Annotated in this window: 102 protein-coding genes, 2 tRNA genes and 1 pseudogene (1 of these 105 cut by a window edge); 41 read left to right on the top strand and 64 right to left on the bottom strand. The window is 41.3% G+C overall.

The annotated features are described in order from the left end of the window. The 3 genes in view from PQ461_RS05335 to PQ461_RS05325 are tightly spaced (at most 46 nt apart) and all read right to left on the bottom strand, a layout consistent with a single transcriptional unit that may run on beyond the window. Positions 1-930, bottom strand: partial view of an agmatine deiminase family protein gene (locus tag PQ461_RS05335; RefSeq protein WP_274302331.1) — the 5' portion only. The gene continues 129 nt to the left of window position 1, outside the view; the window shows 930 of its 1059 coding nt (coding positions 1-930); its start codon is at positions 928-930; its stop codon lies beyond the left edge, outside the window. A 4-nt stretch (positions 931-934) separates the two neighbouring features. Further along, positions 935-1288 (bottom strand): four helix bundle protein, encoded by a 354-nt coding sequence (locus PQ461_RS05330; protein ID WP_274302330.1) that lies wholly within the window; start codon positions 1286-1288, stop codon positions 935-937. A gap of 46 nt (positions 1289-1334) precedes the next feature. Then, on the bottom strand, positions 1335-2204 hold the full coding sequence (locus tag PQ461_RS05325) for a carbon-nitrogen hydrolase (RefSeq protein WP_274302329.1): 870 nt from the start codon (positions 2202-2204) through the stop codon (positions 1335-1337). A 157-nt stretch (positions 2205-2361) separates the two neighbouring features. On the opposite strand from PQ461_RS05325, the gene PQ461_RS05320 reads away from it, so the two are divergent. From PQ461_RS05320 to PQ461_RS05310, 3 genes are all read left to right on the top strand, one after another. Continuing rightward, positions 2362-3306, top strand: coding sequence for a lysylphosphatidylglycerol synthase transmembrane domain-containing protein (locus PQ461_RS05320; protein WP_274302328.1), 945 nt, complete (start codon positions 2362-2364; stop codon positions 3304-3306). A gap of 69 nt (positions 3307-3375) precedes the next feature. Continuing rightward, positions 3376-5151 carry an aromatic amino acid hydroxylase gene (locus PQ461_RS05315; RefSeq protein WP_274302327.1) on the top strand — a complete coding sequence of 592 codons (1776 nt, stop codon included), beginning with the start codon at positions 3376-3378 and terminating at the stop codon, positions 5149-5151. Positions 5152-5308: 157 nt separating this feature from the next. Then, positions 5309-6013 carry an SDR family NAD(P)-dependent oxidoreductase gene (locus PQ461_RS05310; RefSeq protein ID WP_274302326.1) on the top strand — a complete coding sequence of 235 codons (705 nt, stop codon included), beginning with the start codon at positions 5309-5311 and terminating at the stop codon, positions 6011-6013. Here the strand turns inward: PQ461_RS05310 and PQ461_RS05305 are convergent. Further along, positions 6010-7824 (bottom strand): DNA polymerase III subunit gamma/tau, encoded by a 1815-nt coding sequence (locus PQ461_RS05305; protein ID WP_274302325.1) that lies wholly within the window; start codon positions 7822-7824, stop codon positions 6010-6012. The two genes, PQ461_RS05310 and PQ461_RS05305, sit on opposite strands and share 4 nt — an antisense overlap. A gap of 77 nt (positions 7825-7901) precedes the next feature. On the opposite strand from PQ461_RS05305, the gene PQ461_RS05300 reads away from it, so the two are divergent. Further along, entirely contained in the window at positions 7902-8303 is a 402-nt protein-coding gene (locus tag PQ461_RS05300) for a hypothetical protein (RefSeq protein WP_274302324.1), read from the top strand. 44 nt (positions 8304-8347) lie between these two features. Here PQ461_RS05300 and uxaC read toward each other — a convergent pair whose 3' ends face one another. Next, a complete protein-coding gene (uxaC, locus tag PQ461_RS05295; protein WP_274302323.1) occupies positions 8348-9748 on the bottom strand; it encodes a glucuronate isomerase in 1401 nt (466 codons plus the stop codon). 151 nt (positions 9749-9899) lie between these two features. Beyond that, positions 9900-10451 (bottom strand): hypothetical protein, encoded by a 552-nt coding sequence (locus PQ461_RS05290; protein ID WP_274302322.1) that lies wholly within the window; start codon positions 10449-10451, stop codon positions 9900-9902. Positions 10452-10774: 323 nt separating this feature from the next. Between PQ461_RS05290 and PQ461_RS05285 the strand changes: the two genes are divergently transcribed. Both PQ461_RS05285 and PQ461_RS05280 read left to right on the top strand, forming a co-directional pair. Then, positions 10775-12661: a glycoside hydrolase family 30 beta sandwich domain-containing protein gene (locus PQ461_RS05285; RefSeq protein WP_274302321.1), complete on the top strand. Its 1887-nt coding sequence runs from the start codon at positions 10775-10777 to the stop codon at positions 12659-12661. Between the two features lie 30 nt (positions 12662-12691). Continuing rightward, positions 12692-13924, top strand: coding sequence for a family 16 glycosylhydrolase (locus tag PQ461_RS05280; RefSeq protein ID WP_274302320.1), 1233 nt, complete (start codon positions 12692-12694; stop codon positions 13922-13924). Positions 13925-13989: 65 nt separating this feature from the next. Here PQ461_RS05280 and PQ461_RS05275 read toward each other — a convergent pair whose 3' ends face one another. The 10 genes from PQ461_RS05275 to PQ461_RS05230 form a co-directional block, all read right to left on the bottom strand. Continuing rightward, positions 13990-15405 carry a TolC family protein gene (locus tag PQ461_RS05275; RefSeq protein ID WP_274302319.1) on the bottom strand — a complete coding sequence of 472 codons (1416 nt, stop codon included), beginning with the start codon at positions 15403-15405 and terminating at the stop codon, positions 13990-13992. Between the two features lie 19 nt (positions 15406-15424). Beyond that, on the bottom strand, positions 15425-18637 hold the full coding sequence (locus PQ461_RS05270; RefSeq protein ID WP_274302318.1) for an efflux RND transporter permease subunit: 3213 nt from the start codon (positions 18635-18637) through the stop codon (positions 15425-15427). 23 nt (positions 18638-18660) lie between these two features. Then, positions 18661-19803: an efflux RND transporter periplasmic adaptor subunit gene (locus PQ461_RS05265; RefSeq protein ID WP_274302317.1), complete on the bottom strand. Its 1143-nt coding sequence runs from the start codon at positions 19801-19803 to the stop codon at positions 18661-18663. Between the two features lie 217 nt (positions 19804-20020). Further along, a complete protein-coding gene (locus PQ461_RS05260) occupies positions 20021-20617 on the bottom strand; it encodes a TetR/AcrR family transcriptional regulator (protein ID WP_274302316.1) in 597 nt (198 codons plus the stop codon). Between the two features lie 125 nt (positions 20618-20742). After that, a complete protein-coding gene (locus PQ461_RS05255) occupies positions 20743-22812 on the bottom strand; it encodes a glycoside hydrolase domain-containing protein (protein WP_274302315.1) in 2070 nt (689 codons plus the stop codon). A gap of 54 nt (positions 22813-22866) precedes the next feature. Further along, entirely contained in the window at positions 22867-24402 is a 1536-nt protein-coding gene (locus tag PQ461_RS05250; protein WP_274302314.1) for a RagB/SusD family nutrient uptake outer membrane protein, read from the bottom strand. A gap of 13 nt (positions 24403-24415) precedes the next feature. Continuing rightward, entirely contained in the window at positions 24416-27697 is a 3282-nt protein-coding gene (locus tag PQ461_RS05245) for a SusC/RagA family TonB-linked outer membrane protein (RefSeq protein ID WP_274302313.1), read from the bottom strand. Positions 27698-28075: 378 nt separating this feature from the next. Next, positions 28076-28945, bottom strand: coding sequence for a hypothetical protein (locus tag PQ461_RS05240; RefSeq protein WP_274302312.1), 870 nt, complete (start codon positions 28943-28945; stop codon positions 28076-28078). 10 nt (positions 28946-28955) lie between these two features. After that, positions 28956-30203, bottom strand: a complete 1248-nt coding sequence (locus PQ461_RS05235; protein ID WP_274302311.1) for a YdcF family protein — start codon at positions 30201-30203, stop codon at positions 28956-28958. Between the two features lie 26 nt (positions 30204-30229). Beyond that, positions 30230-31090, bottom strand: a complete 861-nt coding sequence (locus PQ461_RS05230) for a glycerophosphodiester phosphodiesterase family protein (protein ID WP_274302310.1) — start codon at positions 31088-31090, stop codon at positions 30230-30232. Positions 31091-31339: 249 nt separating this feature from the next. Here PQ461_RS05230 and PQ461_RS05225 point away from each other — a divergent pair, with 249 nt between their 5' ends. After that, the gene (locus PQ461_RS05225) at positions 31340-32122 is read left to right on the top strand and encodes a hypothetical protein (protein ID WP_274302309.1); all 783 of its coding nucleotides are present in this window, start codon (positions 31340-31342) and stop codon (positions 32120-32122) included. Between the two features lie 18 nt (positions 32123-32140). Here the strand turns inward: PQ461_RS05225 and PQ461_RS05220 are convergent, their stop codons facing one another. The 4 genes from PQ461_RS05220 to PQ461_RS05205 form a co-directional block, all read right to left on the bottom strand. Next, positions 32141-32485 (bottom strand): hypothetical protein, encoded by a 345-nt coding sequence (locus tag PQ461_RS05220; RefSeq protein ID WP_274302308.1) that lies wholly within the window; start codon positions 32483-32485, stop codon positions 32141-32143. A gap of 78 nt (positions 32486-32563) precedes the next feature. Continuing rightward, a complete protein-coding gene (locus PQ461_RS05215; protein ID WP_274302307.1) occupies positions 32564-32899 on the bottom strand; it encodes a zinc ribbon domain-containing protein YjdM in 336 nt (111 codons plus the stop codon). 82 nt (positions 32900-32981) lie between these two features. Then, positions 32982-33410, bottom strand: coding sequence for a hypothetical protein (locus tag PQ461_RS05210; RefSeq protein ID WP_274302306.1), 429 nt, complete (start codon positions 33408-33410; stop codon positions 32982-32984). Positions 33411-33467: 57 nt separating this feature from the next. Continuing rightward, a complete protein-coding gene (locus PQ461_RS05205) occupies positions 33468-34097 on the bottom strand; it encodes a hypothetical protein (RefSeq protein WP_274302305.1) in 630 nt (209 codons plus the stop codon). A gap of 264 nt (positions 34098-34361) precedes the next feature. Here PQ461_RS05205 and PQ461_RS05200 point away from each other — a divergent pair, with 264 nt between their 5' ends. Beyond that, the gene (locus tag PQ461_RS05200) at positions 34362-34790 is read left to right on the top strand and encodes a c-type cytochrome (RefSeq protein ID WP_274302304.1); all 429 of its coding nucleotides are present in this window, start codon (positions 34362-34364) and stop codon (positions 34788-34790) included. A gap of 65 nt (positions 34791-34855) precedes the next feature. Here PQ461_RS05200 and PQ461_RS21210 read toward each other — a convergent pair whose 3' ends face one another. The 5 genes from PQ461_RS21210 to PQ461_RS05180 form a co-directional block, all read right to left on the bottom strand. Further along, complete coding sequence (locus PQ461_RS21210) at positions 34856-35140, bottom strand: CPBP family intramembrane glutamic endopeptidase (protein ID WP_443192790.1); 285 nt, start codon at positions 35138-35140, stop codon at positions 34856-34858. Between the two features lie 295 nt (positions 35141-35435). Then, positions 35436-36347 carry a hypothetical protein gene (locus PQ461_RS05195; RefSeq protein ID WP_274302303.1) on the bottom strand — a complete coding sequence of 304 codons (912 nt, stop codon included), beginning with the start codon at positions 36345-36347 and terminating at the stop codon, positions 35436-35438. Positions 36348-36412: 65 nt separating this feature from the next. Beyond that, positions 36413-39163: a porin family protein gene (locus PQ461_RS05190; protein WP_274302302.1), complete on the bottom strand. Its 2751-nt coding sequence runs from the start codon at positions 39161-39163 to the stop codon at positions 36413-36415. Positions 39164-39226: 63 nt separating this feature from the next. After that, positions 39227-39520 (bottom strand): hypothetical protein, encoded by a 294-nt coding sequence (locus tag PQ461_RS05185; RefSeq protein ID WP_274302301.1) that lies wholly within the window; start codon positions 39518-39520, stop codon positions 39227-39229. A gap of 334 nt (positions 39521-39854) precedes the next feature. Beyond that, positions 39855-39927, bottom strand: a tRNA-Phe gene (locus PQ461_RS05180). Between the two features lie 157 nt (positions 39928-40084). Between PQ461_RS05180 and PQ461_RS05175 the strand changes: the two genes are divergently transcribed. Both PQ461_RS05175 and PQ461_RS05170 read left to right on the top strand, forming a co-directional pair. After that, entirely contained in the window at positions 40085-41380 is a 1296-nt protein-coding gene (locus tag PQ461_RS05175) for a 4Fe-4S dicluster domain-containing protein (protein ID WP_274302300.1), read from the top strand. A gap of 11 nt (positions 41381-41391) precedes the next feature. Beyond that, complete coding sequence (locus PQ461_RS05170) at positions 41392-42225, top strand: (Fe-S)-binding protein (RefSeq protein ID WP_274302299.1); 834 nt, start codon at positions 41392-41394, stop codon at positions 42223-42225. Here the strand turns inward: PQ461_RS05170 and PQ461_RS05165 are convergent, their stop codons facing one another. Then, positions 42226-42711, bottom strand: coding sequence for a hypothetical protein (locus PQ461_RS05165; protein WP_274302298.1), 486 nt, complete (start codon positions 42709-42711; stop codon positions 42226-42228). 46 nt (positions 42712-42757) lie between these two features. Here PQ461_RS05165 and PQ461_RS05160 point away from each other — a divergent pair, with 46 nt between their 5' ends. Continuing rightward, positions 42758-43243: an ABC transporter ATPase gene (locus tag PQ461_RS05160; RefSeq protein ID WP_274302297.1), complete on the top strand. Its 486-nt coding sequence runs from the start codon at positions 42758-42760 to the stop codon at positions 43241-43243. 19 nt (positions 43244-43262) lie between these two features. Here the strand turns inward: PQ461_RS05160 and PQ461_RS05155 are convergent, their stop codons facing one another. From PQ461_RS05155 to PQ461_RS05145, 3 genes are all read right to left on the bottom strand, one after another. After that, a complete protein-coding gene (locus PQ461_RS05155) occupies positions 43263-43445 on the bottom strand; it encodes a type II toxin-antitoxin system antitoxin (RefSeq protein ID WP_274302296.1) in 183 nt (60 codons plus the stop codon). 6 nt (positions 43446-43451) lie between these two features. Beyond that, positions 43452-44306, bottom strand: a complete 855-nt coding sequence (locus PQ461_RS05150; RefSeq protein ID WP_274302295.1) for an SPFH domain-containing protein — start codon at positions 44304-44306, stop codon at positions 43452-43454. Positions 44307-44444: 138 nt separating this feature from the next. After that, positions 44445-44837, bottom strand: a complete 393-nt coding sequence (locus PQ461_RS05145; RefSeq protein WP_274302294.1) for a group III truncated hemoglobin — start codon at positions 44835-44837, stop codon at positions 44445-44447. Between the two features lie 124 nt (positions 44838-44961). Between PQ461_RS05145 and PQ461_RS05140 the strand changes: the two genes are divergently transcribed. Next, a complete protein-coding gene (locus tag PQ461_RS05140) occupies positions 44962-46800 on the top strand; it encodes a glycoside hydrolase family 97 protein (protein WP_274302293.1) in 1839 nt (612 codons plus the stop codon). A 172-nt stretch (positions 46801-46972) separates the two neighbouring features. On the opposite strand, the gene mtgA is transcribed toward PQ461_RS05140, so the two are convergent. The 4 genes from mtgA to rpsF form a co-directional block, all read right to left on the bottom strand. Continuing rightward, the gene (gene mtgA / locus PQ461_RS05135; protein WP_274302292.1) at positions 46973-47662 is read right to left on the bottom strand and encodes a monofunctional biosynthetic peptidoglycan transglycosylase; all 690 of its coding nucleotides are present in this window, start codon (positions 47660-47662) and stop codon (positions 46973-46975) included. A 98-nt stretch (positions 47663-47760) separates the two neighbouring features. Continuing rightward, positions 47761-48204, bottom strand: a complete 444-nt coding sequence (gene rplI, locus PQ461_RS05130) for a 50S ribosomal protein L9 (protein ID WP_274302291.1) — start codon at positions 48202-48204, stop codon at positions 47761-47763. An 18-nt stretch (positions 48205-48222) separates the two neighbouring features. Continuing rightward, a complete protein-coding gene (gene rpsR / locus PQ461_RS05125; RefSeq protein ID WP_095705209.1) occupies positions 48223-48486 on the bottom strand; it encodes a 30S ribosomal protein S18 in 264 nt (87 codons plus the stop codon). After that, the gene (rpsF, locus tag PQ461_RS05120; protein WP_274302290.1) at positions 48486-48851 is read right to left on the bottom strand and encodes a 30S ribosomal protein S6; all 366 of its coding nucleotides are present in this window, start codon (positions 48849-48851) and stop codon (positions 48486-48488) included. Before rpsF ends, rpsR begins: the two co-directional genes overlap by 1 nt. 324 nt (positions 48852-49175) lie before the next feature. On the opposite strand from rpsF, the gene PQ461_RS05115 reads away from it, so the two are divergent. The 4 genes from PQ461_RS05115 (at position 49176) to PQ461_RS05100 (ending at position 52639) form a co-directional block, all read left to right on the top strand. Beyond that, a complete protein-coding gene (locus tag PQ461_RS05115; RefSeq protein WP_274302289.1) occupies positions 49176-49382 on the top strand; it encodes a YtxH domain-containing protein in 207 nt (68 codons plus the stop codon). 140 nt (positions 49383-49522) lie between these two features. After that, on the top strand, positions 49523-50494 hold the full coding sequence (locus PQ461_RS05110; protein WP_274302288.1) for a hypothetical protein: 972 nt from the start codon (positions 49523-49525) through the stop codon (positions 50492-50494). Beyond that, complete coding sequence (locus PQ461_RS05105; RefSeq protein ID WP_274302287.1) at positions 50487-51827, top strand: flippase; 1341 nt, start codon at positions 50487-50489, stop codon at positions 51825-51827. Before PQ461_RS05110 ends, PQ461_RS05105 begins: the two co-directional genes overlap by 8 nt. Beyond that, the gene (locus PQ461_RS05100; protein WP_274302286.1) at positions 51824-52639 is read left to right on the top strand and encodes an alpha-1,2-fucosyltransferase; all 816 of its coding nucleotides are present in this window, start codon (positions 51824-51826) and stop codon (positions 52637-52639) included. The genes PQ461_RS05105 and PQ461_RS05100 overlap by 4 nt, the downstream gene beginning before the upstream one ends. On the opposite strand, the gene PQ461_RS05095 is transcribed toward PQ461_RS05100, so the two are convergent. The 3 genes from PQ461_RS05095 to PQ461_RS05085 form a co-directional block, all read right to left on the bottom strand. Further along, the gene (locus PQ461_RS05095; protein ID WP_274302285.1) at positions 52584-53819 is read right to left on the bottom strand and encodes a glycosyltransferase; all 1236 of its coding nucleotides are present in this window, start codon (positions 53817-53819) and stop codon (positions 52584-52586) included. The genes PQ461_RS05100 and PQ461_RS05095 overlap by 56 nt on opposite strands. 157 nt (positions 53820-53976) lie before the next feature. Beyond that, positions 53977-56280: a TonB-dependent receptor gene (locus tag PQ461_RS05090; protein ID WP_274302284.1), complete on the bottom strand. Its 2304-nt coding sequence runs from the start codon at positions 56278-56280 to the stop codon at positions 53977-53979. A gap of 56 nt (positions 56281-56336) precedes the next feature. Continuing rightward, entirely contained in the window at positions 56337-56648 is a 312-nt protein-coding gene (locus PQ461_RS05085) for a hypothetical protein (protein WP_274302283.1), read from the bottom strand. A 135-nt stretch (positions 56649-56783) separates the two neighbouring features. Between PQ461_RS05085 and PQ461_RS05080 the strand changes: the two genes are divergently transcribed. Continuing rightward, positions 56784-57320, top strand: coding sequence for a GNAT family N-acetyltransferase (locus PQ461_RS05080; RefSeq protein ID WP_274302282.1), 537 nt, complete (start codon positions 56784-56786; stop codon positions 57318-57320). A 43-nt stretch (positions 57321-57363) separates the two neighbouring features. Then, complete coding sequence (locus PQ461_RS05075; protein ID WP_274302281.1) at positions 57364-57765, top strand: BLUF domain-containing protein; 402 nt, start codon at positions 57364-57366, stop codon at positions 57763-57765. Here the strand turns inward: PQ461_RS05075 and PQ461_RS05070 are convergent, their stop codons facing one another. The 3 genes from PQ461_RS05070 to PQ461_RS05060 all read right to left on the bottom strand — a co-directional run bounded on the left by PQ461_RS05070 (position 57766) and on the right by PQ461_RS05060 (position 60286). Continuing rightward, positions 57766-58623 carry an NAD(P)-dependent oxidoreductase gene (locus PQ461_RS05070; RefSeq protein WP_274302280.1) on the bottom strand — a complete coding sequence of 286 codons (858 nt, stop codon included), beginning with the start codon at positions 58621-58623 and terminating at the stop codon, positions 57766-57768. Between the two features lie 12 nt (positions 58624-58635). Then, positions 58636-59298 (bottom strand): MBL fold metallo-hydrolase, encoded by a 663-nt coding sequence (locus tag PQ461_RS05065; RefSeq protein ID WP_274302279.1) that lies wholly within the window; start codon positions 59296-59298, stop codon positions 58636-58638. 61 nt (positions 59299-59359) lie between these two features. Next, entirely contained in the window at positions 59360-60286 is a 927-nt protein-coding gene (locus tag PQ461_RS05060) for a cobalamin-binding protein (protein WP_274302278.1), read from the bottom strand. A 93-nt stretch (positions 60287-60379) separates the two neighbouring features. Between PQ461_RS05060 and PQ461_RS05055 the strand changes: the two genes are divergently transcribed. The 3 genes from PQ461_RS05055 to PQ461_RS05045 are packed head-to-tail and all read left to right on the top strand — an operon-like array spanning position 60380 to position 63629. Beyond that, positions 60380-61003 (top strand): LysE family transporter, encoded by a 624-nt coding sequence (locus PQ461_RS05055; protein WP_274302277.1) that lies wholly within the window; start codon positions 60380-60382, stop codon positions 61001-61003. A 14-nt stretch (positions 61004-61017) separates the two neighbouring features. After that, positions 61018-61416 carry a hypothetical protein gene (locus PQ461_RS05050; protein ID WP_274302276.1) on the top strand — a complete coding sequence of 133 codons (399 nt, stop codon included), beginning with the start codon at positions 61018-61020 and terminating at the stop codon, positions 61414-61416. Positions 61417-61472: 56 nt separating this feature from the next. Continuing rightward, positions 61473-63629, top strand: coding sequence for a TonB-dependent receptor (locus tag PQ461_RS05045; RefSeq protein WP_274302275.1), 2157 nt, complete (start codon positions 61473-61475; stop codon positions 63627-63629). 20 nt (positions 63630-63649) lie between these two features. Here PQ461_RS05045 and PQ461_RS05040 read toward each other — a convergent pair whose 3' ends face one another. The 4 genes and pseudogenes from PQ461_RS05040 to PQ461_RS05025 form a co-directional block, all read right to left on the bottom strand. Continuing rightward, positions 63650-64708, bottom strand: coding sequence for a DUF2157 domain-containing protein (locus PQ461_RS05040; protein WP_274302274.1), 1059 nt, complete (start codon positions 64706-64708; stop codon positions 63650-63652). A gap of 74 nt (positions 64709-64782) precedes the next feature. Continuing rightward, entirely contained in the window at positions 64783-65712 is a 930-nt protein-coding gene (locus tag PQ461_RS05035) for a bifunctional riboflavin kinase/FAD synthetase (RefSeq protein WP_274302273.1), read from the bottom strand. 146 nt (positions 65713-65858) lie between these two features. Beyond that, positions 65859-66557, bottom strand: a pseudogene (gene truB, locus PQ461_RS05030) (tRNA pseudouridine(55) synthase TruB); the annotation flags it as partial. A gap of 585 nt (positions 66558-67142) precedes the next feature. Next, positions 67143-69407, bottom strand: a complete 2265-nt coding sequence (locus PQ461_RS05025) for an aconitate hydratase (protein WP_274302272.1) — start codon at positions 69405-69407, stop codon at positions 67143-67145. Between the two features lie 292 nt (positions 69408-69699). Here PQ461_RS05025 and PQ461_RS05020 point away from each other — a divergent pair, with 292 nt between their 5' ends. Beyond that, the gene (locus PQ461_RS05020) at positions 69700-71511 is read left to right on the top strand and encodes a DEAD/DEAH box helicase (protein WP_274302271.1); all 1812 of its coding nucleotides are present in this window, start codon (positions 69700-69702) and stop codon (positions 71509-71511) included. Positions 71512-71588: 77 nt separating this feature from the next. On the opposite strand, the gene PQ461_RS05015 is transcribed toward PQ461_RS05020, so the two are convergent. The 5 genes from PQ461_RS05015 to PQ461_RS04995 all read right to left on the bottom strand — a co-directional run bounded on the left by PQ461_RS05015 (position 71589) and on the right by PQ461_RS04995 (position 76251). Then, positions 71589-71909 (bottom strand): hypothetical protein, encoded by a 321-nt coding sequence (locus tag PQ461_RS05015; RefSeq protein WP_274302270.1) that lies wholly within the window; start codon positions 71907-71909, stop codon positions 71589-71591. Between the two features lie 47 nt (positions 71910-71956). Then, positions 71957-72271 carry a hypothetical protein gene (locus PQ461_RS05010; RefSeq protein WP_274302269.1) on the bottom strand — a complete coding sequence of 105 codons (315 nt, stop codon included), beginning with the start codon at positions 72269-72271 and terminating at the stop codon, positions 71957-71959. Between the two features lie 24 nt (positions 72272-72295). Then, complete coding sequence (locus PQ461_RS05005) at positions 72296-73300, bottom strand: NAD(P)H-dependent glycerol-3-phosphate dehydrogenase (protein WP_274302268.1); 1005 nt, start codon at positions 73298-73300, stop codon at positions 72296-72298. Positions 73301-73427: 127 nt separating this feature from the next. Next, entirely contained in the window at positions 73428-74786 is a 1359-nt protein-coding gene (locus PQ461_RS05000) for an efflux RND transporter periplasmic adaptor subunit (protein ID WP_274302267.1), read from the bottom strand. Between the two features lie 22 nt (positions 74787-74808). Continuing rightward, positions 74809-76251 (bottom strand): TolC family protein, encoded by a 1443-nt coding sequence (locus PQ461_RS04995; protein ID WP_274302266.1) that lies wholly within the window; start codon positions 76249-76251, stop codon positions 74809-74811. Between the two features lie 79 nt (positions 76252-76330). On the opposite strand from PQ461_RS04995, the gene PQ461_RS04990 reads away from it, so the two are divergent. Then, a complete protein-coding gene (locus tag PQ461_RS04990; protein WP_274302265.1) occupies positions 76331-76951 on the top strand; it encodes a polysaccharide deacetylase family protein in 621 nt (206 codons plus the stop codon). Here the strand turns inward: PQ461_RS04990 and PQ461_RS04985 are convergent, their stop codons facing one another. Further along, positions 76952-77419, bottom strand: a complete 468-nt coding sequence (locus PQ461_RS04985) for a DUF4293 domain-containing protein (RefSeq protein ID WP_274302264.1) — start codon at positions 77417-77419, stop codon at positions 76952-76954. Between the two features lie 82 nt (positions 77420-77501). On the opposite strand from PQ461_RS04985, the gene truA reads away from it, so the two are divergent. Together truA and PQ461_RS04975 are read left to right on the top strand one after the other, a co-directional pair. After that, on the top strand, positions 77502-78272 hold the full coding sequence (truA, locus tag PQ461_RS04980; RefSeq protein ID WP_274302263.1) for a tRNA pseudouridine(38-40) synthase TruA: 771 nt from the start codon (positions 77502-77504) through the stop codon (positions 78270-78272). Positions 78273-78330: 58 nt separating this feature from the next. Continuing rightward, entirely contained in the window at positions 78331-80127 is a 1797-nt protein-coding gene (locus tag PQ461_RS04975) for an ABC transporter ATP-binding protein (protein ID WP_274302262.1), read from the top strand. 101 nt (positions 80128-80228) lie between these two features. On the opposite strand, the gene PQ461_RS04970 is transcribed toward PQ461_RS04975, so the two are convergent. Beyond that, the gene (locus tag PQ461_RS04970) at positions 80229-80465 is read right to left on the bottom strand and encodes a hypothetical protein (RefSeq protein ID WP_274302261.1); all 237 of its coding nucleotides are present in this window, start codon (positions 80463-80465) and stop codon (positions 80229-80231) included. A 90-nt stretch (positions 80466-80555) separates the two neighbouring features. Between PQ461_RS04970 and PQ461_RS04965 the strand changes: the two genes are divergently transcribed. The 4 genes from PQ461_RS04965 (at position 80556) to PQ461_RS04950 (ending at position 82965) form a co-directional block, all read left to right on the top strand. After that, positions 80556-80894 carry a hypothetical protein gene (locus tag PQ461_RS04965; protein ID WP_274302260.1) on the top strand — a complete coding sequence of 113 codons (339 nt, stop codon included), beginning with the start codon at positions 80556-80558 and terminating at the stop codon, positions 80892-80894. Positions 80895-81011: 117 nt separating this feature from the next. Then, positions 81012-81890: a cell division protein FtsX gene (locus PQ461_RS04960; protein WP_274302259.1), complete on the top strand. Its 879-nt coding sequence runs from the start codon at positions 81012-81014 to the stop codon at positions 81888-81890. A gap of 2 nt (positions 81891-81892) precedes the next feature. Then, positions 81893-82156, top strand: a complete 264-nt coding sequence (locus tag PQ461_RS04955; protein WP_274302258.1) for a DUF3098 domain-containing protein — start codon at positions 81893-81895, stop codon at positions 82154-82156. After that, entirely contained in the window at positions 82153-82965 is an 813-nt protein-coding gene (locus PQ461_RS04950) for an undecaprenyl-diphosphate phosphatase (protein ID WP_274302257.1), read from the top strand. The genes PQ461_RS04955 and PQ461_RS04950 overlap by 4 nt, the downstream gene beginning before the upstream one ends. A gap of 775 nt (positions 82966-83740) precedes the next feature. On the opposite strand, the gene uvrA is transcribed toward PQ461_RS04950, so the two are convergent. Then, positions 83741-86557, bottom strand: coding sequence for an excinuclease ABC subunit UvrA (uvrA, locus tag PQ461_RS04945; RefSeq protein WP_274302256.1), 2817 nt, complete (start codon positions 86555-86557; stop codon positions 83741-83743). A gap of 233 nt (positions 86558-86790) precedes the next feature. Between uvrA and PQ461_RS04940 the strand changes: the two genes are divergently transcribed. From PQ461_RS04940 to nth, 3 genes are all read left to right on the top strand, one after another. Beyond that, a complete protein-coding gene (locus PQ461_RS04940) occupies positions 86791-87375 on the top strand; it encodes an RNA polymerase sigma factor (RefSeq protein ID WP_274302255.1) in 585 nt (194 codons plus the stop codon). 79 nt (positions 87376-87454) lie between these two features. Further along, positions 87455-87652: a hypothetical protein gene (locus PQ461_RS04935; RefSeq protein ID WP_274302254.1), complete on the top strand. Its 198-nt coding sequence runs from the start codon at positions 87455-87457 to the stop codon at positions 87650-87652. 51 nt (positions 87653-87703) lie between these two features. Continuing rightward, positions 87704-88471 carry an endonuclease III gene (gene nth / locus PQ461_RS04930; protein WP_274302253.1) on the top strand — a complete coding sequence of 256 codons (768 nt, stop codon included), beginning with the start codon at positions 87704-87706 and terminating at the stop codon, positions 88469-88471. Here nth and PQ461_RS04925 read toward each other — a convergent pair. Then, on the bottom strand, positions 88461-89519 hold the full coding sequence (locus PQ461_RS04925; protein ID WP_274302252.1) for a hypothetical protein: 1059 nt from the start codon (positions 89517-89519) through the stop codon (positions 88461-88463). The two genes, nth and PQ461_RS04925, sit on opposite strands and share 11 nt — an antisense overlap. Before the next feature lie 241 nt (positions 89520-89760). On the opposite strand from PQ461_RS04925, the gene recA reads away from it, so the two are divergent. Beyond that, a complete protein-coding gene (gene recA / locus PQ461_RS04920) occupies positions 89761-90768 on the top strand; it encodes a recombinase RecA (RefSeq protein WP_274302251.1) in 1008 nt (335 codons plus the stop codon). A gap of 210 nt (positions 90769-90978) precedes the next feature. On the opposite strand, the gene PQ461_RS04915 is transcribed toward recA, so the two are convergent. Together PQ461_RS04915 and tsaD are read right to left on the bottom strand one after the other, a co-directional pair. After that, on the bottom strand, positions 90979-91149 hold the full coding sequence (locus tag PQ461_RS04915) for a hypothetical protein (protein WP_274302250.1): 171 nt from the start codon (positions 91147-91149) through the stop codon (positions 90979-90981). Positions 91150-91209: 60 nt separating this feature from the next. Further along, positions 91210-92211 carry a tRNA (adenosine(37)-N6)-threonylcarbamoyltransferase complex transferase subunit TsaD gene (gene tsaD, locus PQ461_RS04910; protein ID WP_274302249.1) on the bottom strand — a complete coding sequence of 334 codons (1002 nt, stop codon included), beginning with the start codon at positions 92209-92211 and terminating at the stop codon, positions 91210-91212. A gap of 75 nt (positions 92212-92286) precedes the next feature. Here tsaD and PQ461_RS04905 point away from each other — a divergent pair, with 75 nt between their 5' ends. Then, positions 92287-96723 (top strand): translocation/assembly module TamB domain-containing protein, encoded by a 4437-nt coding sequence (locus PQ461_RS04905; RefSeq protein WP_274302248.1) that lies wholly within the window; start codon positions 92287-92289, stop codon positions 96721-96723. Here PQ461_RS04905 and PQ461_RS04900 read toward each other — a convergent pair. The 3 genes from PQ461_RS04900 to PQ461_RS04890 all read right to left on the bottom strand — a co-directional run bounded on the left by PQ461_RS04900 (position 96720) and on the right by PQ461_RS04890 (position 99846). After that, the gene (locus PQ461_RS04900; protein WP_443192780.1) at positions 96720-97925 is read right to left on the bottom strand and encodes a bifunctional 3,4-dihydroxy-2-butanone-4-phosphate synthase/GTP cyclohydrolase II; all 1206 of its coding nucleotides are present in this window, start codon (positions 97923-97925) and stop codon (positions 96720-96722) included. The genes PQ461_RS04905 and PQ461_RS04900 overlap by 4 nt on opposite strands. A gap of 93 nt (positions 97926-98018) precedes the next feature. Continuing rightward, on the bottom strand, positions 98019-99437 hold the full coding sequence (locus tag PQ461_RS04895) for an LptF/LptG family permease (RefSeq protein ID WP_274302246.1): 1419 nt from the start codon (positions 99435-99437) through the stop codon (positions 98019-98021). A gap of 28 nt (positions 99438-99465) precedes the next feature. Continuing rightward, a complete protein-coding gene (locus tag PQ461_RS04890) occupies positions 99466-99846 on the bottom strand; it encodes an START-like domain-containing protein (RefSeq protein ID WP_274302245.1) in 381 nt (126 codons plus the stop codon). Between the two features lie 137 nt (positions 99847-99983). Here PQ461_RS04890 and PQ461_RS04885 point away from each other — a divergent pair. The 4 genes from PQ461_RS04885 to PQ461_RS04870 all read left to right on the top strand — a co-directional run bounded on the left by PQ461_RS04885 (position 99984) and on the right by PQ461_RS04870 (position 103521). Beyond that, positions 99984-100057 (top strand) — tRNA-Met (locus tag PQ461_RS04885). A gap of 47 nt (positions 100058-100104) precedes the next feature. Further along, on the top strand, positions 100105-100368 hold the full coding sequence (locus tag PQ461_RS04880) for a GIY-YIG nuclease family protein (RefSeq protein WP_274302244.1): 264 nt from the start codon (positions 100105-100107) through the stop codon (positions 100366-100368). 204 nt (positions 100369-100572) lie between these two features. Next, on the top strand, positions 100573-101304 hold the full coding sequence (locus tag PQ461_RS04875) for a YoaK family protein (protein ID WP_274302243.1): 732 nt from the start codon (positions 100573-100575) through the stop codon (positions 101302-101304). Between the two features lie 183 nt (positions 101305-101487). Beyond that, positions 101488-103521, top strand: a complete 2034-nt coding sequence (locus PQ461_RS04870; RefSeq protein ID WP_274302242.1) for an NPCBM/NEW2 domain-containing protein — start codon at positions 101488-101490, stop codon at positions 103519-103521. A 7-nt stretch (positions 103522-103528) separates the two neighbouring features. On the opposite strand, the gene PQ461_RS04865 is transcribed toward PQ461_RS04870, so the two are convergent. Beyond that, positions 103529-103711 carry a hypothetical protein gene (locus PQ461_RS04865; RefSeq protein WP_274302241.1) on the bottom strand — a complete coding sequence of 61 codons (183 nt, stop codon included), beginning with the start codon at positions 103709-103711 and terminating at the stop codon, positions 103529-103531. A gap of 72 nt (positions 103712-103783) precedes the next feature. Beyond that, a complete protein-coding gene (locus tag PQ461_RS04860; protein ID WP_274302240.1) occupies positions 103784-106174 on the bottom strand; it encodes an ABC transporter permease in 2391 nt (796 codons plus the stop codon). Positions 106175-106448: 274 nt separating this feature from the next. Between PQ461_RS04860 and PQ461_RS04855 the strand changes: the two genes are divergently transcribed. Next, the gene (locus PQ461_RS04855; protein ID WP_274302239.1) at positions 106449-107234 is read left to right on the top strand and encodes a mechanosensitive ion channel family protein; all 786 of its coding nucleotides are present in this window, start codon (positions 106449-106451) and stop codon (positions 107232-107234) included. A 73-nt stretch (positions 107235-107307) separates the two neighbouring features. On the opposite strand, the gene PQ461_RS04850 is transcribed toward PQ461_RS04855, so the two are convergent. From PQ461_RS04850 to PQ461_RS04835, 4 genes are all read right to left on the bottom strand, one after another. Then, positions 107308-107565, bottom strand: a complete 258-nt coding sequence (locus PQ461_RS04850) for a hypothetical protein (protein ID WP_274302238.1) — start codon at positions 107563-107565, stop codon at positions 107308-107310. 256 nt (positions 107566-107821) lie between these two features. Further along, positions 107822-108751, bottom strand: coding sequence for a TIGR01777 family oxidoreductase (locus PQ461_RS04845; RefSeq protein WP_274302237.1), 930 nt, complete (start codon positions 108749-108751; stop codon positions 107822-107824). Between the two features lie 8 nt (positions 108752-108759). Then, positions 108760-109581, bottom strand: a complete 822-nt coding sequence (locus tag PQ461_RS04840) for a thiol-disulfide oxidoreductase DCC family protein (protein WP_274302236.1) — start codon at positions 109579-109581, stop codon at positions 108760-108762. 63 nt (positions 109582-109644) lie between these two features. Beyond that, positions 109645-110151, bottom strand: a complete 507-nt coding sequence (locus tag PQ461_RS04835; RefSeq protein WP_274302235.1) for a GbsR/MarR family transcriptional regulator — start codon at positions 110149-110151, stop codon at positions 109645-109647. A 283-nt stretch (positions 110152-110434) separates the two neighbouring features. Here PQ461_RS04835 and PQ461_RS04830 point away from each other — a divergent pair, with 283 nt between their 5' ends. Both PQ461_RS04830 and PQ461_RS04825 read left to right on the top strand, forming a co-directional pair. Beyond that, positions 110435-113773 (top strand): TonB-dependent receptor, encoded by a 3339-nt coding sequence (locus PQ461_RS04830; protein WP_274302234.1) that lies wholly within the window; start codon positions 110435-110437, stop codon positions 113771-113773. A gap of 90 nt (positions 113774-113863) precedes the next feature. Next, on the top strand, positions 113864-114256 hold the full coding sequence (locus PQ461_RS04825; protein WP_274302233.1) for an acyl-CoA thioesterase: 393 nt from the start codon (positions 113864-113866) through the stop codon (positions 114254-114256). Here the strand turns inward: PQ461_RS04825 and PQ461_RS04820 are convergent. Next, on the bottom strand, positions 114251-115225 hold the full coding sequence (locus PQ461_RS04820; RefSeq protein ID WP_274302232.1) for a glycoside hydrolase family 43 protein: 975 nt from the start codon (positions 115223-115225) through the stop codon (positions 114251-114253). The genes PQ461_RS04825 and PQ461_RS04820 overlap by 6 nt on opposite strands. Between the last annotated feature and the right edge of the window lie 118 nt (positions 115226-115343).

Raw genomic sequence — 115343 nt, 5'->3', positions numbered from 1 at the left:
ATTATCACAACGATAAGTTGGTACAACTACCGCACTGTTTGCAATATAGAAATTAGCATAAGACGCCGGTAAACGCTGACCATCATAAATAACAGGATCAGGCATTGGCAATTCTACAATGTTTAATTGCTTACCGTTAAGCAAACGCATGCCTTTAAGTGTTTGTAGGTTCTCTTGCAGGATGTGATAATTTTCGTCGTTTTTATTTTCTTCAACAACGGTAACTACGGTATCCTCGTTTACAAAACGGGTAATATCGTCAATGTGGCCGTCAGTATCATCGCCGATTATACCATCGCCAAGCCATAGCACCTGTTCTACGCCGTAATAATTGCGCAAGTATTCTTCTATCTGTTGCTGATTTAAATGCGGATTGCGGTTCTCATTCAACAAACATGCTGTGGTGGTAAGTATCGTGCCTGCACCATTAAAATCAACCGAACCGCCTTCCATTACGATACCGGGATGATAAACCGGCAAGCCGAATTGTTGAGCAATGCGTGTAGGGATAACATCATCCATATCAAACGGCGGATACTTACCTCCCCAGGCATTGTAGCCCCAGTCAACTACTACCTTTTGTTTAGTTTCGCGATTAATTAAAAACGCCGGACCATGATCGCGACACCAGGCATCATTAGTCGGAAACTCGTAAAACTCAATTTTACTCAAGTCTGCTCCAACTAATTCTAATTGCTGCTTAGCAAAGGCCTGCATCAATTCGTCTTTTACGTTAATGCGGACCAGTTCGCCTTCGGCAACAACTTTAATAAACTGGCAATAGTTATGATAAACCATACCGATTTTTCCCGGCCAAGATTCTTCTTTATGCGGCCAGCTAAGCCATGTAGCAGTATGCGGCGCCCATTCGGCAGGAAATGAGAAGCCGGCTTGGTAGGGAGAGTCAATAGTCGATGGTCGATAGTCCATAGTGTTATAGCGTATTTCTTAATGACGTAATCATCTTGGTCAAAGATTCATAGTCATCATATAATTTTTGAAAATCAGATTGTATTATAAAGCCACGTCGTTTCGCAATAAAGAGGCATGAAACCACTTCAATAGCTGATCTTAACGAATAACCTAAAAATGTTTTGAATACTGGATTAGTTTGTCCTGTACAGCCTTCGGCAATATTTAATACCACTGAATCAGCAGCACGCTTAATTTGTGATGTCAATATAAATAGCTCATCTTTTGGAAAACTCTTTTTTGTTAACCGATCTATTTCATCAGTTAAGTCTAAAGCCATTTGCCAAACTTGAAGTTTTTCAAATTTAAAAGCCATTCTACAATTTTAAACTATTGTCAATGGTCTATTGGCTATCGACTCTTTAGTCCTCGTCAATAAGCCTTTTTGTTATCGGCTGGTAAGTTTCTACACGCCTGTCGCGAAGGAAAGGCCAGTGTGTACGGTAGTAATTTGTCTTTTTCAGATCAAGTTCAACTACAGTGATTTCCTCGTCATGGTGTGAACCCTGGAACATAACCGTACCAAATGGGTTTGATACAAATGAGCCACCCCAGAATTTCAAACCTGCTTCTTCGCCTACCCTGTTCACGCTTACCACGTGTACGCCATTAGCTACCGCGTGCGAACGCTGAATAGTTTGCCATGCATTGTATTGCTCGGTATTGGTAGTTACATCCTGTGTTGAAGCCCAGCCGATAGCTGTAGGATAGAATAATATTTCGGCACCCATTAATGCAGTGATACGTGCTGCTTCCGGATACCACTGGTCCCAGCAGATCAGTACGCCAATAGTTGCAAATTTAGTCTTGAAGGTTTTGTAGCCTAAATCCCCGGGAGTAAAGTAAAATTTTTCATAGAAACCCGGATCATCAGGAATATGCATTTTGCGGTATTTACCTAAATAACTGCCATCGGCATCTAAAACCGCAGTAGTATTATGGTAAAGCCCTTGTGTGCGTTTTTCAAACAGCGATGCAATGATCACTACATTAAGCTCGGCTGCCACCTTTGAAAGCTCATCTGTTGATGGGCCGGGAATAGCTTCTGCCAATGCAAAATTGTCGTAATCCTCAACATCACAAAAATAAAGTGAGGTAAAAAGCTCTTGCAAGCACACGATCTGGGCACCCTTTTGAGCTGCCTCGCGTACCTTCTCAATAGCTTTCTGCAAATTCTGTTGCTTATCTGCCGTACATGACATCTGCACCAGTCCAACGTTTACTTTACTCATCTACTTAAATTTTGCGCAAATGTAGGGATTTAGTTGATTGGTTTACTGGTTCATTTGTTCATTAGCAGTCATCTTTTTATCAGGTTTAAAGTCTTAACAAACTGATAATAGTACTAAGAAAATGAACTAAAAGCAAAATACTTATCTTTGCCGCAAAATGACAGATACAGAAAAGGCAGATAAGCCAAAAACTACAAAGGATAAGCTTTGGGCTGTAGCCAAAACGCTTTTAAAAATTGCGGTAACTGCGGTTTTACTTTACTATATCTTTCAAAAGATAGATCTTACAAAAGTGAAGGCCCTGCTGCATGAGGCTAATACCTTCTGGATTATTGCAGCAATGATTTGCTTCTTTATATCCACGCTGGTGTCGTCATGGCGGTTACTTACCTTCTTCCGCTCTATCAACCTGGATCTCGACTGGCGTTTTAACCTGCGTTTATACTTACTGGGTATGTTTTACAACCTGTTTTTACCAGGTGGCATAGGCGGCGATGGTTATAAAATATGGCTGCTGAACAAACGCTATAAAATGCCTGCTAAAAAAGTTTTCTGGGTACTGCTTTTCGACAGGCTGAGCGGCTTTTGGGCAATCGGTTTTATCACAGTTGTACTTGTTATCTTTTTGCCGCAAATGGGCGTACACGTTGCTATACCAGCTGCTATTTTTGTTGTAGGCACCGCCATATATTACTTTGTTGCTCACAAGTTTTTTAAAGAATACACCCGTAATTTTTTCCTGGGTCATGCGAAGGCAATAGGTGTGCAATCTTTACAGGTATGTACTATTTTACTGGTAATGCTAAGCCTGCACCATAACGAGAAATTTGCGCCTTACCTGTTTGCATTTTTAACCTCTTCGCTTGCCGCCGTGGTGCCTTTTACATTCGGTGGTTTAGGCATGCGCGAATACATTTTCAAGTTCACTGTTTCTGAGTTTCACATGGATCAGGAACTGGCTGTATTTTTAAGCTTGTCCTTTTATGTAATATCTGCAACCATATCATTGCTGGGCATGTATTATGTATTCAACACTTCAAAATTAGAAGAGGGTTTACCTGCGATAGAAGAAGATCATCATCAAACTCCTGCACAGCAGTAGGGATTATCTTCAGCAAACAATCCGAAATCAAATTTTTTTGCGTTTAATTGCATAACCAATTATTCCGCAATGAGCCGTTTTAATGATTTTAATAACCCGCAGGTAGCTGCGCTGCCCCGTCATTTAAAGCAATTTATTGTAGATCAGCATTATGAGCATTACACCCCTGTTGACCATGCCGTTTGGCGGTATGTAATGCGGCAAAACTATGCTTATCTCAAAGATGTAGCCTATTATCCTTATATACCAGGCTTGCAAAAGGCTGGACTAACTATAGAGAAGATACCCAACTTGCAGGAAATGAACGATGCCCTGGCAAAAATTGGCTGGGGTGCCGTTACGGTAGATGGTTTTATACCACCTGCTGCATTTATGGAATACCAGGCTTACCGTGTGCTGGTGATAGCTGCCGACATCCGCCAGCTTAAGCATATAGAATATACGCCTGCCCCGGATATCATCCACGAATCGGCCGGCCACGCTCCTATTATTGCCGATAAGGATTACCACGACTACCTGAGCTATTTTGGCTCGATTGGTGCAAAAGCCATGTTCTCAGCCCAAGATTTTGAACTTTACGAAGCCATACGTGCGCTATCTATCTTAAAGGAAATGCCTGATGCCGACGCAGCTGAAATTGCAGAAGCTGAAAAGCTGGTAGAAGATCGACAGCAAAACATGGGTGAGCCTTCGGAGATGGCTTTATTAAGCCGACTGCATTGGTGGACGGTTGAATATGGATTAATTGGACCACTTGAAGATCCTAAAATTTATGGTGCGGGGCTACTTTCATCTATCGGCGAAAGTGCAAGCTGCATGAAATCTGATGTGGCCAAGATCACTTATACGATAGATGCGGTTAATTATCCTTACGATATTACAAAGCCGCAGCCGCAGTTATTTGTAACGCCAACTTTTCAAAACCTCATTGATGTATTGGAGCAATTTGCCGATACCATGTCATTCAGGCGTGGTGGTAGCTATGGCTTGCAAAAAGCAGTGGATAGCAAAAATACCTGCACTGCTGTATACAGTTCAGGCTTGCAGGTGAGCGGCACTTTTACAAGTTTCACGGAGTTTCAGGGGCAACTTGCTTTTGTGAAAACCAGCGGGCCATCCATGTTAGCCATTGCAGATAAACAGCTAAGCGGCCACGGAAAGGATTATCATAAAGATGGTTTCAGTTCGCCGGTTGGCAGATTAAAAGGCTTTGAGAAGGCGTTGGAAATGGCAACCACCGAAGAGTTAAGCAAATTAGGCATTGAAAATGGTAAAAACGTAAGTTTAACTTTTGAGAGTGGTGTCAATGTCACAGGCTTAATTACCCACTTAACTTACAACCAGGAAAAGTTAGCTTTAATTACTTTTGCAGACTGCACAGTAAAGGATGAGAATGGGAATATATTATTCGACCCATCATGGGGTGTGTATGACATGGCTATAGGCGAAAGGATTGTTTCTGTTTTTTGCGGCGCAGCCGATAAGGAAGCTTTTGAAGAAATTGCCTACAAATCGACCACTAATACATTCCATGCAAGTTATGATGCCAGCACGCTTGAGCTGCATCAGCTTTACCAGCAAGTACGTAATTGCAGGCAAACTCACAGCAGCTTAGATTATTTGGGCAATGTGTGGCAAACGCTTCAGCAAAAGCATCACACCGACTGGTTATGCGCATTGGAAATTCTGGAAGTATTAGACCATGAAAACGCAAAACCGGAATTAGCATCCGAAATCAGAGACTTTTTAGAGCAAAAAGCCGCTAATGAACCTGAGCTTAAGAAGCTGATTGCCGACGGCCTTTACCTGATTAAACACCCGGTTGAACAAAAACTGGTAGTGTAGAAATTTGTTATTAATTTCAACCCTTAGCAAAAATGATTGTGATCCTGTCCGAAGGACTCCTTTAGAGACCGTGTTTCAGGATCTCATTTGCAATTATTTCTTAGCAGGTGGGATGCCGAAACAAGTTCGGCATAACTGATAAATTATATCTAATAACATGAATATCATTATCACCGGTGCCAGCAGTGGCGTAGGCTTCGAGGCAGCGTTAGAGCTTATCAATAAAGACGAAAACCATGTAATTGCTTTGGCGCGCCAGCAAAACAAATTGAGCCGCCTTCAGGAAATTGCGACCAGCTTAAACCCTGGCTGTACTATTTACCCTGTTGTGTTTGACCTGGTGAATGATGATTATGATGGCTTAAAACAATTTATTGAACAGAAATTTGGCGGGCATGTGGATATATTGATCAATAATGCGGGCGCACTGATCAACAAGCCTTTTGAACAAACCGATGAAGGCGACTTTGTGGAGATGTTGCAAAGTAATTTCCTGGCGCATATACGCATGACGCAGGCGATGCTGCCTTACATTAAAGCTGGCGGCCACATTGTTAACATCGGTAGCATGGGCGGCGTACAGGGAAGCGCTAAGTTTGCAGGTTTATCTGCTTATTCGGCAAGCAAAGCAGCATTACATAACTTTACGGAAACGCTGGCTAACGAACTCACCGACCGTAAGATCAGCGTTAATTGCCTTGCCCTTGGATCGGCACAAACAGAAATGTTAGAGCAGGCTTTCCCAGGCTACGAGTCGCCTGTGATGGCATTTGAAATGGGTAAGTACATTGCTGATTTTTCGCTTACCGGTCACAAGTTCTTCAACGGAAAAATACTGCCTGTTGCTGTAACAACTCCTTAATTAAAATCGAGGTTAAAGCGTTTGTGCAACTCTCTCAAATGCGGGTTTTTAGCTGCCATGTGCTGAAACTTTTCCAAATCGGTATAAGGCCTTTTAGTTGCAGTAGCCTCTACCATACGGGTAGTTACTTCTAAGCTAAAGTTCCTTAGTTCAGAGCGTAAAAAGTTCATCAATGAGGGCTTTTCGTCCCTGAAACTATTTTCCTGAGCTTTAGTGGTTAGCAAAACTTCAAAATGAAGCGGAGACAATTGCCTTGGCGCTTCAGCAGTAAAAATGGTAAATAATCCCATCTTACTTTCAGCCTTTAGTTTGGCAGCGTATTCATTCCATTTTTTCAGGAAAGTATCCATTGTAAAGGGCTCTTTGTCCGACCCTTTTAAATAAGGATCATCCTCATCTGCCTCAACGGTAGCTGTATTGCCCAAATCATTTAAAGACGGTATAGTCACCGACTTCATGGTTGATTGCAGGTTAGGGATAAAAACTTTTGGCTTTTCTGCAACAGGTGCCGTAACTGGCGGAGTTGCATGTACAGGCGGCGGTGTTGCGGCTTCAGGCTTCTGCTGATATTGCGCCTGCGTATCATTTACTACAGGAGCTGCTTTTGCTGCGGGCGCTTCATAAGGCTTTGCTGCCTCTGCTACTGCTGGGGTATCAGGTTTTTTTTTTTGCTCACCATTTACTGATGTGCTTTGCGTAACCGATGCCATGCTGAGTGCAGAGGTGAGGTGGCACATCTTGAGCAAAGCTAATTCAACCTGCAAACGCTGATTTTTACTCATGCGGTAATTCACCTCGCATTGATTGGCAATATTTAATGCCGAAAGCAAAAACGATCCGCTGGCTGTTTGCGATTGTTGAAGGTAACGCTGGCGTACGCCCTCGCTTACCTCCAGCAGTTTTAGCGTAGCAGCATCTTTACCTACCAAAAGATTTCGCAGGTGCGATGCAAGGCCTGATATAAAATGGCTGCCATCAAATCCCTTTGAAAGTATTTCATCAAAAATCAACAGGGTTTTTGACGTTTCCTCTTTCATCAGGCTGTCGGTCAGGCTGAAATAATAGTCGTAATCAAGAATGTTCAGGTTATCTATTACCGTTTTATAGGTAACATTAGCCCCAGAAAAACTTACAATCTGATCAAACATAGACAAGGCATCGCGCAAACCGCCATCTGCTTTCTGAGCAATGATATGCAGGCCGTCGTCCTCGTATTTAATATTTTCTTTTACAGCGATAGATGCTAGGTGAGCCGACATATCCTCAACACGGATACGGTTGAAATCAAAGATCTGGCATCGCGAAAGTATAGTAGGAAGAATTTTATGCTTCTCTGTAGTAGCCAGGATGAAAATGGCATAGTTTGGCGGTTCTTCCAAAGTTTTCAAAAAAGCATTGAAAGCTGCCTGAGATAGCATGTGCACCTCATCGATGATATATACCTTATACCTGCCTGCCTGAGGTGGTATACGCACCTGGTCAATCAGGTTACGGATATCATCAACCGAGTTATTTGATGCCGCATCTAACTCATGAACGTTAAAAGAATTGCCATTTTGAAATGCGCGGCACGAATCGCATTCGCCGCAGGCTTCGCCATTTGGCTGCAGGTTGGTGCAATTAATGGTTTTTGCCAGGATACGCGCACATGTTGTTTTCCCTACTCCACGCGGCCCGCAGAATAAAAATGCCTGTGCCAGCTGATTACTTTTGATTGCGTTTTTTAAAGTGTTGGTCACATGTTGCTGACCTACAACGGTTTCAAAAGTAGCCGGACGGTATTTACGAGCCGAAACTATAAAATTATCCACAGCTACTAAGATAGCTAATTGCCTGTAAAGCTGAAAGGCTACTTTGATGATTATAAATGTAAACTTATCTTAGTGATATGGCACAAGAATTAATTTTACAAGGACGGGTATTATGGAGTTATGATTTTGAGTATGCTGAAATAAATAATCAAACGCGTGTGGCTGCCTCTTTACTATCAGGTATTGGGCCACTACATCACCATAAGGGAAATATCGGATTAACAGCAGAAGAGCTGCTAATTAAGGGACATGAAAATGAGTATGATCTAACTATAGCATTGAACACTATAGACGAAGTATACCTTGATGATATCTTCACAAATACTTCGGTAAAAAATTTTGGTGCATTATGGCAGCCGTTACGCATCAGGTTTTATGAACGAAGAAATATGGAAAAGATATACCTTATTATTGACCATAATGGCTTGTTCACCCATAATAAGCAATGGTATGAAACCCTTAAATCAATATTAGTTTAATCCGCGATCTATTTACTCATACAAGAGTTTAAATAAAAACAGCACTAAAACCCAAAATACGCCTTCGCATTATTGTAGCAGATATCCTGTACAATTTTACCTATCCATTCAAAGTCAGCGGGCAGCTCACCATTTTCAATATCATTACCAAATAAATTGCACAGCAAACGGCGGAAATATTCATGGCGTGGGAATGAAAGGAAACTGCGCGAATCGGTAAGCATACCTACCATACGGCTAAGTAAACCCATGTTCGACAACGCATTGATCTGTTTGGTCATGCCGTCTTTTTGATCCAAAAACCACCAGGCCGAACCATATTGTACTTTGCCTGCTACCGATCCATCATTAAAGTTGCCAATCATGGCGGCCATCATTTCGTTATCAGCCGGGTTAAGATTATAGATAATAGTTTTTGCTAATTTATTTTCGGTATCCAGTTTATCAAGGAATCGCGACAAGGCACGCCCCTGGCTAAAATCACCGATAGAATCCCAACCGGTATCGGGACCAAGATTTGTTAACGCCCTGCTGTTATTATTGCGCAATGCACCCAAATGATATTGCTGTACCCAACCTTTTTCATGATGCCACAGCGCAAACTGTGTCAGCATAGCCGATTTAAATTTCAATATCTCTAAAGGCAACAAGGCACCATTACTTTTGATCTTGGTAAATATTGTCCTGATCTCGTCCTCGGTGTAATCTTCCGCGTAGATCTGCTCAAGCCCATGATCTGCCACTTTACAGCCATTATCAGCAAAGTAATCATGCCTTTGCTTTAAAGCTGCAATGTAGGTATCGTAATCGCCTATCTCGGCATCAATAACCTTTTCCAGTTTATCAATGTAGGCATTTAAAGCGGCTACATCATCTGCGTTCATCGCTTTATCAGGACGGTAAGAAGGCAGCACTTTAACATCATAACCGCTTGATTTAATCTGTTGGTGGTATTCGAGATTATCCAGCGGGTCATCCGTGGTGCAAACCACTTCCACATTCATTTTTTTGATAAGGCTTTTTACAGAATATGCCCCTGTTTGCAGCTTGGCAGTACAATTATCATATACCTGTTTTGCCGTTTGAGGGCTTAACAGATCGTGCACATCAAAATATCGTTGAAGCTCGAGGTGTGTCCAATGATATAGCGGGTTACGCATGGTATAAGGTACCGTTGCTGCCCATTGCTCAAACTTTTCGTAATCACTTTTATTGCCTGTTATAAAAGCCTCATTAACACCATTGGCACGCATTGCCCGCCATTTATAATGGTCGCCGTAAAGCCATATCTGGGTAAGGTTTTCAAACTGGTGATCTTGCGCAATCTGATCTGGCGGCAAGTGACAATGGTAATCTATAATAGGCATCTGCTTCGCATACTCATGATAAAGCCGCTCTGCAGATTTGTTTTGCAACAGGAAATTCTCGTCCAAAAAGTTTTTCATATCAATGGCTCCGTCAGCTTAGGTTTAACGGTGGCAGTAAATATAAAAATTAAACAGTTTTAAGCTAAACGCGCCATCATTTAATACGTAATGAATTAAACAAATAAGCCCCTGCATTATGCAAGGGCTTGTGATTGGTTCTCTATATTGATTATATTTTGTTTAGTACCCTGTAAAAACAATGATAGATCTTTCGTAATTCGTCCGGATCGGTTATAGCTTCGTCAATATTTAATTCCAGGCATGGCACCTTTTCTCCGTTTCCGTTAAGGCAATGCTCATGTATACCGAAATCAAATTCGCTTAAATCGGTGAATAACTCCCGTACATAGGTATCCTCAAAAATCTTTTTTATCTTTTCCTGATTGTTTGTTTTGATGATAATATGATTATCAAGTTCCGGATAACCTACAGTAACATCCTGCATACCCAAAAACTTGCCAATCTCATCTACAAAATGTTCTTCGTGTATGGCAAATCTAAAATCGGCAGCTCCGGATACGGGGGCAACCAGTTGCGTAAATTCTGAGCCTCCTTCGAAACCGCCGCCAAGGTCAATATCAATAAATAGCTGGATTATTTTATTTCCCTGATGTATTTCGGCATCATAGGTCAGCAGATCTTCTTCGCTACTTAAGTCTTCCGCAATCACAGACCATACATCTTCTTCTGTATTGCCTGTTATTATTTTAGTATCCTCCATAACGGTTATTTCTTATAATCAACACGATATAAACGTAATGTGTTTATATTTTTTTATATCAACTGCCTGAAAAAAGATAACAATTACGACCGCAATCCAGATTTATTCTAACAAAATGTGACTTAACATTAAAGAAAAGCAGGTTTTCAATAATTTTTAATAAGTGTCTTAAATACACTTTCTTGCTTTTGCTATTAAAACGATTTACGTTTGTTTTATACATCTATAACTCTCCAAAAATGCCGTATTGCTCTCTCCTTAATACCTAACCAGTATTAATGGCTTTACGCATTGCTTAATAAACCAATTAATAAACAATAGTTATGAAAAGCATGTACAAGCTTAAAGTACTGGCTGCATTTTTGCTGCCTGCAATTCTCACGTTTTCCTGTAAAAAGGACATCAATTCAACTGCCTCGCCCAACCTGGCCGATCACAACACAACCGCCCGCGCTGCAAATGAAGCGGTTAACATCTGGCTTACCACCGGCGACCAAAGTAAATTACTGACCGCCCAAAACAACATTAATTTTGCTGCCGATGCAGGCACAAATGTCAACACCATTACTGTAGACGAAAACACCACCTATCAGGGTATTGATGGCTTTGGATTTTGCCTTACGGGTGGCAGCGCCCAATTATTAAATGGCATGGGGGCCACGCAGCAGTCGGCATTACTGAACGAACTTTTTGCCACCGGTACCAACCAGATCGGCATCAGTTACCTGCGTTTAAGTATCGGCGCATCTGATTTAAGTTCTTCAGATTTTACTTATGATGACCGCCCTGCCGGGCAAACAGATGTCAACCTGAACAACTTCAGCATAGCTGCTGAAAACACTGATCTGATACCGATCCTGAAAAAGATCCTGTCTATTAATCCAAATATAAAAATACTGGCAACACCCTGGACAGCCCCTGTATGGATGAAGGTGAACACAACCGGCAATAATGGCTTCACGGGTGGTAGCCTTAACACGGCATACTACGGCTCTTATGCCAACTATTTTGTAAAATACATACAGGCGATGAAGGCGCAGGGGATCACCATCGACGCCATTACCCCTCAAAACGAGCCGGAAAATCCATACAACAACCCAAGTATGACCATGACGGCTACTGAAGAAACCAACTTCATTAAAAATAACTTAGGGCCTGCACTAAGGTCGGCAGGGCTGGGTACCAAGATCATTGTGTTTGACCATAACTGCGACCATCCAAACTACCCGCAGGCAATACTTGCCGATGCTACTGCAAACGGCTATGTGGATGGCTCGGCATTTCACCTGTACGCAGGCGATATCAGCGCATTATCTACTGTACACAATGCTTACCCTGCTAAAAACATCTATTTCACCGAGCAATATATTGGTGCGCCGGGTAATTTCGGTGGCGACCTGTCATGGCATGTCAACAACCTGATCATCGGGGCAACACGTAACTGGAGCCGAAATGTACTGGAGTGGAACCTGGCAGCAGATCCAAACAGCAACCCTCACACAGCCGGTGGTTGCAGCAATTGCCAGGGAGGCATTACCATCAGCGGCTCTTCCTTTACGCGCAACAGCGGTTACTATATTGTAGGCCATGCATCTAAATTTGTTCGTCCGGGTGCGGTTCGTATATCCTCTAACATCGCCGGAAGCATTCAAAACGTTGCCTTCAAAAATTCAGATGGTTCTAAAGTGCTGATTGCATTAAACAACGGCAGCAGCAGCCAAAACTTCAAGGTTAAATGGGGAGCCGAATCATTTACCTATACCCTGCCTGCCGGCGCAGTGGCCACTTTTAAATGGACAGGTACACAATCATCGGGCAGCGGCAGTGTTGCGCCAATAGGCCAAACGGTTACCCTAAAAGGTTTTAACAACTTATATGTGAGCGGCGAGAATGGCACTCAAGCCATGAACTGCAACCGCACCAGCGCATCTGCGTGGGAGCAGTTTACCATAGTTGATGCCGGAAGTGGTAAAGTTGCCCTGCAAAGTATGGGCAAATATGTATCGTCTGAAAATGGAACGCAAGCCATTACCTGTAACCGCACGACCATAGGCGATTGGGAAAAGTTTGACTGGCTGCCAACTGCCGATGGTAAGGTTACCTTCCGCAGCAGTACCGGCAAGTTTATATCATCTGAAAATGGCACACAACCCATGACCTGTACACGCGACAGTGCATCAGGCTGGGAAGCTTTCGCAATTAATCAATAAACCAATAATAATTAACTAACCTACTTTTTTATGAGAAATCTTACACTCAAATCAATTGGGAAGGCCGCTGCTATTGCCGCCTTCGGTCTGCTGGTGGCATCATGCAAAAAAGATGCAAATAATGTAACTACAAATGCAGCCACCGGCAATGCCAATGCCACTACCAATCCGCGGGCGGTAACTTACACTCTTGTATGGCAAGATGAATTTAATGGCCCAAACATTGATGGCAGCAAATGGAACATTGACAATGGCAACCCTAACGTAAACAATGAAAAGGAATATTACCAGGCCGCTAATGCAACGATTTCAAACGGCAATCTGGTGATTACTGCCCGTAAACAAAGCATGGGCGGGCAACCTTATACGTCAGCCAAGCTGAACACCTCAGGCAAATTTTCGGTTAAATACGGTCGTATAGAAGCCCGCATGAAACTACCTATGGTGCAGGGCACCTGGCCTGCTTTCTGGATGCTGGGCACTAATATTGGCACAGTGGGCTGGCCACAGTGCGGCGAGATTGATATTATGGAGCATGTGAACACCAGTAACACTATTCTGGGTACCATGCACTGGAATAACAACGGGCATGTGCAGTACGGCAGCAGTACCAACACTACACCGGGCGACTACCATGTTTATGCCGTTGAATGGGATGCAAATGGCATCAGGTGGTATGTGGACAATACCCTTTATGTTACCGGCAACACCGCTAATAACATTAATAATACCGGTGCATTTCAGTTGCCTTTTTACATCATCCTTAACCTTGCTGTAGGCGGTGATTTACCAGGGCAAACCATTAATGACAGTGCCTTGCCAACCACCATGTCTGTGGATTATGTACGTGTTTACAGCATCAGCAATTCCGGCTCATCCACAGCTCCCATTGGCCAGACCGTTACATTAAAAGGTTTTAACAACCAATATGTAAGCGGAGAAAACGGCACACAAGCAATGAATTGTAACCGACCTACAGCATCGGCATGGGAACAGTTTACCATAGTTGATGCCGGAGGTGGCAAAGTTGCCCTACAAAGCATGGGCAAATATGTATCGTCTGAAAATGGCACACAAGCTATTACCTGTAACCGCACTGCCATAAGCGACTGGGAAAAATTTGACTGGGTGCCTACTGCCGATGGAAAAGTAACTTTTCGTGGTAATAACGGCGCTTACATCAGCAGTGAGAATGGCACGCAACCAATGACCTGTAACCGTACTACAGTATCGGGCTGGGAAGCCTTTGCTGTTAACCAATAATCTTTAAATAAAAACGGCCCTTGCTAATTGAGCAAGGGCTGTTTCGTTTGATACTATTCTAAATATTAATTCCAGCCGCCGCCTAAAGAACGGTAAAGATCTACCGATGCATCAAGCTGTGCTTTTTTAATAGAAGCAAGTTCCAGTTCGCTTTGCAATACATTGCTTTGCGCGGTAATTACTTCCAGGTAATTAGCCATGCCGCTTTTAAATAGCTGGCTGGCATTGGCAGTAGCCTGTTGTAATGTTTTTGCGCGGTTAGCTGCTATTACTTGTTGCTGGCTAAGTTTATCTATAGCCACCAAAGCATCAGACACCTCACCTACCGCAACCAGCACCTGCTGACGGAATTGAATAACGCTTTTTTCACGGTTGATCTTAGCAATCTCATAGTTTGTTTTCAACTCACGGTGCTGCAGTAATGGCTGGGTTATACCACCTGTTACAATACCAAACAATGATGCCGGGATATTAAACCAGTTGCTTGCTTTAAATGCGTTTACACCTCCTTGCGCTGTAATAGCCAAAGTTGGGTACATACTGGCTTTAGTATAACCTACCTGTGCATTGGCGCGGTCAACATCAAGCTCAGAACTGCGTACATCCGGACGGTAACTTAGTAAAGTTGATGGCACACCGGCTGATATCGCCTGCGGTAACACAACATTTTCAAGTCGGCCGGTACGGGTAATGCTATCCGGCAGTTTACCGGCTAAAATGCTCAATGCATTTTCCTGTGCGATGATCTGCTGTTCAAACTGCGGCACCAACTGCGCAGCGGTTAATCGCTGTGCTTCGGCCTGCTGCACTGCCAGTGATGTAGCCTGGCCTGCATTGAATTGCAACTTAATAATACGAATGGTACTGTCATTTAGCAACACATTCTTTTTAGCAATTTCCAGTTGTTCATCCAGCATCAGCAGGTTAAAATATCCTTCAGATACATTGGCAACCAGCTGTGTTTGTACGGCTTTGCGTGCTTCTTCTGTTTGCAGGTAAGCAGCTAAAGCAGCTGCCTTACGGCTGCTAATCTTGCCCCAGATATCGGCTTCCCAGGATATAGTGACCGAAGCGTTATAATCTTCAATGTGCTTGCTACCTAAAAACTGGCTTAGGCTGATACCGTTCAAGCTATTGTCTGACGGGCGGTTAATACTTGCCGTTGCACCTAATGATGCTGTAGGCACATTGCCCCATTTGGCTTGTTTAAGCGTTTGACGCGCCGCATCGATATTTTTAATAGCAATTTGCAGATCGTTGTTGCGTGTTATGGCACTATCGATCAGGTTTTGCAATGTAGCTTCTGTAAAGAAGCTTTTCCATGGCAGGCGGCCTACAGAAGCAGTATCTGTTGTAGCGGCAGCCGACCTATAGCTACCCGGCAAATTCATGTCGGGCAGCTTTACATCTTTAGATACCTTGCAGGCACTAAATATACCAAGTGCGGCAATCAGCAAGTATCCTTTTATATTCGTTTTCATTTTATATTACCAATTAAAATTAAGCGGTATATCCTTCTTCCAATACAGGCTCATGCTGGCGTTCTGCACCTGATTCGTCAAGCAATACAGCCACCGGCACACCGGTTATTTTTTCCTGTAAATTCTGGAAGATCACAAACAGTACCGGGATGATGAACAAGCCAAGTATAACCCCTGACACCATACCCCCGGCAGCGCCAATACTGATAGAGTGGTTACCCTGAGCAGACGGACCGGTTGCAATACTCATCGGGAATAAACCGAATACGAATGCAAGTGAGGTCATCACAATTGGGCGGATACGTAACCTTGCCGCTTCAATAGCCGCGCCTACAAGGCTCATACCCGCTTTACGTTTCTGCACAGCAAACTCGACGATAAGGATGGCGTTTTTAGCTAACAGACCGATAAGCATGATGAGGGCTACTTGTACGTAGATGTTGTTTTCGATACCGGTTAAACCTAATACCACAAACACACCGAATATACCGGTAGGAATAGAAAGTATTACTGCCAATGGCAGGATATAGCTTTCGTACTGTGCCGATAGCAGGAAGTATACGAACACCAGACAAAGCATAAAGATGACAGCTGATTGTCCGCCTGATGAAATCTCTTCACGTGTCTGGCCGGAGAACTCATAAGCAAAACCGGCAGGCAGTTGTTCTTTAGCCGTTTCTTCGATAGCCTTAATCGCATCACCAGAGCTGTAACCCGGTTTCGGGATAGCGTTTACCTCGATAGAGTTAAACAGGTTATAACGCGATGCAGTTTCTGAACCGTAAACACGGGTTAATTTAACCAGCGTATTAATAGGCACATTATCGCCTGCTTTGTTTTTCACAAATACACGGTCAATAGCAGATGGGTCGGTCCTGTCGTTGATATCGGCCTGTACCACCACGCGGTAATATTTACCAAAGCGGTTAAAGTCTGATGCCTGCGCCGTACCAAAGTAAGCCTGCATGGTTGCCAGGATGTCCTTCACATTCACTCCTAACTGATTCGCTTTTTCATCATCAACTTCTAATTGTAGTTGAGGGTAATCCGCTTTGTATGATGTAAATGCATAAGCAATAGCTGGCTTTGCCATCAGCTTGGCTATAAAGTTATTGGCCACGCCGCTAAATTTATCGAGCCTACCGTTGGTCTTATCCTGTAGCATCACATCCAGCGCCTCTACGTTACTAAAGCCCGGTACAGTTGGGAAACTGAACACGAAGAAAGTACCGCCAGGTATACCACCTAATTTCCCTCTCACAATGTTTTGTATCTCGTCAATGTTTTTAACATCGCCACGCTCCTCAGTTGGTTTTAACAACAGGAAGATAACACCGGCAGACGGGCTGCTTGATTGTGTAAGGAAGTTAAAACCCGACAAGGCAGTAACGAACCTGGCTGATGGTAAAGTTTTCAGTTGTGCTTCTGCCTGTGCAAATATTTTGTTGGTTCCACTTAATGATGTACCAGACGGAGTTGATACCGCAATGGCCACGAAACCCTGGTCTTCCGTAGGGATAAAGCCTGACTTAGTGGTTTTAACCATGTAAATGGTACCAATCACAATCAGTACAAGTCCGCCTATGGCAACCAGTTTGTTTTTAATCAGGAACTTTAAGCCGCCAACGTAGCGGTTGGTCATGTAGTTAAAGCTGCCGTTGAAACCAGCGTAGAACCTTTCGGCAAAACCTTTCTTTGGTGCTTCATGCCCGTGTTCGTCAACCGTATGTTTATTCTTCAGGAATAATGCGGCCAAAGCAGGACTTAACGTTAATGCGTTAACAGCTGATATAATAATGGCGATAGCCATGGTAAGCGCAAATTGCCTGTAGAATATACCGGTAGAACCCGTCATGAAACTAACCGGTAAAAACACCGCAGCCATTACCAGCGTAATAGAAATGATGGCCCCCGTAATCTCGTGCATGGCTTCGGTAGTCGCCTTTTTAGGGGTGAGGCTTGGGTTATGCTCCATTTTAGCATGCACCGCCTCTACCACCACAATGGCATCATCCACCACAATACCGATGGCGAGTACCAATGCAAACAAGGTTAACAGGTTTACAGAGAAACCAAATAAACTCATGAAGAAGAAGGTACCTATAATAGCCACCGGAACAGCAATTGCCGGGATCAACGTAGAACGGAAATCTTGCAGGAAGATGAACACCACGATAAATACCAGCACGAAAGCTTCGATCAAGGTATGCTCAACCTGGTTGATCGACTCATCCAAATCTGTTTTGGTACGATAGAACTGATTGTATTTGATACCGACAGGAAAATCTTTCGATGCTTTTTCCATCAGTTTATCAATCGCTATCTGAATTTCGTTAGCGTTTGAGCCTGATAGCTGAATAATACCGATGATAATACCATCGTGCCCGTTAAGGTTACTTACACTGTTGTAAGAATAAGCACCCAGTTCTACACGCGCTACATCTTTTAAACGCAGTATAGAACCATCTGCATTGGCGCGGATAGCAATATTCTGATATTCTTCGGGCGTAGTTAATTTACCCTTGTATTTAATTACATATTCAAAGGCTTCGTTACTGCGCTCACCAAATTTACCAGGCGCAGCCTCCAGGTTTTTGTCTTGTATAGCGGCGCTTACTTCGGCGGGAGTGACTTTGTAAGCTGCCATCTGGCTTGGGTTAAGCCAAACGCGCATCGAATAATCTTTTACACCACCAAACACTGCCGCAGAACCCACACCGGGTATACGTTTAATTTCGGGAATGATGTTGATCTGTGCGTAGTTGGCTACAAAGGTTTGATCGTACTTTTTAGGATCTTCTGAGTAGATACCTATGGCACCGATAAAGCTGTTTTGTTGCTTTGTAGTGGTAATACCGTACTGTACCACCTCGGCAGGCAGCTGGCTGGTAGCTTGCGATACACGGTTTTGAACGTTTACCGCTGCCTGGTCAGGGTCGGTACCTTGTTTAAAATAAACGGTAATAGCTAAAGTACCATCGTTACTGGCGGTTGAGGTCATGTAGGTCATGTTCTCCACACCGTTAATAGCCTCTTCGAGCGATGGCGTTACCGAACGTAATATTGTTTCGGCGTTTGCGCCCGGATACACAGCCGATACCAATACTGCCGGAGGAGCAATATTTGGAAAACGCTCCAGGGGCAGCTTGGTTAAGCCCAGTACACCTACTATCACCAATAGGATGGAGATAACGGTTGAGAGTACCGGCCTTTCTATGAATTTCTGAAACATAAATTAAATTTTAATTGTGGGGATTAGTTTTTTGCTACAGCAGCTGATTTATCAGTTGCCGGTTGCTTTTCAGGATGGATCACCATACCTTCCTGTAATTTATCAATACCTGTTAGTACGATCTGGTCGCCGGCTTTTATACCATCTTTAACCAGGTAGTTGTCGCCATTTTTACCAATGATGCTGATCGCTTGTTTTTTAACTTTACTGCTATCGCCTACGGTAAATACAAACACTTTATCCTGCATATCTACAGTGGCTGATTCTGGTACGATTAGAGCGTCTTTATGATCAAGGCTTAAACGGATTTTACCGGTGTTACCTGAGCGAAGCAAGCCTTGTGGGTTAGAGAAAGTTGCCCTAACTGTAATTGCGCCTGTTGTTTTGTTAAACTGGCCATCAATGATATCAATTTTGCCTTGTTTTGCATACTCGGTACCATCAGCTAACAGTAGCGATACGTAAGGCACTTTTTTCAATTTATCCTGCAAGGTTTCGCCTGGGTATTGTTCTTTAAAGGTTACAAAGTCTTTTTCGCCTAATGAGAAGTAAACGTGTACATCATGTACATCAGATAGTTCGGTCAATGCTGCCACATCTTGTGGAGTAACCAGGCTACCTTGTTTTTTTTCCAAGCGGCCGATAAAACCATTTACCGGAGCTTTAATTAAAGTATAGCCAAGATTGATCTGTGCTGTAGCCACGTTAGCCTTAGCCGATTCTATATTGGCAGTTGCCGCACGATAGCTGGCTTTAGCAGTTTTTAACTGGTAATCAGACACTACCTTGTTTTCAACCAGCGGTGTAAGCTTCTCAACTTCTATCTGTGCATTGGCCTGCGCCGCTTCAGCAGCATGTAACGCCGCTACTGCATTATTTAATGCAGAACGGTAAGGCAGTTCATTAATTTTAAAAATAGGTTGCCCCGCGTGTACGTAAGCGCCTTCGTCAACAAATACTTTATCTAAAGTACCGCTTACCTGCGGGCGCACTTCTACGTTTACCGTACCTTCTATTGATGCAGGATATTCCTGGTAAGTAGTTGAATTGCCAGATTTCACTTCCATTACCGGCAAGGAAGGTGGCGCAGCCTGTTGCTGCTGTTGCGGCGGATGCGAGCAGCCATATAATATTGCTATGGCGAAAACTAATGCTAAGGGTTTCATAAGTTTATTGTGTTTGTTAATGATTGACATTTTGTTAATTGTTGATGTGATTTGAAATCGTTTTTTATCACCTGTTTTGATTAAGCTCATTTTATTTAACATTATTAAAAAAATTAACACTGTTAAGTAATTATTAAAAAGATACCATAATTTGAGTAAACGTAATTTTACATCGCTTTAAGAAATTAAAAAGGGTTAATAGAAAATCTTTAAGGCGCTAACCTTTTATGGCTCGAATAATACCGCCTATCGCATCGCGTAAAACCTGTTTATTAATTTCATCAGGCACACCCTGACGTACAAGGTTGATAGAAATAAGGCCGTGTACTACAGACCAGAATGTATAATATCTTCTGCAAATTTCATCTTCAGAAGCATCTTTGCCCATCAGCTCGCGTATGGCATCGCTGATCATTGTGGCAGGCACTTCTGCTTCCGGAATCTCGTTATCAAAAACACAACAGTTAACTTCAATGCCAAACATTAGCTGGTAAAGCTCTTTTTCGGCAAAGGCAAAATGCCAGTAGGTAAGCCACATGGCCTCCAGCTGTTTTTCAGGAAGCTTGTGCTTATCGCGGGCAACGGTCATGTCTTTGCTTAACATGCAGTAGCCTTTTTTAGTCAGCTCAAGCAAAAGTGCTTCTTTGTTGGCAAAGTATTCGTAAATAACGGGAGCGGTATATTCAATTACGTCCGCAATTTTACGCATGCTTAAAGCCTGCCAACCCTCCTCTTTGCCTATTGCAAGGGCAGCATCCAGAATATTGATCCTGGTTTCATCTTTAAGCCGTTGTTTGCGTTCTTTTATTCCCATTTATTTACACCGTTAAAATTATCTAACAGCGTTAAGCAAAAGTATAACGATTAAAAATAAATAGTTTAATCTGATTGTCATTAAAATAAATTACTGATCAGATTAAACTAAACGGCTAAAATAGCCTATTTCATATTGATATCAGAAACCCACTGATCCTTTACACCCCAGTTTTTGACCGGCGTATCTCCGGATTTAATCACCAATGTACCACCGTTAACAATATCCTGCTGCGTGATCCAGTTGCGCTTAAGTGGCTTACCATTAAGCGTAGCCGACTGGATATATCGCCTGGTGTTGCTAAAGTTTTCCACCTTAACGGTGAAATATTTACTATTGGCACAAGCAATCTGTACTTCTTTAAATAAGGGAACGTTTAGATAATATACAGGCCAGCCCACACATGCAGGCGAAAACCCACACGCTGAAAATACATACCAGGCCGACATTGCCCCGGCATCATCATCCATCGTGCGGATGTAGGTATCCGGTGCATTGCGGTAAATCACATCTATAAATGGATCGATGCCCCGGCTATTATCGTTAAAGTAGTATTGCACAACGGTATCCGCAGCGTATTTATGCATCAATGCCTGCGATTTCCAGGGCTGGGATGTCATATTGTACATTAAAGGCACCTGGATGTCCGGCTCGTTGGCATGGTTATATAAATCGTTATCAAAGAAATAATCCAGCTGTGAAAGATATTCCTTCTCTCCCCCTGTTGCATCCATTAACCCTTTCAGGTCAAACGGTACAAACCAGCGATATTGCCATATCGTTCCCTGGTACAAGCCCCGTGCCTGCATACGGTCAACATCCGATTTATGAATATCTTTAAAATCTTTATCCCAGTACTTTTTCCAATCGGCTGCCTTTTGCAGATAGTTCGCACTTAATTCTTTTTTGCCTGTAGCTGCCATTATTTGTGATAATGCCCATACATCATAGCTCGACTCAAGCGCCTTATCTGGATGCGAAAAATCTAATCTGCCTGCGTCGGCAATCAGCGAATCGGCTATCTTATCAAAATCAACTTTATAGCCTTTGCGGTAAGCATCAAGAAGTACGACCATGGCATGCTCTGTTCTTACGGTGTTTGAAGGCTCGTGCTGGGTAGCATAATCTTTTTTGCCATTGGCATATAAACTGGCAATGGATGTCGTAATGTCCTGGTAACGGTCGGTGTATAAAATCGACAACAGCGGCAACTGCGTACGGTAATTATCCCAGATAGCCCAGCCATTATACACTTTACGGTCTGTATGTTTTAGTTCGCCGTTGGTGGCACGATAACTTCCATCGGTTTCTGAAACCACATAAGGCGATTGTACCGTACGGTAAAGCAATGAATAAAACAACTTAACACGCTCAGGGTCGCCTTGTACCTTTATGGTACTTAAAACATTGTTCCACGCTGCTGTGCTGTTAGCTTTTAACTGACTATAACTGCCTTTATTGATAGCTGCCGTAGCATGCGCAATATCTACAGAAGATAAACCGATACGCAGATGCACCTGCGTTGCCTTTCCTGTAAAAACAATAAGCTGATGATCGCCATCAGTAGTGATATTAACCAACTCATCAAAATGTATGGTGTAGTAAACCCTGTAAGTGCCCACATTGCAGGTAGTACGCGAGTCAATCCAACCGGTAATGCTATTCGCATTAACAGTATGTTCTTCTGCCACAAAACGGTTAGCAAGTGTATGGCTCAAATCAATATAAAAGCCGTTAATATTATTTGCAGGGAACTGATACTCCTCAACACCCGAATTCTTTTCAACAGCCAGATCGGCTTTAATACCATTCGTAAAAGAAACTGAATAATAACCTGTTCCGGCTGCTTCTTTTGCTTTGATCAACTCTTGCTTTACATCTCCGGAAAAAGGTTTTATCAGGATATTACCGCCGCTTCCCTGGCAGCCCACTCCTTCAAAGCGGTTATGCGTAAATCCTAAAAAGCGTTTAGCCTTATGCTCGTACCCCATGTGTAAATTCGGATAGGTTTGCGGCCCGATACTTAGCATACTAAAAGGATAGGATGCCGCAGGCGACATTTGGCCGTGATCGCCTGAGCTACCCAAAAACACATTTACCATTTGTGCAGGTGAATTTGAAGCAGCAGGCTTTTTAGATTGTGCCGAAATAGTCAGTGAAAAGAAGGCTGATAAGAGCAGAAAGCAATATTTCATAGTAGTCATCAATTAAAAAGGGAGAGGCTGCCCTCTCCCTCTATTTTGTCAGGATCAATATCCCGGGTTTTGATACATTTTTACCGGATTAAGTTTGTACTCGTCAAACGGTATCGGGTAATAACGGTCTTTGGTACTAAAGTTTGAAAGCTGCACCGCGCCGAAATCAGCAGGGTTTTTAGCTTTAAAATAAGACACCAGCTCGTCTGTGGTAAATGTACGCAAAAGATCGAACCAGCGGTGATGCTCAAATGCGAGTTCTACACGGCGTTCGTGCAAAATAGCCAGCTTAAGCGTAGGGAACTTGCTGCTGTAAGTTGGGTTGGTCATTGATACGGCGTAAGTAGGCATACCTGCACGTGTACGTACCATATCCAGGTACTGGATAGCATCGGCAGTATTGCCCAGGTAGTTGCTTACTTCTGCAAGCATCAGTATTACATCGGCATAACGCATTAAAATCCAGTCGTTACCACCATAACCCAGGTTACTTGCAGTAGGGCTGGTATCACGGTATTTGGTAATAAACCAGTCTTTAACAATCGCGTCGTTTGCAAATTTAACTGAGAAAGCCATACGCGGATCGCTCGACTCATACTCGTTAATCAGATCGTGCTGAACGTTACCGCCCACACCTGATGCCGGTTTTAACGAGTTAATGGTTTCGCCTTTTGCCTGGTTATCGGCAGCAATAGTGGAGCTATAGTTGATATCGCCCTGCTTATTGTCAATCTGCCAGATCAGTTCGGGGCAGGTTGCCTTTTTAGTTACATCGAATACATCTGTGTAAGGGATGCTACTTAATGCACCGAAAGAACGCAGGTTATACGCCGCCAAAAGATAAGTTTTAGCATTGTTCAGGTTATCTGTGCGTTTGCTTTGATCCTGAGTGGTTGCCATAGTAAGGTATACCTGACCTAAAAGCGTATTTACAGCTGCTTTGCTTATACGGCCCAGAGTAGACGACGTTTGCAGGTTTGGCAATGGCGCGTTAGCTGCATCAGTCAAATCGGCTACTATCTGTGCGTACACTGTAGCTTGTTTTTCACGGAAGGTATTCGCAGTTACATCATCACCAGAGGTCAACGCTTTGGTTACCAAAGGAACATCGCCCCATAAGCGCACTAAGTGAAAATACATTAAAGCTCTTAAAAACTTAGCTTCGGCAGTGTATTGCGCTTTCTGATTTTGGTCGCTGAATTGAACCTTGTCAATATATGTTAATACAAAATTTGCGCGGCTGATGGTTGAATATAATGATACCCAATGGCTTTTAAGATAGGTATTGCTTGGTATAAGCGAATAGTTATTAAACTGGAATGGTTCGCCAGCGTTTGATTGGTTATCATTACGGCCTGTATCATCAGATCTTTCATCAGTCCATAAGCCGCTGCTCTCGCCAATATTATTGCTGCTACGCAGCGATTGGTATATACCGTTTACAGCAAGTAAGATATCGTTTGGCGATTGAAAGTTATTCTCCACCGTAACGGCATTAGGATCATTCTGTTGCAGGAAATCTTTTTTGCAAGAGGTACCCATTAACAAACCCAGACCCACGGTTGCAATAATTATATTTTGCTTCTTCATCTTTAAATCTTTGTTAGAAAGTAACATTAACACCAAGGTTGTATGAGCGTACCAGTGGATATACACCATAATCAATACCCGGCGCAAGGTTGGCAGGCTGTGTATTGTTTGATCCACCGCTTGAGTAGTTATAGTCAACCTCAGGGTTGTAACCTTTATACTTAGTTATGGTAAATGCGTTTACAACACTTGCATAGATGCGCAATTTGCTCACACCTATGTTGGTTAACAGGTTAGCCGGTAACGTATATCCTAAATTGATATTGGTACAACGCAGGAACGAACCATCCTGTAAATAGAAAGTTGATAAACGGGTACTGTTACTTTGTGTGCCACCACGAGATGCACGGTAAACTTCGCCATTGCCCGGGTTAGCAGCGTTGCGGTAACGGTCGGCTACTACCGAGTACTGGTTACCAGAACCCTCCATGTTAAACAGGTAATAATCCTGTCCATCTAACACCTTGTTGCCTTTTGATCCGTTAAATGCAGTAGTAAAATCAAATCCTTTATAAGATGCATTAAGGGCAAAACCATAAGTAAAGTCAGGATATGGTGAACCAATCACAGTTTTATCAGCGTCATTGATTACGCCGTCGCCGTTGGTATCAACAAAATACAGATCGCCTGGCTTAACCGGGTTTGTTGACGATGCCGAAGGCGGAACTTTACTGATGTTTTGAGGAGTAACCATACCAGCTACCTTAAAGCCATAGAACATACCCACCGGCTGGCCTTGTGTAGTAATATTGGTTAAATAAGAACGCTCTGCGCCGTTAACAATAATGGTATTATTACCTGGCAGTTTGACAACCTTGTTACGGTTAACAGAGATATTACCGCTGGCATTAAACTTAAAGTCGCGGCCATTAATAACCCTGCCGTCTAACTGAAGGTCTAAACCGTTATTGCGTATTTTAGAATCGCGCAGGTTAGTTAAGATGGTTGTGCTGCCAGATATAGCAGAGATCGGCTGATTATATAACAGGTTGTAAGAGTAACTGAGGTAGTAGTTGGCAATTACAAATAACCTGCCTTTTAATAAACCTAAATCAGTACCAAAGTTATATTGCGAGGTGCTTTCCCAGCTTAAGCCAGCATCTTTAATACCACCGGGATAGGTAGCAGTAGCAATGTTATTACCAAATACAACACCGGTTGGGCTGCTCATTGTTTGCAGTGTGTTGTAATTACCGATATTGTAATTACCGCTTAAACCCCAGCTTGCACGTAATTTAACTGTAGACTGATCGCCTAACCAGTTATGATAAAACGACTCGTTTGATAATGACCAGCCGGCAGCTACCGATGGAAAATAGCCATACCTGTTCAACGGGCCAAAACGTGAAGAACCGTCCGCACGGAACGAACCGGTAAGGAAGTATTTCTGATCGTAGTTATAATTTATACGGCCCAGATATGATAATAAGGTATAAGTTGATTTCGCAGTAGGACTTAAACCCATTCCGGATTGCGGGTTGCTGGTAGTTACCAGTGTAAAATTGCTCGGATCAGCGCCCTTTGCTGTAATTTCCTGTATATTATCATTTTGGAAGCCTCTTGCATAAACGCTTAAAATATCGCTGCTGGTTCGCTGTGCAGTATAACCTGCTAATGCGTCGATGCTATGCTTACCAAACTTTTTGTTATAATTTAAGGTAAATTCTCCCAACTGGTCATTTGTAGAGGTAGTTTGGGCAGCAGCCGTAGCAGCAGCAACAGCCTGTGGCGAGCCCGGAGGGTTTGCACCGCTGCTTAAGCTGGTTGGCAGGTAGTAATCATACTTCTCATTATACGTTTGTGTACCTAAGTTGGCTTTAAAAGTAAAACCAGGCATAATCAGGTAACTTGCAGCGGCATTGTAGGTGCTGCGGTAACCGCGCCGGGTAATTTTTGTGCGCTCGGCTAATGCAACCGGGTTCTCTATCGACTGCCATCCGTAAGCAGCAGATTCAGATGCTGCCCGGTTAGTAGCCAAAGTCCCGTCGGCGTTATAGGCCGGGAAAAACGGCATATAAATTAATGCACCTAAAATTGGACCATGGTCAAATCGGCCTTCCTGAATTTCTTTATTTGTATTTTGAGTATAAGAAACGTTTGCTGCAATATGTAAACGTCTGTTAACATCACCGTCTATATTGGCACGGAAGTTATAACGCTCCTGGCCGCTGGTACGTATGATACCGTCCTGGTTCTGGTAGTTACCGCTAATATAATAACGCACACCATTACCACCGCCTGAGAATGAAAGGTTATGGCGCTGGAAAAATGCATTATGATAAAGCTCGTCCTGCCAATCGGTATTTACTGTTTGTGGAATAGCCTGCTGGCTTGAAAAATTATAGATATAAGTAGGGATCTGTACACTGCTTGCGTTACCAACATTGGCTACACGGGTAGCATTGTTATCAGAATACATGGCATCGTTCCAGGTATGACCACCGTTTACCCAAAGATCATGATAAGTGTTGTTACGCCCGTCAATCACCAATTGTGCAAACTGATCTGAATTTAAAAGGTCAACCTTTTTTGCCAGCTGGCCAAAACCAGTTTGCAGGTCATATTCAAATTTACCTTTACCCTCTTTACCATGTTTGGTGGTAATGATTACCACACCGCCTGATGCCCTTGAACCATAAATGGCCGCAGATGCAGCATCCTTTAAAATGTCAATGGTTTCAATATCCTCGGGGTTAATGTTGATATTATTACCTGCCGGATAACCATCGATAACATAAAGCGGGTCTGAGCTGGCATTAAATGAGCCTACACCGCGTACGCGGATCTTGGTGCTTTGATAAGGTGCACCGTCTGTTTGTGATATTTGTACACCTGCTACTTTACCTACCAAAGCCTGGCCAAGTGTTGGTGCAGAAAGATTTAACTCGCTGGCTTTAACACTTGAGATGGCACCGGTAACATCGCTTTTACGTACCGATTGGTAACCGATAGCAACTACTTCGTTCAGCATGTTTGATTGTGGCTTTAACTGCACGCTGATGTTTGCGGCATCGCCAATCGTTTTCTCTTGCGGAAAGTATCCTATGAAAGAAAAAACAAGTACAGTGCCTTTAGGCGCTGATAAAATGTATTTACCATCTACGTCTGTTGATACGCCCTGATTAGAGTTTTTAATGTGTACGGTAACACCCGGAAGCGGGCGGCCATTTTCGTCTAAAACTGTACCGAAGACTTTTATATTACTCTGTGCAAATGCCTGCACATGAAGTAAAAAAGCCGTCACGAATAAAAAAAGAAAGTTCTTCAAAAGATCGTGAGTAATCTTTTTATTCATATTTTTAAAAGTTGATTGTTTAAAAAGGACACTAAGCTTGTGAGCGCTTGATGTTATATTTACAATTAACCGGACCGCGTGAATGCTGCAACATTCACCGGTTCTTATTTATCGCCGGAAACCGATGGAGCGTAAATTATCTGGTTTTACATAGGCATTTACTTTAGTTGAATCAATAAGCGTTCATTGCAACGATTTCAAAAAAACCTCGCTGATTTTTAAAAAAACATGTAGCGTAAATAAGTTGATTGTGATATTGGCAACAAAGCTAAGCCGAGTATCTTAATCCTGGGCTACATAAAAGTTAAGTTTACATTAACTAAAAATAAAAAACCGGGATAAACCCGGTTCCTTGTCTTTATTTAAGCGGCAAACTCATTATTGAGTTATCATGTAGTTTACATTGTTCTTTCGTGAAGATGTAACAGCTACACCTTTCCTATCGTTTCCCATACAGGCAAATCCCTCAAGCTCATCGCCTCGTGTAATATCGTCTACCTGGCTCACAACAACCTGTTTACCAGCATTTATTGATTTTTCGAGATCTACGTAGGTAAAGCGCCATTGCCTGCCCTCAATTTTATTTTGTATCAATATCAACTGGCCTTTATCAGCAACCCAGTTCAGGTTTTGTACCCAGGGTGTACAGGTAAACTTTTTGACCAGCACGCCCGGCTCGCTGGTCTTTTTGCAAGTTTTTAACTTCTCGGGATCATATAAACGCACCTCGTTGCCATTATTACCATAATCTGCTGTGGCTACATACCATTTGCCGTGGTATTTTACATATTCGGGGCGGGTGCCCTGTATGCATGCATCGTCTTCAATGGTATTTAACAGGTTACCATCAAGTGTACCCGTTTTTAATAAACCCTTCCAGTTTACCGAATAAATTACCGCCCTCCATTTGGTGCCTTCGGCATTTAAACGGATTGAGTTTCCAATAAAAGTTGGCCCTTGTCCATTGTAAGCAATCCCTGTTGGATGATTGATTACGTCCTGCCCTTTTACAGTCAGCTTATATTCTTTGTCCTGATAAACCAAACTATCATTAACCAACTTGTATTCGCGTATCATCCCTACTTCGCGGTCGCCGTACATAAATACACGCCCTTTCTGGTATGAAATACCCTGGCATGCGCCTAAAGAATCAACCGTTGTTTCTTTAACGAGCGACAAGATTACTTTATCGCCTGTAAAGGCCGACAATGTGGTTACGATTATTAAGACCGACAGGAGCTTTTTCATTGATTATCGACTATGGATCAAGTGGTTCGTAAGGGTTGATCTGTAAGGCATCAGGTAGCGGATAAAATTCCACCTCAGTATCTGAAATATGGTTACCCAGCTTGTAGGGTACGTATTTTAGCTCTTTCATACAACGGGCAGCCATGTTGATGATGCCATTGGTTTGCGACCTGTCAGTTATTACTACCGCAGGTTTATTCATCGGCATACCATATCTGAACATGATACGGGCACCGTTACGCATATTGGTTGTGGTATGGCGTGCATGTGGTTCCATCAGTATGGCACTTGCCGGGATATGCATGGTTTCAATCAAAAACCTTTTCATTTCCTCTGCCTCGCAATACTTTGTTTTGTAAGGATGCACTGCACCACCCGAAACCATAATAAACGGTGCTGCATGCTTAAAATATTGTTGTGCGGCCAACCTGCAACGGATCATACCTTCGGCAGTGATACTGGTCATCAAATCCTCTGCTCCTGCGCCCGGAACAAGGATCATGCTGTATGGATATGTATTCCACTTGGTAATTTTGATCTGGTCATAGGCCGCTTTATTTACTGTTGCCTCCATAGGCTCGTAATTAGCAGGATCATGCCTTCCGTTAATTTCAAGATATAACAGCGCTGCCCTCATTGATGGCTCAAAGAATAATTTAGCATTTTTTGCGTCTTCTGATAACACAGCAGCGGCATCATACAAAAGCGTAGGATACCTTTTAGATTTTACATCAAAACTAATAGAATCTATCTGTGGATAATTTGGTTTCTGGCCACCTGCGTACACATCAATTACATAGTTTACCCCGGCTGCATCCTGCTCCCATGCTTTTACTAATAATTCTGCCGGACTTAAATCCTTATATATGAAATACATGCCAGAAGGAATAAGCTGCGTTTGTACTAAGCGCCCTAAACTGTTGCTTGGCTGGCATAACGCTTTCAACCTTTCACTTACCTGTTTAATGTCGGCATCGGTAAATTTGTTATTCGTCAAAAAGCAATTAACATCCTTACACGCTAAAGAGGCGTTGCATGCATCAGCCTTTTGCCTGGTCAGTTTGGCCAGTTCAGGATCGGCAGCAAGCATTTTACTAACTGCTGCGTCTTTTTGTATCAGCGTAAGCAGGTAATAGTTTTTTGCCTGCACCCAATCTGCAGATGAATTTATTTTGTACTGCGGATCGGGTTTGCCTTGCTGCGCAAAGCTGCTAAAGCCAGATATAACAAATATTAAAACAAGAATAATCTTTTTCATATATCTCATTTATGAACAGCTACTAATTATTTATGCAGCCCCTTTTTACGAAGATAATCTAATAACAATTGCGGGCGATCTGTTTGTATAACGGTAGCACCATGCGCTATGATCCAATCCCAGCTGTCCTTTTTATTATTTTCTTCAACAGCCAGATCATCATCATGACCAGCATTCAGCGAAGCCCACAAAGAATTGATCCATACTTTACTGCCTGTTTTGGTAATAAACCTATTATCGTTTAATATGGCCGATGTATCCTGCTTAAATATTAATTCAAAGCCGAATGGTTTCATGTTTTTCAAATAATCAGTAATAATCTTTTTAGCATCCGGCTTATCAAGGTTAACAACAGGCATATAAATGATGCTGTCAATCAGTTCGGGGTATTTTGCCTTAAGGCTGTCATACGGTAGTTCTGATTTAAATATGGCTTGCTTCAAAGTACCGGTTTGCTTTAAAATGGCATAAGCCTCGTGGTAGTAAGGCCAGCTTTTATCGAGGTTTACTTTAACACCAGTTCCCTTAAGGGCAAGCATAACCTCTTTGAGCGTTGGTATCTGATTGTAAGCAGTTGGACGGCCTAAACCGTTTTTAAGACGAAACTTACGGATCTCTTCAAAAGTATAATCTGACGGTTTGCCTTTACCGTCTGTAGTGCGGTTGATGGTTTCATCGTGCATAATTACGATTTCGCCGTCCTTGGTTTTTTTCAGGTCAAGCTCCACAATATCTACACCCATTGCAGCTGCGCTTTTGAAAGCACGTACAGAGTTTTCCGGAGCGTTACGCCAATCGCCGCGGTGCGCGGTAACCATTACTTTATTTTGTGCGGAAATAACCTGCGAAAAAATAAGGCAGATAAGCAGAGGGGTAATAAATTTCATAGTGCTCAATTAATGCGGCAAAAGTAAACCTTATGCTGTTAAACGCCTGCTGTAATTAATTTTATAATAATAGGTTAACACTAATTTATCCTATTCGGATAGTTCTTGGCAACATACGTATTTATACCTTCCTGCCGTAAAAACACGCATTTTAACTATTTAAAAACACAATTATGACATTTAACTCAAAACTAAGGGATTAAATTATTGTTAAAATATTCAGTCCAATTTAGGGATCAATCTACACCAATGAATACATTTCTTTTTATACACACCCGTGAGTCTGAAGGCGACCATGCATTGATTTACACCCGCAATCTTGCTGAAAAATTAAAATCAAAGATCATTGTAATGTTCACTGCGCCGCCAATTGTATCGGCTACGGCTATGCAGTTATCTACCGTTGCAGGAACTAATCCGGATGATTATCAAATTAAAGAATCAAATCCCACAGAAAGCCAGCCGCAGAACGACGACATTGTTACCTACCTCAGCTACCAGGAAACTGCCAGGCTTGGTATGTACCAGCTGGTAAGTAAATATAAAATAGATGTAATTGTAAAGGGATGCAAAACGATCTGCAATAAGATTGACCTTGATCTGCAAAACATTCTAAGCAAAACACTTTGCCCGCTGTTTTTGATACCCCAAGGAGCGGCATTATCATTAAACCACATTGGTTATTTAACAGACCTGCGTTATTGCAAACGCGAGATTGTGAGTTTCGCAAGGCAATTACAGCGCGGGCTGAAGAACAATTTAACGATTTGCAACGTAGCAGCATCTGGCCTGCCGGACATGGCAGAACCTTTTGCCAACAGTATGTTTAAAGAACTGGTGGGTGCCGAAACTATGAAGCTGATGAACATCAAAGAGCGTAACATCACCAAAACAGTTGATGTACTTGCCCACATTATGCATATTGACCTGTTTATGCTAAGCTACCGCCGATCGCACTATAATAACCTGATTGTTGCGACTGAAAGCGAATATCAGCAGATACATACACCTCTGTTGCTGTTTCCATCATAAAAATATGGCTCTGAATATTTATTCTTCAACAACGGGCAACTTGTAAAGCCAAATGCCACACACAATTATACTGGCATAAATTACCAGCCATCCAAGCGGCTCAGAATCAAATTCATTACTTCGCCTACCTAAAAATAAACAGAATGGAAGAAACGACAATACAAGCGCAACAGCAGTCAGGATAACTCTTTTAATCTCGTTACGCTGTTTAGACCTTAACAATAGAAAAGTGCTCAACCATAAAAGTAGCCAACTGGGTATTGATAGCACCAACCCTACATAAATAAAGAAAGCGATACCACCTAATATACCTGTAACAGTGCTGATAACCCCATCTTGGTTAAGCACAGCCAGTTTTGTCAACACAATTATAACCGGGCTTAACACTACCGATGTAAGCCAAACTTTCAGACTGTAGAATAATGACGGTTTCAAGTGCGACTAAGCCTTTTTCACAAATTCTGATTTCAAGGCCATAGCTCCAAAACCGTCAATCTTACAATCAATGTTATGGTCGCTGTCGACCAAGCGGATGTTCCTTACTTTAGTACCGGCCTTTATCCCATGTGGAGAGCCCTTTACCGGCAGGTTTTTGATCACTACAACCGAGTCGCCGTTTTGCAGGATATTACCGTTGCTGTCTTTCACTACCAATTCGTCATTCGCGGCAACAACTTTTTCTTGCTTCCACTCGTGCCCACATTCGGGGCAAACCAATAAATCATTCATTTCATATGTATAAGCCGATTGGCAAACAGGGCAAGCAGGGAGTTCCATTGTATTCAGTTTTGGCAAAGATAAGAAATGATGCGTTGGTATGGCTTATGGAATTTAGCAAGCCTAAAAAAGCCACTTAGTTTTAACTATACCCTATATCTGAATTGTCTTTACGAAGCACGATTAATATATGTTTAGCAATTTCTCTTACCGATTGCCAGTCCTTATTTGTATCTAATTGTTGGTCATCCCAAAAGCCAGTGTTACCGTCACCACTATACTTTTCTAACAAGCTATCAAGCTTATCTAATTGATCGCATTGCTGCTGATCGAGTAACCCTTTCTCCAGGTACTCTTGCCTATTCAGAGTGAAATAAGTATTAAAATCTTCTGCCATTTCATCGGCAATACAGCCATAACCCATAATAGCTTTTTGCCTATCTGCTGGTAACGATAAGACATTCAGGTTCTTTAAAAGTCCATCAAACTTCCAGCAAGTAACACTTTCATTATCATCCAATTGAGGTCTTGGCTGTTTGAAAATGCTGAGGAGTTTTTTGATGTGGTTCATAATTTAAATCTAACACATTACCCCTTTTAAAATACTTCTCCAGTTCTTAACTTATTGCTAGTATGGGCTTTTTACGACTTGAACATTTGCCGGCAAAGCAAAGAAATTATCCTCCAATTTCATTAGCTTTACTTCAGTTGCTACACTTTCCATTCTAAATTGAACGTTGTCAATTACCATTTTTAGTGGAATGGCATTAGCTTTTGACAAGTAGGCATACCAGTTGCCGAACTGGTGATTAGAATACAACTTTGAATCCACTGATAATTTGGAAGTGAAATAATATTTTTGAATTCCACTTTTACAAGTTAAAACCAACTCGTCACATTTATATCCTAATATTTCAGTTATGCCTTTATGCAATTCACTACTAATTACTTCATCAGGATTTGCAGCGCCATCGTTCCAAAGAATCGCTTGGGAGTTCGCGACTTTGCTGTACAACTTGTTATCCTTGTTCACATAAAGTTGCCATAGTACAAATTTGCCATTACTCTCTGATTTATAATCACCACCTTTCATGTAATAATTCTGAACGCTACCGAGCATAGTACTAAACTGTCCGTCTGACACATTCGGTGTTTTACTTTTAAAAGTATTCTGATAAATAATCTTTCCTTCAAAGGATTGTGCAAACAGGGTAAAGGAAATTAGTGATAAGGATAAGAGAAATAGCACATGTTTCATGGTGTTCGGTTTTTTGCAAAGATAAGAAATGAGGTTATTAATTATGGCTTGTGTTATAGTATCATATAAACAGAATCGCCTGCCGATGACGGAACTATTATCTATCATTTATCCGCAGCATTAGGTACACGTTTAAAACAAGAAGACAAGAATGTGCTTTATCAATATATTATGAGCGATTTACAAAATATGACTAATCGACATATCGCAATCCTAATATGAATTCTGTTTTAAAATTACGTCAGCAACTTAATAATCCAGCAAATGCGATCAGTTTTAACCGGAATAATTTCAGGTAATTTAATAATAATGATACTTGCCATTGCCTGTTCTAATCCAAAAAGCAAGACTAAGAGTAATTATCAAGAATCAAAATTATCCCAGTCAGTAAATAAAAATTTAAGTATTGGAGAAGGGCAACGGATTGCAAGCAATCTTGGCTGCATGAATTGTCATTTGTTTGGATCTTCACACATGGCTAACAACTTACATAAACCATCAACTGATAAAAAAGAAGTTTTAAATCTACAGGATTTATGTAAAGTAGATAGCATGAAGATTTACGAGTTCGTTATAAAAAACAAGCACAAAGGCATTTACAAAAACGATCCAAATTTCAATAAGCTTACATCGCAGGACATAAGTAATATCATTTATTATCTGCATAGCTGTGATCGTTTACAATACAAATAAAACCAATTGCTATTAGTAAAATCTCAAAAGCAATAAGATATTTCTCATTTATTAATTGGTTTCACTTAAGTTATAACAGCCAAAAGATTTACTAAAAAATGCAATAAAGCGACAGTATAAATAGCATTCTTGTTATTGGCTTTGCACCATAGGAACAGATAGTTCATAATTAATCCCATGTTGAATGCCGCTAACATGTAAATTGGATTAAAATTATGATCGAAAGCAAATATTAAAGATGGAATAACAATTCTTACAATGCTATTTGTAACCTTTAATTTTTCAAAAATCTGATAAGGTAGATATTGAAAGATCAGCGTTTCTACTATAGGTGCGACCAAACAGGCCATTATGAATTGGAATACGGGGCCGTATTTATCTAAAGGATTGCTACCATACTTTGGAAAGTAATTATTTGCTATATAACTAAGAAAAACTTGATTAAATAGGGCTAAGCTAAGACAAATTAAAAAAAGTCTGACCAATTTTTTTTCATTCTGAAAAAAGCTGGATTTCAATCCGATTTGTAAATTTTTGAGCACAAGTATATTATAATTTTTTCCTATACCAGCTGGGCAGCTAAGTCATATTATACGGCACCATATATTGCTGTACAAACGCCGCCTGATTAAACTAACTAATCAACTATTTTATTGAATTGCTTAGGGTAGTTATCGAGTAACTCTTCTTTTCTGCCTGCTCCCCATTTATAGCCAGTTCAGATGTGGTTTCTATTTGAAACTTCCCGCTTAACACAAGCCCTGTTGAAGTGTCTACAGTAAGTGTCCCGTCAAAGGTTTTTTGTTTGGGGGTTAATCCTAACGACATTCCAGCGGGTGCACCTTCAGCACTTAATCCTTTTTGGACTGCTTTTATCGTCTCTTTGCTTTTTAAGGTTATCGTCAATGTTCTGGCGTTATAATCAGTAATGGTAAAAAGGGTTTCAACAGTTCGGTTAGGCAATGTTAAAGTTGATGTCCAGTTTGCTCCTTTTTCAGTTTTTACAGCAGATGGTAAAGTCAAAATCAAGCCATTCCAGTATAAATTACCATCATAAACCGGCAAATTATTATTCCAAAGCAAATCTGTTTTTGAAGCAGGCTTGCCATCATTATCAAACATTTGATCATTAATTTGTGATGTATGCGTTGTTGCTACGCCGAGCTGGTCTGTAAATTTTTTCACTAATCGCTCTGAGCCTTCCGTAGACTCAAAAGAGTTTTCAGAATCATATTTCAAAATACCGAAAGGCCGGTCTAAAATAAAGTTTATCCTTTTTAGCTTTTTTGATGCACCAATTTCCTGTGCCGATTTACTGTCAAAAGCTATTTCCCAGGTTAACTTTTCGGTTTTACTTGGCCCATTTGCTGTTGCAGGTGCATTTTGTGAAAGCTGGCCGTCTGAAGAAATTTCAGTACTTCCAACCGTTTTATTCTCTATTACGGCAGTAACCTTCTTTCCGTTAAGCTGGCTGATATTTAACGGATGATTTAAAGACTGGGAAAAGCAGAACTTTATCGACAGAATAAAGATGATCAGCAGTAAATTCTTTTTCATACAAATTGCTCGGGATTGTGAATAACATTTAGTTGGTTTTAAACGATAAATAAACATATAAGATACTATGGCGTTGCCTTTTTCCATTTTTCGGGGAAGTAAGTAACGCCGACATTAAAATATCTTGAAAGATAGTTGTAGGCAGAGGTAGTTTGCTGTGTAATACCTGTGTTTATCAACTTGATTTGATTAACATTAAGTAAATTTCTGACGCCATAACTAATCTGCCATTTTTTTTCTTTTCCTACATACTGATAAAGATTGAAATTTGTAACCGGCTTAATAGCGCTGTAATTTGAGTTTGCATAAATTAATATCCATTTTGCCGAAATGTTATAGTAAAGTTCATCACTGATCCGGCCATCATCTTTTAAGTCGACATTAAACCTGTTTGAACTTATACGGCTTATCCCAGCACTACCAGACCGGTTAATCATGGATTGAATACTTAGGTTAAGGTTATGCTGTTTACTGAGGTTCATTTTTAATCCCACCTGCGGGCTTATTGCATTTAGCTCAACAGGTGTAATCAGCGGCCCATTTTGCTGATATTGCTTTCTCCACAGATAAAAAACAAATAAATAAGGGTTCAGAAACCTTCCGGGGCTAAAGTTGAAATAAGAAATTGTACCGGTTATCTCTTGCGAATTTCTAAACTGGCTAAAAGTTTTTAATGGAAAATATCCGGTATTATAAATGATATTATCAGATACCGGTTCGTTGGTTTTAGCATAACTTATTGACAGATTTACAGCACCTATTCCGTGTACAAAAACATCTGATATTAACTCCAGCTTATTACTAAAAAAAGGATTCAAAACGGGGTTACCCTGCGTAACCTGCTGTACCCTGCTGCTATCTGTTACAGGCAAAAGATTAGCTAATGCAGGCGCTGCTCTTTCCTTAGCATATTTCAGTGAAACTTTAGATCGGCCGAAATTATAGTTTATATAGGCTGCTGGAAGTACAGATACTTTATTGAAATGGTTATATAGCGAGTCTTTGCTGCTTACATTCCAATCAGCTTTTAAACCTCCGATGCCACTAATCAGGCTCAATGATCCGGCTTTATAAAAAAGGAAAGCCTGCAGGGTTGTCTGGTTATCCCTGATCTGAAAATCACTTACGCTAAGCGGTTGGCTAAACGTACTAACATATGGACTAAATAAGTTTGTGCCTGTTCTGTTAACATATGTTTTAGACACCAACGTATTTAACCTGAAATCTACAAGCAACTTTCTGCTCAAAGGCAAACTATGCTGAATGTTTGCGAAATAGTTATAACCGTTATTTGATTCCTTAACCTGGTTAGTATAAGCCGAAGTATCAATCTGATCAACAATAAAATTGCTGTAAATATTGGTGCCCGTAGTATGGTTTAATAAAGCACCGGCCGATACTGTTGTTTTTTCAGCAGGCTTAGCATATCTATGTTCCCAATTTGCCTTAAAGTACCCCATATTGCTCCTGCTGTTCACCTGTTGATTATTATTAATAAGTGCCTGGTTAACAACAGAATCAACCGAATTAAATAATTTACTATTAGAATTTTCAATAGGGTTATTATTAATTTTTCTTGTTTGAAAAATCAGTTTTGCCTCTATAATATTATTTTCACTGGGTGTCCATTTCCATGCGCTTTGTCCTGTAGCGTTAAAGTTTTTGAGCTGATTGAAAGCATCTTTATTGTCTCTTGTGGTTAGTACCCCAAGATTATTTATCATGTCTGAGCGTTCTGTGATCTGATTTTGGTCAGAACTGCCCAATACATAAGTATTCCAGGTGTAAGCTTTTGCTTGTTTACTGTAGTTAAGCCCTGTTGAATAAGTTTTGTGTATGCCCTTTTCCAGGAATGGGAAGCGATCGCCAATGTTATTTAAATTATCAAACGGATCTTCCAGCTTAAAATCATAGTAAAGTTTTTGAGTACCCAAGGTACCCGTAGCTGAACTATTGAAGCCCACCATTTGCAGGTATTCATTCGGTGATAACACCTGCTGATTTTGATTATTATAATTAAAAAAGGCGTTAATAAAAGACGATGGTTTGATCTTGTTAAACTTAAGGCCAAAATTTTTGCGCTGATGGGTACCATACTGCCCATATAAATCGCCGTAAATCCCTTCCTTCCTATCCTTTTTTAATTTCAGGTTTACTTCCACACCACTTCCTGATTCACCTGTTAAGTTAGACACCTCCACATCCCGCAGCATATCTGATCGCAGGTTCTCTAATGTAGCCTTTGCATTGCCACCAAAAACTTCCACACCATCAACCTTCACCTTACTAACCTTTTTACCCATTGCTGATACGCTGCCCGAAGTACCGATACTAAATCCCGGGATTTTTTCTAACAATTCTATAGCAGTTGCGTGGGGTTTGGTTTTGATTTGATCAACTGGAATAACCAACGTATCACCGCGTTTATAAGATTCGCGCTCTGCCTTTACGTTTACTTCATTAAGCTGAATGGAGGCGGATGTAATATTGATCGTTTTGACCTGGTTAATTTTCACCGTATCATATTTCCAGTATGCATCGGTGTTACTGAATCCTAATCTATGCACAGATGCCTTGTATAACAGCCCCGGTTTGCCCGAAACTTTGATACTGGTATCCGCCGGTATATTTGGATATACCTTTAGCAGAGCAGAGTCTGAATAGATGTACAGATCAAACCGATAATTTCCGGCAGTGTTTTTTGAAACATTTCCAATGGCCACTTTCAGGTATATCGACTTGTTACCTTGTGATATTGCCTCCGCCGGAATGATTACGATAGATAACAGTATAACCAGGAAAAAATATATCCGCAAAATTTAAAAATGATTGAATAAATAAAAAAGACGATGAACGAAGCCGGGCTTACATAAAGTTAATTAATAAAGGACAATAAGTAATACTCCTGAGTTATTATCATAAACCCAGTATCCAACAACGTTTCCATCCTCATCAACTACATCACCATGAGGTAATACATAAGCCTTAATTGATGAAAATTTACCAGATTGAAATTCAACTTTATTGTATTTGGCAGATAGTTCGGCGATAGAATAGCTTTGTCCGGTAGCAGGAGCAGTATACGCTAAAGATGCTTTGCTTGCTAATGAACTTGCCTGAGTTAAGGTGCTTGCACCAATGATTAATGCTAAGATAAGGAATAGTTTTTTCATGACTTTGTGATTTAAAGGTTTTTTAAAAATGATGAATATAAGACCGGCTCCCATTCATCGGCATTCCTAAAATACAGGAATATGTGATTATACGATCCTCATCCCGAAATGGTTACAGGGAGTATCGTTATATATAAGTTATAATTCTTATGTAATTTTTATTGACAAAGATCTACACGCCATAATCAGTCTGTCTTATGAATTTAGAAATGGCCTGGTTAAGTATAAATCTTGTTTAAACACAATTACGGTTTCCTGGAAGAATAAAAAATAACAATTTGGCATCAAACGCAAAAAGCCATTTAGTTATTCACTAAATGGCTTTTCGTATCTGTGGTATCAGCTGGAATCGAACCAGCGACACAAGGATTTTCAGTCCTTTGCTCTACCAACTGAGCTATGATACCGTCCCGTTTGGGAATGCAAATGTAGTGTGATTTTTTATTAAACGAAATCTTTTTTGAAAAAATAATTTATCCCATTCATTATCAGGCTAATATTTTAAAACATTTGGCAAATTGATATGATTATATAACTTAGTCTTAACATTACTATGCACGCATAATGATTTTTCAGCTTCTTTTTCTTGTCATATTCGCTGCTGCGGTCGCATTATTTGCCTATAACGTCAAAAAGATCCGCCGCAATATATTACTGGGCCATCCGCTTGACCGGTCAGACAATCCTGCAGAACGCTGGAAGATCATGGCTAAGGTAGCCCTGGGGCAAAGTAAAATGGTGAAACGGCCGTTTGCCGCTGTGCTCCATATTTTTGTTTACGTTGGTTTTGTGATCATCAACATAGAGGTAATCGAAATCCTGATAGATGGCCTTTTTGGTTCGCACCGCGTTTTTTCCGGCTTCCTGGGTAGCCTTTACGGTTTACTTATCGGCGGCTTTGAAGTGCTTGCCTTGCTGGTACTGCTTGCATGCGTTGTATTCCTTTGCCGCAGAAACATTGCCAAATTAAAGCGCTTTACAGGCGTGGAGATGAAAGCCTGGCCTCGGTCTGATGCCAATTATATCCTGATCACCGAGATACTTTTAATGGCTGCATTTTTAACCATGAACGCTGCCGATCATAAACTTCAGCTGTTGCATTATGGTCATTACATTGCAGCGGGCAGCTTCCCGGTAAGTACCTTTCTTGATCCGCTATTGCCAACATCTGCAAGCTCACTGGTAATGATTGAGCGCGGATGCTGGTGGTTCCACATTGTAGGTATATTGGCATTTTTAAATTACCTGCCCTACTCCAAGCATTTCCACATTCTGATGGCGTTTCCGAATGTTTACTATTCTAAGCTGACGCCTAAAGGCCAGTTTACTAATATGGCATCGGTAACTAACGAGGTTAAAGCCATGCTTGATCCATCCTTTACGCCTGAGGCTGCACAACCTGGACGCTTTGGCGCAAAAGATGTGACCGACCTTACCTGGAAAAACCTGATGGATGCCTACACTTGTACTGAGTGCGGCCGCTGTACCAGTGTTTGTCCGGCGAATCTTACAGGCAAGCTGCTGTCGCCACGTAAAATTATGATGGACACCCGCGACCGCGTTACCGAGGTAGGCAATAATATAGACAAGCACGGCAAAGATTATACGGATAATAAAGCCTTGTTAGACGATTACATCACCCGAGAAGAACTTTGGGCCTGCACAACCTGCAACGCCTGTACAGAAGCTTGCCCGGTAAATATCGATCCGCTGAATATTATTACAGAGATGCGCCGTTACATTGTAATGGAAGAATCGCAGGCGCCTGCCAGCTTAAACAATATGTTTGGCAATGTTGAAAATAACGGCGCACCATGGAAATATGCAAGCTCGGACCGTTTTAACTGGGCTAACCAATAATTGAATTGTTAATGGATACTACAGAAAATATATCAGAAACTAATCCTCAGCAGACTGAAACGCTGCATGTACCAACCATGGCAGAAATGATGGCCGAAGGTAAAGTGCCTGAGCTGTTATTTTGGGTAGGATGTGCGGGCAGTTTTGACGAGCGTGCGCAAAAGATCACCCGTAGCATCTGTAAAATATTGCAGCATGTGGGCATCAGCTATGCTGTTTTAGGTGCGGAAGAAAGCTGCACCGGCGACCCGGCCAAACGCGCTGGTAACGAGTTTCTGTTCCAGATGCAGGCCTTAGCCAATATTGAAGTATTAAATGCTTATGAGGTTAAAAAAATTGTGACCGGCTGCCCGCATTGTTTTAATACGCTTAAAAATGAATACCCGCAATTAGGCGGCAACTACGAGGTTATCCATCACACGCAACTTATACAACAACTGATAGACGAAGGCCGCTTAAAGGTACAGGGTGGCGAAAGCTTTAAGGGCAAACGCATCACCTATCATGATGCCTGTTACTTAGGCCGCGCTAATGATGTTTACGAAGCGCCGCGCAGTGCATTAGAGATATTAGACGCCGAACTTGTAGAAATGAAGCGCTGCCGTACAAACGGTTTATGCTGTGGTGCAGGCGGTGCGCAAATGTTTAAAGACCCTGAAAAAGGGAACAAAGAAATAAACGTTGAGCGTATTGGCGATGCCATTGAAGCAAAGGCTGAAATTGTAGCTTCTGCGTGCCCATTCTGCATGACGATGCTGCGCGACGGTGTTAAGTACTTTGAAAAAGAGCAGGAAATGCAGGTGCTTGATATTGCCGAAATCACTGCCAGGGCAAACGGCTTGTAACTACTGCTTGTCTTTTTCTTTCAGGTAAAGCAAGGCATTGCGCAGGCTGTCTACCCGTTCGGGTTCCATGTTGCGTACGGATATGCTTAATGCGGTGGTCATGGAGTCGACGTTACCTCTGGGATCATCATAAGTTTGCACAATAATATCGTCGGCAATGGTTTTAAACTGAAGTATCCCTGCTGATGAAGTGCCTAAATAGTTAATGTCGCTGAAACGATGCAGGTGAAAAGAATAATATTCCTGTTTACCGTTAGCATAAGTTTTACGGAGGCGTACAAAAGAATCTCCGGTTAAACTGAGTTCCCACTTTTTTAGTTTCGCATCACCGTTCGGATCAAAACACTGGTATAAGCAGCGGTTGCCCCAGGTAAGCCATTCTTCTGCGTTCATGCCCGGTTTAAAGCACAAAGCCGAAGCAGCACACAACACTATGAACGACAGCAATAAAACTGGTTTACGCACTAACCGGTTTGACTTTAACATGGCAACTCTTTATAACTTCGAAGTTAATAATTTAATAAATTTGCAAATGCAATTTTCTGAAAATTCGAGGGTTTGGATCTATCAGTCGGACAGGCAACTTACCGATACCGAAACGCAACAAATACAACAGCAGCTTAACGCCTTTACGCAAAGCTGGACAGCACATAACCATCAGCTTAAAGCCGGTGCCGAAATAAGGTATAACCGTTTTATTATACTGATTGTTGATGAAAGCCAGGCGGGAGCAAGCGGCTGCTCAATTGATAAATCAGTAAACTTTATGAAACAGCTTGAGCAGCAATATGACATCAATCTGTTCGACCGCTTTAACCTTGCTTACCGCGAAGGAAGCGAAGTGCTATCCGCCCCGCGCCACGCGTTTGAAGAAAAAATAAAGCAAGGCACCATTAACCGCAGCACCATTGTATTTAATAACCTGGTACAAAACGTTGCCGAGTTTAATACCAAATGGGAGGTGCCATTTAAAGATAGCTGGCATGTTCAACTTTTCCGCGATTTGATCAATGCTTAAAATATAAGAGCCGTATTTACTACGGCTCTTTATCCTGCGATTTCTTTTTTGCTTTATCAAGCCGGCCTGCTTTTTTCAAAGCATTGTGCAGTACCCACTCTATCTGCCCGTTAACGCTCCTAAACTCATCGTTTGCCCATTTTTCAATGGCAGCCATGGTTTCTGCATCAATCCGTAAAGCAAACGATTTCTTTTCCGCCATTCTCTGTTATTGATATAAACTACCTGTATTTACTACTGGTTGGGTTTCCCTGTCACCGCAAAGCACAACCATCAGATTACTTACCATAGCTGCTTTACGTTCTTCATCAAGATTGATGATTTCCTTTTCAGACAATAATTTCAAGGCGCTTTCAACCATCCCTACTGCGCCCTCAACTATTTTATGGCGTGCAGCAACTATAGCTGATGCCTGCTGGCGGCGAAGCATGGAGTGCGCTATCTCCGGCGCATAAGCCAGGTAACCTATACGGGCTTCAACAACTTCAATACCTGCCATCTCTAAACGTTCGGTAATTTCAGTTTCCAAGGCATTATTAATATCATCAAAATTGGTACTTAGGGTAATGGTAGCCCGTTCATCCTCAAAATGATCATAGGGAAAACTACCTGCCAGTTTACGTACAGCCGAATCTGTTTGTATACGTACAAACTGATCATAATTGTTTACCTCAAAGGTTGCTTTAAAGGTATCCTTAATGCGCCAAACCAATATTACGCTTATTAATACCGGGTTACCCATTTTATCGTTCACCTTTATTTTCTCACTTTCAAAGTTGCGTGCCTTTAATGACAGGCTTACCCGCAAATACAACGGATTAATCCAAAACAATCCATTTTGGTTTATGCTGCCCGCATACTTACCAAAAAGCAACAAAACTTTAGCACTGTTAGGGCTTACAATAACAAGCCCCTTTACTGCAAAAATAAATAGCAGGATACAACAGATTAAAATTACGGTCTGCTCTGTAGCTCCTGAAATGGCAATTCCTACTAATGCAATAATACCAACTATCGTGGCTGCATAGCCGTTATAAGGTTGTAAGGTTTTTTCGGTATTCATATAATTTAATTTGATATTAAAATGATATCACAATCTTCGTAAGATTAATTGATATAAACAAGGAATTGCTTACAATTATTTATCATAACAAATTGATTGTTAGTGCCGAAAGTAATACACAAGAAAATACGTAGAAGATTACAATATCGCCCTACCCTCGTGCCCTCTGAAGTAATTGATCTTGGTTTCAAACATCTTGGCAATGTTAGCTGCACGCCATTTAGCTTCGGCTGCCTTTTCGCCGCTGAACAATTCGTCAACAGTAGCTGTAAACAAAGCCAGCCATTGTTCAAAATGCTCATGGGCAACCGGCAAATTCACGTGCGGCGGGAAAGGCCTGCCATGGTAAGTATGTTGTTCCAGTAACAGCGTTTGCCAAAAGGTGTACATTTTTTCTAAATGTATTGGCCAGCGGTCTTGTATCCGCTCGTTGAAAATAGGCCCTAATAATTCGTCAGTCCTGATCTTTCCGTAGAAGGTGTCTACCAATAATTTCACATCATCCAGGTTCAGAATTTCATTTTCAGCCATGTACAAATTTAAGGCTTTGCCAATTTCAATCCGTAATTAAAGCGTCATTGTAATAATTAAATCACTTGTCATTTACAGCAATAAACATTATCATTGAAAAATCAATACTGTAAACCTGACATTTATGAAAGCTTTGCTTACCTGCCTTTTGGTCGCCGCTTCTGCTGTTACATTCGGGCAAAACACCCAAACACTCAGCAGCCCCGATGGCCACATTAAACTTAACCTTTCCATCAATAACCACGCACTAACCTATAATGTAAAGCAGGATGCTAAAACAGTTATTCAGCCATCTGCTTTAGGCATAGCCAGTACTTTACCACAGCAGCAACCTTTTAAATTTGGGACACAGGTAAAACGTTTTATTAATGAAACATACGCATGGCGGGGTGTACATGCTAAAGCAGTAAATAAATGTACCGACTTGCTACTGCCGGTGTTAGATGAAAAAGGCAAGAAGGTAATTAGCCTCGAAGCACGTGTTTATAATGACGGCGTTGCCTTCAGATACATTTTGCCAGCCAGCGGAAAGGTTGAGATCACTGAAGATAATACCCAGTTTAATATTCCGGTGGGTACTACCATTTGGGGACAAGCTGACATTAACGACTATGAAGGCGAATACCAAAAGCAAAATATAGAAGATATTAAAGCCGGTCAGTTGTTCGCTCCTCCCCTTACAGGTAAGCTATCATCAGGCACCTACATTGCCATTACCGAGGGCGGTGTTATTGATTTTGCAGGGATGTCTTTAAAATCCGGAGAAAAGCATACGCTACAAGCTAATTTAAAAGGCAACATTGTGCTTAATGGCAACATTGAAACGCCTTGGCGCATTATAGAAATAGGCTCGTTAAATACGTTGGTTAATTGCGATATCGTAGCCAATGTATCACCTAAGCCGGATAAAACATTATTTCCTGATGGCTTTGCCACAAGCTGGGTTAAGCCGGGCAAAAGTGTATGGTCGTGGTTAACGGAGCGCCGCTCGGTTACACTTGATAACATGAAAGAGTTTTCGCGCCTGGCGGGTAAGTTAGGCATTACTTATAACCTGGTAGATGCCGGCTGGGCACACTGGAAAAACGGCAACCAGGACAATTTCGACATGCTGAAAGAACTGGTAGCTTACTCTGCAAAGCAAAATGTAAAGATCTGGGTTTGGAAATCGTACCCATTAGATGAGGGCGTACCCGGACTGGAGGATGATAACTATCGTGCAGAATTCTTTAAACGTTGTAAAGATTCAGGCGTGGTAGGCATTAAGATAGATTATTTTGACAGCGAGAAACAGCAGGTATTAGCATTTTATCTGAAAGCGCTTAAAGATGCCGCAAAGCTGCACCTGATGCTTGATTTCCACGGCGCAGACAAGCCTACCGGGCAAAGCCGCACCTGGCCGAACGAACTTAGCCGCGAAGGTGTACGTGGCTTGGAAAACACCGTTAAAAGCTGGCCTTTTCACAACACAACCCTACTTTTCACCCGCTACCTGGCCGGCCATGCCGACTATACACCACTTAGCTTTTCGGAAAAAATAACACATGGCACAACCCTTACACACCAGGTAGCTACCGTTGCTGCCTTTACCTCGCCGTTTATGTGCCTGGCAGCCGACCCGGATTCGTTACTGAAAAGCAACATAAAAGATATGGTGAGAGATATGCCCGTAACCTGGGATGAGACCATTGTACTACCTGCTACCAAAATTGGCGAAATTGCAGCCTTGGCACGCCGCAATGGCACTACATGGTACCTGACTGTATTGAATGGGGAAGAAGCGCCTAAAACCGCTAATATTAGCCTTAGCTTTTTAGGCATCGGCAATTATACCACAACAATTCTGCATGATACCGACACCCGCATGAAAACCGCCATTGAGCATTCGCCCACTACAAATAAAACCAGGCTAAATGTCGACCTGAAAAGTGGTGGAGGTTATTTGGCTGTGTTTAAGAAGTAGAAGAGGCCCCACCTAAATCCTCCCCAGTCCAATGGACTCATTTGGAGTAGGGAGGACTTTAAACTCATTTGTCATTGCGAAGCATCCCGATAAGGGTTGATGAAGCAATCACAAACACGCAAATACTTAAATTATTCGACTCCCTCTCCTTTGGAGAGGGCCGGGCAAGGCTCTAAAAATCAAGTGGCCCTAACCTGCGCATGTTCTTGCGGATCAGGTACTGATGGTGCCGCAGACGGTCGTCAGGATTGGTGGGCGACCATTTCAACGGATTAGGAAAAATAGACGCAATGGCCGAAGCCTGATACTTATTCAACTGCGAGGCATGTACATGGTAATATTCCTGCGCAGCAGCTTCTACACCGTAAATACCATCCCCCATTTCAATAATGTTCAGGTAAACTTCCATTATACGCTTCTTACTCCAGAACAGCTCTATCAGCATGGTAAAATAGGCCTCAAAACCTTTACGCACGTATGAACGCCCGGGCCACAGAAATACATTTTTGGCGGTTTGCTGAGAGATAGTGCTCCCCCCCATCAGCTTATGACTGTGCTGGTTCTTATCAATAGCACGTTCCATAGCTTTAAAGTCGAACCCAAAATGGTTCAAAAACTTTTGATCTTCGGCTGCTACGGCAGCACGTTTCATAGGGTCTGCAATATCATCAAAGTCTACCCAGTGCTTGTCAATCTTCCAGTCTTTGCCATCAGATTTGCGCTCGAAACCCCGCTCAATCATCAGCAGGGTAAACGGCGGATTGATAAACTTTAAAGCCAGTACCCATATAATGCTGATACCAAAGAATGCAATAGCCAGTAATTTAAGTATGCGAAGCGCCAGGCGCCAAATTCCCTTCATAGTTGCCTATAAAAATAAAGAAGGTGCTTAGTAATTACTAAACACCTTCAACAAATATTTTCAAATCCGAAATGTAAATTTCGAAATCCGAATGCTGATTACTCAGCTACAACTTCGAAAGGAACTTTAACTTTCACTTCTTTGTGAAGGTTTAAGTTTGCAGTGTATTCACCTAAAACTTTAGGATCCTGATCGAAAGTGATGCGACGACGGTCAACCTCGAAACCTTGTTTTTTCAATGCATCAGCAACCTGGATAGTGTTGATAGCACCAAAGATTTTACCGGTTTCACCAGCTTTAGCACCGATAGTAAGCTTAACGCCTTCTAAACGGGTAGCGATGTCTTCAGCATCCTTACGGATTTTGTCTTGTTTAAACTGAGCTTGTTTCAAGTTCTCAGCTAATACCTTACGTGCAGATTCTGTTGCTAAAATAGCGAAGCCTTGTGGGATAAGGTAGTTACGGCCATATCCTGCTTTTACTTTTACTACTTCGTCTTTCTCACCAAGGTTTTTAACGTCCTGTTTTAAAATAATGTCCATTTTCTAAACCTCCTGATTTTATTTTAACGAATCGGTTACGTATGGTAACAAGCCGATGTGACGAGCACGTTTAACAGCCTGAGCCACTTTACGCTGAAACTTTAATGAAGTACCAGTTAAACGGCGAGGTAATACTTTACCCTGATCGTTAACAAATTTCAATAAAAAGTTTGCGTCTTTGTAGTCGATATATTTAATACCGTTCTTTTTAAAGCGGCAATATTTTTTGCGGTTATCCTCCACTTTAGGAGCGGTAACGTATTTAATTTGATCGTTTGCCATTATTGTGCTGCCTCCTCTGCTTTAGCTGGTTTTTTGTTGAAAGCGCCGCTACGTTTTTTGTCGTTGTAAGCAATGGCGTGTTTATCCAGCGCAATAGTTAAGAAACGCATTACACGCTCATCACGTCTGTATTCAACTTCCAGTTTGTTAATTAATTCACCCGGAGCCTTAAATTCAGTTAAGTGATAGTACCCTGTAGATTTTTTTTCAATTGGGTACGCTAATTTTCTCAAACCCCAATTATCCTCTTGGATAATTTCGGCTCCGTTATCTGTAAGGATCTTGCTAAATTTGGCGATAACCTCTTTAGCAGCCTCGTCTGATAACAACGGGGTAAGAATGATCACGGTTTCGTACTGTTGCATTGTTATTTATTTACTGTTTACCCGCTTTAAACGGGGACGCAAATGTAAGGATAATTTTATCTTTTTCAAACAGATAGGAAAATCTTTCTGAGGTGTGGAGTATGAGTTTCCGAGGTGCGAGTTCCGAGTACTGAGTATTTGAGATCCGATGTGTAAGACCTATGTATACAGATGGCAAATGACCGCACATTCAGTAATTCACTAACTCTCTGATTCAAAACTCAGTCCTCAGAACTCGCACCTCGCTCCTCAGAAACCCGCAACACAACAAAATTCTTGGCACTAACATTGCACCCTGTTAAATAACATTAATAAAACATCACTATGAGCCTTTTAAAATATGTCGCTATAGGCGCAGCTGTTGCTTACGGCGTAAACCTACTTGTAAAAAAATCTTCAGAAAGCGGAAAGTCAGTTGTTGACGAACTTTCTGATCAGGCACCACAATGGCTGGAACACCTTAAAAAATATGGCCGCGAAGCGCTGGATGAAATTAACAACCGTGCACAGCAGGCCAAAGAAAGCATCTAACACAAAAAGCCCCGCAACAAGCGGGGCTTTTTGTTACCTAATTACAGCAAAACTTTGTTGATCACAGTAGAAACAATAACTAATTGAAATCATGACAGCTTGTAGTTTGCCACATTGCATGTAATATTTATCTTTACCTAATGCCTTTAACCCTAACTAATAAACTTTTCAGCCTATATGTCCGGCTGCGCTATCCAAAAGCGCCAAGGGCTTTAAGTTATTATTACAGGGATACTTACAATTGCGAAATGCATCAGCTGAAGTATTTTTTCAGCGACTACATTAAAAAGAAAAAATATAAAGACATTTCATTTAACGGCGAGTTTGCTCCCGAGTTGCAGTTTGTGCTCCCGTTTGCATATTGGCACTACAAAAATGGCACGTTAAAAAGTACGCGTTCTGCCAAATACACCAAAGAACTTTACTTTTTCTCGCCAGATCATTCAGAAAGCTTTGACACGCGGTCAAACGAAGGCAACTATAACTTTGAAGTACCACGGATACTATACAGCCATGATTACAATATGAGCAAGTGGCTGCCGGTACCGCTAAAAGCCCAGTATGCAAATGATATATACGTTTATGATAAACCTATACTGATCATCGCCAACCGTTACAACATGGAATGGGATGGCCCGCCTATCAGTTTTTATGATATACCAACGTTAGACTTTATCATTAACCATCTTAAAAACGATTACACCATTATCTATAATCGCCCAAGGCCCGAAAACATTACCATGGACAACAGCGATGTTTACGACCTTAATGAATTTGACTGGCTAAATGCAACACATCCTGAAGTTTTATTAATGGAAGATCTGTACCAGGAGAATAAAGGAAACGCTAATAATTTCAACCATTTACAATTGATGATATACGCCAATGCCAGCCATTTTATATCTGTACATGGTGGCACCGCCACCCTTGCCAGTTATTTTGGCGGTACAAACCTGATCATATCTAAGCAGGGACCTGAACATTACTTTAACTGCTACCAAACACTTTACCCTAAATTATCAGGCGCAAAAATCTTACATGCCAAATCAAACGACGAGATAAAAGCATACATCCATCAGCATTTTGCTGTTAATACCCCGGCTGATGTCTGAAAAGAAAAAAGACTTGTACTGGCTTAAATCTGCTGTTCTTACTGTTCTTCAAAGCATGTCGGGTGTATTACTTGGCTTTGGCAGCTTTTACATGCTGGTGCGTTTGCTCACCAAGTATGAGTTCGGTGCATGGACACTGTTTACAGCAACCACAACCATCCTTGAATTTATTCGGAACGGTCTTGTGCAAAGTGCATTAATCAAATTCTTATCGGGCGCACAACCCGCCGAACGGCCTAAAATCATATCAGCATCTTTTACCATCAGTGGTGCGCTTACCATTGTATTTATCATACTTAACTTTTGCTGCGCCAATTTTTTAGCACAGTTATGGAAAATACAGGAATTACTGCCCATGTTTCTGTGCTACAATTTTGTGTTCGTATTTTCAGGCTTTCTGACCCAGTTTCAATCCATCGAGCAATCTGGCTTCAAGTTCAATGGCATTTTCATCAGCACACTAATCAGGCAGGGCGGCTTATTCATTTATATTGCCTGCGCATATCTTTTGCATTTTAAGTTATCGCTGGTAAACCTGGTATATGTACAAATTGCAAGCACTTTCATCAGCTCAATTATATCTTACCTATTTGTTCGCAAAAGCTTTAAAATAGCCTTCTCATTTCAAAAAGAATGGATATTAAAACTGTTCGACTATGGCAAATATGCTTTTGGTACCACCATAAGCGCCATGCTATCAAACAGTATAGACCAGATGATGCTGGGCGGCATATTATCGGCAGCTTCGGCAGGCGCTTACAATGTAGCGGTGCGTATTACCAACCTGGTAGAAATACCCACCAGTTCTATTGCTACCATTGTATTTCCACAAAGCGCACGGCGCATAGAAAGCGATGGTAAAGAAGCCGTCAAATACCTGTATGAAAAATCGGTGGGTGCGGTGCTGGCCATTTTAACCCCGGGGCTAATCTTTCTTTTTGTATTTGCAAATTACATTGTAGAGTTTATTGCAGGCCAAACTTATGCCGATACCATCCCGGTTTTGCGTGTTACCATATTGTATTGCCTGCTCATCCCTTACGGCCGCCAGTTTGGTACCGTACTCGATTCGATGGGGAAACCGAAGCTTACTTTTATTACCGTAATTATCACCGGGGCCATTAATGCCCTGCTCAATTACCTGCTTATCAAAAAAATGGGTGTTATGGGTGCAGCCTGGGCTACGCTTGCATCAAACGTAATTGGATTTTTTGTTGCTCAGGTCATCTTAAAGCGCGAATTGGGTGTTAATTTTGGCAATACATGGCGCTATGCACTTGGATTTTATCCGGAACTTTATAAAAAATACCTTAAACCCGTTTTAGCAAGATGATAGGTACCACATTCTGCGGAAGAATGGGCAACCAGATCTTCCAGTTTTTCTTTTTTCAGTACGTTAAAGAAGCTAACAAGGACAGGATCATTGTGATACCTAACCCCAGCCATGCCTATTTTTATAAGTATTTCGATTTAGGCAAATACAACTACATCGGCAAAAAATACTACAAAGTACTTACCTACGCTTTTTACAAACTTGGTTTATTACGCAAGCAGGTTTACATGCAGAACTACCATTCGCCTAAGCCATTTGAAGCGCAAAATGGCACTATGTATCATGGCTTTCATCAAACCGAATGGTACCTGCAAAACACAACCAATCCAGTAATCCCTAAGATCAAAAGGCAGTACGCCAAGGCTTTTGATAAGCAGTATGGGATGATATTCAGTAAAGAGAAAACTTTAGTGGTACATATACGCCGCACCGATTATTTAAATTACGGCAAACGTGACATCTCATTACCTGTCGAATACTTTAAAACTCAACTGGAAAAGATCAATAACTTAGACAGCTATCGCGTTTTCTTTTGCAGCGATGATATGCCTTTTGTTAAACAACATTTCCCTGCAAAAGAGAACTATGTATTTGCCGAGAACAATGAGATCATTGATTTTCAACTCCTGATGAATGCCGACACGGTGATTATCTCAAACAGTACGTTTGCGTGGTGGGCTGCTTATTTAAGCCCAAAGAAAAATAAGGTTATTGCGCCTAAAAACTGGATGGGCTTCCGTATAGGTAAAGAACACCCTAAGAAAGTGATGACACACCGCTTTCAGTGGGTTGATGTTTTAGATGAGCATTAATAATATCGCCTATTTCTTCTGCACGCTTTTCCCAGGTATTCTGAGCTGCTAAAGCTATACGCTGCTGTACTTTATCTGCTGTATTATTTTGCAATCCGACATTCAGTGCTTCGGTAAAAGTATAAGCATCCGGACAAAAGTCTACAAGGTCGCCGGTATATTCTTTTAGATCCGGGTTAAAGTCGGTAATAACAACAGGCTTTCCGGCGCTCAGGTACTCAAATAACTTTAAAGGGAAAATGGTATCGCTTACTTTATCTTTTTTAAAGGGGATGATAGCTACATCAAAACCCTTTATCAATGAGGGTACTTCATTATAATCAACCGGGCCGATAATGTGTAGATTTTGAGCGTTTGATAAAGCTTTAGGTACATATTCGTGCCAAACCGGGCCTGCTAAAACAAATGTCTTTTCCGGATTAGCCTCCACAACCTTTGTAAGCAGTTTATAATCTATTCGCCTTTCAATTGATCCTAAATATCCAATAACGGGTTTTGGCAAATCTTTAATTTTAGGATGAACAGGCAAGCTGTTCTCCGTTGCTTTACCGAAATGGGTAACATCGGCAGCATTGGGTACAAAATAAGTATTTTTATTAGCCTTACGCTTTTCGTTGTAAAGCGCTTTACTGGTACAAATTACCAGGTCACTTTTCTTTACCAATATTTCTTCTGACACAAAACCGTGCTTCATGTCGTAAGGCACAATCATTGGGTCAACACACTGATAAACTGTGAGTACAGGCTTAATCAGTTTAGCAATGTTAGGAAAATGAAAATTAAAAGAATTGATCAGTATAAATTCTTTAACACCGTCAGCCTTAAGTGCTTTATTAATGCGGCTGCCCATTATGGCTTCATTAATTTTCAAAGCCGAACGAAAAACCGGGCCTTCGGGTAAAAAGTTAATAGGAAATACCGGAGGAACAATAATGATCTTAAAATTGGGCAGCTCTGTATCAATTAACCCGTTTGATGAGGGTTTATATAAACCCTGCCTCCTTTTTAACTCTTCCGAGTCCTGGTATTTTATGTAGTCTTTTAGGGTAAACGGATAATCAACAAAGTAAACTTTGTTATTTTTTGCAAGGCTGCGTGCCAAAAACAATGACGTTGCTTGTATGGCGCTATCATACTTAGTATTAGCCATAAAAACAATCGCCCTGCCTGTTAATATCATAAGGTGGCTTAAAATAACCTTATTTCAACTATTTCATTATACTTTTTAAAAAGTCAACATTTTGAGTTACATAAATAAACTTAAAAGAAATATATGATTTATTAAAACGAAAGGAGAGCTTATACTCTCCTTTCATTAGTATCATAATAATATCGAATTAATTTATGTTCAATGGCAGATAAAAACCGAATGTAATGTTACGGCCCGGGTTGTAGACACCATATGTTGGATCTTCCTGAGAAAGCCGGCCCGGACGCAGCCTGTTAAGCGCATCATAGTATTTCTTGTTAGCTAAGTTATATCCAGATACATAAAGCTTTATTGGCTGCGCGCCTAATTTGAACGTTGTACCTATACTTGCATTAATCAGCGTATAAGAATCGGTTGGGGTTTCAAAAGTTGGGTCGATACGGCTTTGCTTAAAGAAGTTATCTAAGCCAACAGACATGTAGAAGTCCCTTAACCCGCGCACTTTAGGCTCAAAACGCAAGGTGTTATGTACCACACCTGCAGGAATCAGCGGCAGCGGCCTGTCGAAAGATTCGTTCTGCGCATGTGTATAGCTGAAGGTATTATCCAAATGCAAGAAACTTGTTGGGTGAATATTAAACGCACCTTCAACGCCATATAGGTTTGCATTTACCTGGCCGTAGTGGTACACATCATAAGTTTGATTGTTTCCGTTGTCATCCGGTACAGTAATCACATCGCCACGTGTTGCTGATGCATAGATATAATCATGCACGTAGTTTTCGTAAATACCTAAACTACCGGTAACCACTTTTCCGCCAAACTCAAGCGTTGCATCTGCCTGATAGCTACGCTCCGGTTTCAGGTCAGGGTTACCCACTTCGTAACGGGTTGTACCTTCGTGAACCCCATTTGAACCAAGCTCGGCAGGATTAGGCGCTCTGAATGCTGTCCCCGCATTGGCCTTAAAGCTAAATATATCGTTGAATATGTGCGTGTAACCCAAAGCACCACTCAGGTTAGCAAAGTTATTTTTGAAACCGGCAAATTTTTGTTCGCCGTCAAGCTCCATAGCTTTACCATTGTTATTGATATAATCTACACGTAAACCAGCGTTAAAAGTATTTTGGTCCCATGTTTTTTTGATGTAACCAAAGGCACCGGCATTAAACTGGTCGTAAGCAGGAATTAAAAATTCTGTCCCTTTGTTTAAGCTATGCTCGTCACTGGTACTGATACCTACAATAGGCTGCCAGCCATTTTTTTCAGGCAGATAATATTTAGCATCTAATGAGTAAGTGTTTAAATCGAAGAATAAAGCAGGAGTTGGTTCGTCAAGCTCGCGGCGTTGATTTTTTTGATAACCTAAGTCCAGTTTCAATGAACCATCGCCAATGATAAAGTTATTATTCAGGGCAATTTTATAGTGACGGATATCCTGACGAGGAAAATCTAATGTTCTGCTTTTGCCATCATTAGTATATAAAGGGTCTCCGGGTTCAGAGTCATAAAAGCCTATGTTATTTTTCCAGTAAGAAAAATTCAGGTGCGAATAGCCCCAGCCTTTATTAAGTCCTAACAAACCACTTAAGCTAGTATTATTGTATCCGCTATTGATATAATAACCGGCAGGGGTTTTAAAATCATACGCGTTTTGGTATGAACCACGGCCACGCCAAACAAAACCATCTGAGTTACCGCTCAGCATTACCGAGTTGTTGGTAAGCCCATTATTGGTTGAATAACTGGATAACACCTCACCTTTGATCTGTCCCGGAGGTGGAACCAATGGATCAAGCACGTTAATTACACCGCCGATAGCGTCAGATCCATATAGTAATGAAGCCGCGCCACGTAGCACCTCTACCCTGTCGGCAGCGTTTTGATCAAGCTCAATACCGTGTTCATCTCCCCATTGCTGGCCTTGTTGTTTTACTCCGTCATTTAGGGTAACTACACGGTTGTATCCCAAACCACGGATTACCGGTTTTGAGATACCCGGGCCTGTCGTGATTTGGCTTACACCCGGAACCTGTTTAGCCAAGCCGTCAATAAGGTTGGTAGCAGGTGATAGCAATTCATCACGAGATACGCTGGTTGCGGCAGTACTGTTATAACGGCTGCTTGCAGATACAGGAGTACCAACAATCACCACTTCTTTGGTTTCGACAATACTGGCATCAAGTGCGAAATTCACTGTCGTTTCTGCACCCAGATCAATGGTCTTGATCTGTGACTTGTAACCCAGAGATTTTACTTCAACCACATATTTACCACGCTGCGGCAATGAGCGGAAAGTAAAATTACCATTGCCGTCTGTTACGGTGGCTACTCTTAATTGCGAAATAGTTACGGTTGCACCGGCTACTGCCTGGTTATTTTTAGCATCGGTTACTTTACCGTTAAGCTGGCCTCCGGCTTCTATAGCGGCAAATAAATAAAATGGGAATATAAGGATCAGCAATGCGCTGAAAAACGTTTTCAAATTCATTTTAAGGTCTTTAAGTATTCAATAAGTTTTATGCGCAAACGCGCTTTCAAAATTTATTAAACTACCGGGGGACCACGATTACTGGCATGCTGGGTTTCAATGCCGTTATATGATTGCCTGTATTCGAAGTAGCAATTAATAGCAGTAACTGCCAATGTAAACAGGGTATTTTGCTGATGAAAAAACAGTTGCAGATGACCATTCTGCGCACATATCTTACACTGCTCATCATTCACTTTCTTGTTTTGATGATTACTGTAAGTTTCTTTCGGGTGGTTATGCGCAATAACAATCAGCTGACCTGTAGCAAAGGTCAGTAACAGCAATAATGCTGATAAAATCCTGGCTGATTGTTTTTGTATAGTCATGCAAGCGCAAATATAACGTGTAATATTTACAATACAATTTGTACTTTATTTACACTATGTAACATTTACCTATGCATTACTGTTTAAAATACTAAAGTTTGCAGTACAACCCAACTCTAATCTGTAACCCCATTTATGATTATTGCAAAAGCAAATATTGCTGACACCAAAGCACTGACAACGTTAGTAAATAGCGCCTATCGTGGCGAAAGTTCAAAACAAGGCTGGACGACTGAATCGCACCTGATAGATGGCTTGCGCATTGACGACATCACGATGCTTACTTACCTGCAGGACGATAAAGTAACTATACTAAAATACCTTGACGACCAGCAGCAATTAAAAGGTTGTGTTTACCTGGAATACCGCTATACGTATTTGTACCTGGGCATGTTAACCGTTGCGCCCAACAAACAAAATAAAGGTATAGGCAAACTATTACTGATAGCGGCTGAGGCTTATGCTCTGGATAAAGGCTGCCCCAGCATTACCATTACCGTGATCAGTTCGAGAAGTGAATTGATTGCATGGTACGAAAGGCATGGGTTTGTCCCTACCGGTGAAATAAGGCCATTTCCAAAAGATGACAAGTTCGGCATTGTTAAAACCCATATAGAACTCATGGTTATGGAAAAAAGGTTACCACCAGCTAAAACTGAAAAGGTGCATTGAACGTAATTGATGTATACAGCAAAAAATGAAGTACCAGATTTACATGAGCTCTTCCACTGAGCTTTTGAACGAGGATCAATTAATTGATCTTCTTACCAAATGCCGCGAAAATAATAGGCAAAGAGGCATAACGGGTATGTTGCTTTACGCCGATGGCTCTTTTATGCAAGTACTTGAAGGCGAAGAAAATGCGGTAACAAACTTATACCTAACAATACGCCAGGATGCCCGCCATCGCAACATTATTAATATGGGCGACGGAGAATTGAAGGAAAGGAATTTTCCACAGTGGACGATGGGTTTTAAGTCTGTACACAAAGATGACCTGAGCAGCCTTAAAGCATTCATCGACCCGCAATCGAAAGAAATTCTGGATAGCGGCAAGCGCCATGCCGCCATTCATATCATTAAATCTTTTATAGCTACCAACAGGTTTAATATGTAATTACCGTTTCAGGTATTTAATCACTGCCATTACATCCTCGTCGCCCATACCACTGTTTAAAGCTTGTTGAAAGGTATCGCTTAAGGGTGCTGATAAAGGCATATCAATACCTTGCTCGCGTGCCAGGCGCAGGTCTTTTGCCAGGTACTTTAATGCAAAAGCCGCCGGAAACTGATTTTTCATAATGGGATCCGATTTCATTTTTGTGATACCGTTACCTACCGCACCTTCGTTAATAATGGTCAGCATGTTTTCGGTACTTACGCCGTTAGCCTCTGCAAATAATACTGTTTCTGCCAGCCCCTGTAAATTTAAACCCAGTAAGTAGTTGATGGCAAGCTTTGCCGCGCTACCTGCACCTACCGGGCCTACATGGATGGATAGCTTACCAATTACATCAAGTATTGGCTTAGCCTTTTCATAATATTCAGCATCGCCGCCTACCATTAATATCAGCGTAGCATCCTGCGCGGGCTTAACACTGCCCGATACCGGGACATCTAAAAAAGACGCGCCTTTAGCACGGCATTGCTCATCAACGTACTTTGAAGTTTGCGGTGCAACGGTACTTACATTTATAAACAGCTTCCCTTCGGCATTGGCGCTTAATAAACCATCAGCACCTGTAAAAATTTCCTTTACGGCGTTATCGTCAGATACCATTACAAAAATTACATCGCTGGCTTCAACCAGTTTAACAGGGGTTTCTGCTGATGATGCACCAGCCGACAATGCTTCCTGCTCCTTGCTTTTGGTGCGGTTATAAACCGTTACAGGATAACCTGCCTTTAAAATATTCTTTACAATGGGGTTGCCCATGTTGCCGAGCCCAGCCCAGCCAACTTTTATATCACTCATATTAATACTTCACTAATTAATTTCTATGTAATCGCCCGGATTCTTCAGCACAATATATTTAATGTCATTTTTCTCGAAATGCTTTTGATAATTGTTGTGACGGCTGTTTAGAAAGAAGTCTTTTACATACCCATCATGCACAGCTAAGATTTGCTTAGGCTTCAACCTGTCGGCAAACTCAGCAACTTTAAGTTCGTTGGTAAAAGGCGCCATGATCGGCAATAACAGTAATTCGATCCCCTCGTGACGGAACATTTTTTCCTCGAATGAATCTACCGGATGCAATACTTTGCCGTTGATGATCAATGCCGTCATTTGCGGAACAGGCGCATCAAGCAGGGGTTCATGTACTACAGAAAATGCCTGTACTTTGAACGGACCAATTGTAAAGTCGCCATCTGTAAGTAATTCTGCCTGTATTCCTTCTTCATCAAGCTGTTGGGCAACCTGCGCATTTGTATAAACAGGAGCCTTGGTTAGGCTAACGATCTTTTTGAGATTTTCTGTATCCAGGTGATCAGGGTGGTTATGGGTAATAATAATAGCTTGAACATCGCTAAACATTTCTGTTGTTACCTGTCCTTCAACAAACGAAAACATTCCGGGATCAACCAGTAATTTAAAATCCTGATCTTCAAAAACGATGCACGAATGCAGATATTTATAGATTTTCATAAACGCAGTTTATACAAGAACTGCCTTTACTTTAAAAAGTTCTGATACTTTACGGCAATAGTTAAACTGCAAATTTGATCCAGCCCTCGCCTTCGTAACCAAAAATAAATTGCTTGGGATTAATAATTTCGGCAAGTATTTCTATCGAATCTACAATGCGTGGCCCGGGGCGATTGAAGTACTGATTGCCATCGGCAATAAACAGCTTACCCTCTTTAACCGCTTTCAGGTCGTTAAAACCCGGTAGCTCTAACAGAATATTAATTTCTCTTAAGGTACGCTCAATCGGGAAACCGCAGGGCATCACCACAATAATATCAGGGTCTTGCAGCAGTATATCATTCCACTCTACATAAGGTGAATGCTTGCCTTGTTCGGCTAATATAGATTTGCCGCCTGCAATTGCTACCAGTTCCGGCACCCAATTACCCGAAACCATCAACGGGTCAAGCCATTCTACACAAGCAACAGAAGGCTTGGCTTCGATAAATTTCAATTTATGCCTGATGATATCTACCCGCTCGGTCAGGTCTTCAATTAAAGCCTCTCCCCTGTCAGGCACATTTAAAGCGGCAGCTACCTGCCTGATATTTTCAAATACGTCGTTTAATTGTGCCGGTTCCAGCGATACAATCTGCGTTTGTTTATCTAAAAATCCTGACAATGCCTGCTCTACATCTTTAAGAGATACGGCACAAACCTCGCATTGCGCCTGTGTAATTACAACATCCGGTTGAAGCTGCTTAATTTTTTCACGGTCAATGGTGTAAACAGACAATGCTTCACTTAAGATCTCTTTAACCTTGTTATCAATTTCGCGGCTGGATTGATGATTACCAACCGTTGCGCTTGAACAAACCGGCAATGATTTTATTTCTTCGGGATAATCACATTCATGCGAGCGGCCAACAAGATTTTGCTGCATACCCAGGGCACATACAATTTCTGTTGCGACAGGTAGTAAGGATATAATTCTAAGATCAGACATGGATAAAAAACTGTTTGCAAATAACGGGCAAAATCAATTCATAAAAAATAATGTTTACATAAAGTTTAAAAACCTGTGTTAACTTTATAGCCAATGATTTTTTTAACCTTCTTTATCGGCTTAATAGCAAATTTTATTGGTTACATCCCTCCGGGTAATATCAATTTAACGCTCGTTCAGATCACTATTAACCGCGGCATGAAACAGGCATTGCAGTTTATCATAGCCTTTTCGTGTATAGAGTTCTTTTTTACATTCTTTATTATGCATGCAGCCGACTGGCTTAACAGCCAGATGCACCTCTCGACTGCTATTGATATGGTGATGATTGTGCTGTTCACCACATTGGGCACTATCACCTGGCTTAACCGCAAAAAACCACCAAAAGCCAAGTATGAAAATCATGAGAGTATCAAATACGGCATTTTATTGGGATTCCTTAACCCCATGCAAATACCTTTCTGGCTTATTGCCGGTACTTATGTGATTACGCACGAATGGATACTTACCGGAAATTTTGCGTTAACCATTTTTAGCTTAGGCTCTGCAGGTGGCGCATTCTTATGCTTGTTTATATATGCAGAGTTCGCGCGCTACATCCAGTCGAAATTTACACTGAGCACCAAACTGATCAATACTTCTATTGCCTTGCTGTTCTTTTCTTTTGCGATATATCACATCGTTAAACAGATTTACTTGCTCTGCTTTAAACATTAAACTATTTTTGCAGCATGCTGCGCAGCACTATAGCAATATTCCTGGGGCTTTACTTCTTTTTGGCAAGTACATTACTGCCAAAAGGAGATTTTGCATTAATGCAGGATTTGCATGGCATGTACCAGCAATATGCATCTATTGATGATCCTAAAGAAGTGGGGGTTATCGACTTTGTTTTTGATTACCTGCTGAACGGTGAGGCTTTCTCCAATGATTCTTACAAAGGGCATCCCATCCCCTACAACACCGTTCAGTTTCAGCACAGTGCCAATTTCATGAATTATGTGGTGCTGACTGTTCCGCGGATTATTCCGCCTGTACAAACAATCTCTTACAATTACCATATTAAAAACGACTGCACTGCCATGTGCGGTTTCTCTGCCAGGCTGCTGCGCCCTCCTGTAAGCTGCTGATTTCCTAAAGGCCCTTTACGGGAAAAAAAACTTATTTATTTACAAATCAAATCAGCATGAAAAAAATTTTATGGCTGTTGCTGCTTTGTGCTAATACAGCATGGGCACAACACAGCCTTACAGGAATAGTGCGCGACAGTGCGTCGCACGAGACATTGCCCGGCGTTACCGTACAAATAAAAAACACAACTACGGGCACCGCAACAGATGCAAACGGAAAATTCGTATTAAAAAACATATCAGGTGAGCAAACGCTGGTATTTAGTTATACTGGCTATAAAGCAAAGGAGATCACAGTTTCGCCAGGAACAGATAAGGTTATCACCGTAAATCTTACAGCCACGCAGCAGGAGATTGAAGAGGTGGTAGTTTCTTCTACACGTACCAACTCAAGGATTGAAGACCTGCCCATGAAGGTGGAAGTTTTAGGGCAGGAGGAAATGGATGAGGAGAACCAGTTGAAACCAAGTAACGTAGCAAGCATACTCGGCGACCTGTCGGTGATACACGTTCAACAAACTTCGGCAGTTACGGGTAATACCACCATTCGTATGCAGGGATTGGATGGCCGCTACACTCAACTACGCCGTGATGGCTTGCCCCTGTTTGATGGCTTTTCAGGAAACTTTGGCGTGTTATCTATCCCTCCGCTTGATCTTAAACAGATAGAGATCATCAAAGGCTCATCGTCTACCCTATATGGCGGTGGTGCCATCGCAGGCCTTATCAACTTCATCTCAAAAACGCCTTCGCCCGAGCGCGACCTGTCGTTCACACTTAACCGCTCGAGCCTGAAGGAAAACAACTTCAACGGTTATTTCTCTCAACGTTTTGATAAGATAGGCTTTACCTTTCTGGCACAGCAAACTATACAGGGTGCAGCCGATGTAAATAAAGATGGTTTTTCAGACGTGGCTAAAGTCAACTCGACCCTTGTACACCCGCGCTTCTTCTATTATCCAAACAGCCGCAGCCAGTTTGATGCAGGCTACGCATTTACTTACGAAGACCGTATTGGCGGCGATATGCAGGTAATTGACGGGCACGCCGATAATATTCATCAGTATATAGAGCAGAACCTATCATACCGTAATACTTTCGATTTTCATTATCAGAATACATTGGACAGCATCAATCACTTAACCGTTAAGGGCAGTGCAAGCAATTACCGCTTGCATAGTAACGACGATGGCTTCCATTTTAACGGTAACCAGTTACTTGATTATGTAGAGGTTTCAGACCTGATCAATGCCAAAGCCAATGACATTGTGTTAGGCGCTAACTACACCGGCGAATATTTCCGCAAACAACCTTCTGACCCTACGCCGCTGACTGATTACACGTACCACACGTTAGGTGCCTTTGTACAAGACGGCTGGCATGTTACCAAACAGTTTTTAATTGAGGCAGGCCTGCGCACCGACCATCATAATGAATATGGCTGGTTTGTATTACCAAGGCTTGCTTTACTTTACAAACCTGTGCAATCATTATCTATACGACTGAGCAGCGGCTTAGGGTATAAAGCACCGAATATTTTTACGCCAGAAACGCTTTCGGGTAATTACAGCAATCTGCTGCCGGTTACCAGTTCATTATCAAGCGAACGCTCATTGGGGGTAAACTTTGATGCCAACTACCACATCAAATTGGGTGAAAAGGCCAGTATGGATATAGACCAGGCTTTGTATTATTCGCGTATCAACAACCCGCTGATACCTGTTTTTAATGCAGACAATACAGTAAGCTTAAGCAATGCCGCTTATCGTATCAACTCGGCGGGTACCGATACCTATGTGCGTTTATTAGTTGATGATTTCGAGATTTATTTTGGCTACAACCACACTATTGCCAAAGAGGCCATGACGGGCAAAACAATCTATCTGCCGTTTAGCCCGCAGAATAAAATATCAGCTACTGTAGCCTATGAAATTGAAGGCAAATGGCGAATGGGTTTAGAAGGTAGCTTTGAAACTAACCAGTATATCAATGAAAACCAGCGAGTGCGTAATACGCCTTTCGCTGCCGCCATGATAGAACGTAAGTTTGGGAAACACTTTAGCCTGGTAGCCAATTGCGAAAACCTGACCGATTTCAGGCAATCGAGATACGAGCAATTATATACGGGCACCATTACCCATCCGGTGTTTACACAACTTTGGGGACCGATTGACGGGCGCATTGTCAACCTGGCTTTACGAATAAAAATTTAACCATTAATAGCAAAGGCAACTTAGGCTGCCTTTGCTATTTCCCTGCTTTTCAGGTTCCATATTTTTTCTGCCTTACGGCCAATTAACCAGAACGAGCCGGCCAGTATGGCGAAGAACAATGTTTTGTTGGTATGCTCCCAAAAATACTCGAAGTATTTGGTATAGATGAATATCAAGAGGAACGTAATGCCAAACTCACGTGCAACAACATCTTTGGTTTTCAAACCATAAAACAGAAATCCGCCCGCAACAACCGCTGATATAATACCCCAGTAAAATAAACTGATCTGCTTAACCCGCCACCAGGTATCCAGATTGCCCAGGTTACCAAATATGCTCAGCATCCATAGCGACAAGAACAGGTATAGCAGGCCTGCAACGTAAGTCAGCTCTGTAAAGCGGGCAAACCATTCCTTTTTCTTAAGCAGGTGATATGCCGCTACCAGCAGTGCCCCAAAGGCTACAAAACGTAAAGGATAATTCATGCCCAGGAAGTAATCTGCCCAACGGGTCTGGTAACCAGTCTCGGTACCGAACCAGCTGCCAAGTGAGATGAGTGAAAATAGCCAGATCAGCCTCGATTGCAGTTTCCAGCCCAGGAAGCCATATACAAAAACAGATAGCAGGAATAAAAGCGAATAATGACCTGAGCCATTGTCGAACGTTTTGCCGAGGTAAGCAATACAAGACGCCGTAAATAGTATACCAGTAAAAAATACAGCCTCATTACTAAAAACACGTTCAGGATTGCGTTTCTCTAATCTGCGGCCCCATATAAATAAAATGGTAGCTGCTACGCCTGAAAGTATACTAATGATGACATCCGGCGTATAGTACAGATTTTTCATCAGGTTGATTACCGCATCATTAACTATGAGGTAGCAGAATGATGCCCCACCGCAAACCAAAGCTATCCAAAACGAATACTTTGCCAAACGCATCCAGTCAAAACCCTTTACCTCGTATGATTCCCGAAGTTTTTGTGCCATTTCCTGATCTATTAAAGCATCGGTCTCCCAAGCCCTGATAGTTCTGTTCAGAAACTCACTCTCCTGCTTATCAAGGTTAAGTTTAGGCATGTTTAGTTAGCGTTAATCTTTTATAAATTGATTAACAACAAGTTTAAGTTTTTCTTTTGTGCTAAACAAGTGACTTATGCACCCAATAATTTTGTAACAGCTTCTTTATCTTTCCCTAACTGAACAACAAGTTCATCAAGTGATGAAAATTTAATATCGCCGCGCACAAAATCAAGAAACTGAAGTTTAACGGTTTCGTTATAAATCTCCCGGTTAAAGTCAAAGATATTTACCTCGATATTGCGTGTCATGCCGTTGATGGTTGGCCTGGAACCTATATATGACATCCCTTTATATTCAACGCCTTTTATCAGTACTTTAGACGAATATATACCATCGGCAGGAATAAGCTTATACTGCTCAATAACCTGCAAATTAGCTGTGGGATAGCCCAACTGGCGTCCAAGCTGATCGCCTTTAATTACCATCCCGGTTAAATAAAAAGGGTAACCTAAAAAATTATTCGCTTTAGCAATATCGCCTTGTAAAAGCGCTTCGCGGATACGTGTAGAACTTACTGCCACGGCATCAATATCCTGCTCAGGTATTTCGATCACTTCAAAGCCGTACTGGGGTGCCAAACGTTGCAGATCTGCCAAGCCGCCCTGCCGATCCTTACCAAAGCGGTGATCATAGCCGATGACGATTCTTTTAGTCCCAATCTTCTTTACCAACACCTCGCGGATATATTCTTCAGCAGTTTGATTAGAAAAATCGCGCGAAAACGGAGTGATGATTAAATGGTCTACGCCTAATGCTTCCAGTAATTCGGCCTTTTCATCTATGGTGGTAATCAGCTTTAAATTCTGATCTTCCGGATGAAGGATCATCCTCGGATGCGGGAAGAAAGTTAAGATTACCGACTCACCATTGATTTCTTTAGCAAGTTCTATAATACGGCTGATGATTTCGCGGTGCCCCTGGTGTACACCATCAAATGTACCGATGGTTACAACAGCGTTTTTCAGTGGCGTAAAATCATCTATGTTGTGGTATACTTTCATAGAGAATCACCGTTTAAATTATTAGCCCCTCCTAAATCCTCCCCGGTAGGGAGGACTTTTTCCCTATCAGGTAGCGCTTCAGTTGAATCCTGAAGCCCGCCCTCCTCTGAAGAAGTCTTTGCAGACTGAGCATGGTTTGGGATGGGCTCCTTCAAACTTTTAATCTCGCCGACTAATTGCATAATTTCATGCGCATCCTCTATGCGGAAGTTTCCGCTCCGGGTACGCCTTAAGCGCGACATATATGCTCCGTTATTCAATGCTTTACCAAAATCGTTCACTAATGATCTGATGTATGTGCCTTTACTGCACACCACCCTAAAATTAACTTCCGGTAAGTTAACAGATGTCACCTCAAATTCATTTATCGTAACAGTTCGTGCTCTCAACTCCACTTCCTCGCCACGACGCGCTTTTTCATACAAGCGCTCACCATCAACCTTTATAGCTGAATGAGCAGGCGGGTATTGCTGTATTTCACCGATAAATTGGCTGGTTGCATTCTTAATATCTTCTTCTGTAATGTGGCTAATATCAAAAGTTTGATCCACTTCCGTTTCCAAGTCATAAGATGGCGTAGTAGCGCCAAGTACAAGTGTTCCGGTATATTCTTTTTCTTCTGCCTGAAACGTATCTATCTGCTTGGTCATTTTACCGGTACAAACAATCAGCAGGCCTGTAGCCAGTGGATCAAGCGTACCAGCATGACCAACTTTTAGTTTTAACGGCTTAAAAGCATTACGCAGTTTGCCTACCACATCAAAACTGGTCCAGCGGTAAGGTTTGTTAATGAGCAGCAGTTTCCCCTGCACGTATTCCTCTAAATGTTGATATTGATTTTCCAAAGCGCTCACGAAAAGCTGCAAAGGTACATAATAGATGTAATAGTGCAGATACAAGAACCACGACATTCATCTGCATTAAAAAAGGGAGATGCTGTAACAGCACCTCCCTTTGAACTATCTATCTATATATGGAGGTTAATTACGAATTTGTATTAAGCCTTTCTGCCACTAACTTCAGGATAAAGAACAGCGGGATAACTTGCCCGGTGATAAGGATGATATTTAAGGTAGAGACACAAGATTTTGTGTCTTTAAATATGAGACTGGATACATGGCAAAACACACCCCTTGTTAAAGTCCCTGATATTTCAATGTTCTACAATTCCCCTCTCGAGAGGGGAATTGTAGGCATTTTAATTTGCATTTTCGTTAAATGGGGTGTGTTAATATCAGCTAAAGACATAAAATCTTGTATCTCTACTTTTACAAGATTGCTAACATGTGTTCGAATGACAGCTTTATAGATCATGCTATCTCGGGCATAGCGGGTAGAGACACAAGATCTTGTGTCTCTACAGTTGGCCATAAAAAAAGCGCCTCTGCTTTCGCAAAGGCGCTTTAATATTTAATTCGAAATCCGAATAATTATGCTTGTTGTTTACGAATGATGTTTAGCGCACCACCTGCTTTAAACCACTCGATTTGCTGAGCATTATAAGTATGGTTAACCGGGAATGAATCCTGAGAACCATCTTTATGATGCAATACAACGGTTAACTGTTTGCCTGGGGCAAAGCTTGTTAAGCCCAGGATGTCGATTACATCATCCTCCTGTACTTTATCATAATCTGCTGTATCAGCAAAAGTGATACCCAGCATACCTTGTTTTTTAAGGTTGGTTTCGTGGATACGGGCAAATGATTTTACAAGGATAGCACGAACGCCTAAGTGACGAGGCTCCATAGCAGCATGCTCACGTGATGAACCTTCGCCGTAGTTTTCGTCGCCTACTACTACAGATCCGATACCGTTCGCTTTGTAATCGCGCTGAGTAGCCGGAACTGGTCCGTACTCGCCGGTTAATTGGTTTTTAACTGAATCCGGGCTATTGTTAAAGTAGTTGATAGCGCCGATCAACATGTTGTTAGAAATGTTATCTAAGTGGCCACGGAATTTTAACCACGGACCAGCCATTGAAATGTGGTCGGTAGTACATTTACCCTTAGCTTTAATTAACAGTTTTAAGCCGGTAATGTCGGTGCCTTCCCAAGCCGGGAACGGTGCTAATAGTTGCAAACGTGAAGATTGAGGATCAACCTTAACTTCTACGCTGCTACCGTCTTCTGCCGGTGCCTGGTATCCTGCGTCTTCAACCGCAAAACCTTGTACCGGTAATTCGATACCCAGTGGCTCGTCAAGTTTTACCTGCTCGCCATTTTCGTTGGTTAAAGTATCAGTTAAAGGGTTAAAAGTAAGGTCACCTGCAATTGCAAAAGCAGTTACAATCTCTGGCGATGCTACGAAAGCATGTGTATTAGGGTTACCATCCTGGCGTTTAGCAAAATTACGGTTAAACGAAGTGATGATAGAGTTTTTACGGGTTGGATCATCCGTATGACGCGACCACTGGCCGATACATGGGCCGCAGGCATTAGCTAATACCACACCACCAATTTGCTCGAAAGTATTTAAGTAACCATCGCGCTCTACGGTGTAACGTACTTGCTCAGAACCCGGAGTTACCGTATACTCTGCCTGAGTTTTTAACTTTTTATCGATAGCCTGTTGCGCAATAGATGCAGCACGGGTAATATCCTCGTAAGATGAGTTTGTACAAGAACCGATCAAACCAACTTCTAATTTTTCTGGCCAGCCGTTTTCTTTAACCGCTGTAGCAAATTTAGAGATAGGCCATGCCAGATCCGGAGTGAACGGACCGTTTACGTGGGGCTCAAGTTCGCTCAGGTTAATTTCAATTACCTGGTCAAAGTACTGCTCTGGAGAAGCATAAACTTCAGGGTCACCGGTTAAATGATCAGCAATAGCATCAGCCATGTCTGCAATGTCAGCACGTTTTGTGCCACGCAGGTAAGCACCTGCTTTTTCATCGTAACCGAAGATTGAAGTAGTTGCACCAATTTCGGCACCCATGTTACAGATGGTACCTTTACCTGTCGCAGAAAGTGATTTAGCACCTTCGCCAAAATACTCAACAATATAACCGGTACCACCTTTTACAGTAAGGATACCAGCCACACGCAGGATCACGTCTTTTGCTGAAGTCCAGCCAGACATTTTACCTGTTAATTTAACGCCTAATAATTTAGGGAATTTTAGTTCCCACGGTAAACCGGCCATTACGTCACAGGCATCAGCGCCACCAACACCAATAGCAACCATACCCAAACCACCTGCATTAGGTGTGTGTGAGTCGGTACCGATCATCATACCGCCCGGGAAAGCATAGTTTTCCAACACTACCTGGTGAATGATACCTGCACCTGGTTTCCAGAAACCGATACCATATTTATCTGATACAGATGAAAGGAAATCGTAAACCTCTTTATTGATATCTTTTGCGGTAGAAAGATCCTCACTTGCGCCAATTTTAGCCTGTATAAGGTGATCGCAGTGTACAGTTGAAGGCACGGCAACCTGCGGACGGCCAGCCTGCATAAATTGCAGCAATGCCATTTGCGCAGTAGCGTCTTGCATAGCAACACGGTCTGGTGCAAAGTCAACGTAATCTACACCACGGTTAAATGCTTTTTGGGCATCCCCCTCTGAAAGGTGTGCATATAAAATTTTCTCAGTGAGTGTTAAAGGTTTGCCTGTAGCTTTACGGGCAGCCTCTATACGGCTTCCATAACGCTCATAAACCTTTTTGATCATATCTAAATCAAAAGCCATTTTATTTGATTTTAAGTGAAAAGTAAAAATCCGATGTGTAAATCTTAGCAAGATTTAACGCGGCGAATGTACAAAAATTAACACTTTTAAGGTAGTATAGGTTTCGGCAAATGTTATTTAGACACATTACAAATAATGTAACTTGCCGTTTAATCGCTATCTCTTTGTTATGCATTATTAATCAACACATTATCTCTCTTATGTCATTTTGAATTTAAGCTTTGGTTAACCAATTAATTTACTTAACTTTGCGCCCGATTTGGCGATGTTGCCAAGTTCGTTATTTAAATTCATGAACAACCCATTTATTGAACTGGGAATCCGTCATGACATTGTTAATGCCATTAGCGAGTTAGGTTTCGAAAAACCAACTCCAATACAGGAAGCATCTATTCCTGTTCTATTGTCTGGCAGCAACGATTTTGTCGGATTAGCCCAAACGGGAACCGGAAAAACGGCTGCATTCGGACTGCCTCTATTAGAATTAATCGATTTCGAAGAAAATCATCCTCAGGCACTGGTACTTTGCCCAACACGCGAGTTGTGTTTGCAAATTGCAAGTGACTTAACAAAGTTTGCTAAAAACATACCCAACGCTAAAGTTGTGGCTGTGTATGGTGGCGCAAGCATTATGGATCAGCTTCGTAGTATTAAACGCGGTGTGCAAATTGTAGTAGCTACGCCTGGCCGTATGCTGGATATTATTGGCCGTAAAGCGATTGATTTTTCTGATATACGTTACGTTGTATTAGACGAAGCAGACGAAATGCTTAACATGGGGTTCCAGGATGATATCGACGAGATATTATCAACTACCCCGGAAGAGAAAAAAACCTGGTTATTCTCTGCCACTATGCCATCAGAAGTGAGGCGCATAGCTAAAAAATACATGACAGACCCGCATGAGCTTACCATGGGCAAGCAAAACACCGGGAATGCCAACATTGAGCACGAGTATTATATTGTACGTGCCCGCGACAAATACGCTGCTTTTAAACGCATCGTAGATTTTAATCCTGACATTTTTGGTATCGTATTTTGCCGTACTAAAATTGAAACCCAAGAAATTGCTGAAGCACTGATCAAAGACGGCTATAATGCTGATTCTTTACATGGTGACCTTTCGCAACAACAACGCGACAAGGTGATGAAACGTTACCGCGAGCGCAGCCTGCAGTTATTAATTGCTACAGATGTTGCCGCACGTGGTATTGACGTTAATGATGTAACACACGTTATTAACTATTCACTACCAGACGAGATTGAAAACTACACCCACCGTAGCGGCCGTACTGCACGTGCCGGTAAAACAGGTGTATCAATTGCCATTATCAACTCTAAAGAAGTTGGCAAGATCCGTCAGATCGAGCGTGTGATTGGTAAACAGTTTATTAAAGCTGAGGTACCTACAGGTTTTGACGTTTGCGAAAAACAATTATTCTCTATTATTCATAAAGTACACAACGTAACTGTGAATGATAGCCAGATTGAGCAATACATCCCACGTATTATGGATGAGTTTGCCGACCTGAGCAAAGAAGATCTTATCAAGCGTTTTGCATCTATTGAGTTTAACCGCTTTTTAGAATATTACAAAAATGCACCTGATCTTAACGCTACTGAAGACCGCCGTGATGGTGCAGGCGACCGTTTTGCACGCACTGGTACACGTGGCGACTTTACACGCTTGTTTATAAACCTTGGTTCTGTTGACGGCTTTAGCCGCGGCGACCTTTTAGGTTACATCTGCAACACAACAAAGATCAGCGGACGTACAGTTGGTAAAATTGATGTTAAAGGTGTTTACTCATTCTTTGAGGTACAAAACAGCGATAGCGACCAGGTATTTAATAGCTTTCAAAACGCTGAATTTAAAGGTCGTCCGGTAAGAATAGAAATTTCTGGCGAAACGCGTAACGAAACCCGTGGTGGTGCGTCTAATAGTTATAACCGCCGCGAAGGTGGTAACCGCAGAGATGGCGACCGTAGCGGAAGACGCGAAGGTGGCAGCGGTAACCGCGATAGAAACAGCGGTGGCGGTGGCTTCAGAGACTTCTCTGGCAAACGCCGTGAAGACAGAACAGAGCGCCGCAAAAACTATTAATTGCGGCCCCACATATTAGTTTTAGTTTAGTTTAGTTAGTTGACAAAGCCTTCTGCATTTGCAGGGGGCTTTTGTTTTTAACGGGTAAACTCAATCACCACAGAATCGGGATAAAGTAATTTAAGGTTGTGATCGTCCAGATTCTGGATCACAAATTTGGTGTAAGGCTGGTTACCCTGAAAAGAGGTGTAAATGGTATCTCCCTTTAAAAAGTAATCTTCGGCTGCATCGGCATCATCATCCTCACTAAATTTTTTATTGGTAATGTTTAAATGAGACGCACCGTCTTTAGAGCGCCACTTGCCCTGCAACTTGCTTTTTGTGCCACCCGAGCAGGCTGCAGCAAACAGAATAGAGGCACAAGCCAGGTGGATAAGGATTAATAAAGCGTTTTTCATTATGGTAAAAGGCAAGGCAGCGCTTGTGCGCTGCCTTAAATTGAATATTATTTTGTATTGCGCAGGTGAGCTTTACTTATGTAAACATGGTGGCCTCTCTTGTTAACATAGTAGTAACGAGAGTGCTTGTCGATATAAATTGTTTGACCGCCCGGGCCATATTTACCTCTGTATCTTTTATCAACAACTGCCGATTCACCTTTGGAGGCTACTTCTGAAGTTTTATGGCCTACGTCTTTAGCTGCATGGCTAACACCATGGCCTACATCTTTAGCTGCTCTTTTTACGCCACTTTGTGCAAAAGCTTGTACGGTGCAAAACATTGCCCCCGCAATCATTAGGGATTTTAATGAAGTTTTCATAGTATCTGAAATAAATTTCAGATACTAATTCAATTGTTCTGCCAAACGTTGCATTTCGACCGCAGGAATGCGTTTCTTGTACAAAATAGCATAAACGGCCTCACATATAGGCATATTAACGTTGTATTGTTTATTCACCTCGTGTAGACAATTTACTGCATAATAACCCTCAGCTATCATGTTCATTTCCAGTTGTGCCGACTTAACCGTGTAACCCTTACCAATCATGTTGCCGAACGTACGGTTACGGCTAAACTGCGAATAAGCAGTTACCAGCAAATCGCCCAGGTAGGCAGATTCTTTAATGTCGCGGTCGATAGGATGCACGGTATCTACAAACCTTTTCAGCTCGCGTATAGCATTTGATATCAATACCGACTGGAAATTATCGCCATACCCGATACCATGGCAAATACCACTGGCTACCGCATAAATATTTTTTAATACGGCAGCATATTCAGTTCCATATATATCATCTGATACGATGGTTTTTATATACCGTGTATTAATCATATTTGCAAAGCAGCTGGCCAATGCCGTATCGCGGGAAGCAATAGTTAAATAAGACAGCTTTTCAAAAGCCACTTCTTCCGCATGGCAAGGGCCACTTAAAACCAGGAAATGATCAAACGGGATTTGATAGTGCTGATGCAAAAAATCGCCGATGATCTGGTTCTCATCCGGTACAATACCTTTAATGGCAGATACCAGGTATTTACCTTTCAAGTCTTCGGCAGTAATACCCGACAAAGCATCTTTTAAAAACGCGGCAGGCACATTAAGCAAAATAAAATCGGCTTTGCTGATGATATCTTTTAAATCTGTAGAGATATTTTGCTCAGGCAGTTTTATTTCTACCGAACTCAGGTAGTTCGGATTGTGTTTAAACCGGCGGATATGCTCAACAGCTTCTTCGTTGCGCATCCACCAGAAAATCTCTTTATTAACAGTATTATCTGTAAGCATTTTGATGTTAGCTGTTGCCCAGCTACCACCACCTATAATTGCTACTTTGTTTGGTTTACTCATTAAAATAAAAAAGTCCTCCCGGGGATATAATGTTTCCCGGGAGGACAAAATAAAAAAATATTAAGCAGTTATTTATAATATTTATCGCAACTTTCTTTGTTACAGTTGTAAATATATTTACACTAACCTATTTATTGTCTCCGCTAAACAGTTTCGACTTATCCACTTTCTCCACTTCCATTTTATCTTTCAGAGTTTTAGAGATAGCAGAATACGGGCCAGACACTACTTCTTCACCACCCTTCAATCCTGATTTGATCTGGATATAGGTATCATCCTGTATACCGGTAGTTACCTGCACCTGGCTAACCTTGCCATTAGCGTACACAAACACGTATTCTTTAGTGGTTGCCCCTATTTTCTTTTTATCATTATCATCATCGCTGCTGTTGTCATTACCGTTTGCAGGCTTTTTACCTGTATCATCTTTTTTCTCTTCACGGGTAGTTACAGACTGAATAGGCACCGACAATGCTTTGGTGTGGTTGGTTTGAATATCAACTGTAGCTGTTAACCCCGGGCGGAAAGGTGAATGCTCGCCAACAGCAGTTTTATTTACCAGGTCTTTGTATGAAGATGCATCTACACGCACCTTTACTGTGAAGTTGGTTACCTGGTCGGCATTGGTACCCACTACATTTGCCGAACTGCCTATTTCATAAACTACTCCATTGAACACCCTTCCGTTGAAAGCGTCAATCGCAATTTTAGCCGAATCGCCTAAACTAACACGATTAATATCGTTTTCGTTTACGTCAACGTTTACATCCATTTTGCTCAGGTCAGATATGGTCATAATTTCTGTACCGGTCATTTGCGCTGTTCCTACCACGCGTTCGCCTTTTTCAACAGATAGTTTTGAAACTACCCCATCAACCGGCGAATAGATAGAAGTTTTAGCCAGGTTATCCTGGGCCTCTTTAACAGAAGCCTGTGACTGCGCCAAACCATATTGTGAACCTATTACATTTTGTTTAGCTGCCTCAAGGCTTGCTTTTGCGCCTTCATATTCTGCCTTCGCTGCATCAAACTCGGCTGCGGTAACAACCTTTTGGCCGTAAAGCTCTTTGGTACGGTTATATTTTGCGAGCGAATTGGCAAAATTAGCCTGCGACTGGCGCAGCATCTGGCTGGCATTACCAACACTGGCTTTTTGAGTATTGTATGAAGCCACTGCACGGTCGAAACCAGATTTCAAGATATCCGGGCGTACGCGGCACAGTAACTGGCCCTTGTGTACAACATCGCCTTCTTTAATTGGCAATTCTACAATCTCACCGGATACTTCCGAGCTAATCTTTACTTCTATTTCGGGTTTTATCTTTCCGCTGGCAGATACAGTTTCGTTAATGTCGCGCTGGGCTGCCTTATCCGTAGCTATCTGCGTTTTTTGTGGCTTACCGATAATGCCGGTTGCCTTGCCAATGATCAGCAATACTATAAGTACGCCAAGTGTAATTAAAACATATTTGGTAGTCTTTCCCATGATTGAGTGTAAAGTTGTGGGTTTAAAGCGTTATCGGGTTTCCTAAATAATAATCTATCACCTTTGCCCTGAATATCATTTCGTAGCGTGCAGAGATCATATCAAACTGCGATTTATTCAGGTTGGTTAATGACGTATTGTAATCGAGCGAGTTTACCAGCCCTACATTGTAGCGTTGCTGCACTACGTTGTAAGCATCTTTGTTAGCCTGGTAAGTTTGCAATGCCGACTGATATTTCTTTTCGGCAGCCTGCACATCAAACACGGCTTGTGAAATAGTTTTGGTAAGCGTATTCTTAGCAAGCTGTGTAGTCAATTTGGCATTCTCATAACTCAACTTGGCTTTACGCACATTGGTACGCGACTGGAAACGCCCGAAAATAGGTATCTGAAGATTTAAACCTACCGAACCGTTATAGTTGTTACCAAACTGTGATGAAAATGGATAATGCGAAGCAATAATAGGCTGTGTAACACTGGTAAATACCGGCTGATTAGTGCCGCCAACTACACCTATTTGCTGGGTTATCGTCTGACCCCCTATTACATTTTGAGAAACACTTGAATAGTTTGACCCGAAGGACCCGTAAGCAGAAAGTGTAGGGTAATATGCGCCTCTTGCTATTTTAATCTGCTGTTCATAAGTGCGCTCCTGGCTTTCGGCAAGTACCACATCCGGGTTTATTTTTAATGCAGTATTGATTACATCGTTGGCATCGTAAATTGTTTTCAGATCGGTTATCTTGCTAACATCGGGTCTGTCAATTTCTATCTCGGTGGCCGGAGTCATTTCCATGTATTGCTTTAAAGTAAGTATGGAAAGCTCCAGTTGATTTTGGGCAGTAGTATAATTAAGCTCGGCGGTAGAAAGCTGTGCCTTTGCCTGCGACATATCTGCCAGTGTAGAATTACCTACCTTAAAACTTTTATCAGTCCTGTCTAAAGTAAGCTTAGCAATGTCAATTTGCTGTTTGGATGCAGTCACCAGATCCTGGTTATTCAATACAGAAAGATAAGTGGTAACCACGTTTAAGACCAGGTCGTTCTTCACTTTCGCGGTGGCATTTTTATCCGCATCCAAAATCAGTTTATTCTGTAATATCTGGTTGTGTAACTGGCGTCCCTGAAACAAAATCACTGATGCCTGTGCCTGCCCGTTTACATAATAAAATGTTTGGTTAGTGTAGGAATAGGTAGTTAAGTTGGGGCTACGGCCAAAGTTGTATGACCCTTGTGCACTGCCGTTAAGGGTTGGCAGCAAATTAAATTTTGCCTGCTTATAATCCTCATTCGCTAATGCTTCGGTAAACTGCGATTGCTTGATTTGCAGGTTACGGTCAAGCGCATACTGAACGGCTTTTTCCAGGGAAATTTTCTCCTGTGCCTTCACTTTATTTGCTACCGTTAATGACAAAAGCGCAAAAGCTAATAACTTTGATTTGTTCAGGTTGAAAAAATGCGTCATAATTTATTTTATCTACAAAGCCTGACAATGTTTACCTTGCATGCTTTGTAATTTTTGATAACGGTTTCTAATTTATACAATGTACCTCGTTAAAACGCCCTGGCTGCTTAAAAAACTGTATTCTAAATTTATATGGAATGATGACCGTTCCCGCCGACGTATTTATATCACCTTTGACGACGGCCCTATACCAGTTGTTACACCGTTTGTATTAAAAAATTTAAAAGCGCATAAGGCAAAGGCAACTTTCTTTTGTATAGGCGACAATGTACGTAAACATCCTGATATTTTTGAGCAGATAAAAGCAGATGGCCACGCCATAGGCAACCACACTTTTCATCACCTGCGGGGCTGGAAAACAGATAATGAAACTTACTTTAATGATATGCAGCAATGCCAGCAATTAACAGGCACAAATTTGTTCCGCCCGCCATACGGAAGGATAAAACGCAAGCAGGCTGATTTGATAAATGCGGCTTACCCTGATATGAAGATCATTATGTGGGATGTGCTTAGCGGTGATTTTGATATAACTTTAGATCCTGCAAAATGCCTTGAAGCTGTATTAAAGCATACCGGGAACGGAGCTATCATTGTATTTCATGATAGCCTAAAAGCATTTCCACGATTAGAATATGTTTTGCCCCGCGCTTTGGAACACTGGAGCAAAGAAGGCTATGAGTTTGAGATGTTGGGGTAATTATCTTAATCGGTCAGCAGATCTTACCAGCTTTTCATCTTTGTTGATGGACTTAGCTGCCAGGATAAGCAATACAATACTGATACTGCTTAAGAATATACCTATCCCCATGTTATTAGTACTAAGCACAACCCCGCCTGTAGCATTTTTAACAGTTTGAGCTACCCAAAAGCTAAAACCAATAATTACCAATATGGCGCTATAGCAAAGTGCAACCTGTTGCTTACGATTACGGAATAAAAATATAATCACTAAAGGGATAAGGCCTACAAGGGCTGTAACAGCTGTAAGCGCTACAAACGATGCTTTATTAGCGACCTGTCCATTAATAGTCTGGTAGATCCCTGTAACTTTTATTGTTGATGGTATACCGTCAATCAATACATCGTGCGCAAGAGGAAACAGGTAAAGTGAAAATATTACCAGTGCGGCAAATAATAAGTAAACGGTTTGTATCCTTTGTATCATAATTGTATATAGCGCAGCAAATATAAATTTGTTTACTTAAAACATCAATTATCATTACCACCGGGTTTATTAACTTTGCGCCGTGGCCGAACAACGTTATTTTATTGAACTGGCTTTTGATGGCACCAAATACCACGGCTGGCAAACACAGCCCAATGCGGTAAGCGTGCAGGAAATGCTGAACAAGGCATTGAGCACCTTATTGCGACAGCCCGTTGAAACCACAGGCTGCGGCCGTACAGATACCGGTGTACATGCCAAACAATTGTATGCGCATTTTACCCCTCAATCCCCTGAAGGGGAAGTTGAGGCTATTTTTAGTTCCCCCTTTAGGGGATTAGGGGGCCTAAACGCGCTTCTGCCTTACGATATTGCTGCAAAAAAGATCATTCCCGTACACGCAGATGCACATGCCCGGTTTGATGCTACATCCAGATCATACGAATATCATATACATTTTCAGAAAGACCCTTTTAAAACCAATTATTCCTGGCTATTAAAAGACAAACCTGATATTAACATGATGAATGCTGCGGCGGCGATTATAATGGAGTATACTGATTTTAGCTGCTTTAGTAAATCTAACACACAGGTGTTTACCAATAATTGCAAAATCACCCGTGCTGAATGGGTAGAAACCGAGGATGGCATGGTATTTCATATCACTGCAGATCGTTTTTTGCGCAACATGGTACGCGCCATAGTAGGCACGTTAATGATGGTTGGGAAGAATGAGATTTCCCCAGAAGGTATCAGGCAAATTATAGAAAGCAAAAACCGTAGCAACGCCGGAACATCTGTGCCCGCATGTGGTTTATATTTAACAAAAATAGAATATCCTTATCCCCTTTAGGGGATAGAGCAAGAAACAAGACATATATCTTGTCTCTGTTATACTGAAAGTAAACTTAATGGCTGTTACAGGAAACGCAATAGACTGGAAATTAATGGGGCGCGTAATGCGCTATGTAAGGCCGTACCGTGTAATGTTTGCCGTTGCAGCATTCCTGACGATTTTTTTGGCGGTAATTGTATTGATACAGCCCATCCTGATACAAAAAACGCTGGATAATTATATTGTTGTGGGTAACTACAACGGGCTTGTTTTTATGGTTGGGTTAATGGTTATTCAGTTGGCTATACAAACGATGGCCCAATACTGGCAAACCTATCTTACCAATGCCTTAGGTCAGTCTGTGATCCGAGATCTTAGAGTTGACGTTTTTAACCACATCACCAGTCTGCGTTTAAAATATTTTGACCGCACCCCTATCGGTATGCTGATTACCCGTACCGTATCCGACCTGGAAACCATTGCAGATATTTTTTCTGAAGGGCTTATCTCTATTACCGGTGATTTACTGGTTGTAGTATCTATCGTAATTTATATGCTGGTGCAGGATTGGAAGCTTACGCTGATCACGCTGATACCCATGCCACTGCTGTTCTTAGCGACTTATATATTTAAGGAAGCGATTAAAGTCTCTTTTCAGGAAGTGCGTACACAGGTGGCACAGCTTAACACCTTTTTGCAAGAGCATATATCCGGCATGAGCATTACCCAATACTTTGCCCGCGAAGACCAGGAAATGCGAAAATTTAAGGCCGTCAATGTAAAATACCGCGATGCCAATATCCGCTCTAACTGGTACTACTCTATATTTTTCCCTGTAGTGGAGATTTTATTTGCCATGTGTATGGGCTTGCTGGTGTGGTATGGCTGTAAGCGCATCTTATCTGATGGTGAGCTGGCAGCAATATCTGCATCAAAAAAAGGCGTAACACCGGGATTGATTGTCGCTTTTATATCCTTGCTCAACCTGCTCTTCAGACCAATACGCCAACTTGCCGATAAGTTTAATACCCTGCAAATGGGTATGGTTGGTGCCGACCGTATCTTTAAAGTTTTAGATACCCAAGAGGTGGCAGAGAACAAGGGCACCATTAAATCTGGGGAGATCAAAGGAGAAATTGAGTTTGACCATGTTTGGTTTGCCTACAACGATGATAACTGGGTATTAAAAGATATCAATTTCCATGTTAAGCCGGGCGAAACACTTGCCCTTGTTGGTGCAACCGGTGCAGGTAAATCTTCTACTATAAACATCCTTAACAGGTTTTACGAAATTGGTAAAGGTACTGCAAGGGTAGATGGCATAGACATCCGCGAATACGAAACCAATTTTCTCCGTTCTAAAATCGCCACCGTTATTCAGGATGTTTTCCTTTTTTCTGATACCATAGCCAACAACATCAGCTTAAATAACCCAGCTATCACGCTTGATGAGATCATTAAAGCAGCCAAAGATGTTGGAGCGCATGAATTTATCGAACGCTTGCCGGGCGGCTATCGATATAACGTAATGGAGCGTGGCGCAACGCTTTCGGCAGGCCAGGCTCAGCTAATTTCGTTCATCAGGGCATTGGTTTATAACCCATCGATATTGGTACTAGACGAAGCCACTTCTTCTGTTGATACCGAAACAGAATTACTGATACAAACTGCTATTGAGAAGCTGATGCAGAATCGCACCGCTATCGTAATTGCGCACCGCTTATCTACCATCCAAAGTGCAGATAAGATCATCGTGCTCGATCACGGCGAGATCAAAGAAATAGGCAACCACCAGGATCTGTTACGTATAGAAGGCGGCTACTACCGCAAACTTTACGACCTGCAATTTAACTCGGCGGGGATAGCGAGATAAGTTTTAGTTGCGGGTATTTAGTTTTCTGTTGCGTGTAACCTGCATGCTATTTTTAATAAGTAATTTATACAGGCAACACGCAACAGACCTCTCGCAACAGATTACGGCTGCACCTTTCCTTCTTTCATGCCCTCATCCTCAGTTGGTGGGGTTTTAATCGGGTTTACAGGCTCCTCGTCTTCGCGGTGTTTTTTATTTACGTTACCAAAGTTCGCGTTATCTTCGTGATACTGCTCATCCTCGTGCTTTACCACGCTTTTGTGGCCATTATCATTTGGGCGCTCGGTAGGTGTATCTGAAGGCGATGGTTTATGTTGATTATTTGCAGATTCTGTCATGATTGTAGTAATATTGATGTTACTGATTAAACCTGTATCCTATTCAAATTGTTTAACGTTTAAACTACATAACCTTGTAAACCTTTAACTATGAAAAAGATCTTTTTCTTTCTATTAATGATCGCCCCCGCTTATTGCTTTGCGCAGGCAGATACCTTAAAGAACAAACAAAAAGAAGAATTTTGTGAGGTCTTGGTCAGGCATTACGCTTCGGGCTATGAATTAAAGATTAACAACAAAGATGAAGACTTTGATAAAATAGATTGGCTTAAAGATGCTGATAATAAAAAAAGAAAATTTAAGTCAACCGTGGGCGTGCTCAATTACATGTCGCAATACGGATGGATACCGGTAACCACATTTACAGAAGTAACCCGTGGCAACTCTGACGATATGCACTTTGTTTTTAAACGGCCATTAACGCAATAATGCAACCGTTAAAATATGTTAAATTTAAAAAGCCTTTATTTGCTAAATCATATAAATAGGTATAAAATTTTACCTTTATAACCGGAATTGTATTTTTGCAGTTCAACAGCATTACTTATGGAAGAATTTGAAGCCAGTTCGTCAGCCAAAAAAACTAAAGCCATTTATATATCTACGGTTTTCGGTATCGCAATGGTACTGTTAATGGTTGGCCTGTTGGGTTTAATCCTTGTACATGCCAACAAACTTTCGCGCTATGTGAAAGAAAACCTGGTAGTGAACGTATATGTGGACGAAACCGCCCGCGAACCGGACATCCTACAATTACAGCACGAACTGGAAGGCAACCCATATGTAAAGCAGGCTGTACACGTAACCAAAGAATTGGCTGCACGAAAGCTACAGAAAGACCTTGGCGAAGACTTTATCAAATTCTTAGGCGTTAACCCGCTTTCAGAATCTATAGACGTTTACCTGAAGGCAGAATACGCCAACAATGCCGACATCGCTAAATTTAAAGCACAACTGCTTAAAAATCCTTTGGTAAAAGAAGTAAACTACCAGGCACCACTGGTTGAGCAAATGAACCAAAACCTGGCATCAATCACGTTGGTGATCCTTGTTTTTGCGGGCATATTCGTGGTGGTATCTGTAGCGTTAATAAATAATACCATCAGGCTGGCTATTTACTCGCAGCGTTTCCTTATTAAATCAATGCAATTGGTAGGCGCTACCAAATCATTTATACGCAAACCATTTTTATTATATGGCTTGTGGCATGGCCTGTTAGGTGCGCTTATCGCCATTATTATATTAATGGGCACGCTTTTCCTGGCTTACAAGCAAATCCCTGATCTGGTGATACTGCAAAGCCCTTATGAATTTGGGGTAGTATTCCTAATTGTAATTGGGATAGGCGTTTTAATCTCGGGCCTGAGCACCACATTTGCAGTGAACCGTTTCTTACGTTTAAAAATATACGATCTATACAGATAGTTATGGCACAAAAATACACCAGCCCTTCTGCGGCTAAAACCACCAAACCTGCTGAAAGCATGCAGCCTGTTCAATTTATTTTTGACAAAAGCAATTACACTTTACTTGCTGCTGCTGTAGTGGTAGTGGCATTGGGTTTCGTGCTGATGAGCGGCAATACAGATATTTATAGTACTACCAAAATAGTTATAGCCCCTATTGTTGTTTTAGCTGGTTTTGGATTGGGCTTTTATTCCATACTAAAGAAGCCGCAAACTAAGGCATGAATTTAATACATGTTATCATTCTGGCAATTATTGAAGGATTGACAGAATTTCTTCCTGTGTCATCAACCGGGCACATGGTTATTGCCAGTTCGTTAATGAATGATGTTAATGGCAATCCTATCGGGCAAGATGAATTTGTTAAGATATTTGAAGTAGCCATTCAGTTAGGTGCCATACTTGCCGTAGTAGTTCTATATTGGAAAAAATTCTTCGATTTTAAACACTGGTCATTTTACTTAAAGCTGCTTATTGCTGTTATACCTGCATTGATCTTCGGCAAACTCCTAAACGATTTCATCGACAAAACATTAGGTAACCCTATTTTTATTGCAACGGTAATGTTTTTAGGTGGTATCGTATTGTTATTTGTTGATAAGTGGTTTCTTAACCCTAAAATCAACGACGAAAAGGACATTACAAATGGCAATGCACTTAAAATTGGTTTGTACCAGGTACTGGCTGTTGTATTCCCGGGTTTAAGCCGTAGTGCTGCGACCATTATAGGCGGTATGCAGCAAAAGCTATCAAGAAAAGCAGCGGCAGAGTTTTCTTTCTTTTTAGCAGTACCTACGATGGTTGCCGCTACAGGTTACAAATTACTGAAAGGCTATCACTACATCACAGGTTCAGGCGTTAAGTTTTTATTAATAGGTAATGCTATTGCTTTTGTGGTTGCCTTATTAGCAATACGTACTTTTATTACTTTCCTTGAAAAGCGCGGCTTTAAATTATTCGGTTGGTACCGCATTATTTTAGGCGGTGTGATATTGGCCTTGTACTTTACCGGCCACCAGATCGTAGTATCATAACAACACATAAAATATTTAAAAAGGCGCTTCAAGAGAAGCGCCTTTTTTGTTGCAGTATATTGCGATTAACCCTATATAAATACGGCACGCTATTCCACATTTTCCCGGGAAATTTCCCCAATTACCCAATAGTTAAGTTTGGCACAAATTATTAAAACAAGCTTTAAAGCTATTAGAACGCCATTAGCCCCACATCTTATACAGCCGGTACACTTGTTGCCTTATTATTTATGTCAACAATTAATTAAAACTTTAAAACTTAGAAATCATGAACAACATCACAGTAATCTTAGCTATCGCAGGTCATATTATCCCAGCTATCTTCATCGTTAAAACTATCGCTGAAAGATTAATCAAAGGAAACTACGCTATCTAATTATCTAATATTAATAACCGCCTAACACATAGAAATCATGAACAACGTTACAGTAATCTTAGCCATCGCAGGTCAAATTATCCCAGCTATCTTCATCGTTAAAACCATTGTTGAAAGACTAATCAAAGGAAACTACGTTATCTGATTATCAATAATAACCAACCAGTTAAAACTTAGGAATCATGAACACTTCAATACTATTAGTAAGCGCACTTCAGATTATTCCATTTGTGCACCTGCTGAAAAAATACAAAAGCTGATACTTGCTTTAACTATCCATCGCTCTCAATAACTATACGGCAGCCATTCCGTTAAAACAATGTCAAACCAACGCTCGTAATAACAGAACGGGCAGATAACTAAAAGCTACCTGCCCGCGAAAAAAGAGTTTCAAATATCTCAGGACTCTAAACGTTCTTTCAGAAATTTGCCTGTATAAGATTCCGGATGTTTAACCAGATTTTCTGGCAGGCCTTCAAAAACAAGTTGGCCACCATGATCGCCACCTTCAGGACCAATATCAATTACCCAGTCGGCGCTTTTTATCACGTCCATATTGTGCTCTATAACAATAATCGTATTACCCTGATCAATCAGTGCATCAAACGATTTTAGCAGTTTCTTAATATCTGCAAAGTGCAGGCCGGTTGTAGGCTCATCAAAAATGAACAGCGTTTTGCTGGTATTATTACCCTTGATCAGGAACGATGCTAACTTGATACGTTGCGCCTCGCCGCCAGACAATGTGTTTGAAGATTGCCCTAACTGCACATATCCCAAACCAACATCAACCAAAGGCTTCAGTTTATTGATGATCTTAGTTTCCTTTTTAAAGAATTCGAGCGCATCATCGATGGTCATTTCAAGCACCTCAGATACGTTTTTATCCAGATAAGTAACATCAAGAATATTTTGCTTAAAACGTTTACCGTTGCAGGCTTCGCATGGCAAAAAGATATCTGCCATAAACTGCATTTCAATTTTCACTTCCCCCTCGCCCTGGCAAACATCGCAACGGCCGCCTTCTACGTTAAATGAAAATGCCGATGGCTTTAAGCCGCCTGCCTTTGCCGCAGGTTGCGAAGCATAAAGGTTACGAATCTCGTCCCATGCTTTAACATAAGTAACCGGGTTTGAGCGCGACGACCTTCCGATTGGGTTCTGATCAACCATCTCTACCTGCTCAATTTGCTGATAGTCGCCTTCAATCGTATCATAAGCACCGGTTTGTTCGCCCGAATAATTACCCAGCACTTTCTGCAGCGCCGGATGCAATATGCGCTTCACCAAACTTGTTTTGCCAGACCCCGATACACCTGTAACAACCGTAAGTACCCCAAGCGGGAATTTCACATTAATATTTTTCAGGTTGTTTTCGCGCGCTCCTTTAATTAATATAGCATCGTGCCATTTACGGCGATGCGCGGGTATGGCAATTTCTTCCTTACGGCTTAAGTAACGGCCGGTAAGGCTGTCTTCGTCGGCAATAATCTCATCGTAAGTACCGGCAAAAATAAGGTTTCCACCATGCGTACCTGCTTCGGGGCCAATATCGATCAGGTAATCGGCCGCCTGCATAATCTCTTCCTCGTGCTCTACCACTAAAACAGTATTGCCCACATCGCGCAATGACTTTAATACGGTGATCAGTCTTTGTGTATCACGCGGATGCAGCCCGATACTTGGTTCATCGAGTACATAAACTGAACCTACCAAACTGCTGCCTAATGAGGTAGCCAGGTTGATACGTTGCGATTCGCCACCCGAAAGTGTGTTCGAAAGGCGGTTCAAAGTGAGGTAGCTTAAACCTACATCATTTAAGAATGTGATGCGATTGGTAATTTCTGTCAGCAACCGGCGGGCAATCTTTTCGTCGTGCGCATTTAGTTCAAGGCCTTTGAAAAATTCAAGTGCCTTATTTAATGGCATCAGTACAATATCGGTTATCGATTTACCATCGATTTTCACATAACTGGCATCCTGGCGTAAACGGCTGCCTTTACATTCCGGACAGGTAGTTTTACCACGGTAACGAGATAGGATTACACGATATTGTATCTTATAAGTCTGCTCTTCTAACTCTTTGAAAAAAGCATCGAGGCCGCGGAAGTATTGGTTCCCTTTCCATAGCACATCTTTCTCAGCATCATTAAGCTGGCTATACGGGCGATGAATAGGGAACTTAAATTTGCTGGCCTGTTTGATCAGTTGTTCGTTCCACTCGCGCATTTTTTCACCACGCCATGGCGCTACTGCACCATCATATATGGTTTTACTTTTATCTGGTATCACCAGATCTTCGTCAATACCAATGATCTTTCCGTAACCCTCGCAACGTTTACACGCACCGTATGGGTTGTTAAAGCTGAAAAAGTTAGGTGATGGTTCTTCAAAACGAATACCATCCAGTTCAAAACGGTCGCAAAAAAACGCTTCGGTTTCATCCTCCGGTAAACGGTAACGTACAAAACAATCGCCCTTACCTTCAAAAAAGGCGGTCTGCACAGAATCGCCCATGCGGCTCAGCGTTTCGTCTTCGGTATTTACACTGATACGGTCAACCACAATACGCACCTGATGATCGTTGGTCAGCGGCTCATTAGCTATGCTTTCGTCTTCAATTATACTTTCTATCCGATTAAGCACGCCGTTATATTCCACACGTACAAAACCTTTTTGCATTAAAACAGCAAGTTCCTCCTTTAGGGTCCGGTTATTATGCGGATGCAGCGGACACAGTATGGTGACCTGGGTATCAACCGGCAGGCCTGTCATAAAATTAATAACATCGGTAACCGTATCCCTTTTTACCCTTTTGCCCGAAACAGGAGAAATGGTATGGCCAATACGCGAGAACAGCAGCTTAAGATAGTCGTAAATTTCGGTGGAGGTACCAACTGTCGACCGTGGATTTGAAGTAATTACTTTTTGCTCAATGGCAATTGCAGGTGCAATGCCCCTGATGTAATCAACATCCGGCTTATTCATCCGGCCTAAAAACTGGCGCGCATAGCTCGAAAGGCTTTCTACATACCTGCGCTGCCCTTCGGCATAAAGCGTATCAAATGCCAGTGATGATTTGCCCGACCCCGACATACCGGTAATAACCACCAGTTTGTTTTTAGGTATAGATACATCAATGTTTTTAAGATTGTGCACGCGGGCACCTTTTATTAATATATGATGTTGGGCGTCTGTTTCTGTTGCGTTATTCATTGGTGAGTTTGCTCAATGCTTTAAAGGAGTTTGCAAAAATCCTAAAAGATTTAGCATATTCCAAATACAGGGACCGAAATTGACAGTTAACAGATTGAAAAAATATTTGTTTCTTAACTGAACTTTTGCTTTATTTGGTATACAAAATCTTTTAAAAACAAAGGAGCCCCTATAGATTAGAACTTTACTTGAACAAAACGTAATTATTTAACTAAGTTTAAAGTAGCAGTTCTATGGATTTTCAATTGAAAAGTGATCAGGAATTAATCCATCTATATATAGCAGGAGACGAGGGTGGCTTGGTGGAATTAATCCGCAGATACCAATCTAAAATATATACTTCCATTTATTTACTGGTAAAAGACGAATATCTTGCCGAAGATATCTTTCAGGATACCTTTATTAAAGTGATAAATACCCTTAAAGCTGGTAAATACAACGAGGAAGGCAAGTTTTTGCCATGGGTAACCCGTATTGGTCATAACCTTGTGATTGACCATTTCCGTCGGGAGAAGCGCACACCTTTGGTAAGCAATGGTGAAGACTTTGATATTTTTGAGGTTTTAGGCCATTATGACGAGAGCACCGAAGACCGTATGGTACGCGAGCAAACGCATAAAGACCTTAAATCGCTGATACAGCTACTACCTGCCGAGCAGAAAGAAGTACTGATTATGCGCCACTATGGCGACCTCAGCTTTAAAGAGATAGCCGACATAACCGACGTAAGCATAAACACAGCTTTGGGCCGCATGCGGTATGCCCTTAATAACCTGCGTAAAATGATGCAAACTAAAGAGTTGAGCCTGAAGAATTAGATAAAATATTTTTTATTTATCTAAAATAAACTTGTAAGCCATTGCGTTTGTATATTGTATTACAAATTTAATGAAGCTTATGGGTGAAACTTCTACAACTACTTTAAATGTAATCAATAACCAGGAAGCTATGGAAAATTTGAGTGTTATCGAAAACCTGGATGCTGATGAATTGATGTTTTATCATGCCATCCGTACCGATTTGGACAAATTAAGATTAAAGCCAAATCTGCAAACAATTCATAACATACTCGCCTATTCCAAGAGTTTACGTTAATGATTTGAAAAAAGAGCCCTTTGCATAAAGGGCTCTTTTTATCTTTGCCAAATGCTAAAGCAGGAACGCTACAAACTATTCGTTGATTATTTCTCGAAAAACCAGCCTAATGCCGTAACCGAGCTGCATTACTCTAATCCTTTTGAGCTATTGGTGGCGGTTATACTATCGGCGCAATGCACCGATAAGCGCATTAACCAGATAACCCCTGCACTATTCGAGCGCTTTCCGGATGCAGAAAGCATGGCAGCCGCTTCTGTGGAAGAGATATTTTCCTACATCCGCAGTGTAAGCTATCCTAACAATAAAGCCAAGCACCTGAGCGGTATGGCCAAAATGCTGATAGAAAAGTACAATGGCGAAGTACCTGCCAGCCACGAAGAATTGCAAAAACTGCCTGGCGTAGGCCGCAAAACTGCCAACGTTATCGTATCGGTAATTTTTGATGTCCCCGCGATAGCGGTAGATACCCACGTGTTTCGCGTGGCCAACAGAATCGGTTTAACCACTAATGCGCGTACACCACTGGCGGTTGAAAGGCAGTTGATGGAACACCTGCCGAAATCAACCTTAGGCATTGCCCATCATTGGTTGATATTGCATGGCCGTTATATTTGCCTGGCACGCCGGCCTAAATGTGAAATTTGCCCGTTAACTCATTTTTGCAGATACTATGAAAGAGCGAATACAGAATCTGCCTTGTTAAAAGCAGCAATAGCCCAACAGAAAAAACTGGAAGCTGCCAAAAAGAAAAAGCAGAATGCTGCTACGCATAAGGCATTGAAGAAACTGAGTGTGGATAAAGATTCTAATTTATAGATTTAACAGCCTTACCATCCCAAGCCACTATGCCATCATTTTGAGTTAAGATATAAAGCATGCTATTTTTAAATTGCATTTTTAAAACATTCATTGGCGAACCAACAGCATCGGGTTGACCATAGCTCCAATGAAATTGCAGATTCGTTATTTTCTCCCAGTTTTGAATCTTTGAAAGATCATCTTTGGGGTTACCACTAAACAAACCATTTTGGCTGTAAAAGTAAATTCGACCGTCCGAATTATTAAATGTTGCAGGGCCTATGTATTCACCAGCATCCATCTTTCTCACAATCTTATTTCCTTCAGAATATTCCTTCCAATGAGATTCACTACCAAATACAGTTGAATACTTTTTATCTGTTATTTTATCAATGCTTCCTGAAGTTAGCATGTGCTGCAATCCCAGGGAAAGATAAATCACTGCATTATCACTAAAAATTGACTTCACGGGCAGTACTTCTACTTTAGAAGCTTCAACTACTTTAATAAATTTATGCGTGCCTGTATTGAAGACTAACAAATTTCCGCCCCATTCGCCGTAAGCATAACCCAACCATAACTTATCATCTTTATCCATAAATACTGCAGATGGTTTACGTGCTCTGAATATTTGCTTGTTTAAAAGATATTTTCTGTCAAATGGATAAATATTTTTTGTTGCTACATCTTCTATACCTTCAGTTGTAACAGCAAATATTTTATTTTTAGAGTTACAAACTAAACTATAGATGTCTGCTTGGGCTTCTTCTATAATTTTAAATTTATGCTTTGTTAGATCATACTTCTTTATAATATTGTTTGCATCTGCTACAATAATTTGATTATGATTATTTACAGTAACTGCAATTATTGCTGTATCTGTTTTTATGTCCTTGTCTATGCAGTTGTTGCTTTTGGTATCAAATATATTTAACTCTCCGCTATCTGTTAACGCAACTAAATGATCCCCTTCAATAACAAAATCAAAATAATTTTTCTGTTGTTGACTATTTGCTTTACAACTAAGAAGCAAAACTGAAACTATTAAGATAAATGTAGCTTTCATTGTGTCGGAGCGAAAAGAATGAATTCTATTGTTGATAAAGATATTTGATTGATGCTATAATCTTAAGTAAGTTTACTAACGTAAAATTAATAATTCAAACCGTTATAAATTGAAGCCACCAAGTGCGTACTGATTAAAGCTTTTGTTAATTTCTGTACAACTTCAAAATAACTAAAAAATAATTACTAATTTTTTTAGCATTTAATTAAATAATATTATATTTGTCTCAAGATACATTAAGATGAGTAACGCAGATAAATTGAAAGCATTGCAGCTTACGCTTGATAAGCTGGAAAAGTCGTATGGCAAAGGAACCATAATGAAATTGGGCGACAACGTGATTGAACCGATGGAAGCCATTTCAACTGGTTCAATTAGTTTAGATGTTGCATTAGGAATTGGCGGCTTGCCTAAAGGCCGTATCGTAGAAATATATGGTCCGGAGTCATCCGGTAAAACAACCCTGGCTATCCATGCTATTGCAGAGTGCCAGAAAAAAGGCGGCATAGCAGCATTTATTGATGCAGAGCATGCTTTCGATCGCTTCTATGCTAAAAAACTTGGCGTAGATGTAGAGAACCTTTTAATTTCACAACCAGACAATGGTGAACAGGCATTAGAGATTGCCGATAACCTGATCCGTTCGGGCGCTATCGATATTATTGTTATCGACTCAGTTGCGGCCTTGGTTCCTAAAGGTGAGATCGAAGGTGAAATGGGCGATTCTAAAATGGGTTTACAGGCGCGTTTAATGTCTCAGGCATTGCGTAAGCTTACCGGTACCATCAACAAAACCGGCTGCTGCTGTATCTTCATCAACCAGTTACGTGAGAAGATCGGTGTAATGTTTGGTAACCCTGAAACTACTACCGGTGGTAACGCCCTTAAATTTTACGCTTCGGTACGTTTAGACGTTCGCCGTATATCACAAATTAAGGACAGCGACGAGGTTTCTGGTAACCGCGTTAAAGTGAAGATCGTTAAAAACAAAGTTGCGCCTCCGTTCCGTATTGCCGAGTTTGACATTATGTTTGGTGAAGGTATTTCTAAATCTGGCGAGATCATAGACTTAGGTGTTGATTACAACATCATTAAAAAAGCAGGCTCATGGTTCAGCTATGGCGAAACCCGCTTAGGTCAGGGCCGCGATGCTGTTAAGCAATTAATATTAGACAACCCGGAACTTGCAGAAGAACTGGAAGCTAAAATCAAAGCAACTGTTACCGGCGAAAGTCTTGCAGAAGCATAATACATTTGATTAGCATATAAAATAACGAAAGGCTGCCTCAAAAGGTGGCCTTTGTTGTTTTTACATTATTATAGAGTTGATCGTCATTGCGAAGAGCAAAGCGATGAAGCAATCACCGTTTAGCCGAGCAAAAACCTTGTAAGTTGGAATAGCATGTAGGGGATTGTTTCTCCGTATGCCGACGAATGACAAAAAAGGTTTATAGTAAGACTACTTCCCACCCGTGCGGGCGTACATATAGATTACAGCAATTAAAATTGTTGCAATAACTACAATAAGCCCTATCGTTCCCTTTTTCTTGTCCTGTTTCATTACCCATATCAGGAATACAAAAAGTGGAATGGCAAATACAATCCAGAATATCAGAGAAGCTCCGCTCATAGTAGTGTTGAGTTATTAATGAGTGAGTTACATATATAACCCAGCTCATATGGTTAATTTTCAGAAAGGCATCCTTGCAAGCGGCGCTACTTCCTGGCTTACAAATTCACCTTTTAAATATTTATGATAACCGGCAATAGCAATCATGCCGGCATTATCTGTACAGTATTGAAATGCCGGGATAAAACTTTTCCAACCCTGCTCATCTGCCAGTTGTTGTATGCCTTGCCTTAATCCTGTATTAGCCGAAACCCCACCGGCAAGCGCTATTGCATTAACACCATAGTCCTTAGCCGCTTTCTTCAACTTATTTAGTAAGATTGTTGTGATCCGTTTTTCAACAGAGGCACAAATATCAGCCATGTGCTCTTCTTTAAAATCTGGATTTAACTTTTCATTATCCCTGATAAAATAAAGGATAGCTGTTTTCAATCCGCTGAAACTAAAATCATATCCGGGTATTTGCGGCTCAGGGAAATGATAAGCATTCGGGTTGCCCAAGCGTGCATATTTATCAATGAGCGGGCCGCCGGGGTATGGCAGTCCCAACACTTTACTCGTTTTATCTAAGGCCTCCCCTGCTGCATCGTCTTGCGTCTGTCCAATGATCTCCATATCAAAATAATCCTTCACCAGTACAATTTGCGTATGGCCGCCTGATACGGTAAGGCATAAGAACGGAAATTCGGGTTTATGATCACCAATAAAATGGGCAAGCACATGGGCCTGCATGTGGTTAATATCAATAAGCGGGATATTTTGAGCCAGTGCAAAAGCCTTGGCAAATGACACGCCTACCAATAATGAACCTAAAAGTCCGGGGCCGCGTGTAAAAGCTACCGCATCAATATCATTTTTGTTTATTTTCGCGTTAAATATTGCTTGTTGTACTGCAGGAATAATATTTTGCTGATGCACGCGCGACGCAAGTTCGGGCACTACGCCACCATATTTTTCATGGATGGTTTGATTGGCAATAATATTGCTTAACATGATACCATCTGCGCAGATAGCCGCAGAAGTTTCATCACAAGAAGATTCGATTCCTAATATTACAGGCACAATTACGTTTTAAACTGCAAAGTTATTAAAAAAGTACTCAAAATAGCGATAGGTATTGTATTGGTCATCTTATTGGTGCTAAGTATAATACTGCTCATTTTTCAATACAAACCAGTACAAACCTGGGCAGCCAAAAAAGCAACAGCTTATTTATCTAAAGAGCTGCAGACAAAAGTTGATATTAAAAGCCTTTACATAAAACCGTTCTCAAGCGTAGTATTAGAAGATCTATATGTGTTAGATAAGCAACACGATACCCTTTTACGCACCCCGAAATTAACGATTGAGCTAAACAGGTTTTCTATATTCAGCAGCGTACCTGCCCGCACCATTAATTTCGAGTCTATCGTATTAGATAACGGCTCTGTTTACCTCAAAAAACTAAAGGATAGCACAAGCAACCTTAAATTCATTATAGACTATTTTAACAAAGGCCCCAAAAGCACTAAAAAGTCTAAGCCCTGGACACTTAACTTTCATCAGATTACTATTAACAACCTGCGTTTTAGATACAAAAATCAATTAAACAATACCATTCTTAAACATCAGGTAAACTTTAATGATGTTGACGTAAGTAAGCTAAGTGCAGTTTTCAGGAATCTTGATCTGAAAAACCATTTGTTTAAAGCCCGTGTATCAAACCTTACATTAAAAGAAAAAAGCGGTTTTTATATTAAGAATCTAACCGCCAGTACAACCGTTGATACCAACCAGATATTTCTGCAAAACTTCTTCATAGTAACACCCAAAACCCGCTTGCGCGATTACTTCCGGATGAAGTTTAAATCGTTTGATGACTTCGATGACTTTGAGAACAAGGTATACATGGATGCAGATTTTAAATCTTCGTTCATTTCATCTTCAGACGTTGCTTATTTTACCAGTACGCTTAATAAAACACGTTTCGATCTTGGTTTAAACGGCCGTATCAGCGGTAAGGTAAATCATCTTAAAGCCAGGCACCTTACCGTTACCGGCGGGCAGGCTACTTACCTAAGCGGCAACTTTAGCTTAAAGGGATTACCAGACTGGGAACATACCTGGCTGGATCTTAATTTCAATCAGCTGGCAACCAATAAGCGCGACTTAGACTTTTTGTTAGGTCGTTTTGCCGGTGATCCTAAAATGAAGCTACCTGAGTTTCTGTCGAAATTTGGCAACATCAACTTTACAGGCAAGCTGGAAGGGTTACAGGATAATTTTAAAACCTCAGGTACTTTTAAAACAGCCCTTGGCCGTTTTGATCCGGATGTTCAGCTTACCTTCAAAAAAGTACCAGGCTATGTAGGCAAGGTAGCCTTATATAATTTCGACTTGGGTACAATGTTAGACCAACGCTCGCTTGGCCGTACAACATTAATGGCAGATATCAATGGCAGCGGTGACGAACTGAAAAACCTGAACATCAAAGCGGATATTAAAGCCGACTACCTGGTGTTTAACAAATACCAGTACCAAAATCTTGCTGTTAACGGCTCGTTTGTGAATGACAACATAAAGGGTAAAGTTACCCTGCGTGACCGTAATGTAAAGCTTGACCTTAAAGGCGGCCTCGACCTCAATCCTAAAAACCCGGTTTATAGTGCCGAAGGGTTAATTACAGAAGCCCGTTTACGTTCGCTTGGCTTAATTAAAGATACAATTACATTAAGCACGCAGCTTAAAACACATTTTGAAGGCAGCACGCTTAAAACATTGCAAGGGTACATCAGCCTTACGCCAATCAGGATAGTAACGCCACAACACAACTACCTTGTAGATTCTATAGCCATAACAGCAAAAGGACTTGCAGATCAACGGAATATCAGCCTGCGTTCAACCTTAATGGATGCGGATCTGAAAGGCAACGCCGACCCAGCTACATTACCAGCCTACTTTAAATCTGTTGCTAAAAAATATATCCCGTCATTAAATGTTAAAATCCCAAAGTTTGGCCAGCAGAACTTTGAGTTTAGCATGCAAATCAAAAATCTGGATCCGGTGGCCGCGTTTTTTGCACCCGACTTAAAAATTCCTGAGCAGGGTACTTTTAACGGGCAGTTTAACTCTGCCAAAGAAACAGCCACCTTTAACGGCTATATTAAGACACTGAAGTATGGCAAAACCGTTTTCCATGACCTGATCATTGACGAAAATACATCAGACCAGTTTATGGGTGTCAACCTTTCGCTTAGCAAGATTGATCTTACTGATAGCTTGTTCATTAAAAACATTACGGTAACCAACTTCCTGAAAAAAGACAGCCTTAATTTCAACGTTAAGCTGTCTGATAAAAACGCGATCAACCAGTTAGACCTTTACGGTCTTGTGGAATTTGGGCGCGACACCACAGCTAAATTGAAGCTGTTACCTTCGGACGTTATCCTGGAGAACGAAAAATGGCACCTCGATGAGCAAGTGCGTATCCGTTTACTGGATGGTAAAACTCAGATTGAAAACTTTGAGCTGACCAACGGCACGCAAAAAGTTAACATCAACGGCTTTATCGCTTCAAATAATACCGATAAACTAACCATATCATTTGATAAATTCAGTATGGTAACGCTGGATCAATTAACCAGGGCTGCGGGCGTACATTTGAAAGGCACCATGAATGGCGATGTAAAGTTGGTATCTTTACTTAAAAGTCCTGGGGCAGCCGCCAACCTTAGCATTGATTCGTTAAACATGAACGGAACAGATGTTGGAAAAGTAAAAATTGCATCGACACTGGATAACTCAAAACGGGAAATTAACTCAAGCCTGAACATCTTAAGTCACGGACTGGAGACCATGAACATCGGGGGCATTTACCGCCTTGATGCAAATACGAACAACTTTGACTTTAACGTAATAATGAATCAAACACCTGCGGTGATATTTGAGCCGTTTGTCAGTGGTTTGGTATCAGGGCTTAAAGGCACGGTTTCTACTAATCTTAAACTTACCGGTTCCTTAAAAAAACCTTTGTTAAACGGAGATTTAACCCTTGCCAATACCGGCCTTACCGTTGACTATCTTAAAACATCATACATTATCAATGATAAACTTGATGTGAAAGACAACCTGATAGAAATTCAGGACATGAAACTATCAGATGGTAAAGGCGGAGTAGGCAATGCTAATGGTACTGTAAGCTTAGCAGATCTGTCTAACCCTGATATTCATGTAACGCTTACCGCACGTAAACTCATGGCTTTAAATACCACATTTAAAGATAACAGACTTTATTACGGAACGGCCTTTGCCACTGGCGACTTTGCTTTTAACGGCCCTGTTGATAACATGAAGATCGACATTAAAGCCCGTACCGAAGATGGAACAATATTCAACATCCCGCTTAATACATCTGCCACCGCAGGCGAATACGATTATATCAGGTTTGTAAGCCATAAAGATTCGGCGAAGGTTATACCAAGCGCCAACTCGTTCAACGGTGTCACTTTGAACTTTGACCTTAGTGCAGATGAAAAAACTGTAGTACGCATTACTACCGATTACGGTGCGCTTGAGGGCCGCGGAACAACACGTAACCTAAAACTGAATATCAATAGTTTAGGTGACTTTGAAATGTATGGTGACTACCTTATCTCTTCTGGTAAATTCGAGTTTACTGCCAAGAATTTTATCAGCAAAATATTCCAGGTAAACCAGGGCGGTACTATACGCTGGACAGGCGACCCGGCCAATGCAGAGATTAACATGCAGGCCATTTACGAGGTGCGTACCAACATTGCCGATCTATATACAGCCGCAGGCCTGCTTTCGCCAACGGGTAGCCGGCAGGAGCTTGTACAGGCTAAATTGATCCTGACCAATACGCTTGCTCAACCTACTATTGATTTTGACTTTACCTTCCCTACCGACCCATCTGTAAAAGATGACCTGGGAACGTATCTGACTGATTATAATAACCGCAGCCAGCAGGCATTAAGCCTGATTGTGCGCAGGCAGTTTGCATCGGGCTATGGTAATAACTTTGGCAACCAGGTAAAACAAACCGCGCAAGATGCCGTGAGCGAGTTTGCGTTTAATAAACTGAATAACCTCATTGCGCAATCAAACCTGATCAAAGGAGTGGATATTAACTTCCGGTCGGCAAGTGATGCCAGCGCATCATGGCGCTTGTTTCATGACAGGCTGATACTTAACGGAAGCCTTTACAGCAATAACCTGAGCAACAATCTGTTCGCACCCGGCGCATCGCAGAATAATCTCTTTAATGGCAATCTTAATAACTTTACCAAAGACTTTGAGATTGACTACCTGATCAGAAGCGATGGCAGGTTACGCGCCAGATATTCATACCGGGTACTCAACAGTACTACCCTAAACAGCCTTAGCGATCAATTATCTTTGCAATATGTTAATGGTATCGGTTTAATTTACCAACGCGATTTCGACAACTTCGGCGAATTCTTCAAAAGCATGTTTAGCCGTTCACGTCGTAAAAACACCACAAACAATACGGGAGATAAAGCTACCCCCGCAAGTGATGTAAATGACATGGATAAGGAAGACGAAAAAGATTAATGATTAAGCAGGATGGAATGATTCATTTTATCGCGCTTGGTCTTCAAATAACTTTCATTGTGAGGATTAGGATCAATTTCAATCGGCACATTTTCAACCACCTCAAGCCCGTAACCTACCAGGCCTGCACGTTTTTTAGGATTATTGCTCATCAATCGCATTTTAGAGATGCCTAAATCACGTAATATCTGAGCGCCGATGCCATAATCACGCTGATCCATTTTAAAGCCCAGCTGTAGATTAGCGTCAACGGTATCAAAACCGTTTTCCTGTAGCTGGTATGCTTTAAGTTTATTAACAAGGCCAATACCACGGCCTTCCTGGTTCATATATAGAATTACGCCTTTGCCTTCCTGCTGAATGATCTGCATTGCCTTGTGCAACTGAGGTCCGCAATCGCAACGGCAGGAACCAAATATATCTCCGGTAACGCATGAGCTGTGCACACGCACTAAAATTGGCTCATCTGGCTCCCATGTACCTTTAATTAGGGCAAGGTGATTTTCGCCGGTATCAGTCTGTGTGTAAGCGATCATGTCAAATTCACCCCATTCGGTAGGCATTTTAACAGCCACTTCCTTACGGATCATGGTTTCTGTAGCCAAACGGTACTCGATCAGGTCTTTTATCGAAACGATTTTAAGATCAAATCTTTTGGCTATTTCCAATAACTGAGGTAAACGCGCCATTTCGCCTTCCTCGTCCATGATTTCACAGATCACACCGGCAGGCTCAAATCCTGCAAGCACAGAAAGGTCAACGGCAGCTTCGGTATGGCCAGCACGGCGCAGTACCCCGCCATCTTTAGCAATAAGCGGGAAAATATGCCCTGGCCTGCCCAAATCTTCGGGCTTTGTAGCAGCATCAATTAAGGCTAATGTTGTTTTTGAACGGTCTGAAGCCGAGATACCTGTAGTACAACCCTGCCCTAAAAGATCTATGGATACCGTAAAATTAGTTTCATGCGAAGCCGTGTTACGGCCAACCATTGGGTCGAGCTGAAGCTCTTTAGCACGTTGAACCGTTACAGGTGCGCACACAAGGCCGCGGCCATGTTTTACCATAAAGTTAATGGTTTCGGGTGTGGCGTTACGGGCGGCCGTTAAAAAGTCGCCTTCGTTCTCACGGTCTTCATCATCAACTACAATTATTGTTTTTCCGGCTTTAATAGCCTCAATAGCTTCGGGAATAGTGTTAAGCATGGTGTGCAAAAATTAAACTGTAACACACAGTATATACAAACTTACATCAAAATGTTGCTATGCAAGTCTGCACTGTGTAAAAACATTACGTAGCTAAACGGCTTTGCGTTTAATGAAGCGTTGAAAAAATTTCTTATAAGCATCCATATCAAATAAAACAGAATCTGTAGCTGCTTTATAAGAAAGGAAAATACCGATAGGCGTTAACACTGCAATGGCTATCCACATGCCCACAAGCGGCGCAACGTGCCCTTCTTTAACAGATTTTTCGCCAATGGTGGCAATAATGTAATAAATAAGGAAGAAGATTACAGCCACTACTACAGGCAGCCCGAGACCGCCTTTACGGATGATAGCCCCTAATGGCGCCCCTATCAAGAACAAAACCAGGCAGGCAGCAGACAAGGTAAATTTTTTCTGAAATTCGATAATCGATTTCCGCATGTCTTTAGAAACAGCTTCATACCTATCGGTACGTGCTTTAAGCATGTCCTTTATTGATCTTGCTTCGCTGCTGGCGTTATTAACGATAGTAATTTTGGTCATACGGTCGCCTTTGGTAAAAGAAGGGGAATCTGTAGTGACGTATTTTAAGCCGGCCGGAGATTTATGCGGAAAATTAAAAAACTTATAGTAAGGCGCCAGAAGTTTAAAATTCGAACGTAAGCCTGTATCAATCTGCCGCGAAACCGAATCCCTGTAAAAGCGTAGCTGCTTTAAATTCATCATTTGAAATGCGCCCTTAAACTCGCTTTCGCTCGTCCGCTTCATTTTAAAGCCCGACATATCAAACTTTTGTTCCGTCTCTTTAAAACGCTGCCGGGTAAAACGCTGACGGGTATTGCCTGTTTCGCCCGGTTCTTCTACATACCTTATACCGTTTTTAAGTATCAATACCAGGTAAGCATCGTTAGGGGTACGGTACATTAACCCCTCTTTAGCAAACATCACATTGTTATTGTTTTGAGCTGCATTACGCTCATAGATCATCACATCATGCAGGGTTTGCCCATCCGGATCCTTCTTTTTCACACGGATAGAGTATCCCGGAAAGCTATTATTAAACACCCCCTCTTTGATCAGGAATGCCGCTTTTTGCTGGCGTGCATCCCACAGTAGCGAATAATATTTGAGATTAGCCACCGGCAGCATATAATCTGAAAATATAAATGCTGATATGGCCAGCCCGGTAACTACAATTACCATTGGATACATGGCGCGGCGCAAAGATATACCGGCAGATTTAATAGCAACAAGTTCGTAATTCTCGCCCAGGGTACCATACGTCATGATGGATGACAAAAGCACAGAGAGCGGCAATGCCATCGCTACGTTGGTAGCCGAAGCATACATCATTAATTCCAGAATGATATACCACTCAAATCCTTTCCCGATCAGGTCGTCGATGTATTTGAATAAAAACAGCATCAACAACACAAACATTACAATGAAAAAGGTAACGATAAAAGGCCGGATGAAGGACTTCAGTATTAAAAGGTGTATCTTTTTCACAATACAAATTTAGCGAAATTACCTGGTATCAGGCACCAAGTACGCTAATTAGGTATTCGATCTGGTTATCCCAGATCAGCCTGCGGTCGGGTATATTTTCTTCAGCAGCAAAATCGGTAATGGCCAAAGCCACATCATTGGTAAGTTCGTCCTGTACAATTTCCATTTCGAAATAACATTGCGGATCATCTTCTAACCAATGAAAACGTACACATTTATTCTCCTTGTTAACCAGCAGCCTGGCTTTTTGCTGTTCATCATCCCAGGTAAAGGTGTAAAGCTGGTCGCGTACGCTAACATTGTCGGCAAACCATTGCATTAAACCATTAGGCTCACTTATAAAGCTATACAAAATACGGGGAGAGGATTTTATTTCATATTCAATATGAAATTTCTTTTTTTCGGACATACTGTGAGACAACGGTTTACACTAATCAGGTTTAAAATTTAAGATTTTTTCTAAAGGAAACTAATTTCTGCTATATTTGCAAACCTTTTTCGGCAAGCGTTACATTAAATGTGAGCAAGTAAAAGGCAAACATATCCGGCGGGGTAGCTCAGATGGTTAGAGCGTAGGATTCATAACCCTAAGGTCGGCAGTTCGATCCTGCTCCCCGCTACTTAAAAGCTCCTTTATCAGGGGCTTTTATTATTTTCACCTTACCTTATGTTTACAGTTTACGTTTTGCACTCACCTGCTTACGACAAGATTTACGTCGGCTATACATCAGATTTAAATAACAGGATGCTATCGCATAATGAACTTGCTACTAAAGGATATACCATAAAGTACCGGCCTTGGAACTTAATTTATATTGAAGAATTTTCAACCAAGACTGAGGCCTTGATAAGAGAAAAGCAGTTAAAATCATCAAAAGGCAGGGCATTTATCCGGGAGATGACAAACTCAGAATTACACAAAAGAGCGTAGGGTTCATATCCGTCAGCCGACGGACGGCAGTTCGATCCTGCTCCCCGCTACTTAAAAGCCCCTTTATCAGGGGCTTTTCTTATTTTCACCTTTACCTTATGTTTATAGTTTACGTTTTGCACTTAATTGCTTAAAAGTCCAGAGAATACATTAAAAATCTAACAAAGAGCGGGCATTCTTACAGCAGTTTCCGATATTTAGGGCATGTTAAGGCATACCGGTGCTAAAAGAAGCTTTTCACATAATTTACGCCTGGCAATATTACTTTGCCTTAATGCCGGTTTTATTAACGCTGCAGGTTTTATTGCCTTTAGCGTACTAACCACCAATGTAACCGGGCATGCCGCTTTACTTGCTGTAAATCTGGCCGAAATGAACTTTCGCGCGGCACGCATGGTGGCGCTATGGCTTGTGCTATTCCTGTCTGGAGCATTTGCATCAAGCTGGTACATAGGCCGTACTGGCCGCGATAAGCCTTTTGCTTATACTGTTCCTATTTTGGTAATTATTACCATTGTGTTCTTAATCGCCCTGTTTGGAAGTTACTACAGACACACCTTACAGGAGACCGAATATTTTGCAGGCAGTTTACTATTCGCAATGGGGATGCAGAATGCCCTGGTTTCAGTAATATCGGGCGCTGTCGTGCGTACCACCCATTTAACCGGAATGTTCACCGATTTGGGAATTGATCTTTCTGCGGCTGCACTGCAACGCAGAAATTTACCCGTAAACCTTAAGCGCCGCATAGGGTTAAAAATAGCCATTATTGCTTCTTTTCTTTTAGGCGGCATGGCTGGCGGCATTGCATTTCTGCATTTCAGATTTCATTCTTTATTTGTCCCTGTAGCTTTACTATTTATTGCGCTTACTTATGACTATCTAAGGATAAGGGTTAAACGGGCAATTATACATCGTCAGCATAAAGAGCATTAAGTATGCTCAATCACTCGTCATTAAATTTATGAGTACTGGCTGATTCGCTTCATCATTTTTTGTAATTGCAAGCTGTAGTGATGATATACATAAATTTGCACGCCATTTATAGAAAACACCTATATTTAGTAAAATCAATTACTACCAATTAAGCATTCATAAAGCTTACACAATTATAAACCTATGTCGAAGAACAATACCTGGCTTATCGCCGCCCTGATTTTTAGTTTATATTTCTTTTCTACCCAATGTGTATTTGCGCAGACAGTATGGTTAGATCAGTTGGACCTGAGTGCGGCTACACAAGGCTATGGCATGCCCGGTAAAAACAAATCGGTTGAAAATAAGACCTTAACTATAGCAAGCAAAACATTTGAACGAGGGTTCGGTACCCATGCCGAAAGCTCGTTATTAATCAAACTTAATGGCAATGCAACCCGTTTTACTGCCCTCGTTGGTATTGACGATGAAGTGACCGGCCATGATCCGGCGGTTGAGTTTGTAGTTTTAGGCGACAAGAAAAAACTATGGTCTAGCGGCATTATGCATTTAAAAGACAGCGCCCGCTTTTGTTCTGTTCCATTAACAGGTGTGCAGACCATGGAGCTGGTAGTTACCGACGGCGGAAACGGCAATTATTACGACCATGCCGACTGGACAGATGCCAAGTTTGAAACCAGTGGCAAAGGCAACATCGCCGCTACTAACCCAATATCAAGCGAGAAATATATCCTTACACCTAAAGCTTCGCCAAAACCTAAAATCAATGGTCCCGCTGTATATGGCGTTAGGCCAGGTTCACCGTTTCAATACCTGGTACCTGCTACAGGCAACCGCCCAATGCGTTTTTCTTCAAAAGGTTTACCTGCCGGCTTAAAGCTTGATGCCCAAACAGGCATCATCACCGGTAAACTTCCAAAAGCAGGCACATTTAATGTCATATTAACAGCAAGCAACAAATTAGGAAAAGCTGCAAAAACTTTACGCATTATGTGCGGTGACAGAATTGCACTAACGCCTGCAATGGGCTGGAACAGTTGGAATTGTTTTGCCAATGAGGTGTCTGCCGATAAAATTAAACGCGCTGCTGATGCGATGGTTAAAAGCGGACTAATTAATCACGGTTGGACATATATTAACATTGACGATTTCTGGCAAAACAACCGAGATTCAAAAGATCCTGATCTGCGAGGTAAATTTCGCGATGATCGGGGCAATATTTTACCTAATAAACGTTTCGGAGAGATAAAACCGCTTGCCGATTTTGTACATAATAAAGGGCTAAAGATCGGCATTTATTCGAGCCCCGGCCCGTGGACCTGCGGTGGTTGTGCAGGAAGCTATGGCCACGAAGAGCAGGATGCCAAAGCCTATTCCGAATGGGGTATTGATTATTTAAAATATGACTGGTGTAGCTATGGTGGAGTTATAGATGGCATGCCAGAAAACGATCCTTACAAGGTTGCATCGTTTTCTCCTACAGGCGGTAGTAATTTACAAACAGCTATTAAACCTTATAAATTAATGGGCGATTATCTGCGCGCTCAGCCTCGCGATATTGTGTTTAGCCTGTGCCAGTACGGCATGTCGGACGTATGGAAATGGGGCGACTCTGTAAATGGGCAGAGCTGGCGTACCACTGGCGATATTACCGACACCTGGAACAGTGTAAAAAGTATTGCGCTGGAACAGGATAAAGCAGCAGCCTGGGCAAAACCGGGTAACTGGAACGACCCTGACATGCTGGTTATAGGCAATGTAGGTTGGGGAAACCCGCACCCAAGCAAACTTAAACCTGATGAGCAATATCTCCATTTCAGTTTATGGTGCATGTTTTCTGCCCCATTGCTTATTGGCTGCGATATGGAAAAACTGGACGATTTCACTTTAGGTCTGCTTACCAATGATGAAGTAATTGCCTTAGATCAGGATCCGTTGGGCAAACAGGCTACCTGCCAGGATACGGTAGGTGATCTGCGCATTTATGTTAAAACCCTTGCAGACGGAAGCAAAGCAGTATGTTTTTGCAACTTCGGACAGGAAAAAGTAAGTATCGCTTATAACGGCTTTAGCAAACTAAATATTAAAGGCAAGCAGCAGGTACGCGACCTGTGGAGGCAAAAGAACATTGCAGCTATTGATACCAGAACCAGCAAACTACATATAGAAGTTCCGGCACACGGTGTGGTTTTGTATAAGTTTTATCCGGGTAAGTAAGCCAATCTTAAAGTTTGGACATTCTGTTGCTCATTAATGATTTTTTGCCGGTACACTTAACCGTTATCTCACTTGCATGAACAATACCTAAAGTATTGCCGGGAGTTACTTTAAGGTAATATTTCAGGTAGCCGTCCATTACATTTTTGCACCGGTCGCGGTAAACTTCACCTGCAAAAACGTGATCCAAAATGCGATCAAAGGATTTTTCCTTTCAGAATCTTAACAAGTGGGCATAAATAAAATTGCTGATCACTCCTGATCATTCGGCCTTCAACGCACCAATAGGTTTCATAACAGCCGCTTTAACAGATTGAAAACTAAGCGTAGCTAAAGCAACAATGACGCATGTTAACCCGGTTATAGCAAACACCCACCAAGGTATACTTATGCGATAAGCAAAAGCATTAAGCCAAAGGTTCATTACGTACCATGCAATAGGTGTTGCTATTACCATTGCTATAAATATCAGCTTTACGAAATCTAAAGAAAACAATTGTACAATACTGGCTACAGATGCTCCTAATACCTTGCGTATCCCTATTTCCTTTGTGCGTAAATTAATGTTATAGGCAGTTAACCCCAATATACCCAAACAGGTGATAAAGAGTGTAAGAATAGAAAATACGGCAACAATTTTACCAAACCGCTGCTCGTTTTTGTATTGCTGGTCAAACATGTCATTCAAAAACCTGTAGGTAAGTGTATTACCTGGGCAATTTGCTTTCCATATTGCCTGCACCTTGCTTAACACTTTTTTAGGATCACTGTGCTGCAACTTTAATGAATAAAAAGCGGCATTATCATTATAGTAATGGATCATTGGTATAATAGCCTCTTTCATTGACAATTGATGATAGTCTTTTATCACCCCTTTAATGGTAACCGGCCCATTCATGTTCAGCTTTTGCCCAACGGCTTCTGCGGCGTTCTTAAATCCAAATAACCTGGCTGCAGTTTCGTTAATCAGCACCTCATCTTTATTGAGGCTGCCCTCTCTGAAATTCTCACCGGCTGCAAGATTGATCTGCATAGTTGGTACAAACCGTGCATCTATTCCATACAGATAAAAATCATAACCCAACCCCTCCTTACTTTCATAGCGACTAAGCCCTGTGCTGGAACTGATATCGTGCTGGCTAACGCCCGGCAACGCCCCCGATGCCGAAACACTGGTAACACCCGGTATCTCAGCCAAAGCATTTTTAAGCGCAATACTTTGCTGTGTACGTATAGCATCATCAACCTCGGGCGCATTAAGCACAAGTATCTGGCTGGCATCCATACCCAGGTTTTGCTTTTGCATGTATGTTAGTTGTTTGTATACAATAAAAGATGCCGAAAGCACGATTAAAGCAGTAGCAAACTGCCCCACAACCAAGGCTTTTCTAAGCATATCGCTTTGCCTTGAAGCGGTAAATACACGGTTAACTACCCTAATTGGCTTTATGGCAGCAAGGCTGATTGCGGGATACAACCCTGATAAAAGGCAATTAAAAATTAATAAGCCCAGGCACATTGACCAAAATAATGCTGTACCGAAAAAGCTGATTTGAAGCGGCCTTTCAACAAGTTGAAAATAAAATGGAAGGGCTATCCATACAATGATTAAGGCAACCGCCAAAGCAAACACATTCACAAACAATGTTTCTGATAAGAACTGAGTGACAAGCATGCCTTTTGACGACCCTAACAATTTACGCATCCCGGTTTCTTTTATCCGCCTTGCAGACCGCGCTGTAGCTAAGTTCACATAGTTTACAGACCCGATAAGCAGGATAAGTATAGCTGAAATAAGCATGAACTTCACTGACTTTGCATCGCCGTTAACTTCGGGCTCGTAACTTTTATGCGAGTGGAGGTGAATAGATTTTATAGGTTCGGCAACAAATACGTTTCCTGCAGAAAGCTTGCCCTTCAACGTAGCACGGCTAAAGGCTTTTAGTTTATCATTAAAGGCATTCAGATTAACACCAGGTACCAGCTGTAAGTAAGTATAATTGTTGTTTCCGTCCCAACTGTTTAAATTCCATCCCATCACAGGCAGGGATGAAAATGACAGCAACATATCTATTTTTAAATGTGTATTAAGTGGCGGATCTTTAATAACACCTTTAACAGCATATAAATATTTACCTATTTTAAGACTTTTACCAATGGCATCATCTGTACCGAAGATGCGCTTGCATTGCGATTGGGTAAGTACTACCTGCATCGGGTTTGTCAGCGATGTATTTTTATCGCCTCTTATCAGATCATAATCAAAAACATCAAAAATAGAGGGGTCTGACGCATAAGCATGCTCAATCTGGTAAAACTGGTTATTATAGTTAACTACCGATCCGCTTTCCATATGCTGGATTCTCACATAGTTTACTACTTCAGGAAAGTCCTTTTTTAAAAGCGGCGCTAATGGCGGATGTGTCTCGCAATCAGTAATCACATATTTAGCACCCTGGTAAATATCATAAGTAACACGGTAAATGTTGTCAGCCTTTTTATGAAACGACTCATAGCTATACTCAAAATTCACAAAGTTGATAATTAGCAGGAATACTGCTGTGGCGATAGACAACCCCAGTATGTTAATCACTGAATAAAGGCCATCTTTCTTAATATTTCTCCATGCTAATTTGATATTGCTAATCGACATAAGGCTTTATTATAGTTAATTATTAAAAGGCGCAATTGAAATACCAATACCGTAAACACGCTTTAAGCACATTAGAAGCAGTTAGGCAAAAATTCAACTGTACGGATACGAACAGAGTCGTCCATATCCGTACACCTTGTAAACGCCATTCAGATACACCAGTAATCTAAAAATCAGTTATAAATTTTACAGGTTAATAAAGTTATCCTTAAACAAAGCAAGAATATATATCGTTATTTAAAAGATTTTGATACCCTCAACAATGATTAGTTTTATGCAATTTGATAAATTTTATGACAAAGCTACGGATTGGGTTATCCGGTACGGTCCACGCTTTGTAATCGGTATAATTATACTACTCATCGGTCTTTGGGCCATAAATGTGTTTGTGAGTTGGTCGCAACGCGGCATGCAGCGCAAATCTGTTGATCCATCACTCAAACCATTTTTGGTTAGTTTGCTTGGTGTGGCCTTACGGGTATTGCTTGTGCTTGGCGTAATGCAGGTCATCGGTATCCAGATGACTTTATTTGCTACAGTAATTGGTGCATTGGGTGTGGCGGCCGGCCTTGCGTTATCCGGTACTTTACAAAACTTTGCCAGCGGTATACTCATATTGTTGTTAAAACCATTTACAGTGGGCGATAATATTATTACCCAAGGCCTTGAAGGCACAGTAAGCTCGATACAGATATTTTATACCATTGTCATCACGTTTGACAACCGGGTGGTGGTGGTACCCAACAGTAAACTATCAAACGAAGTAATTATCAATATCAGCCGCGAAGGCAAACGCAGGCTTGATATTAATATGAGGTTTCCAAACATCATTGACTTTAATGAAGTAAAAGCGGTGCTGGAAAAAACGATTGATGCATCAGAAAGCTGCCTTAAATCGCCCGAAAGACGTATCGGCATCAGCGAATTACAGGCCGACGGATATATTGTAACTGTTTATGTATGGGTAAATGCCCACGGCTACATGGACAATAAGCTAACTCTACAAGAAAAATTGCTCGAAAGCATAAAGGCATCAGGTATTAAAATGGCAGGCCTTTAAATACATAAAGCCGCCCGAAGGCAGCTTTACTATATATATTGCAGCGCTTGGCTGCGAAATTGGGGGCAAATTGTTAAATGCTTTTGTACATGAGGCGAAGTTTTCTGATCACGCAAAATGCAAGCACTGTTTTTAAGATCAGCGGCAGTACTGTGGGATCAAAGAACCGGAAACTTGCATCCCAATCATAACCGGTACGCATCATTACCGTCCAGAAGCTAATAGCTATTACAAATGCCGCACTTAAAAAGAAATCAAGTACTTTATACTTGCCGCTAATGTGTTCCAAAAAATTTGAAATAAGATCTGGTTTGTAATTGCTGCTTGTCATGGCTTTGTTATTAAATCAGTATTTAACTTAAATGAAATACATTTAAACTATTGCAAACCCTGTTCCTACCTCAATTATATTTGCTGATTTAAGTATCTATTTAAGCATTAAGCCGCTTTAAATAAGTTCAAAGCAGTTTTCTAAATAAAAATCCCTTAATTAAGTAATAGGTAAAAATCAATTACTGATGAGGGGATTTAATCTGCAATTAAAAAACACGGGGAATAATGGGGAATTCACTCCCAAAATACTTATATTATATTCTGACGCTTAATATATCATCAATTGCATGCCGGGCATTTGAAAACATAAACTGGTAACCGCCTTGCACCAGTTGTAACGGTTTAACCCATCTACTTTTTAAAATCAGTTCTGTTTCGGTACCAATCAGCCTGGCACCTATTTCAAGTAACCACGCAGGTGCAGGCAAGCCGAGCGGTATGCCGCAAGCTTTGCGTAGTGCTTTCATAAAGTCCTTGTTCTTTATTGCCACAGTTGCGGTACAATTAACAATACCATCCATTTCATTGTGCAGTAATAGCCATTCGGTACAGCGTGCCACATCCTGTTCATGGACCCATGAAATATATTGCTCGCCGTTACCTTGTTTACCGCCCAGGCCAAATTTTACCATATTTACAAGGCGCGGAAAAACGCCATCACTGCGGCCAAGTACTATACCCATGCGTAATGCAACCTTACGGGTTTGCGGCGTTTCCTGCTCAAAAAATGTTTGTTCCCATTGTTTACAAACATCAATGGAAAATCCATAACCAATTTCGCCTGTCAACTCATCCTGTGCATGGTCTTCCGCGTGGCGATATATGGTTGCAGAAGTTACATTGATCCACAGTTGCGGTGGCTGATTTAGCTGGCTGACCACTTTGCCTAATAAAGCAGTAGGTTCAACTCTCGATCTGATGATCTCATTCCGGTTTGCCTCATTGTAACGGCAATTCACGTTTTTACCGCAAAGGTTTACCAATAGCTCGGCACCTTCCAGTTCCTTTACCCAATCTCCATCGTTAACACCGTCCCAAACCAGGGTTTTAATGTTGTTGATATTTTGAGCAGGTTTACGGCTAAGGACGATCACCTCACCAGCAATGCTGTGATAATAATTGGCAAGCACCTTACCCAGGTAGCCGTTGCCACCGGCAAGTATGATTTTTTTGTACTTCATCATCCTTTAAGTTAATTGTTCATAAAAATAACTGCCAAAACAAGCATACGGTAGAAAGACCATGTTATAGTAAGCCACCAGCCCAAACCCATTAATTTACTCCGACGAATATGTTCTAAGAACATCAGCATTACTATAGCCATAAAATACATTAAATAGACAAGCGGCTGATTGCCTATATATTTATGGAATAAAAACATTGGGGATAACAATAAAGAACCGGCAAATGAAATCGTCATCATGTTACCTAAATAATCCCAGGTCTGTTGTCTAAACATAGCAGACATAATACATGCCTGAAAGATGATCTGACCACCGCAGATGAGGTATTCGCGATAACTGCTTCCTAAAGGTAAGATGCCAGTTAAGAGAGGTACATATTTTGTTAAGATAAATGCGGTAATTGCCCAGGTAAAAACAAGATACGCTAACCTGTATTTCAATTTGAATGTTGGTGCGTACTCAAAGTCGCGCTGGCCTGAAGACGGCACTATTACCCTACGGTTGTAAGATACAAATGCATATAATTTTGCCATTAACCAACCAAATGCTTTTGAAGCAAAAAGCGGCTTAAGTAATGGAAATGAATTACTGATTACTTTAAATAGGCTTTGAACACCATAAGTTACCTCGCCTGTTGATTGGTTAACCAATGCAATTTCATCAACGGCACGTTGTTTATCAATAAGCGGACAATTATTACCTCCATATTTTTGATAAGACTGCCGCCCGTTAGCATCAAGCATTCCTGACTTAACAAATGCCCGGGTATAGATATTACACATTGGGCAATCTGCATCAAATAAAATAAGGTGGTTTTTCAAAGTGTTCATTGTATTGTATTTTTTAATATAGAACTTTCAATAATTTTTGAAATTTATAGAGCTAAAAAAAGCTTATTTGATAAGCTTGATTAAAGAACCCCAGAACCAGCTTTCTTCAGCTTTCATCATGGTATCTAAAGTGCGGTCTACATTTTTTGCGAGCTTATTAATATCAGTCACAGTTTTATTGAACGTTGCGTAATCGGGGTCTTTTTTGTCACCCTCCACTTTTGATAATTCATCCAGTAATTTAATAACCGGGTCAAGTTCTCTTTTTCTACGTTCTTTAGCTACCTGGCGTGCAATGTTCCAAACATCTTTATCTGCGTAAAAAAATTCTTTGCGTTCACCTGCCTTATGTCGCTTCTCTACAAGCCCCCAGTCGATCAGATCACGCAGGTTCATGTTAGCATTACCGCGGGATATTACAAGTGCTTCCATAATTTCGTCTGCACTTAATTCGCCGGGCGTAACAATTAGCAAAGCATGCACCTGGGCCATAGTGCGGTTAATTCCCCACTCTGATCCGAGCCTACCCCATGCCTCAATAAATTTTCTTTTTGCTTCTGGTAATTGCATATACAAATGTACTTATAATTATCAAACTTTCAAAATTTATTGAAAATAAAATACAATAATCATATCCAATTAGCTCAAATGCAACTTTCTTGTGACATTAAACAACATTTTCACTTACTAATTTAGTTTGACTTTTCCACATTGAAAATGCACCTGTTACCATATTTAACATTTATCCTCACATATGTTAAAAAAATTTAAACATAAATTATTGACGGTTAATAATTTCTTAACATTAGTTTATTTATTTTGTGGTTAAAATCATTCATTTAAACCCGCAGGTATGCAAAAGTATTTACTCATTTTTTTAATGCTATTCGGGCTAACGGTGTTCAATAAGAACAGCGCAAATGCTCAGGGTGTGACCACTGCAAGCGTAAACGGTATCGTTTCCGATACCAAAGGCCCTATTCCGGGCGCTACAGTTACCATCACCCACTTACCAACCGGTACAGTTTATTCAACTGTAAGCCGTAACGATGGCCGCTACAACATTCCAAACTTACGTGTTGGTGGCCCTTACACGTTTAAAGTATCCTTTGTAGGATACAACCCGTTCATCCGCGAAAACATCACCCTATCTATTGGCCAGGACCAAAGAATTGATGCTAACATCCAGGAGAACAACACTACACTTAACGAAGTTGTGGTAACAAGCTCAGCCGGTAAGGTGATCAACTCATCACGTACAGGTGCCCGCGAAACTATCAATCGCCAGCAAATTGATGCTTTACCTACCATTAACCGTTCATTAGCAGATTTTACCAAACTTACACCATCTGCAAACGGTTTAAATTTCGGTGGCCGCAGCAGCACATTTAACAACATTACTGTTGATGGTGCTTTGTTTAACAACTCATTCGGTTTATCTGGTACATTAGGTGGCCAAACTAACTCACAACCTATTTCATTAGATGCGATTGACCAGATCCAGGTTGATCTTGCACCTTATGACGTACGTCAGGGTAACTTTACCGGTGCAGGTGTAAACACTGTTGTTAAATCTGGTACTAACCAGGTAAAAGGTACTGCTTACTATTATGTACGCGGCCCAGGCTTAACCGGTTACAAAGTAGGGCCTACCCGCGTTCCTGAAACCAAATTCACTTACCACACTCAAGGTGTAAGTGTAGGTGGGCCAATCATCAAAAACAAATTATTCTTATTTGTTTCTGGTGAGCAAGAGCGTAAAAATGAACCGCCAACTACTAACTACATTGCATCTCGCCCGGGCGTAAGCGGTGCAAACGTTTCGCAAGTACCTGCTGCAACTTTAGAGCAGATTTCAAGCTACTTAAAAAGCAAGTACAACTATGATCCAGGTGCATATGAAAACTTTAATTACCTGACATCAAGCGACAAGATTACTGCAAAACTTGACTGGAATATTGACAAGAACAACACTTTAAGTGCAAAATATTTCTATTTAAAATCTTACAGAAACCTTGCAGCAAGCAACTCTGGTGTAAATAATACAGATGGTAAAACTGCTGTAGGTATAGGTACACGCCAACCGGGTACTTTAACTCTTCCTTTTTATAATTCAGGTTACCAGATTAACAACAACTTTAATATTGGTATAGTAGAGTTAGATACCCGTATCAGCAACACTATGAGTAACAAGTTAACTTTTGGTTACTCTGCTTTACGCGATTATCGTAAAACATTAGGTGGGCAGGATATTCCAATGGTGGATATTGATAATGCTGTTACCTCAACTACTGGTGCCGTAACAACTCCTGCTACTGGTACTGCCACAAGCTTTGGTTATGAACTATATACCGCTGGTAACTTATTAAATACTAATATCATTCAGTTCTCTGACGATTTTACCATTTTCGCAGGTAAACACGAATTAACTTTTGGTACTAACGATCAGATCCAAAGCTACACTAACGGCTTTGCTCCTGCTTACAACGGTTTGTATACTTATAATTCAGCATCAGATTTCCTAAATGGCTTGCCAGCCGCAGCTTATACTTATCGTTATTCTGCATTGCCATCAGGCGAATTCCCTTATGCAAAGATCAAAGCATCTATCTTTAGCGTTTATGCGCAGGATAAATGGCATGTTACAGATAATTTCCGTTTAACCTACGGTGTACGTGCTGATTATGATGCTTTCCCAACCAGCCTTGATGCAAACCCTAACGCAGCTGCATTAACCTTCCAGCAAGGTATCCATGTTGACGTTTCTAAATTGCCTAAAAACCGTGTGCAAATTTCTCCACGTTTAGGCTTTAACTGGGATGTTAACGGTGATCAAACCACTCAGGTTCGTGGTGGTTCAGGCTTATTCGCAGGTTTAGTTCCATTTGTATGGATCTCTAACCAGGCATCAAATAACGGTTTATTATTTGGTTCATACACTGTTACAAAAGCTAACTCTCCTAATGACCCACGATTAAACTTTAACCCTAACGTTAATGCAAATCGCCCACCAGCAGGTAGCGGCGCAGCAAATACCTCTTACGAGCTTGACGTTGCTGATCCCAACTTAAAATATCCAAAAATCTGGAGAACTAACCTGGCTATTGACCAAAGATTACCATGGGGTATCTTAGGTACTATTGAAGGTGCATATACTAAAGATATAAACGCTATTTATCACCAAAATTTAGTGTTATCTGACGCTTATACTACTTTAGCAGGCCCTGAAGGGCAGATTCGTTACGCATCTAAAAACACTACTCCTGCTGCAGGTTCTCCACAAAGTGCTACAAATCCATTCATTAATGGTTTGTATTATATGACTAACACTAAAAAAGGTTATTCATATTTCATCACTGGCCAATTACAGAAAAGCTTTAGCAGCGGTTTCTACGCTAACGTTGCCTACACTTACAATGCATCTAAAGATGTGAATGATGGTGGTTCTACAGCATCTACTATCTGGAGCTCACGTGCTGTTGCAGGAAACCCTAACGGTGATGTATTATCAAACAGCTCTTATGTTCAGCCAAGCCGTGTAATTGCATCAATTGCTTATCGTAAAGAATACGGTAAAAACTATGCAACTTCGGTAGGTTTAATATTTGAAGCTGCTAATAACGGTGCTATTTCTTATGTAACATCAAATGATCCAAACAACGATGGTAACAACTCAAACGATTTGATGTACATACCAAGAAATCAGTCTGAAATTAACCTGGTACCAAACGGTACTACTGATCCCAGAAATGCCAACCAACTTTGGAACCAGCTAAATAACTTTATCAGCCAGGATAAATATCTGAACACTCACAGGGGTCAGTATGCAGAACGTAACGGTGCAATACTTCCATACTTCAAACGTGCTGACTTAAACATCACTCAGGACTTCTTCGTGAAGGCTGGTAAAACACGTAATACTATCCGTTTAACGTTGGATGTGATCAACGTTGGTAACTTCCTTAACCGTAATTGGGGCACTTATCAGGTATCTTCTATTACTGGTCTTAATAATGGTAACGTATCTGTTTTACGTTTTGTAGGCGTAGATGCTACTACAGGCCGCGCTAACTATACATTACCTTACCTGGATGCAAACAACCAGATTCCTATTACAACATCTTATAAAAACGATACCAGCATATTTTCACGCTGGCAAATGCAGTTTGGCGTCCGTTACATCTTTAACTAATCCAAACGCGTAAACATACTAAAGGCCGCTCCTTTTAGGAGCGGCCTTTTTATTTTATATGGGATTTATAGAAAGCCTTAACTTTGACCTATGACTACAGTAGATATTGAAGAAAGAATTCGTTTATCAGAAACCCGTATATTCAAAGCAGTTTTTCCAAGCACCACTAATCATTATGATACTTTGTTCGGTGGCACGGCAATGCATTTAATGGATGAAGTTGCTTTTATAGCAGCTACGAGGTTCACACGGAAACGTGTGGTTACTGTATCTTCAGATCGTATAGATTTTAATCGCCCTATACCTGCAGGTACCATTATAGAACTTGTTGGCCATGTTATACATGTAGGTAACACCAGCTTAAAAGTACTCGTGGAAATCTTCATTGAAGAAATGTATTCGGAGATACGCGAAAAAGCCATTACAGGAACTTTTACATTCGTAGCTATAGACGAACATAAAAATCCTGTAAAGGTCTTATAATCTAGCTTCTGTTACGCCCTCTTTTGTTATTTTCACCGGTTTGATAGTTCCATCAGCATTAAAATATAATCGGTCTATACATACTTCACGGTGATTACCTTCGGTTTCAGTAAGCGGGCGGCGGTGATATACGATATACCATATATCGCGTTTTTTATCATGCATTAATGAGTGATGACCAGCTCCTGTAGCAATGGCCATATCCTGCTGCAATATTTTACCAATGCGTTTAAAAGGTCCAAATGGAGAATCGGCAATGGCATAAGCTACCGAATAATCCGGACCGGTCCAGCCACCTTCAGACCACATCAAATAGTATTTGTTATCTTTTAAAATCATGTAGATACCTTCAACAAACCCTTTAGGTGTGATCTCTTTAAATGTTGTGCCATCAGCATATGGAACAAGGCCAGTAAAATCTTTATTTAGTTGAGCGATATTAGCATGGCCCCACCCACCATAAAGAATATAGTACTTACCATCTTTATCTTTGAATACAAACTGATCTATAGGCTGTGCGCCATTTACAATATCATTAATAAGTGGCTTACCAATATGATCTTTATATGGCCCGGCAGGATTGTCAGCAACCGCTACACCTATACCACCTATCTCACCCTGATGCACATCATTTGCTCCAAAAAACAAAAAGTATTGCTTGCCTTTATGCACTATAGCAGGTGCCCACATTGCACGCTTTGCCCACTTAATAGCAGCAGTATCTACAATGGACGGATGTTTGTCCCAGTGTATTAAATCTTTTGATGAGAAGGCATCTAAATGCACCTGTTGCTTATAAGGTGCTGAATAGGTAGGATAAACCCAATACGTTTTGTCAAAGATTGCTGCATCCGGATCGGCATACCAGCCAGGAAATATAGGATTACCGGAAGTCTTCTGTTTATCCTGCGCCACTGCATTTAGTGTTAATACAGTCGCTACTATTGTAAAGAATGTTTTGAATTGCATGCACTAAAATAGTAGATTATAACTAATAAAACGTTTTACCTGTATTTTTTAACTAAATTTTAGATAAGCTTCGACATCTTAACTAACATTATCCCCAGCGCTTAAACGCAAAAAAGCC

It is taken from the genome of Mucilaginibacter sp. KACC 22063 (genome assembly GCF_028736115.1).
In the GTDB taxonomy this organism is placed as follows: domain Bacteria; phylum Bacteroidota; class Bacteroidia; order Sphingobacteriales; family Sphingobacteriaceae; genus Mucilaginibacter.
This window is presented reverse-complemented; position numbering and strand designations above follow the sequence as displayed.

What these genes read in the sequence shown, in the direction of transcription:
- nth (WP_274302253.1), top strand. Translation starts at nt 87,704, where the DNA reads ATGCTAAAGCAGGAACGCTACAAACTATTCGTTGATTATTTCTCGAAA.
- PQ461_RS05110 (WP_274302288.1), top strand. Translation starts at nt 49,523, where the DNA reads ATGCCTTTAACCCTAACTAATAAACTTTTCAGCCTATATGTCCGGCTG.
- PQ461_RS05200 (WP_274302304.1), top strand. Translation starts at nt 34,362, where the DNA reads ATGCGATCAGTTTTAACCGGAATAATTTCAGGTAATTTAATAATAATG.
- PQ461_RS04835 (WP_274302235.1), bottom strand. Translation starts at nt 110,151, where the DNA reads ATGCAATTACCAGAAGCAAAAAGAAAATTTATTGAGGCATGGGGTAGG.
- PQ461_RS04900 (WP_443192780.1), bottom strand. Translation starts at nt 97,925, where the DNA reads ATGCTTAACACTATTCCCGAAGCTATTGAGGCTATTAAAGCCGGAAAA.
- PQ461_RS05105 (WP_274302287.1), top strand. Translation starts at nt 50,487, where the DNA reads ATGTCTGAAAAGAAAAAAGACTTGTACTGGCTTAAATCTGCTGTTCTT.
- PQ461_RS05225 (WP_274302309.1), top strand. Translation starts at nt 31,340, where the DNA reads ATGAATACATTTCTTTTTATACACACCCGTGAGTCTGAAGGCGACCAT.
- rpsR (WP_095705209.1), bottom strand. Translation starts at nt 48,486, where the DNA reads ATGGCAAACGATCAAATTAAATACGTTACCGCTCCTAAAGTGGAGGAT.
- PQ461_RS04935 (WP_274302254.1), top strand. Translation starts at nt 87,455, where the DNA reads ATGGGTGAAACTTCTACAACTACTTTAAATGTAATCAATAACCAGGAA.
- PQ461_RS05275 (WP_274302319.1), bottom strand. Translation starts at nt 15,405, where the DNA reads ATGAAAACGAATATAAAAGGATACTTGCTGATTGCCGCACTTGGTATA.
- rpsF (WP_274302290.1), bottom strand. Translation starts at nt 48,851, where the DNA reads ATGCAACAGTACGAAACCGTGATCATTCTTACCCCGTTGTTATCAGAC.
- PQ461_RS05075 (WP_274302281.1), top strand. Translation starts at nt 57,364, where the DNA reads ATGAGCTCTTCCACTGAGCTTTTGAACGAGGATCAATTAATTGATCTT.
- PQ461_RS05160 (WP_274302297.1), top strand. Translation starts at nt 42,758, where the DNA reads ATGCAATTTTCTGAAAATTCGAGGGTTTGGATCTATCAGTCGGACAGG.
- PQ461_RS04990 (WP_274302265.1), top strand. Translation starts at nt 76,331, where the DNA reads ATGTACCTCGTTAAAACGCCCTGGCTGCTTAAAAAACTGTATTCTAAA.
- PQ461_RS05255 (WP_274302315.1), bottom strand. Translation starts at nt 22,812, where the DNA reads ATGAAATATTGCTTTCTGCTCTTATCAGCCTTCTTTTCACTGACTATT.
- PQ461_RS04970 (WP_274302261.1), bottom strand. Translation starts at nt 80,465, where the DNA reads ATGACAGAATCTGCAAATAATCAACATAAACCATCGCCTTCAGATACA.
- PQ461_RS04965 (WP_274302260.1), top strand. Translation starts at nt 80,556, where the DNA reads ATGAAAAAGATCTTTTTCTTTCTATTAATGATCGCCCCCGCTTATTGC.
- PQ461_RS05170 (WP_274302299.1), top strand. Translation starts at nt 41,392, where the DNA reads ATGGATACTACAGAAAATATATCAGAAACTAATCCTCAGCAGACTGAA.
- PQ461_RS05090 (WP_274302284.1), bottom strand. Translation starts at nt 56,280, where the DNA reads ATGAATTTGAAAACGTTTTTCAGCGCATTGCTGATCCTTATATTCCCA.
- PQ461_RS04995 (WP_274302266.1), bottom strand. Translation starts at nt 76,251, where the DNA reads ATGACGCATTTTTTCAACCTGAACAAATCAAAGTTATTAGCTTTTGCG.
- PQ461_RS05020 (WP_274302271.1), top strand. Translation starts at nt 69,700, where the DNA reads ATGAACAACCCATTTATTGAACTGGGAATCCGTCATGACATTGTTAAT.
- recA (WP_274302251.1), top strand. Translation starts at nt 89,761, where the DNA reads ATGAGTAACGCAGATAAATTGAAAGCATTGCAGCTTACGCTTGATAAG.
- PQ461_RS04940 (WP_274302255.1), top strand. Translation starts at nt 86,791, where the DNA reads ATGGATTTTCAATTGAAAAGTGATCAGGAATTAATCCATCTATATATA.
- PQ461_RS04890 (WP_274302245.1), bottom strand. Translation starts at nt 99,846, where the DNA reads ATGTCCGAAAAAAAGAAATTTCATATTGAATATGAAATAAAATCCTCT.
- PQ461_RS05300 (WP_274302324.1), top strand. Translation starts at nt 7,902, where the DNA reads ATGGCACAAGAATTAATTTTACAAGGACGGGTATTATGGAGTTATGAT.
- mtgA (WP_274302292.1), bottom strand. Translation starts at nt 47,662, where the DNA reads ATGAAGGGAATTTGGCGCCTGGCGCTTCGCATACTTAAATTACTGGCT.
- PQ461_RS04870 (WP_274302242.1), top strand. Translation starts at nt 101,488, where the DNA reads ATGTCGAAGAACAATACCTGGCTTATCGCCGCCCTGATTTTTAGTTTA.
- PQ461_RS05235 (WP_274302311.1), bottom strand. Translation starts at nt 30,203, where the DNA reads ATGAAAAAGATTATTCTTGTTTTAATATTTGTTATATCTGGCTTTAGC.
- PQ461_RS05070 (WP_274302280.1), bottom strand. Translation starts at nt 58,623, where the DNA reads ATGAGTGATATAAAAGTTGGCTGGGCTGGGCTCGGCAACATGGGCAAC.
- uvrA (WP_274302256.1), bottom strand. Translation starts at nt 86,557, where the DNA reads ATGAATAACGCAACAGAAACAGACGCCCAACATCATATATTAATAAAA.
- PQ461_RS05140 (WP_274302293.1), top strand. Translation starts at nt 44,962, where the DNA reads ATGAAAGCTTTGCTTACCTGCCTTTTGGTCGCCGCTTCTGCTGTTACA.
- PQ461_RS05215 (WP_274302307.1), bottom strand. Translation starts at nt 32,899, where the DNA reads ATGGAACTCCCTGCTTGCCCTGTTTGCCAATCGGCTTATACATATGAA.
- PQ461_RS04850 (WP_274302238.1), bottom strand. Translation starts at nt 107,565, where the DNA reads ATGACAAGCAGCAATTACAAACCAGATCTTATTTCAAATTTTTTGGAA.
- PQ461_RS04985 (WP_274302264.1), bottom strand. Translation starts at nt 77,419, where the DNA reads ATGATACAAAGGATACAAACCGTTTACTTATTATTTGCCGCACTGGTA.
- PQ461_RS04925 (WP_274302252.1), bottom strand. Translation starts at nt 89,519, where the DNA reads ATGAAAGCTACATTTATCTTAATAGTTTCAGTTTTGCTTCTTAGTTGT.
- PQ461_RS05205 (WP_274302305.1), bottom strand. Translation starts at nt 34,097, where the DNA reads ATGAAACATGTGCTATTTCTCTTATCCTTATCACTAATTTCCTTTACC.
- PQ461_RS04960 (WP_274302259.1), top strand. Translation starts at nt 81,012, where the DNA reads ATGGAAGAATTTGAAGCCAGTTCGTCAGCCAAAAAAACTAAAGCCATT.
- PQ461_RS05115 (WP_274302289.1), top strand. Translation starts at nt 49,176, where the DNA reads ATGAGCCTTTTAAAATATGTCGCTATAGGCGCAGCTGTTGCTTACGGC.
- PQ461_RS05270 (WP_274302318.1), bottom strand. Translation starts at nt 18,637, where the DNA reads ATGTTTCAGAAATTCATAGAAAGGCCGGTACTCTCAACCGTTATCTCC.
- PQ461_RS05085 (WP_274302283.1), bottom strand. Translation starts at nt 56,648, where the DNA reads ATGACTATACAAAAACAATCAGCCAGGATTTTATCAGCATTATTGCTG.
- PQ461_RS04830 (WP_274302234.1), top strand. Translation starts at nt 110,435, where the DNA reads ATGCAAAAGTATTTACTCATTTTTTTAATGCTATTCGGGCTAACGGTG.
- PQ461_RS04975 (WP_274302262.1), top strand. Translation starts at nt 78,331, where the DNA reads ATGGCTGTTACAGGAAACGCAATAGACTGGAAATTAATGGGGCGCGTA.
- PQ461_RS05080 (WP_274302282.1), top strand. Translation starts at nt 56,784, where the DNA reads ATGATTATTGCAAAAGCAAATATTGCTGACACCAAAGCACTGACAACG.
- PQ461_RS05260 (WP_274302316.1), bottom strand. Translation starts at nt 20,617, where the DNA reads ATGGGAATAAAAGAACGCAAACAACGGCTTAAAGATGAAACCAGGATC.
- PQ461_RS05000 (WP_274302267.1), bottom strand. Translation starts at nt 74,786, where the DNA reads ATGGGAAAGACTACCAAATATGTTTTAATTACACTTGGCGTACTTATA.
- PQ461_RS05015 (WP_274302270.1), bottom strand. Translation starts at nt 71,909, where the DNA reads ATGAAAAACGCTTTATTAATCCTTATCCACCTGGCTTGTGCCTCTATT.
- PQ461_RS05250 (WP_274302314.1), bottom strand. Translation starts at nt 24,402, where the DNA reads ATGAAGAAGCAAAATATAATTATTGCAACCGTGGGTCTGGGTTTGTTA.
- PQ461_RS05035 (WP_274302273.1), bottom strand. Translation starts at nt 65,712, where the DNA reads ATGAAAGTATACCACAACATAGATGATTTTACGCCACTGAAAAACGCT.
- PQ461_RS05320 (WP_274302328.1), top strand. Translation starts at nt 2,362, where the DNA reads ATGACAGATACAGAAAAGGCAGATAAGCCAAAAACTACAAAGGATAAG.
- PQ461_RS05230 (WP_274302310.1), bottom strand. Translation starts at nt 31,090, where the DNA reads ATGAAATTTATTACCCCTCTGCTTATCTGCCTTATTTTTTCGCAGGTT.
- PQ461_RS05040 (WP_274302274.1), bottom strand. Translation starts at nt 64,708, where the DNA reads ATGCCTAAACTTAACCTTGATAAGCAGGAGAGTGAGTTTCTGAACAGA.
- PQ461_RS05330 (WP_274302330.1), bottom strand. Translation starts at nt 1,288, where the DNA reads ATGGCTTTTAAATTTGAAAAACTTCAAGTTTGGCAAATGGCTTTAGAC.
- PQ461_RS05005 (WP_274302268.1), bottom strand. Translation starts at nt 73,300, where the DNA reads ATGAGTAAACCAAACAAAGTAGCAATTATAGGTGGTGGTAGCTGGGCA.
- PQ461_RS04840 (WP_274302236.1), bottom strand. Translation starts at nt 109,581, where the DNA reads ATGAACACTTTGAAAAACCACCTTATTTTATTTGATGCAGATTGCCCA.
- PQ461_RS05195 (WP_274302303.1), bottom strand. Translation starts at nt 36,347, where the DNA reads ATGAAAAAGAATTTACTGCTGATCATCTTTATTCTGTCGATAAAGTTC.
- PQ461_RS04825 (WP_274302233.1), top strand. Translation starts at nt 113,864, where the DNA reads ATGACTACAGTAGATATTGAAGAAAGAATTCGTTTATCAGAAACCCGT.
- PQ461_RS05010 (WP_274302269.1), bottom strand. Translation starts at nt 72,271, where the DNA reads ATGAAAACTTCATTAAAATCCCTAATGATTGCGGGGGCAATGTTTTGC.
- PQ461_RS05210 (WP_274302306.1), bottom strand. Translation starts at nt 33,410, where the DNA reads ATGAACCACATCAAAAAACTCCTCAGCATTTTCAAACAGCCAAGACCT.
- PQ461_RS05290 (WP_274302322.1), bottom strand. Translation starts at nt 10,451, where the DNA reads ATGGAGGATACTAAAATAATAACAGGCAATACAGAAGAAGATGTATGG.
- PQ461_RS05155 (WP_274302296.1), bottom strand. Translation starts at nt 43,445, where the DNA reads ATGGCGGAAAAGAAATCGTTTGCTTTACGGATTGATGCAGAAACCATG.
- PQ461_RS04860 (WP_274302240.1), bottom strand. Translation starts at nt 106,174, where the DNA reads ATGTCGATTAGCAATATCAAATTAGCATGGAGAAATATTAAGAAAGAT.
- PQ461_RS05310 (WP_274302326.1), top strand. Translation starts at nt 5,309, where the DNA reads ATGAATATCATTATCACCGGTGCCAGCAGTGGCGTAGGCTTCGAGGCA.
- PQ461_RS05065 (WP_274302279.1), bottom strand. Translation starts at nt 59,298, where the DNA reads ATGAAAATCTATAAATATCTGCATTCGTGCATCGTTTTTGAAGATCAG.
- PQ461_RS04950 (WP_274302257.1), top strand. Translation starts at nt 82,153, where the DNA reads ATGAATTTAATACATGTTATCATTCTGGCAATTATTGAAGGATTGACA.
- uxaC (WP_274302323.1), bottom strand. Translation starts at nt 9,748, where the DNA reads ATGAAAAACTTTTTGGACGAGAATTTCCTGTTGCAAAACAAATCTGCA.
- PQ461_RS04880 (WP_274302244.1), top strand. Translation starts at nt 100,105, where the DNA reads ATGTTTACAGTTTACGTTTTGCACTCACCTGCTTACGACAAGATTTAC.
- PQ461_RS05185 (WP_274302301.1), bottom strand. Translation starts at nt 39,520, where the DNA reads ATGAAAAAACTATTCCTTATCTTAGCATTAATCATTGGTGCAAGCACC.
- PQ461_RS04955 (WP_274302258.1), top strand. Translation starts at nt 81,893, where the DNA reads ATGGCACAAAAATACACCAGCCCTTCTGCGGCTAAAACCACCAAACCT.
- PQ461_RS05315 (WP_274302327.1), top strand. Translation starts at nt 3,376, where the DNA reads ATGAGCCGTTTTAATGATTTTAATAACCCGCAGGTAGCTGCGCTGCCC.
- PQ461_RS05285 (WP_274302321.1), top strand. Translation starts at nt 10,775, where the DNA reads ATGAAAAGCATGTACAAGCTTAAAGTACTGGCTGCATTTTTGCTGCCT.
- PQ461_RS05025 (WP_274302272.1), bottom strand. Translation starts at nt 69,407, where the DNA reads ATGGCTTTTGATTTAGATATGATCAAAAAGGTTTATGAGCGTTATGGA.
- PQ461_RS05055 (WP_274302277.1), top strand. Translation starts at nt 60,380, where the DNA reads ATGATTTTTTTAACCTTCTTTATCGGCTTAATAGCAAATTTTATTGGT.
- PQ461_RS05280 (WP_274302320.1), top strand. Translation starts at nt 12,692, where the DNA reads ATGAGAAATCTTACACTCAAATCAATTGGGAAGGCCGCTGCTATTGCC.
- PQ461_RS05245 (WP_274302313.1), bottom strand. Translation starts at nt 27,697, where the DNA reads ATGAATAAAAAGATTACTCACGATCTTTTGAAGAACTTTCTTTTTTTA.
- PQ461_RS05100 (WP_274302286.1), top strand. Translation starts at nt 51,824, where the DNA reads ATGATAGGTACCACATTCTGCGGAAGAATGGGCAACCAGATCTTCCAG.
- PQ461_RS05060 (WP_274302278.1), bottom strand. Translation starts at nt 60,286, where the DNA reads ATGTCTGATCTTAGAATTATATCCTTACTACCTGTCGCAACAGAAATT.
- PQ461_RS05265 (WP_274302317.1), bottom strand. Translation starts at nt 19,803, where the DNA reads ATGAAACCCTTAGCATTAGTTTTCGCCATAGCAATATTATATGGCTGC.
- PQ461_RS05050 (WP_274302276.1), top strand. Translation starts at nt 61,018, where the DNA reads ATGCTGCGCAGCACTATAGCAATATTCCTGGGGCTTTACTTCTTTTTG.
- PQ461_RS04915 (WP_274302250.1), bottom strand. Translation starts at nt 91,149, where the DNA reads ATGAGCGGAGCTTCTCTGATATTCTGGATTGTATTTGCCATTCCACTT.
- PQ461_RS05240 (WP_274302312.1), bottom strand. Translation starts at nt 28,945, where the DNA reads ATGAAAAAGCTCCTGTCGGTCTTAATAATCGTAACCACATTGTCGGCC.
- PQ461_RS05165 (WP_274302298.1), bottom strand. Translation starts at nt 42,711, where the DNA reads ATGTTAAAGTCAAACCGGTTAGTGCGTAAACCAGTTTTATTGCTGTCG.
- PQ461_RS04845 (WP_274302237.1), bottom strand. Translation starts at nt 108,751, where the DNA reads ATGATGAAGTACAAAAAAATCATACTTGCCGGTGGCAACGGCTACCTG.
- PQ461_RS21210 (WP_443192790.1), bottom strand. Translation starts at nt 35,140, where the DNA reads ATGGCCTGTTTGGTCGCACCTATAGTAGAAACGCTGATCTTTCAATAT.
- PQ461_RS05045 (WP_274302275.1), top strand. Translation starts at nt 61,473, where the DNA reads ATGAAAAAAATTTTATGGCTGTTGCTGCTTTGTGCTAATACAGCATGG.
- PQ461_RS05325 (WP_274302329.1), bottom strand. Translation starts at nt 2,204, where the DNA reads ATGAGTAAAGTAAACGTTGGACTGGTGCAGATGTCATGTACGGCAGAT.
- PQ461_RS05150 (WP_274302295.1), bottom strand. Translation starts at nt 44,306, where the DNA reads ATGAATACCGAAAAAACCTTACAACCTTATAACGGCTATGCAGCCACG.
- PQ461_RS04855 (WP_274302239.1), top strand. Translation starts at nt 106,449, where the DNA reads ATGCAATTTGATAAATTTTATGACAAAGCTACGGATTGGGTTATCCGG.
- PQ461_RS04875 (WP_274302243.1), top strand. Translation starts at nt 100,573, where the DNA reads ATGTTAAGGCATACCGGTGCTAAAAGAAGCTTTTCACATAATTTACGC.
- PQ461_RS05095 (WP_274302285.1), bottom strand. Translation starts at nt 53,819, where the DNA reads ATGATATTAACAGGCAGGGCGATTGTTTTTATGGCTAATACTAAGTAT.
- PQ461_RS05145 (WP_274302294.1), bottom strand. Translation starts at nt 44,837, where the DNA reads ATGGCTGAAAATGAAATTCTGAACCTGGATGATGTGAAATTATTGGTA.
- PQ461_RS04820 (WP_274302232.1), bottom strand. Translation starts at nt 115,225, where the DNA reads ATGCAATTCAAAACATTCTTTACAATAGTAGCGACTGTATTAACACTA.
- rplI (WP_274302291.1), bottom strand. Translation starts at nt 48,204, where the DNA reads ATGGACATTATTTTAAAACAGGACGTTAAAAACCTTGGTGAGAAAGAC.
- PQ461_RS05175 (WP_274302300.1), top strand. Translation starts at nt 40,085, where the DNA reads ATGATTTTTCAGCTTCTTTTTCTTGTCATATTCGCTGCTGCGGTCGCA.